Source organism: Erwinia rhapontici, from assembly GCF_020683125.1.
In the GTDB taxonomy this organism is placed as follows: domain Bacteria; phylum Pseudomonadota; class Gammaproteobacteria; order Enterobacterales; family Enterobacteriaceae; genus Erwinia; species Erwinia rhapontici.
Genome location: NZ_CP085627.1, coordinates 1,833,415 through 1,948,757 on the forward strand (window position 1 = coordinate 1,833,415; position 115,343 = coordinate 1,948,757).

Below are 115,343 nucleotides of genomic sequence, written 5' to 3' on the forward strand. Positions count from 1 at the left end.
AAAACTGGGCTTCATTCACCAGCGCGGCAGGAACCACTGGGTTAAGCGCAGCAATAAAAGCGGCCACTTCATCTTCGGTTTCCGGGGTGATCAGCGGCAAAATTTTTCGCTGTTGCAGGAGCTTAAGCTGGCTGAGGTCATAAAACGCTGCACTGACCCGTTCTCCGGCCAGTAATGCACGATTAATGGTATGAATTACCTCTGCTGACTGCACCCGGGAACGTTGTTCCAGCAGGGCGCTGTGCAGTTGGCCGTAGGCAGGGGATGGGCTGAGTTCAGTATTCATCGGGCGCCTCACGGTGATGAGAATCCGGCCCGTAGCCGGGCAGTGCCACAGAGTATGGCAGAATCTCAGCCACCCATCAGGCCGGGCGGGCTTTCTCGCGCCGCCACTGCGTAGGGGAGCAGTGAAAATGTTGCTGAAATACCTTGGCAAACTGCATCTGACTGGTGTAACCCAGTGAATAGGCTATTACTTTTATTGGCAGGCTGGGGTCAGAGAGCAGCGAAGTGGCCACCTCCATCCGCAGCAACAACAGATACTGTTTCGGACCATAGCCGAACTGCTGCTGAAACAGGCGGCTGAGATAGCTGCGGTCAATATTGCAGTGGTCTGCCACCTCGCCAATCGCGAGATTACGGTGGTAGTGGCGTTCAATAAACTGAATGGCACTGTCCAGGTGTTTATTTCCGCAACGGGTTTCCTCACCGTCCTCGTGGTGCGCGTTGGCGATTAATGCATCAAGAAACAGGCAGGTTAACCCGGCGATACGCAGCGAATGTACCGGGTCCTGCGCCACCAGTTGTTGCAAAAAGGGGTAGGCAGGGCAGGGAGAAAGCGTCTCTTTTGGCCGATATAATGGCATGTCACGGCGTAACCCGCATTTTTCCAGGCTTCTCAACGCAATCAATCCATCCAGTTCCACCCACATATATTCCCATGGCCGCTGTTTATCGGCGGTGTAGGTGGTGATCTCATGCGGATGGATAAGAAACGCCTCCCCCTGACGCACGGGCCAGCGCCGATCGCCGCTAAACAGCGTCCCGCCGCCGCGTATCACATAATGTATAAGATAGTGCTGGCGCACTGCGGGGCCATAGCTGTGCTGGCTGGCGCAGACTTCATGCCCGTACTGATAAATGTTTAGACCGAACTGGGCAATGTCATCGGGGTGAATATCTTTCTGCATGGCATCTTCCTTTTATTTTTCAGCTTATTACAGCAGTGAATCGTCAGCTGGTTGCGTGAAATAAACCCGGATTGTGACATTGCACCGTTATTTTGCTCGTCGGGGACGGTAATTAGCGAGCCAGATCACAGTTCGATTTGGCGGTCGTTTTTCACCATATCAATGTCAAAAAATGACATAGGCAGCCGTGCGCCTGCTGCCTAAAGTGAGTGCAACTTCACCTCATGGATTCAAAAGGGCACAACAATGAAAATTACGTTTCTCGGGGCAGGCAGTACGGTATTTGCGAAGAATGTACTGGGGGATATTCTGGCAACGCCCGCGTTGCAGCAGGTGGATATCGCCCTGTATGACATTGACGCTGAACGGCTTAATGACTCCTGGCTGATGCTGAATAATCTCAATGCCAATCTGTGCCAGGGCAAAGCTCGCATTGAGAAATACGCCGGCGTGGAGCAGCGCCGCCATGCGTTGCAGGGGGCCAGCTATGTGATTAACGCCATCCAGGTCGGCGGCTACGATCCCTGCACCATTACTGATTTTGAGATCGCAAAAAAGTACGGACTGCGCCAGACCATTGCCGATACTCTCGGTATTGGCGGGATTTTCCGTGCATTACGCACCATTCCGGTGATGCTGGATTTCGCCCGTGATATGGAAGCGGTGTGCCCGGATGCCTGGCTGCTGAACTACACCAACCCGATGGCGTCGCTGACCGGTGCCATGCTGCAACACACGGGGATTAAAACCGTTGGCCTGTGCCACAGCGTGCAGGTTTGTGCTGAGACACTGCTGAAGTCCGTTGATATGTCGATGGACGGTGTGAAATGGCAGATTGCCGGTATCAACCATATGGCGTGGTTGCTCAATATTACCCGTGATGGCGAAGACATTTACCCGGAGATCAAACGCCGCGCGTTGGCCCTGACGGATAAACATGACGATATGGTGCGTCACGAAATCATGCGCGTCTTTGGCTATTACGTCACCGAGTCCTCCGAACATAATGCGGAATATATGCCGTACTGGATCAAGCGCCACTATCCTGAGCTGATTGAGCGTTTTAATATTCCGCTGGATGAATATCCGCGTCGCTGTATTGAGCAGATCGACCGCTGGCATCAGCAGCGCGATAAGCTGACGCAAAACGAGAACCTCAGCCATACGCGCAGCCACGAGTACGCGTCGTGGATGATTGAAGCGATGGAAACCGATGTGCCGTATAAGATTGGCGGCAACGTTCTGAATCACGGGCTGATCACCAACCTGCCGTCCCAGGCCTGCGTAGAGGTGCCGTGTCTGGTGGATGGTCAGGGTGTGACACCATGTTATGTCGGCGACCTGCCGCCACAGCTGGCGGCACTTAACCGCACCAATATTAATACCCAGCTGCTGACCATTGAGGCCGCGATCAGCCATAAAAAAGAGCATATCTACCATGCTGCGCTGCTTGACCCGCACACTTCTGCGGAACTGTCGATTGATGACACGGTGAAGCTGTGCGACGAACTGATCGCCGCTCACGGTGACTGGTTACCCACTTACCGTTAATCCCTGAAACGGGTACAGCGCTTTGGCTCGTGGCGGCCACTACGGTCGCCATTTACGATGACACTGGCAGGGATTAATCACGATGACAGTTTCGGTAAAAACAAAAATCAGCTACGGGCTGGGGGCATTCGGTAAGGATTTTGCCATCGGCATTATCTATATGTATCTGATGTACTACTACACCGATGTGGTTGGGGTATCGGTCAGTATGGTCGCCTCACTGTTCCTGGTGGCACGCATTCTTGATGCCTTCTTTGACCCGGTGATGGGCTGGATTGTTGAGCGCACCCGCACCCGCTGGGGCAAGTTTAAACCCTGGATATTGATTGGTACGCTGAGCAATTCGGTGGTGCTGGTCTCCGTTTTCTGTGCGCATAACTTCGAGGGCGGTGCGCTGATTGCGTGGATTTGGGCGACCTACCTGCTGTGGGGTTTTACCTATACCCTGATGGACGTGCCGTTCTGGTCGCTGGTGCCCTGCATTACCCTCGACAAACGGGAACGTGAAGCGCTGATCCCGTGGCCGCGTTTCTTCGCCAGTCTGGCGGGTTACACCACCGGGGTGATCGGTCTGCCGCTGGTGAACTACCTGGGTGACGGCAACAAAGGGCAGGGGTTTATGCTGTTCTCGCTGATCCTGGTGGTGTTCTTTATCCTCTCTGCGATCATCACGCTGCGTAATATCGAAGAGAAATACTCTTCCTCTGCCGTGCCGAATGCGCCAGAGCAGACCACCATTAAAGCCGTACTCAGCATGATTTTCCGCAACCGCCCCTTGTTTGCGTTGCTGCTGATGGCGCTGGCCTGGAATCTGGCACATAACGTGATCACTGCGTTTGCCATCTACTACTTCACCTATGTGGTGGGCCGGGCAGAGCTGTTCCCGTGGTACATGATGTATGCCGGGATCGCCAATCTGATCGCCATCCTCTGCTTCCCGAAACTGGTGGCGCGCTTCTCACGGCGGGCGATCTGGATTAGCGCCTCGGTGCTGCCGGTGATGAGCTGTCTGCTGCTGCTGGTGGTGGGCATGTATGCGCCACAGAGCGCGACGCTGATTTCACTGTCCGGGATTCTGGTCAACATTGGCGGGGCGTTCTTCTGGGTGATGCTGGTGATTATGGTCGCGGATACCGTGGATTATGGCGACTACGCGCTGGGCGTTCGCATTGAAAGTATCGCCTTCTCGGTGCAAACCATGGTGGTGAAAGCCGGTGCCGCGTTTGCCGGGCTGCTGATTGGCGTGATGCTGGGTGTGGTGGGGTATGTTCCGGGGGCGCAGCAGTCAGCCAGCACCATCATGGGGATGCAGGGGATTATGATTGGCCTGCCGCTGGTGTTCTTTGTTCTCACGCTGTGGATCTACTTGCGTCACTACAAGCTGGATGGCGAAATCCTGCATGAAATGCAGCGGGCCTTACAGCATAAATATGGCGAAGGGCAGGGGGTGATGACGGCGCAGGTCAGGCCGCTGGAGAGTGACGCTGAGGGCAGATATGCATCTGAGACGTTGAATCCGGGTCACCTCAAACCGTAGTGGACGTGCGCGATTGTCCAGGTCAACGTCAAGGGCGTTTCGCTTTCCCGCTGCGCGGGCTGAGCGACCCAGGGTGGGCAGTCGCCCCCACCCTGGGGACCCGGGCTTGCGGCTGGCGCTGCGTCCACTGCGTGGATACCTTCGCAAGCGTCGTTCACCGACGCACCGGTCGTGACGGCACATCCCTGTGCCGGCTCTCCCTCTCACCGCCGTCCTGGCGGTTCGTCCTGGTTCACTGTGCTTCCTCAGCGCTGCTGAATGCCGCCTCAACCTCAAAACCCAGGTCAACACCCAACCCGAAAACAACTCAGGGCGCGTAGATACCGTCTTGCCCGTAATGTTGAGCAGGACGCCAATCCGGAGTTACGGGGCGATCGGAAAAGATGATCGCCCCCTACGAAAGATCGCCATGCAGTCGGGGTTTTAAAATTTACAGCGAGCGCTATCTTGCGGGGATGGGGCCCGTTTGAGGTAAGCCGGACGTCACGCGACAGGACGTCGCGTGCCGAGGCCCGCAGGGATGCGGCCGTTGCCGTTCCGGCGTGCTCAAACGGGCCTCAGCCCTGAAGCCAGACTGCCAGCGACAAAAATGGCTGGGGATCCCTCAGTGGATGACCTTTTTTCGGTCGTCCCGTGGCAGGCCTTATCTCCAGGTACACAGAATCCCCCGTTAAATACGGGGAATTGTAACCACAGATTGCCAATTGTAATGTTATAAAGTAACAGTTATCATCCGCAGCGCGGGCGTCAGCCTGCGTTGTTCCCTTTCTCTGGATAAAGGATTGATAACGGATGCACAAATTTTTACGCTCACCGCTGCTGGCCCTGATGCTGGCGGCCATTGCTGCCCCGGCCAGTGCCGCCCCTGAGCGGGTCGCCGCGCTGGTCGCCCCCTTCGAAATCAAAGGTACAGACCCGACGCTTTCCGGCGATATTTTCCTGAAAATGTCGATTGTCGAAACCCTCGTCAACGCGGATACCGCCGGGCAGCCGCTGCCTGGCCTGGCGACCAGCTGGACGGTGTCCGACGATGGTCTGCTGTGGCGCTTTACCCTGCGTCCTGGCGTGAAATTCCATGATGGCAGTGCGCTGACCGCTGAGAGTGTGGTGAATGCGCTGGAAGTCTCACGCAGTAAACCCGGCCTGCTGGATAAAGCCCCGGTCACCGCCATCCGTGCCGAAGCCGGACAGGTAGTGATTGCGCTCAGCCAGCCGTTTACGCCGCTGCTCAGTATGCTGGCGGAAAACCGTGCTCAGATCCTTGCGCCTGCTTCTTACGATGCCGCGCACAAAGTGGTGCAGATTATCGGTAGCGGCCCGTACCGGATGACCTCCTTGCAGGCCCCGCAGAAGCTGACCGTGACCCGTTTCCACGACTACTGGGGCAAAGCCCCTGCCATTGAGCAGGCCAGCTATATGGCCGTGGGTCGCGCGGAAACCCGTGCCCTGCTGGCTGAAAGTGGCAATGCCGATATGGTGCTGAATCTCGATCCTGCCAGCCGCAGCCGTCTGAAAAACAACCGCAACGTGCAGTTGCTGTCAGTCTCGATCCCGCGCAGCGTACTGCTGAAAGTCAATGCCGGGCATCCGCTGCTGAATGATGTGCGCGTGCGCCAGGCGCTGAGCATGGCGCTCGATCGTCAGGGTATTGCACGCGCCATTTTGCGATATCCGGCGGCGGCCGATCAGCTGTTTCCTCCTTCCGTGGCACAGTGGCATAACGCCAGCCTGACGCCTCTGGCGACTCAGCCGCAGCAGGCCCAGGCACTGCTGGCGGAGCTTGGATGGAAGCCGGGTGCAGACGGCGTGCTGCAACGTAACGGCAAGCCATTCTCCCTGACGCTGACCACCTATCCTGACCGCCCGGAGCTGCCACTGATTGCGGCGGCCATCCAGCAACAGCTGCGTGAAGTGGGTGTGCAGGTGGCGATCAACGCCACCAACTCCGGGGAAATTGCCGCGAAGCATCATGACGGCACGCTGGCGCTGGCGCTGGTGGCACGTAACTTTGCGCTGACGCCAGATCCACTGGGTACACTGTTGCAGGATTATCCACCTCAGGGCGGAGAGTGGGGGGCAATGAACTGGAGCAACGCCACGTTCAATCAGACCCTGGCCGACCTGGTGCAGGGCCGCGACCCGGCGAAAAGCCAGGCAGAACGTCAGCAGTTAACGCGCATTCTGCAAACCGATCTGCCCACCATTCCGGTGGCCTGGTATCAGCAGACCGCGGCCGTGTCTAAACGTCTGAGTGGTGCAACCCTTGACCCGTTTGAGCGCACCTTCGGACTGGAAAAAATGAGGTGGGCTGAATGATACGGATGCTGGGCTACCGCTTGTTGCAGGCCGGACTGGTGGCGCTGCTGGTCGGCGGCCTGACCTTTGTGCTGATGCGCTCGCTGCCGGGGGATATTGCCTACCGTATTGCGGCGGGGCGTTACGGTTATGACCGCGTTGATGCGGCGGCGGCCAGCGCGGTTCAGCAAGAGCTGGGGCTGGATCGCCCGGCCTGGCAGGCGCTGGCAGACTGGTTTGTGCAACTGCTGCACTTCAATCCCGGTAACTCGCTGGTGTCCGGTGCGCCGGTGATGGAAGAGATAGGTCATCAGCTGGGGCAGACCCTGCTGCTGGCGGCCGTGGCGCTGCTACTGTCACTGCTGCTCGGCCCGCCGCTCGGCATTCTGGCCGGGTTGTCCCCCGGAGGGAAGTTGGATCGCGCGCTGCTGGCGATCTCCACCACGCTGCGTGCGCTGCCGCACTTTGTGCTCGGGCTGATTCTGGTGGTGATCTTTGCGCTCAACCTGGGCCTGCTACCTGCGGCCGGCTATGGCGATGTGCAGCATGTGCTGCTGCCTGCCCTGACGCTGGCCCTCGGGTTGGCTGCGGTGTCCAGCCGGGTGGCGCGCAACGCCATGCGCCAGGTGACTGACTCGGCCTGGTATCAGTTTGGCCGCACCAAAGGGCTGAAAGAGGGCACGCTGTTCTGGCGGCACGGTCTGCGCAACGTCAGCGTGCCGCTGGTGACGTACCTCAGCGTTCAGTTTATCTACCTGATTGAAGGCGTGATCGTGGTGGAGACGCTGTTCGCCTGGCCGGGCATTGGTCATGCACTGGTGCATGCGATTTTTGCCCGCGATGTGCCGATGATTCAGGGTACGGCACTGGTTATGGGGCTGATGTTTGTGCTGCTCAACGCACTCAGTGACGGGCTGTGTTACTGGCTCGATCCGCGAAGGAAAAATGCATGATGATGACGATAGTGCGCCGCAGTTCGCTGGCGCAACGGACCGGGGCAGCACTGTTACTGCTGTTGGTGGTGTTTGCTTTTGTGCTGCCGCTGCTGTGGCCGCAGGACCCGGTGCGGCAGAAGTTGATGCTGGCACTGCAATGGCCTGACCTCAGTGCCCCCTTCGGTTATGACCATCTGGGGCGCTCCCTGTTTGCCCGTCTGACAGCGGCGATCCGTCTGTCGCTGGGGCTGGCCTTTGTCAGCGTGCTGAGTGCGATGATCCCCGGCATTCTACTGGGCGTGCTGGCAGCCTGGCGCGGGGGTGTGGTGGATCGTGGCGTCTCACTGCTGGCCGATGCGTTTCTGGCGTTGCCCGGCCTGCTGCTGGTGCTGCTGCTCACCGCGTTGGTGCCTGACTCGGCCGTGATGCTGTATGTCGGGATTTCTCTGCTGCTGTGGGTGGAGTATTTCCGTATCAGTCGTGCCATTGCACGCCCGCTGCTGAGCTCACCCGCCGTACAGGCATCGCGTCTGCTGGGCCTGAGTCCGTGGCTGATTTTCCGCCGTCATTTGTGGCCGGAGATGGCACCCGTGGTGCTGACCGTAGCGGCCTTTGGGGCAGCCAGCGCGATTATGGCGATTGCTGCGTTAGGCTTTGTCAGCGTTGGCGTTCGCCCACCGACCCCGGAGCTGGGGCTGATGATGACCGAGCTGCTGCCCTATTATGAAGAAGCGCCGTATGCGCTGTTGCAGCCCGTGGTGGTGGTGTTTTTACTGGTGTTAAGCCTGCTGTTGCTGGCAGGCAGGGAGAAAGCATGATCCTGATGGATATTGAACAGGCGGCCGTTAGCGGCGGCGATTTACCGGTGCAGCCGCTGTCGTTTACGCTGCATGCCGGGCAGCCATTTACGCTGTTAGGGGAAACCGGATCGGGTAAAAGCCTGCTGGCGCAGGCGGTGATCGGCACGCTGCCCGCCGGACTGAAGGCCAGCGGTACGCTGCACGTTGATGGTCAGGCGTTGCCGCTGGCTTCTCGTCCGGCGCGTGCCTTCTGGGGGCATCGGCTGGGCATTCTGCCGCAGGAGCCGTGGCTGGCGCTGGACCCGACCATGCGTGCAGGCGAGCAGGTGGCCGAGAGCTACCGCTTTCTGCGTGGCATGAAAGCGCAACCGGCCCGCGAGGCCGCCCTGCGCGATCTGGATGCGCTGGGCGTGTCCGCCGCAGCCGACCGCCTGCCGCAGGCGCTGTCCGGCGGGATGGCCCAGCGGGTGGCCTTTGCCGCGGCGCGGGCGGGCGGGGCGAACATTATTGTCGCCGATGAACCGACCAAAGGGCTGGATGTGGCGCGGCGCGATGAAGTGATCGCCTTGCTGTTGCAGGAAGTGCGCGCAGGCGGCGGGTTGCTGACCATCACCCATGATATCGAACTGGCCCGCCAGATCGGCGGTGAAGTGGCGGTGATGCTGCGCGGTGAAATCATCGAGCGTGGCAGTGCAGAGCAGGTGCTGACGCAGCCGCAGCATCCTTATACCCAGGCGTTGCTGGCTGCCGATCCGGCTCGCTGGGCCGCACGTTTACCTGCTGCACACGCGCGTGACGTGGTGCTGGAAGCCCATAACCTCAGTATCACGCGCGGAGGCCGTCAGTTGTTCAGCGACCAGTCGCTGCGCGTCCATGCCGGGGAGGTGATTGGCATTACCGGCCCCAGCGGCTGTGGCAAGAGCAGCTTCGGCGATATCCTGCTCGGGCTGCTTGCCGCTGACAGCGGGGATGTGGTGCGCGACCGCCAGTTAGCCGCGGTGAAATACCAGAAGATTTTCCAGGACCCGCCGTCGGCCTTTGCCCCGCGTGTCACGCTGCGTCAGGCATTAAGTGATGTGGTGAAACGTCATCGCCTGGACGGCGCACGCATTGCGCCTCTGATGGAACGACTGAAGCTGCGCCCGCTGCTGCTGGACCGTTATCCTGGTGAGATTTCCGGCGGTGAGCTGCAGCGTTTTGCCCTGCTGCGCGTGCTGCTGCTCGACCCGGTGTTTCTGTTTGCCGATGAACCCACCTCGCGACTGGATCTGCTGACCCAGCAACAGACCATTGAGCTGTTAGTCGAGGTCGCCGCAGAGCAGAACTGTGCGCTGCTGGTGGTCAGCCACGATGAAGCGCTGATTGATCATATCAGCCATCGGCGCATTCGTTTTGGGGAGGAGGGGATCCGTAGTGGAGGGTAACACCGCCACGGCATGGGTCACCTGTAATATTGAACGGCCCCATCGTAAACATTCATGTCAGGTCTTGATTGTGAGGGGCTGATGCTGGCTAATGTAGACTCAAAAATCTGTTTAAAAAGGATTTAGTGATGAGCATGATTGAGAAATTAACCGTTAAGTACCCGGGCGCGATCGCATGGGCATTTGGGGACTCGCCAGAAATGGCAGATGAACTGGCTGAACTGGTCATCAAAGGCGTGAAAACGGCCACCTGTGGATCGCTTTCGTCGTTTAAAAACGAAGAGGGAGCACCCACCATTGGCGGTTACAGCATCATCCTTAACGGCAGAGACGAACCGGTATGCGTCATCAGGACTATTTCGCTGTGTATCGTTCGCTTCTGCGATGTCGATGAAGACCTTGCAAGGAAGGAGGGCGAGGGGGATCTCAGCCTGAAATACTGGAGGACAGAGCATAAAGCATTTTTCTCAAGAGAGGGCACGTACCAGGAGGATATGGAGCTGGTTGCAGAAGAATTCGAGCGGGTTGAAGTCCTGTAGCAGGCGATTGTTGTACCCGTCGCGTGCACAACGTCTGTTATTCCCGTCTTATTATTTTCCGGTAAACCGCAGGCGTGACGCCAGTCAGCCGGCTGAAAACACGCCGCATCACGTCCGGCCCGGAAAAGCCGCATTCTGCGGCCAGTTTTTTCACGGGCAGCATTTCTCTCTCGATCAGAAGCCGCGCTTTTGATACCCGTTCATTTTTCTGTGGACGAGGGGTTACTGCGCTTTGACACGATAGATATCAGGCCGGGTTATCGCCCATGCATAATTCGGTTTATTGACAGGCTCATAACCGAACTTTTCATACAGCCAGGGCGCGGTGGTGGTGAATAGCGTGATCCTGCGGAGCCGGACAAAAACCGGGTGACTGTGGATGGATTGCATCAGCCATTTTGCCAGCCCCTGGCCCTGATGTTCTTCCAGCACGTAGACGTCGCACAGGTAGGCAAAGGTGGCGTAATCCGTAATAAGGCGGGCAAACCCCACCTGCACCCCATGATGATAAAGGCCAAAGTTAAGGCTGTGACGGATCGCGTTCGCCACGGTATCTTTATCGATTCCGGCAGCCCATGTTGATCGGGTCAGATACTGGTGTATTGCCACCGCGTCTAACTTTTCGCTGTCGGTGCTGATCAGGTAAGCGTTGCTGTGCCACTCATGTATCGCATTTTCGCCCATTTTTTGCCTGTTTATCCTGTGACAGTTTGCGTGATTTCAACCTTATCATGGGGCGGAAGGGCCAGGGGGTAAAATTCAGGAGATGAGGGGCGGGGGAGTAAGGGGAAGCTGGCTGATCCTGATAATTAGTGTTTGAGTTACAAGAGATGTTATTTGGAAAATACGCCATAAAGTGACTTCCGATGGTATGGTTACATTCTTACCAATAAAAGGGGAAACGCTAATGATTGTAAGGACCTGGCACGGTTGTGTTCCACTAAAATATGCTGAAGCTTTTGCGAAACACCTTGAGAAAACTGGTGTAGAGCATTCAAAAAGCATATCTGGGAACAGAGGCGCTTGTGTGCGTCGAGAGACCCAGGGTGGCTGGGAGCATTTTTTTCTGGCTACTTACTGGCAAGATCTGCAATCGGTTAAGGCATTTGCCGGAGAAAGTTATCACGTCGCGGTGACTTACCCAGATGACGAAGAATTTGAACTACTTTCCGATCCCTACGTTTTCCAGCATGTCGTGGAAAACATTGTGCCGCTTTAGCTTCTTTTCCCGGGCAACCTGTCGGTTACCCGGATTTTGTATAATATCCATACTTATTCAAATCGCTAAGGTCTGCTCCTGGCACTGAGCGAGCGGACGCAAGTAGAGGAAGGTCAGCTGTGAGCGAGGTATAGTCATTCGCACCCTGAGAATTACACTTTGAAGTGATTCAGGGTATGCGCTTACTGGTTACGAATATTGAGCGAGAATCATGCGATGATCGCCGCTTTTCTTTCGAGCCAGTAAGTGCTCCACGTTCGCTAACGAATACTCAGGGCATGCAGATAAACTGCTGGCTATATTTCTTTCGAAGAGCGTGGAATGCATACCAATCCCCGATGAAGAGGAGTTGGTGATGACCGCGAATAATCAGTTTGCTGCACATGTTGGTCTGGACTGGGCAGATAAAAAACACGATGTCTGTGTTCAGTTTAAAAACGGTGAACGCGTATTCCATGTGATTGAACATACACCAGAAGCGCTTGATGTCTGGCTTACCGAGTTACACCAGAAAGTAAAAGGCAGAATCGCCATAGCCCTCGAGCTGAAGAAGGGCCCCTTGGTATATGCTCTTCAAAAATATCCCTTTATCACCGTTTTCCCCGTCCACGCTTTGTCCCTGGCTCGTTACCGGCAAGCCTTCTCGCCCAGCGGCGCTAAAGATGACCCGCAGGATGCAGAGCTGGCATTAGAGTTAATGCTGCGTTATCCCCAAAAGATAAAAGCTATTGAACCCGACAATGCGGATATTCGCTTACTTCAGCAACTGGTTGAGCAACGTCGTCAACTGGTTGAAGATAAACGCCGTTTTGTGAACCGTATAATCAACACGCTTAAACAGTATTATCCTCAGCCCCTGGAGTGGTTCTCACACCGGGGGAGCTTGCTGTTGTGTGAACTGATTATACGATGGCCCAGTCTGCAACAACTGAAGCGAGCCAGGCGCGACACGATCCGCAACTTTCTGAATGCCAAAGGTGGTCGCGCAGTGGCCCTTACCGAGCAGCGTGTTTTGAGTATTGATAACGCGATCCCATTGACGACAGACCCGAGTGTTATAGAGGCTAATGCTTTGATGGCAACAGCACTGGCGACACAAATTAAAGTCGTGAGTGAAATCATCAAAACCTATGACGAACGAATCGAAACGCTGTTTGACACGTTGCCAGATGCGGGGCTGTTCAAATCACTTCCGGGCATGGGGCCTTGTATGGGCCCACGAATGCTTGCTGCACTTGGTGATAACCGCGACCGGTTTAATAGCGCTGAAGAAATTCAAAACTACGCAGGTATTGCACCTGTGACAGAAAGAAGTGGCCAGAAATCCTGGGTTCACTGGAGATGGCAGTGTGCCAAGTTCGTCAGGCAGACCTTTGTTGAATGGGCTGCCAAAACGGTTAACTCATCATACTGGGCCAAGCTGTATTATCAGGGACTGCGAGAAAAAGGAAAATCTCATCAGTCTGCAATCCGTGCTCTTGCCTTCAAATGGATAAGGATCATTTACCGCTGCTGGAAGACCAGAACCCAGTACGATGAAGCGAAGTATTTGCTGGCTCTCGAAGCGCGACACTCGCCCTTACTGAAGCCATAAAAGCTTGTCGAATGTCTCAGGGCGTGAAGCGGACGTTGGAGATTGTTATAATCCGCCAGTGGGGCATTACTATCATTATCATGTTTTAATTAATGGAGGGCAGGCCAAGTTGAAGTGTGATGTATAGTTTATTGTGCCCCAATCCTAATGCTGGCATAGTGCAAGGATAACACACCAAAACTTTATAAAAAGGTCAGTCGGATGAGCGAATCACGTAAGCAATTTATATTATCTAAAGGTGCGACTTGCAATAACTGGAATTGGAGTTGGTCATTTACCAATAACGATGAAAAAATGGTTATCTTTGGGGCGTGGGATTTCAATACTGATAATGAAAAATCATTGATAATGCATAAGGATTGGCAAAAGAAAAATAATCGTCAACAACCAGGATACTCTCAAGCAATCGAACATTTAAAATTATTAGACCAAGGGTATAATCTATATATTTTTTATCAAGAAAATATTAGTGATGACGAAGATGAACCAAAGATAGGTGAAATTAGTGACAATCTTTTAAAAGCTTACATGAAATATGATGGAGAAGCTTGGTATGCATACAAAAATGCATTCGACTACTTACCTGATGAAAGAGATGTCGAAGAGGAATATTTTGAAGGGAATCGAAAATTAGTGGCTGTGAATGCTTATGAACGTAATAAAGATGCTAGAGAGGAATGTATTAGGATTCATGGTTATAAATGTAAAGCTTGTGATTTTGATTTTGAAAAAAAATATGGCGAGCACGGAAAAGGTTTCATCCATGTACATCATATCATCCCCCTGAACATGATAGGCAAGCGTTATAAAGTCAATCCAGAACATGATCTGATACCTTTATGCCCTAATTGCCATGCTATGGTACATCGTTTTAAAAACAATGAATTAGATTTAGAAAAATTAAAAGAACTTATATCATCGGGCAAATAGTAATATAAAATATCTTCTCGCTTTAAACCGTGGATCAACGGGGTGCTCTGTAAACTAAGCCGTGGTGATCGCTTCCCTATTAATACGTCGTGATGTAAGCAATGTCGGTTTTTGGCACGAAGAAGCCCCTCTAAGTCGGCAGGTTTGAGCAAAAAGCGGATGTTTGCAGTTGTTCTGCAAGCAACTGAAGGTTTTGTTGACGTAATCGCGTGCTAATCGTTAGGGAGCCGGTCAAGCAAGATCCTTATGCTGAGTTAATTGTTAGGGTATCTGCAAAGAAAGTAATTTGGATTCCCCACCATCCCCTGCGACCAGCCGCTAGTTATCTTAGTTCTGATTTCAATTTCAATGCTGGAAACTGTGTGCCAATGATTTTTTCCGTTGAGGCCAGATATGGATAGCGATCCAAGGCTAGAAGGAGCATTTGCGCCTCAAATGGACCTCCTTCTTTAAACAGTTCTCCTTCCTTGTATGGTGTAGTTTCCAAAGACAACTTGTCTTGATGACCGTCTTTGGTTTTAACTGAAACGACCCGGCAACGCTTGTCCGCAGGGGCTTCGACTAAGGCTGCATGGTCGCCACGTGGATTACGATGAATGACTTCGCAGAATTGGCCCATGTAAGGTTTTCCTCGCAGATGTTCGCATTTAGAGTAACGCTCATCGCAAATAGAGCAGTCCAATCTATCGGAAACAAATCCTGCACTAATGAATACCTGTGGTGGGAAGATGTTATCTTCTAGCTGCTCCAAGACCTCCCTCCGTTGCTCGCAGTGCGCAAAACCCCTATGTGCACGACTTGCGTCTAAATAGCCCATTTGTGCTGCCACAAGTTGGTCCCATGCCTCATTCGGCATGTCAAGTTTTAATAAAATCCACATCATTAATTCTGATCGCACAGCACCTATGGTGCACTCGAAACCCAAGAAGAGGTTCGCATTATCTTCTTTACCGCGATGCACCTCCTCGAGCTTGAACCGTGTAGCGTTATACAACAAGAGGTCTAGTGCCAAACATTGTTCCAATTGCAACTGACTAGATCGGGCGAGACAGAGGTAAATTTCAGCTTTCTTTATACCATTATTGAAGAAATTGATTATCTGTTCGATGGTCATTTTCACTGATTGCTCTAGGAGTGGAATGTTCACTATTTGGCTCCCAACGCCTTGACAATCTCGGCGATATCACTCAATCCATCAGGAGGCCCACTATAGTGGACCTCTTTGCAAGAACCGTCTGCTTGTTGGATGATTACATCGAGCGAGGCTTTGCTACTCTTGGAACCTTTGAACAAGTCATAAAGATAGTTCGTAATAATTCCGAGAGTTATGGATAGAACATTGGGATTCTGCGATAGCAGGCCTGTCGATATAAAAAGTGTAGGTCCGAACCACTCAAAGCCGTACTGTTGCAGATAAGATGGTTGATTATCCTCGTCGAAAATCTCGACAAAGGGGATCTTGCTTGCCTTCAGCAGCGTCCGCACCGTGTCAGATTCAACGTGCTGACGAAGTTCTTCGATAGATTTTGCCGTTGCTAGGTTGCTCGGTAGGATTGCAAGTCCGTCGGGAACGGAGATCCCAAAGTGTTTTAATTTTTCAGAAATGGAAACGTGGTCGCGCACTTCTGTGCTCATTGAAACATCCCTCTGTTATGTTTTTTAGAAATGACTACAAGCAAATTTTATATTAACCGTTTTCGAAGGAATCTAAACCTATCGTGAGTAGACTTCCACCAAAACTGTGGACATTTCCTGTCGTCGCCACGAGGTCCGTTAAACGGCCGAAAGGCTGATACTGAATCGTCATGGGTTAAATAGACATGACTTGTTCCCCGTTGACTAAGGCAGGCTGCTGTAGATACTTCCGCTCTTGGCACAAAGCCGCCTCTTCTGTGGCGATCATGCAGCTAAGTGCAAAACACGAACTCTGTCATACAGCGCACACCGTATAAGCACAAACACCCGTCGCTCCCCGCTCAGGGCTGCCCATGCATATCCCAGCGTGATGAACCCATGATGTCGTAGATGTGCTGATCTTTAAATGGCGGGAATTTAGCGTGTTTGGCCGCTTCTGCCAGAGCATGACAATAAGCGTCATCGCCCCCCTTAATGATGAAATTCTGCAAAGTACCATCGATATTGAAATCGAGATGCGCATTGCATCGTTTACCCTCCCAGGCATGTGGATCGGTTAAGGCTGCATCCAGGGCTTGTTTGATCGATGAGGCCTGCTCACCAAACATGTCTTTATCTGATACCTTCCCGGAACGGTTGTAGGTACAAGATTCAAGGGCGCTATTCTTCTTACAATCTTTAGGCGTGAGTGGAGTACAGCCTGCAACTGCTGTCGTGAATACCAACATTATCAATAGGTTAGTAATATCTAAATCCGTTTAAGCCATTTTACTTAGTCTTGGGTATTCTGGTAGAGATCCCAACGGTTGCCGTAGAGATCTTCAAACACCACCACCGTTCCGTACTCCTCCTCGCGCGGTTCCTGGCAGAAATGCACACCTTTTGCCTTCATAGCGTGGTAGTCGCGCCAGAAGTCATCAGTTTGCAGGAACAGGAAAACCCTGCCGCCACACTGGTTACCGATAAAGCCTTCCTGTCGTTCATTGGAGGCGCGGGCCAGCAGAATATTGCAGTCGCTTTCGGGGTTCGGTGTCACCACCACCCAGCGCTTTCCTGGCTGTGGCGTATCTTCAACGAGGGTAAAGCCCAGTTTATCCGTGTAATACTCAATCGCACGGTCGTAGTCGTCGACCACCACCGCCACGTAACCCATGCATCGCTTTTGCGTTCTCATTTTCTACTCCGTCAGGTTTCAGGCATCGCGGCCCGGTACCTTTTTTATCACAGAAATCCCTTATTGCCAGAGCACTGTTCGCTACCTCATTCAACAACACACTGGAACCATGCGGAAGATAATCAGCGGGCAATACGTTGGCTGAGCCTGCGGCGGATTTGTCTCATTCTGTTGACATCGTACTTATGCTTTCGCGTGCGGGCACTCCCCGGACTCCCGAAGAGCTTAGCCAGCACGCCTGCCTGGTTTTTCGTTATCCCACCGATGGACGTTTTCTCCCCTGGCAATCGGCGCTGAATTCAAAGGTAAGAGCATTTATTGCGTTTTTAGAAGAGGCGATTTAAGACGCTGGACGATCTAAAGTGCGCAGCGTGTTTGACGTGAAGTGAAAAATGTCAGCCCGGCTGCGCTAATCAGTAACAGGCCACTCAGTGCAAAAGCGCTCTGCCAGCCGAGGTGGTCAAACACCATCCCCCCAGTCATTGAACCCAGGGCTATAGAGAGCTGAACGACGGCAACCATGAGCCCGCCTCCTGCTTCTTCATTCCCTGGCAGCGTCCGTGCAATCCATATCCACCACCCCGTTGGCGCTGCAGTGGCAAGCATCCCCCAGCAGCCTAACAGTAGCGTAGCGGCCCAGATGCTGTGCCCGGTCAGTATTAATCCCACGGCAATGGAAGCCATAAGGCAAGGGATGGCAATCAACGTCGGATAAAACCGCTTGTTCAGGAATGGGGTGATGACCAGCGTGCCAACCACCCCCATGAAACCGGTGGTGAGCAGAATCAGTGACAAACTGGACGTATTGACCCGGGTTACTGTTTCCAGAAAGGGGCGCACATAGGTAAATAACGCAAACTGCCCCATAAAGAATAATCCGCAGGCCAGTAAGCCCGTTGTCACGATAGGGTGCCTGAAAAGACGAAACACCGATCCGCGCGATGCGTCACTTTTATTGTTGTCCATGTTGGGCAGGCTAACCCACTGCCAGATGAAGGTCACAACCGCGATTGGGACCAGGCACAGGAAAGCGCCGCGCCATCCAATGCTTGCCCCAAGATAGCTGCCAAGCGGCGCCGCCACGACAGTCGCCAGCGCGTTACCGCCATTAAAAATGGCTAACGCACGGGCGACCTGATGCTTTGGCACAAGGCGAATAGCCGTTGCCGCAGACATTGACCAGAACCCACCAATCGCGATACCAATCAGGGCTCGTCCTGCCATATAAACCAGGTAGCTGGAGGCCAGGCCGATAATGGCTCCCGATATTGCCATCAGAACCGTCATCCCCAGCATCAGATGCTTACGATTAACGTTTCCGGCAAGGCCAGACAGTGTCAGGCTGGTCAGGACCGCAAACGCACCGGAAATGGCAATTCCCAGGCCCGCCAGCCCCTCCGTTACGCCCAGGTCTGTGGCTAAAGGCGTCAGTAAACTGACCGGCATAAATTCTGATGCAATCAGTACAAACACGCACAAGGTCATGGCAAAAACGCCGTTCCAGTGTGCAGGTTCTTCATGTTGTGGTGTTTTAAGACTCAGTGTGGACATTATCAGCATCTCTGAAGATCGCTCCGGCTCTGTTAAGGCAAACCGGGACGGACGCTATTCACAGAATAACGATCAAGCATCAAGGCCACCTTCACGATGTGGGTGGCCTTTGACGGGTTGAGGAGGACGGTTTTTATTTCAAGCTGGTTTTGAAGAACTGTTCAAAACGGACAAACGGTATCTTACCGGCGACATTGTCGTATAAATCCACATGGTTGGCCCCAGGGACAATCACCAGTTCTTTTTTGTTACTGCCAACGGCTTTATAGGCATCCTCTGCAAAATAGCGCGAGTGTGCATTTTCACCCGTCACGATCAACGTTGGGATCGTGATTTCCTTTGCATAGCTCAGCAGCGGCATATTCATAAAGGATAAGGGCGTTGTCGCCGTCCATGCGCCAGTGGAGTTAACGGAACGCTCATGGAAACCGCGCGGCATCCGGTAATAATCGAAAAATTCTTTGAGTATCGGGTTTGGATTTGCGGGTAACGCTTCCGGCAGAATACGCGCTGAAGTACTCACGCTACCGTTCTTATCCACATAAATATCATGACCGGCGTGTGCGATAGTGCCGTTTTCCGCATCCTTCCAGCGCTGCTCATTCAGATACTGCAAAACGGCACGGCGATCGGCAGTTGAATAACGGTCTTTGCCCTCGCCAACGCCATGTCCCATCGCCCGGCTCATATCGTACATCACGCTGGTGGCAACCGCTTTAACGCGTGTATCCATGGCTGCCGCGTTCAACGCCATTCCCCCCCAGCCACAGATGCCGAGTAAACCGATGCGGTTGCGATCCACCTCTTTCTGTAATCCAAGGAAATCAACCGCGGCACTAAAGTCCTCGGTGTTGATATCCGGAGAGGCGACATTACGCGGGTAGCCACCGCTTTCGCCGGTATAAGAGGGGTCGAATGCCAGTGTCACAAATCCCTGTTCTGCCAGCGTCTGCGCATACAGGCCGCTGGATTGATCCTTCACCGCGCCAAAGGGACCACTCACGGCAATCGCAGCCAGTTTGCGTTCCCCTCGATTTTTGGGCAGGTAAAGATCCGCGACTAACGTGAGCCCATACCGGTTCTGGAATGACACTTTGCGATGATCAACTTCACTGCTGAGAGCGAAAGTTTTATCCCATTTTTCTTCCATTGAAACGGGGGCATTCGGATGGGCTGTGTCAGCATAACTCATCGTTGTTGTTCCTGATATTGATGCGCATAGCAGTAGGGCTGGCATTGCGGCGGTCAGTTTACGGGTGAAAACGCGCATTAAAAACTCCCCTGAAAACATGAGACAGGTACAGGTTTCATACGGACAACGCTGCGGTGTGTGATATCAATGTGCTGATTATAATGGGCATAAATAGTGCTGATTAGCCGGGCTAAAATGCTAAGATTAATATCATTTTGTTATGAATTCAGAGGCGGTCGTGGCGGCACCTTTGGCCAGATACGCTGAGGACACACTGATGGCGAAACGGGAAAACTATAATGATCTCTACTTGTTTATGCTGGTCGTGCGAGAGGGGAGTTTTACCGCCGCAGCGCGTCGGCTTGGGCTGGCACAATCAGGGATCAGTCGCGCTGTGCGCGAACTTGAAGAGAGGTTAGGGATACAGCTTCTGGTTCGAACCACGCGCAAATTATCATTGACGCAGGCAGGGGAACGGCTCTATCAGACCGTAGAATCCGGGTTTGATGCTTTAGATACGGGCCTTGCAACACTGGCATATTATCGGAGTATCCCCTCGGGTACGGTACGCATCAATGCCAGCCAGCATGCTATTGATAAAGTGCTGCTACCGAAGCTGGCCGTCTTTAAACAACGCTATCCGGATATCGAACTTGAGCTGATCAGTGAAAGCCGGTTTGTCGATATTATTGCTGAGAGATTCGATGCCGGTGTCCGTCTCGGGCCGGAGGTGGGCAGTGGCATGGTGGCGGTACGTATTACCCCGGATATGGAGATGGTCGTGGTGGGCACGCCCGAGCATTTTCGTCGCTATGGTTTTCCACAAACCCCGGCTGATTTAGTGATGCATCCCTGCATTGCCTACCAGTTTGCCGACGGCAGCCTGTACCAGTGGGAGCTTAATCAGGACGATAAAAAGATCACGCACCGGCCACAGGGACAATGGGCCTTTTCTGACAGCTATATGGAAGCAAAGGCAGCCAGGCTGGGGTTGGGACTGGCGTATGTCCCTGAGGAACTGGTGGCTGAGGATTTGGAGCAAGGGACGCTTATCAGAACCTTACGGCCTTACAGCCTGCGTATGGAAGGTTCGTTCCTTTATTATCCTCATCGCAATGTGTCACCTGCGCTGAGAGTGGTCATTGATACATTGAAAATCTGATGTGTCGCTAACCCGTCCCCTGTATGAGGACGGTGGCGCTGAGTCACCCGGAGATGCGTCGTGACCGGGCCTTAATCTGGCAGGAGGAGATGGGCACAGGGAAGGGTTCAGTGACCGTGAACCGTTAATCCGACCAGCCGGATAACAATCGGACGCACAACGAGTATGCAGACAAAGGCCGCAGGCATGGCAACCTTGTACGCATTCATCACACTTTCCATGTAATGTGGCCCCATGCCAAATTCCGCGAGCGTGATGACCAGGCTCATCATAAATGCCATGATGGTCGCCATATAAAGCGCAAAGATGTAGGGTGAAGTGTGCTTTGGAAAGCGTAAGCGTGGGGTATTCCTGGCGACAGCATTCGTCATTACGTTATCCTGTTTTATCAAAGGGGGGAAACGGCCACTAACCTAACAAGCTAACCAGGACGGCGGTAGAGCCGTTATGCTTTAATCATTATTAAGTAAAAGTGACGAATGAGGCAGTGGGAACACTATGGATCTGTTGGGGCTGATGAGTAATTTTATCCGCGTGGTGGAGAACGGCAGTATCGCCGCGGCGGCGCGTGCCAAAGGAATGAGCCCGGCGGCGGTGAGCCAGAGCCTTTCCCGGCTTGAGGCTCATCTGGGCGTGCGTCTGCTATCACGCACCACTCGCAGCATGACCTTAACCGAAAGTGGTCAACGTTATTTCGAGAAAGTACGTCACATTCCTCATGATATTGACCTCGCCTCGCAGGCTGCGGCCATTGAAACCAAACCGCAGGGCCCACTTTGTATCGCGACGACGGCTGCATTTGGTCGCTACGTCATTGCTCCACTGATGCCTGCGTTCAAAGCATCTTACCCTGATATTGATATCGAACTGATCAGTACCGATCGTAACGTCGATCATCGTCTGGAAGGCGTCGACGTCAGTATTCGTATTGAGGCGCAGCTCAACGATCAGCTGATTGCCAGAAAAATCGCCTCATTACCCTTTATATTCTGCGCCGCCCCCGCTTATCTGGCGCGTGCGGGCACTCCCCGGACTCCCGAAGAACTTAGCCAGCACGCCTGCCTGGTTTTTCGTTATCCCACCGACGGACGTTTTCTCCCCTGGCAATTTATCGTCGATGGACAACCTGTTAACGCGAAACTTAATCCCGAATTTGTCAGTGATGATATTGATATCATTGCAAAAATAGCAGAGAGCGGCGGAGGGGTTGCCCGTCTGGCAAGCTTTATTGCCCAGCCGTTAATCGACAAGGGGCGACTCACCCCTTTATTCTGCTCAGGCCTCAGCGGTGAGAGCGACATCGCGTCTTCACCGATGAATATTTATGCCTGCGTCAACGAACGTTCGGCGCTGAATTCAAAGGTAAGAGCATTTATTACGTTTTTAGAAGAGGCGATTTAAGACGAAACGTCGGAGGATCGCACAGCAGAATCGGTCAGTGTGGCCCTCACGTGAGGAAGGCTTTGCGGATAATTCTGCTGAATAAACTCAATCATCTTTTCCCGCACGTGGCAGCGTAAATCAAAGGCCGTGGGGGAATTCTGTGCCGTCATTAATAATCGGATCGTCATGGTTTTGTCAGTCGTATCGGTGACCTGAAGCACCTGAGTCTGTTGATCCCAGAGCTTTGTTTCACTGAGGACTTTTTCAAAATATTTACGCAGAGGATCTAATGGCATGGAATAATCAAGGTAAAGAAAAACAGAACCTAATATTTGTGCGTTATTACGCGTCCAGTTCTGGAAGGCGTTTTCGGTAAAGTAGGTAATGGGCAGAACCAGTCGGCGCAGGTCCCAGATACGTACAACAACATAAGTCAGGTTGATCTCCTCAATCCATCCCCATTCATTTTCAACCACCACGGCATCATCAATTTTTATCGGTTGCGTGAAGGCGATCTGAATGCCGGCAAACAGGTTAACCAGCGACTTCTGCAGGGCAAAACCAATGATGATCCCCGCCACCCCGGCACCGGCCAGGATTGTGGTGCCGAATTTTCGAACCCCAGGAATACTCAGTAACACCAGGGAAAGACAGAATAGCACCAGTAATACGATAGCGACCTTTTTGACATACATTATCTGCGTGCGAATTTTACGGGCGCGAAGATTATTTGAAAGGTTAATGTCATAGCGTATAAAAAGCATATCCTGCGCGACATTAGTCAAGCGGATTAAAATAGAGCAAAATGATAATATAATAAATATATTAATGACTGTACTTATAAAAGAAAGTGAGTTCGGATTAACATTAATATAATTAACCCCTACATTGATTAACAGTAAGGGGATGAAAAGAAACATTGATCCACGAAGATGCTTTTCAAGTGATTTGAAGAGCTTTCTGTCACGACTCTGCCAGTATCGGATGAATCTTAACAGTATAAATCGGGCCAGGAAACCCACTGCAAATGAGAGCGTGACGAGCAATACAGCAGGCACCCATGATGGAGCACCAGATAACTCACCGAATATCATTGGCATTCTTTTTCCCTTATCTTCCGCCAACAACCCATTGGTTGTCAGGTCAGTAATAAAACTCAGTAACCGCTCTCTTCTCAGTGATCTGCGGATGAAATGGTGAATACATGAGTGTATGAAAAATTGAGTGTCCTGACTGTCTTAACACAAAAAAACGTTGAAAAGAAAACGATTTTTGTGGGGCATCAGCGTGATCCAGCTCACCCCCGCATTCAGCAGTATGTCCGCCCAGGATGGCCTGCTTAACTTGCCTGACCCGCCGCTTTGGCAAACAGACGCACATCTGCTGCGCGGGTGATCGCCGTGAGCGTCTTGAGGGTCGGATTCCCTTTATCGGAAAGCGTGCGGTAAAGTTGCTCACGGGACAGACCGGACTTAGCCGCAATTTCACCGATGCCGCCACGGGCATTGACCACGTGGCGCAGGGCGGTCAGAAAAGCACCGACGCCACCGTCTTCATAAATATCTTCCAGTGCTGTTTGTAGGTAAACCTGCGCGAATCCGGGATCCTCACGCAGCATGTCGATAACGGCGCTGTCATGTTCAGTCGCTTTACTGTGCATATCTTTACCTCGTCAATGGTGATATTTCATCCTTGATAATTCTAACTGTAGTTTAAATACAACAGACAGGCAAGTGACTACCTCGCAAGAAAAGCTGTACACGAAAAAGTACAAATAATTGTTTTTTTTGAAATAAAAAAATCGCGCTGAATTTCAGCGCGATTGACGAGTTCAATGCAGGCAGTTTACTGCGGATGATATTCGATATTGATCGGCTCATCCGGCAGCTTAGTAAAGGTGCGGATAATGTAGTGATAGTCAGCGGTCGGATTCGTCTGGCTGAACTGCTGCGGGTAGAAGTCTTTTGCCAGCATCTCAATGCCGATAATGTTGTACGGATGGTTATAGAAGTGGTGATACACCGCCGCCACTTTGCCTGCTTTTACCGCCGGAATATCTTTCACCCCGGTACGATTGCGCAGGTTGTCAAAGCTGGCCTTAATCTCGCTCACCTCGGTGTTGTAACCCAGTGGGATCACCGGGCTGGTTTTACCCCCGCGCTTCGAGCCACTCATCACGTAGTAATCCGGGTTAAGGTTGATGACCTTTTCCACCGCGATGGTGCCGCTGGTGCCGGGCAGCAGATCGGAACCGATATTTTTCGCACCGGTAGCTTCTATCAGCGCGCCCCAGCCGTTATGGCCGTGGGTGAAGCAGCATTCACCGCCACCGCCTATCCCGGCAATCGGCTCAACGAATACGCTCGGTTTAGGTGATACGTTTTTGACTGCGGCCTGAATGGCGTTGAGTTTCTGGGTATAAAAATCGGTATAGGCGCGGGCATTGTCTTCCTTATTCAATACCTTGCCCAGCAGGGTAATGCTGGCCGCGGTATTCTGTACCGGATGCAGCTCATCATCAACAAACAGTACCGGGATATTCAGCGCACTCAGTTGAGTCAGTACCCCGGTCTGCTTGAGCGCCGGTTTGGCGCGCAGCTGGGCAATCATCAGGTCTGGTTTTTTGGCGATCACCGTTTCAAGGTTGACCTCACCCTGGTCAGAAAAGCCCATATCGAGGATTTTTTCCGCGTCCGGCCAGCGTTTTTTTAGCAGGTTCCAGCTACCGGTATCCTGCTTTTTCATCAGGTTGTTCCAGGAGACGACACGCTGGAAAGGGTTGTCACGGTCAAGTAAGGCGAGGCTGAGGATTTCACGTCCGTCCTGGAGGATCACCCGCTGCGGTTCATGGTTGATGACCACTTTTTGCCCGTCCATATCGGTGACGGTCAGCGGGTAAGTGGTGGCGAATGCCAGTGAAGGCAGCGTCGCCAACAGCAGAGCGGGTAAGGTTTTCAGCGTTGTCATGGTACAAATTTCCCGGCCAGTTAATAAACGATAATTGTTATCATTATTATTGGCCGTAGAGTAAACATAAGTTAAACAGAATGTAAACGGCGCACCCGAAAATCGTGACGGGATTTGTCAGGATGGCGTTTTAAAGCGGCGCGGCTTCTCACGACGAAAACCCAGCCCGATGATCCAGCCGAAAACATAAGGCAGGAAAGGAAAGCGCTTGATGATACGCGGCAGCGGGCTGGATTCGCCCTCTTTGCGTTTTTTTCCGCTCATTTTTATCTGGATAAATTGCGTGGCGCAGGTTGGGAAATGGCGGCGTTTTTGCACTTTTTGCAGCAGGCGCAGGCTGACTTTCCCCTGGCGTAACGCGGGCGTCAAAATGTTGGCGCAGGCAACTGCATCCTGGATCGCGAGGTTGACGCCAACGCCGCCGATAGGCGACATCGCATGGGCGGCATCCCCGATGCACAGCACGCCGGGCTTCATCCACGCATCCAGTCTGTCGATGCGGATATCGAGTAGCCTGACCTGCTGCCAGTCGGTCATCTCTGCCAGCCTGGCGGCCGGAAAGGGCGCCACGGCGGCAACCTGCTGTTTAAACGCCTCGATTCCTGCGGCCTTCATTGGCCCGAACTCACCTTTGGTAATGGAGTAGCCGCACTGCCAGAAACTGCCGCGATCGAGCATGATAAAGTTTTGTTTGGGTCCCTTGTGGCCCATATTCCATTCCGGGTCCTCATCGCGTTTATCCAGAGGGAACCACAGCACATCGCGCGGCGATCCAAACGAGCGCCCGGTCAGCCCGGCCTGCTGCCGGACCAGCGAATGCCGTCCGTCACAGCCGATCACCAGCTGTGCGTGGATGTCGCAGGTGCCGCTGTTGCTGCTGGCGCGCACGCCGCATACGCTGCCATTGTCATACAGTAATTCGCTGAATGCGGTGGACTGGCACAGGGTAAACGCGGGCAGGGCAGACGCTTTCGCCGCCAGAAAATTGAGGAAGTCCCACTGTGGCATAAAAGCAATAAAGCGGCATTTCACCGGCAGGCGGGAAAAATCGGCCAGCGTGACCTCTTCACCCCCTACTTCTGCCTGTAAACGCGGGGCACGCTGATGAGGCAGGCTGAGTAACTCCTCCAGCAGGCCCAGGTGATGCATGATTTGCAGCGTGGAGGGGTGGATAGTGTCACCCCGGAAGTCGCGCAAAAAATCGCCGTGTTTTTCGATCACGGTCACCTGCACGCCTGCGCGCGCCAGCAGATAACCCAGCATCAGTCCGGCCGGGCCGCCGCCTACGATACAGCAGTCAGTGGTGATGCGTTCAGGGGACGTTGCGTTCATGTTGGCTCCGGGTAGGTAATCGCTGATTTATGGTAATGGTTATCATTATCTTTGGCGAGCGGTGATTTGCCCAGACTGGCTGGAACTGGCGACCCGGAACGGAAGGTCCATCAGGACAGATTAATGCCTGCGAAGGGTTCGACCTTTTTACCGGTCGAACCCTGCTGAGGGGGGCGTCAAGGGTTTTAGTCGATTAGCGCAACTCAACCGTATACTGCGCAACGGGTGTGATCTTCTTAATCAGCTTATTCTTCAACAAAAACTGCTCATAGGCGTCATAACGCTTCACGTCGAGTGCTGCCGGGTCTTTGGCAAACAGCGGCAGGGTTTTCTGCCATGCCACATGGTTCAGCTCGGTATTCAGCTCCGGGTGCGCTTTGGCGAACACCTGCCAGCTCTCTTCCGGGTGGGCCTGTAAATAGTCGTTGCCTTTCTTCAGCGCCGCGAGGAATTTCTTCACCTTCGGTTCATTGACGCTATCGCGATTCGCCACAATCACCAGCTCGTCGTAGGCCGGAACGCCGTAATCCTCAACGTTAAACACCACCGGATCTTTGCCCTGCAGCTTCAGCTCCTGCGCTTCAATATTGCGGTAACCCCCAATCACCGCATCCACCTGCCCGGCCAGCAGGGCGCTGGTCAGCTGGAAGTTAACGTTGACCAGCTTAATCTCCTTCAGGCTGGCGCGCTCCTGCTTCAGCATGGTGGTCAGCGTTGCCTGTTCAATACCGCTCACGGAATAACCCACCGTTTTCCCTTTCAGTTTTGCCGGTGAGGTGATGCTTTTATCGAGTGTCATCACCGTGTTCAGCGGGGTATTGATCAGCGTGCCCACGCGCACCAGCGGCAGGCCTTCATCGGCGAAAAAGTGCAGCTGCGGCTGATAAGTAATGGCGAGATCCGCCTGTTTCGCTGCGACCAGGCGCGGCGGCAGGGAGGGATCGGACGGGGGCACAATCTTCACGTCCAGCCCTTCTGCTTTAAATGCCCCGATCTGATCGGCAACCATAATCGGTGCGTGGTCCGGGTTGATATACCAGTCGAGCACCAGCGTCAGTTTCTCGTTGGCCATGACGCCTGTGGAGCAGGCACCGCTTAACAGCAGGGCAGCGCAGGTTTTCATCATCATTCTGTGTTCCTTTCAGATTTAAGGGGAATCAACATTATTCGGGTGCCCAGTTGATCAGGCGATGGAGCAGGGCATCGACCGCCATCCAGAGTAAAACGGTCATCAGCACCAGGATAAACAACGCAGCAAAACACTGATCGGTTTGCATGCGCGCATTGGCGTTCAGCATCACGTAACCCAGCCCTTCGGCCGAACCGACCCATTCGCCGATAATGGCGCCAATCGGTGCCACGGCAGCCGCCATGCGCAGGCCGGAGCCAAAAGCAGGCAGCGCCGCCATCAGCCGGACATGGCGCAGCTGCGCCCAGCGTGAGGCACCCAGGGTGCGGGCAAGGTCCAGATAGTCCTGATTAACCCGCCTCAGCCCGTCAAAGAAAGCAGAGGTCACCGGGAAGAAGATCACCAGCACCGCCATCGCCACTTTGGCGCTGATGCCAAAGCCAAACCACAGCACCAGCAGCGGCGCGAGGGCAAACACCGGAATGGCCTGGCTGGTCAGCACCACGGGCATCAGCCAGCGTTGCAGGCGAGGAGAGAAGATCATGCCGATCGCCAGCAGCGACCCCAGCAGTACGCCCAGCACCAGCCCAATCAGGACTTCTGAGGCCGTTATCAGGCTGTGATACGTGAGGAAAGCGCGGCCATCCCACAGCGCGCGGGCAACAGCGGCGGGCGACGGCAGTAAAAAGGCGGGAATATCACTCAGTGTGGCCAGCCACCACAGCAGCAGCAGCCCGGTAAAAATCATTACGCCACGTGCGCTGGCGGCCATTTTTCCGCTCATTCTGCGGCCCTCAGCAACTGCTGTAACAGTTCGGCCTGGCTTTTCAGCACATCGGCATCATCCGGCGCACGGGGCGGCTGGCCACCAATGGTGTGAGTGTCGTCGATCCCGGCAGGATAACCAGACAACACCAGCAGGTGGTGACTCAGACGGCAGGCTTCCATCGGGTCATGGGTAATCAGCAATACGGTGTGGTCGGCCAGCAGTTCAGCGGCCAGCGTCTGGATTTTGGCCCGCGTCAGCGTATCCAGCGCGGAGAACGGCTCATCCATCAGGACAACGGGGCGTCTTTCATACAGCGTGCGGGCAATCGCCGCCCGCTGGCGCATGCCACCGGAAAGCGCCGCAGGAAGATCGTTGCCGTGCCCGTGCAGTCCGACGCGTTCCAGCAGATGGGCAGCCCAGGCGGCATCCACGTTTTCGCCGCGCAGACGTGCACCCAGTGTGATGTTGTCGCTGATCGACAGCCAGGGATAGAGCAGATCTTTCTGTCCCATGTAAGCAATGCGCCCGGGCAACGGCAGGCCATCGCTACCGCAGACGGTGCCGGAGGTGGGCTTCGCCAGCCCGGCGATGATCTTCAGCAGGCTGGTCTTGCCGCTGCCGCTGGCCCCCAGTAGGGCAACAAATCGCCCCGGCGGGAGGGTAAAACTGAGACGGTCGAAAATCTGACGCGGGCCGAAGCACAGCGTCAGATCGCGCACCTCAATGCCGGGTGGGTTCATGTCCGGTGCACCGCATTCAGTCCCATCTGCCAGAATGCCGACTCGAGGCGCGTGGCGGTGGTGAAAATCTCAGACAGGGCGGTGAAGCGGCTTTCGGCCCCGCGCTGCTCACCGACCGTTTCCAGTAAACCGAGGGCGGCACGAACGCCGTTCAGATAGTCTGCATCACCATAGTTGCGGATCCAGGAGGCATAAGGGCTGCCTTGTAAAACCGTCTCCGGGGCGTTCAACAGGCGCAGGCCAATCTCGGCGTAGCCCGCCACACAGGGCAGCAGCGCCACCAGCAGATCCAGCGCATCACCCGAGTGACCGATATCCAGTACATAGCGGGTGTAGTTCATGGTTTCCGCCGCTTCCGGTTCGCGCATCATCTGCGCTTCGCTCAGCCCCCAGCTTTCGCAGTAGCCAACGTGCAGCGGCAGCTCTGCGACGATGGCGTTCAGAGACGCCGTCGCCGCACGCATTTCGGGCAGCGTGCGCAGTTTGCTGACCAGCAGCGCCCAGGCACGGGCAAAGTGAATCAGAAAAAGATAGTCCTGCGTCAGATAACGACGAAAGGCGCTCTCGGGCAGCGTGCCGCGTGAGAGTTGGTGAATAAACGGGTGCGCCACATAGTCCTGCCAGTCGTTACCGGCCTGCTGGCGTAAACGTCCGTACAGACCCTGGCTGAAATCAACAGGCTGAATAGTTTTAGACACTGAATCCCCTCATTTAAGTGGAGATCCGGGCACGCGGAGGTGTGAACAGGGCAGAGGTGACTGCCAACCCGTCCCTTCGCTGGCATGACCCAGATCAGGTTCAAAGGGTTCGGCTTGTTACGCCATCTCAGCCCATACAGGACACCCCTCGGAGGGCTCTTTTATACGGGATTTCATTTTTCATTACAATCCACCCGTCATACTTCGAGCCGCAGATGCGTTGGCTGCACCTCGAATTATTTTGGGTATATACTGCTAATCAATCGTCATTTGTTTCACCCCACAGGATACCCCCATGAAAAGTATTGGATTTCTGTCGTTCGGCCACTGGACCCCTTCGCCGCAGTCCGGCACCCGTTCGGCGGCCGATGCGCTGTTGCAGTCGATTGATCTCGCGGTCGCCGCTGAAGAACTCGGTGCGGACGGTGCTTATTTTCGCGTGCATCACTTTGCCCGCCAGTTAAGCTCGCCGTTCCCGCTGCTGGCCGCCGTCGGCGCGAAAACACGCCGTATTGAGATCGGCACCGGGGTGATCGATATGCGTTACGAGAACCCGATGTATATGGCAGAAGATGCCGGCTCTGCCGACCTGATCTCCGGTGAGCGTTTGCAGCTGGGCATCAGCCGGGGTTCTCCTGAGCAGGTGATCGACGGTTGGCGCTATTTTGGCTATCAGCCTGCGGAAGGGGAAAACGAGTCGGATATGGCGCGTCATCACACCGAAGTGCTGCTGGATGTGCTGCGTGGCGAAGGCTTTGCCAAACCAAACCCGCAGCCGATGTTCCCGAACCCGCCAGGGATGCTGCGCGTGGAGCCGTTCTCGGAAGGGCTGCGTGACCGTATCTGGTGGGGGGCCGGTTCCAATGCTACCGCCGTCTGGGCGGCGAAACTGGGGATGAACCTGCAAAGCTCAACGCTGAAAGATGATGAAACCGGTGAGCCTTTCCATATCCAGCAGGCGCAACAGATCCGCGCCTACCGGGAAGCGTGGAAAGCCGCCGGACATACGCGCACCCCGCGTGTTTCGGTGAGCCGCAGTATCTTTGCGCTGGTGAATGATATGGACCGTGCGTACTTTGGCAACAGCGGCAAAGAAGGGGACAAAGTGGGCTATCTTGATGAGAAAACCCGCGCCATCTTTGGCCGCAGCTACGCCGCAGAACCGGACCAGTTGATTAAACAACTGGCGCAGGACGAAGCGATTGCCGAAGCCGATACCCTGTTACTCACGGTGCCGAACCAGTTGGGTGTGGACTACTGCGCGCATACTATCGAAGCGATCCTCAAGCATGTGGCACCGGGCCTCGGCTGGCGCGAGTAGCACGTGCTGTCAGGCTCTCCCGGTATCCGGGGGAACCTGACAACGATGATCTTATTCACACTCGCCGGGGCGTAGTCGGTTTAAAACGAGGTCCACTCTTCCTCAAGGGCTTTAGACGTTTGTGCGCGGAGGGGAAGGGGGTTATGGCTTGAGGATCCGACAACAAACTCGCCTTCATGCACCCGGCTGGTGTTGATCTTAAAGATAGCGACCATCTCACTCAGTTTCTTTGCCTGCTGCTCTAGCGAAATAGCGGCGGCAGACGATTCCTGAACCAGGGTCGCATTTTGCTGTGTGGTCGAGTCCATCTCGGTCACGGCTTTCCCTATCTGTTCAATGCCCTGACGCTGTTCGTGAGAGGCACTAGAGATTTCATCGATAATCTGGCTGACATGGCTCACGGAGTTGACGATATCTCCCATGCTGTCACCGGCTTTGTTCACCAGTTCAGTCCCTGTCCCAATACGTGCTACCGACTCGTTGATCAGCGACTCTATCTCTTTCGCCGCATCTGCGCTGCGCTGCGCCAGCGTTCTGACTTCACCGGCAACAACGGCAAAACCGCGCCCCTGTTCACCGGCCCTGGCGGCTTCGACAGCGGCATTCAATGCCAGAATATTGGTCTGGAAAGCAATACCGTTGATCACGCTAATGATTTCAGTGATTTTCTTTGAGCTACCTGCGATGCCATTCATGGTGCTGACCACCTCACTGACGATCTGACCCCCTTTACGGGCATCGGCGCTGGCGCTGGCAGCAAGCTTGCTGGCTTGCAAGGCATTATCGGCGTTAAGGCGTACCGTCGAGGTGAGCTCCTCCATACTGGAGGCGGTTTCCACCACGGCGGCGGACTGTTGCTCCGTTCTGGACGCTAAATCCGTATTCCCTGCGGCAATCTGTGATGAGGCACTGGCTAAGTGACTGACGCTTTCACGTATGCCCGAGATCATGTCGCATAAACGGGTATTCATCGCGCCCATTGTTTGGGTTAGCTCACCCAATTCATCTTTGGAGGAGGCGGTGATCTGAGCCGTCAGATCGCCACTGGAAATGCGCTGTGCCAGGGCAAGATTTTCACTCACAGGTCGTGTGATTTTACGCGTGATCGCCCAAGCGGTGACCAGCCCGGTAAACACCGCCAGTAATGAAAGGAGGGTGATAATGGTGATCGTGCGAGAAATTACCTGGGTGTTATATTCCGTCTGCATTTCAATTAATGTGGCTGCAGTGGTGTTCAGTTCGTTAGCACCCTGGGCCATGTTGTCGGCAGATAGTTGTGTTTTCGCGATGGCAGATAAATACGTTTCTGCACTCGCTTTCAAAGCCTCGTAGCGCATCCATACCGGGGTCAATACGTTTTTTGTCGCCTCTGGCCATTGTGCCAGGCTGTCATTATACAGCGATTCAGTGCGGCGATATAATGCGTCAAAGTCCGATATGGTTTCAGGAGTATGCTTTGCGATCAGTGTGTTGCCAGCCTCACTGAGCAGGGAAAACGCGAAGAGTAAATCAAAAATTTTATCGAGAGAGTCACTATCAGATGCGGTATTTTTTAAGTCATCTTGCAGGTTGGGGAGAAAGCGATTATCACTTTGTTGCAGCAGGTTTTTAGCGAGTTGATTACTGTGGCGGCTTTTATCGTAATAGTCAGTTCGTAACTCACTGTAGCGTTCAATATTGGCGCTGAGCTGTTCAAACTGCTTTTGAGCTTCTCCGCGCCAGGTGAACTGACTGGCATCCTTAATCAGCGTTTGCATCGATTTAATGGCATCGCCGTTCGCTTTCATTTTCTCATCATCACCTGTATGCATGTAAATCAAACGGTTTTGCCGGGCGGCATCCAGCTGGTTGCCAATATCATTGGTCAGCGTTGTTTTTATTGAGTTATGTTCTATCGTTTTTAACGCGTAAATACCGTAACCTGATATACCGATAATAATGCAGATTAAAAGAATAAATCCTGAAAAAAGTTTCTTACCTATTGAAAAGTCGTTAAATTTTAAAATAATCATATTAAGTCCTTTATTAAACATAATTAGTGTTATTGAAATAATTCTGCTTCCGGAGGTAAAACACGTGCCTGCAGGATTTTATCGGCAGTGAGAGCGGTTTCATTAAAAATGACTTTTATTGGGCAGTGATGGGATTTAGTGTGTTGATTTTAAAGTTTTTTTAATGTTAATAAGGGGGCTGATTATAAGATTGATGCGCGTTATTTCTGATGAAATAACGCGTTTTCTGATGTTTTGCTGGCAGACAGGGTACTTTTGTCAGTGGAATTAACTTTATGTAAATGGAGTTTTACATTTTTTTACATTTATATTGCAAGGTATCAGCGTTCTTTCTCGCAAACAGGCTGTTTATTTCTTAGCGTTTGCGGCTATCAGGAATAATCAAATCCCCGCGTAGCACGCATGCACCCAGCATGTCGCGGGTTTTCTCTGTCAGCCAGCTGACGATACGTGCTGCCATCGCATCCATGGAGTATTCAATCGAAGGAATGGACGGAATGCCCGGCAGATCCAGCGAACCGGCAAGGCTGAAGATCATAATGTCACCCGGTACGGTTTTATTAAACGCCTGCAGCTGGCCGATCACCCGCTGTGCTTCCTGCTCGTCAGCCACCAGCAGGGCGTTGAAATTAACGGTAGTGGCGTTATTCAGCAGCACCTGTACCGCAACGGACGAGGTGGTGGAATCCATAAACACCAGATTGCGGTTAAACGGCAAAAAGTTGTTTTCCAGCGCCAGCTTATAGCCCAGCAGCACCTGATCGGTATGACCGCTGGCCTCCGGATGGATCAGGGCAATCTGACGGCGGCCCTGGCTGATCAGATAATTACAGGCGGTCTCTGCGGCAAACGCATGGTCAAACTGGATGCTGTTTGGCGTGTCGGCAGCGACACAGTCAATCAGGATGACGTTGTCATCCGTAATATTCAGCGGGAAACGTGCGCCGATAATCAATACATCATCACAGAGGCCGCAGGAGAGTTCATCCAGCGCATTCATCACGCCCGTTTTGCTGTTGGCGAAACGCAGCAGCAGATGCTTTTGATGCTGGCTGAGGTGTTTTTCCAGTGCATAGAGATAACCGGTGGTCTGGTTAATATTCTCCTGTGCGCAGATCACGCCAATGCAGCCCGTCGACTGCGACAGTAGTGACTGCGCGATAACATTTGGCCGGTAGCTGAGTTCTTCGGCTGCTTTCAGCACCGCAAGGCGACTGGCTTCTTTCACTCCGCGCGATCCGCTCAACACCCGTGATACTGTGGCTTTAGACACCCCAGCTAAACGCGATACATCGTTGATTGTTGACATTTTTCTCCCCTGACACCCGGTAACAGCCTGCAAAAAATACCGCAAGAATGGCGCAAAATATCGCCACTGCCAGTATAGCGGCTTTGCATTTTCATGGAAACCGATTTTCCATATCACCTCAAAACTGTCCATATCGACCGCATTTTTGTGATGGGAATCCAGGAAAAAACCCTTTAACACCTGCGTTTATGATGAGTATCACATTTTTGTTTTCCTTAAATGGAAAACGGTTTCCGTATGGTGTCCAATCGTTTCCACATTTACGTTCTATTACATTTCGAGGATAACGGATTATGGTCAGGATTATGCTGTGCTGCTCTGCCGGGATGTCCACCAGTATGCTGGTGAGAAAAATGGTGGAGGCCGCCAATGAAAGAGGGCTGGAGGTGGACATTGAGGCGTATGGCGTCGCAGAGTTCGATACCCAGTTTCCCCGTTATCAGGTGGTGCTGCTGGGGCCACAGGTTAAATATATGCTGAAAACACTGTCAGAAAAGGCTGCCACGCAGGGTATTCCGGTTCAACCCATCGATCCGATGGATTACGGCATGCAGCGCGGTGACAAGATGCTGGACTTCGCGCTGTCGTTGATTAACGCAGCAAACTAAAGGGTGTTCATATGAGTTCGCTATATCAGTCAATGATTGCCGTTATCGAGCAATCCATCACCCCGCTGGCGGGGCGTCTGGGTCAGCAAAAATACGTTATCGCCATCCGCGATGGCTTCACTGCCGCGCTGCCGTTTATGATCATCGGCTCGTTTATGCTGGTGTTTATCTTCCCGCCCTTTTCGGCGGATACCACCAACAGCTTTGCGCGTGGCTGGCTGGATTTTTCACTGACCTACCGTGAACAGCTGATGCTGCCGTTTAACCTGAGCATGGGGGTGATGACCTTCTTCATCTCTGTCGGGATTGGTGCCAGCCTTGGGCGGCAGTTTAATCTTGACCCGGTGATGTCCGGTCTGCTGGCGTTTATGGCATTTCTGCTGGTGGCGGCCCCTTATGCGGATGGTCATATCTCCACGCAGTATCTCTCCGGGCAGGGTATTTTCACCGCGTTGATCACCGCGATCTACTCGACGCGCGTCTATGCCTGGCTGAAGCAGAACAACATTACCATTCGCCTGCCAAAAGAAGTACCCACCGGGGTGGCGCGCTCCTTTGAAATCCTGATCCCGGTGGTGGTGGTGATGGGCACGCTGCATCCGCTGAATCTGTTTATTGAAGCGCAAACCGGCATGATTATGCCGCAGGCGATTATGCACCTGCTGGAGCCGCTGGTGTCGGCATCGGATTCACTGCCTGCGATCCTGCTGTCGGTGCTGCTGTGCCAGATTTTCTGGTTCGCCGGTATCCACGGTGCCCTGATTGTGACCGGGATTATGAACCCGTTCTGGATGGCGAACCTGTCGGCCAACCAGGCTGCGCTGGCCGCCGGAGCGGCGTTACCGCATATCTATTTACAGGGCTTCTGGGATCACTACCTGCTGATCGGCGGTGTGGGTTCAACACTGCCTCTGGCTTTCCTGCTGTTGCGCAGCCGCGTGGCTCATCTGCGTACCATCGGCAAAATGGGCGTGGTGCCCAGCTTCTTCAATATCAATGAACCTATCCTGTTCGGTGCACCGATCATTATGAATCCGATGCTGTTCATCCCGTTTATCTGCGTGCCGATGATCAACGCCTGCCTGGCGTATGGTGCGACCAAACTGGGCTGGCTGGCCCAGGTGGTATCGCTGACGCCGTGGACCACACCCGCGCCGATCGGGGCTTCCTGGGCAGCTAACTGGGCGTTCAGTCCGGTAGTGATGTGTCTGATTTGTATGGTGATGTCGGCCCTGATGTACCTGCCATTCCTGCGCGCCTATGAGCGCTCGTTAATGAAAACCGAAGAGCAGAAAGCCCAGGCCAGCGCACCGTTAAGCGGCACCGTCAGCAGCAACTGAACATCATGGAGAACACAACGATGAAATATCAATTTCCCAAAGACTTCTGGTGGGGCAGCGCCTGCTCTGCGCTGCAAACCGAAGGGGAAAGCCAGCCCGCTCGTGGGGAAACCACCTGGGATGCCTGGTACCGCCAACAGCCAACGCGTTTTCACCAGCAGGTGGGGCCGCAGGATACCTCGACCTTTTACCAGCACTGGCGTGACGATATTGCCCTGCTGAAGCAGCTCAACCACAACAGTTTCCGTACCTCATTGAGCTGGTCCCGTCTGATACCGGACGGCACGGGAGAGGTTAACCTGGAAGCGGTGGCGTTCTATAACAACGTGATTGATGAACTGCTGGCGCAGGGGATCCAGCCATTTATCACCCTGTTCCATTTTGATATGCCGATGGCGATGCAGCAGCAGGGTGGCTGGGAAAGCCGGGACGTGGTGGCGGCTTTCAGTCGCTATGCGAACCTCTGCTTTGAGTTGTTCGGTGACCGCGTGCTGCACTGGTTCACCTTCAACGAGCCGATTGTTCCGGTGGAAGGGGGATATCTTTACGACTTCCATTACCCGAACGTAGTGGACTTTAAGCGGGCAGCGACCGCTGCATACCACACGGTGCTGGCCCATGCGCAGGCAGTGCGTGCATTTCGTGCCGGGCAGTACCCGGGGGAAATTGGCATTGTGCTGAATCTGACGCCGTCCTATCCGCGTTCGCAGAACCCGGCGGATGTGAAAGCGGCCCACCATGCCGACCTGCTGTTTAACCGCAGCTTCCTTGACCCGGTGTTGCGCGGCGAGTATCCGGCCGATCTGATGGTCCTGCTGCAAAGCTACGATCAGCTTCCGGTTTGCCAGCCGGGGGACCGGGCGTTAATCGCTGACGGTAAGATCGACCTGTTGGGGATTAACTATTACCAGCCGCGCCGCGTCAAGTGCCGGGACAGCGCCGTGAATCTGCAATCGCCATTTATGCCAGAGTGGTTATTTGATAATTACGAGATGCCCGGTCGTAAAATGAATCCGTATCGCGGCTGGGAAATCTATGAGCCGGGTATTTACGATATTCTGACTAATTTACGTGTGAATTATGGTAACCCGCGCTGCTTTATTTCCGAGAACGGCATGGGCGTGGAAAATGAACAACGATTTGTTGATGACGGCCAGATTAATGACCACTACCGCATTGAATTTGTATCTGAGCATCTGAAGTGGCTGCATAAAGGCATCAGTGAAGGGAGTCATTGCCTCGGTTACCACATGTGGACCTTTATTGATAACTGGTCATGGTGCAACGGTTATAAAAATCGCTACGGCTTCGTACAGCTCGATTTAGCCACGCAGCAGCGCACGGTGAAAAAAAGCGGAGAGTGGTTTGCCCGCACCGCCGCCCGTCATGGATTTAATGAAGAAGGGGATAATGATGATTGATTTAGAAGAGGCAGTGATGGAGATCATCGTCAACGCCGGACAGTCGCGCAGCCTGTGCTTTGAAGCCCTGCATGCCGCACGTGGTGGGGATATTACCCGGGCGAAAGCCCTGTTGCAGGAAGCGGATGGCTTTTCGCGGCAGGCCCATCAGATGCAAACCAAACTGATCGAGCAGGATGCCGGAGAAGCCCGGCAGCCGATGACCTTGATTATGGTGCATGCGCAGGATCATCTGATGACCTCCTTACTGGCCCGTGAATTATCCGAAGAAATTATCCATCTCTATCAGCGATAGAATCAAACATTCAGTGAGGAAATTAATTACCAGAATATATTAATCCGTCTTTACCTCTGTGTATTATCAATAAACTGCTGGTTATGGTAGTGGGGTTGGTATTATTTAAATCATAACAAGACAGTTATTATCCAAAATAACATCGCTCACGCACACGTCTTTGCGCGGCATTGTGACGCGCAAAGACCACGGCTGGGTAATATTGAGATAATTATGAAAATATTTAAAAAATTGCCCTTGACGCTGGCGGTCATGGCAGCCCTTTGTTCTGGATCCGTCGTTGCACAAGAATTTACTCAGGCACAAATCGACGCCATCGTGGCGCGAGCCGTGGATAAAGCGTTAGCCGAACGTCAGGTCAAAATAGACACTGCCGTCGATAAAGCCCTGGCAGAACGTCAGGCCAAAGCCGACAGTGCCATTGCTAAAAAAGCGGATGTGATCACTGAGCCACAAACTACGGCACAGTCGCCTGACAAGGCAATTCCGTTTGGCGTGCAGTTCACGGGCTACGCTCGCTACGGTGCACAGTTCCAGGGGGGTGACCAGAAGTTTGTCGGCGTCGACGGTTCCTATAATGGTTCTTCTGCGATAGGCCGTCTGGGCAATGAAGGCAATGGCGGTGAGTTCCAGCTTTCCAAAGCCTTTAGAGGCGATAACGGCGCAATCTGGGACGTTAACGTGATGATCGATCACTGGGGCGATGAGGTTAACCTCAAAAAAGCCTATGCGGGCGTCACGAATCTGTTCGAGTCGAATCCCAATGCGTATCTGTGGGCCGGACGCGATTTCCACCAGCGTCCACAGCAGGGGATTAACGACTACTTCTGGATGAACCATGATGGGCAAGGCGCCGGGGTGAAAAACTTCGAACTCGGCGGCGTGAAGTTTGATGTGGCGACAGTGGCCGCTGTAGAGTCCTGTAATCCTGAAGTGATGGACGAAGATGGCAACCCGTCACGCATCAGCTGTACCGGCGGTTCGGGCACTGGCGACAAAGGTAACTATGCGGTCACCTCCAAAATCCACGGCATGAAGGTCGGCCCGCTGGATCTGGAGTTGTACGCCAACTACGGCTTTGATTCCAAGGCGGTGGAAAGTGAAGAGCGTCTGAAAGCCTGGCAGGGCGGTGTGGTCCTGAGCCACACGGGCGAAAACGGCGTGAACAAAGTGATCACCCGTTACTCCAACAACGCCGATAACAGCGTGTTTAATAAAACCGACGAGCTGACGACGATCTATGCCAGCTTTGAGGGGAACTACAAGTTCACACAGCAGGCGCAGGTGGAATATCTGCTGGCCTTCCATGACTACGCTAATAAAGCGGATAACACGGACGACCGCCGCAACTATGGGGCAATCGTGCGCCCGATGTACTGGTGGAACGATGTGCACTCCACCTGGTTGGAAGCGGGTTATCAGCGTGTTGATTACGATCAGGGCGGCGATAACCACGGCTGGAAGCTGACGCTGTCGCAGAACGTCTCCATTGATATGGGGCCGGAGTTCCGTCCGATGCTGCGCTTCTACGTCACGGGGGGCGAAGTGGATAACAAGCGTACCGCACGTATCAACGGCAACGATGATAATACGCAGCTCGACTCCTTTAACGTCGGTGCGATGTGGGAAGCCTGGTTCTGATTGTCAGCGGATGAAACGGGAACAGAGGGGCGACCAGTGACGCTGGTCTGCACGATGGTCCAGGTTCAGGTCAACGTCAACGTCAAGGGCGTTTCGCTTTCCCGCTGCGCGGGCTGAGCGACCAAAGGGCGGCAGTCGCCCCGCCCTTTGGAATCCGGGCTTTGCGGCAGGCGCTGCGTCCACTGCGTGGATGCCTTCGCAAGCGTCGTTCACCGACGCACCGGTCGTGACGGCACATCCGTGTGCCGGCTCTCCCTCTCACCGCCGTCCTGGCGGTTCGTCCTGGTTCACTGTGCTTCCTCAGCGCTGCTGAATGCCGCCTCAACGTCAAAAGCCAGGTCAAAACCCACACCCAAACCCGCCAAAAACCCAAAATCCTGATTCAAATAAACCGCAGAGATCGTCAAGTGGTGGGGTTTTTAAAACCGACAGCAAGCACAGTTTTTGCGGGGATGGGGCCAGATTGAGGTAAGCCGGACGTCACGCGACAGGACGTCGCGTGCCGAGGCCCGCAGGGATGCGGTCGTTGCCGTTCCGGCGTGCTCAGACTGGCCCCGGACCTGAAGCCAGACTGCCAGCAACAAAAAAAGGAGTGGGGATCCCTCAGGGGGGTGATCATTTTTTCCGGTCATCCCGTCATGAGCGTCGGGTCCTGCGGTAAGGGGATATCGGCACTGATGCGCAGCCCGTCGCCATCAAACACCATACACTGGTGCGGATAGAACGCGGGGCGCAGCATCTGATAAGGGCGGAAATGCACATCACCCGGCAGCAGCATCTTAAAGCCGTCGTAGCCGTAAATCTGCCCGAACAGATAGGTATTGTTACCCAGCCGTTCGACCACCTCACAGTGAAAATCCAGCTGTAACGGCGCATCGCTGTTGATGCGCAGATGCTCAGGACGGATACCCAGCGTCAGTTCCTCACCCGGCTGCAACAGGCGTGCAGGTGCAGGCAACGTCAGCGTGTTCGCCCCCTCATTCACCGTAACGATCAGCCCCTGAACGCTGCAGTGCTGCACGCGTGCAGGCAGGAAATTCATCTTGGGAGAACCAATAAAACCGGCGACAAAGCGGTTCACCGGGTTGTAATACAGTTCCATGGGTGACCCCACCTGTTCCAGCTTGCCGTAGTTCATCACCACGATTTTATCCGCCAGCGTCATCGCCTCAATCTGGTCGTGGGTCACATACACCATGGTGGTTTTCAGCTCCTGGTGCAGTTTGGCGATATGCAGACGCATATCGACGCGCAGCTCGGCGTCCAGGTTTGACAACGGCTCATCAAACATAAAGACCTGCGGATTACGCACGATGGCCCGTCCAATCGCCACGCGCTGGCGCTGGCCGCCGGAAAGCTCTTTGGGTTTGCGTTCAAGCAGGTGGGAGAGTTGCAGGGTTTTCGACACCATCTCCACCTGATGGCGGATCTTCTCTTTCGCCACCCCGTTCACTTTCAGCCCGTAACCCATATTTTCGGCCACCGTCATATGCGGATAAAGCGCATAGGACTGAAACACCATCGCCACGCCGCGATGGGCGGGAGCCACATCGTTCATCAGCTCATCGCCAATCAGGATCTCGCCATCACTGACCTCTTCCAGCCCGGCAATCAACCGCAGAAGGGTGGACTTACCACAGCCAGAGGGACCGACGAAGACGGTGAACTCACCGTCTTCAATATCCAGATGAATATTATTGAGCGTTTCTGTTTTACCAAAACGCTTGGACACGTTTCTCAGTCTGATGCTGGACATGCGGAACCTCATCGAAAGGGGGATTTAAATAATAAATGTATTACGTATTACAATTTATGTTGTGACACGCCAACCCTTGTGGTGTCTGGCCTGACTATAAACCCCTGATGCAGAGCACCCTAGAGTCGATTTTGATTTCTGTAATATTGATCACATATTAGCGAGAACAGGGTGGAGGAGTGACGCTGTTCCGCGTAGCGTATGACATCACGCGCTGTGACACTCTCCCTTCTGCAAGTGACGCTATATGGGGCTTGCGATGTGTAGGTCGGAAATTCAGCGGATTGAAAAACAGTTAAATGTTATACCTTCACATGAGGTCAGCAATGAAAGTCAAAACCGGCATCACTCTGCTTCTGTCTGCTCTGGCTCTGGGGCAGGCTGCACACGCAGCGCAGCAACTTACCGTCTGGGAAGATATTAAAAAATCCGAAGGTATCAAAACGGCGATTGCTGATTTTCAGAAGCAATACAACGTTGAAGTCAAAGTGCAGGAAATGCCCTTTGCCCAGCAGATAGAGAAGCTGCGTCTTGATGGCCCGGCGGGGATTGGCCCGGACGTGCTGGTGATCCCTAATGACCAGCTGGGCAGCGCGGTGGTGCAGGGATTGCTGTCACCGCTGGCTGTCGATGCGGCACAGCAGGCGGCCTATACCCCATCAGCGATGGCCGCGTTTATTCAGAATAAAGTGGTATATGGCGTACCAAAAGCCGTCGAAACCCTGGTGCTGATTTATAACAAAGATCTGCTGCCGCAGCCGTTTAAAACGCTGGATGAGTACCGTGCCTTCTCGCAGAAGCAGCGCGAGGCGAAGCAGTATGGCCTGCTGGCAAAATTTGACCAGATTTATTACAGCTGGGGGGCTATCGCCCCGATGGGCGGTTATATCTTTGGCCAGGACGGCAAGGGCGGGCTCAACACCCTGGACATCGGGCTGAACACACCGGGCAGCGTAGACGCGGTCAGCTATCTCAAGAGTTTCTTCACCCAGGGGCTGCTGCCCAGCGGCATCCTCGGTGACAACGGTCTGAACGCCATCGACTCCCTGTTTACCGAGAAAAAAGCGGCGGCGGTGATCAATGGTCCCTGGGCATTCCAGCCTTACCAGGCGGCAGGCATCAACTATGGCGTGGCGCCGTTGCCTGAGCTGCCTAACGGCAAACCCATGAGCTCCTTCCTCGGTGTGAAAGGCTATGTGGTGTCCACCTGGAGTAAAGATAAAACGCTGGCGCAGCAATTTATCCAGTTTATTAACCAGCCGCAGTATGTGAAAGAGCGCTTCCAGAAAACGCAGGAAATTCCGCCGGTCGTCGCCCTGATGAATGACCCGCTGATTAAAAACGATGAAAAAGCCAATGCGGTGGCGGTGCAGGCGGCGCGTGCCGTTGCGATGCCGGGTGTGCCGGAGATGCAGGAAGTGTGGGGCCCGGCCAATGCGGCACTGGAGCTGAGCGTGACAGGCAAGCAGGAGCCAAAGGTCGCACTGGATAATGCGGTGAAGCAGATTGCCATGCAGATTGAAGCGATGCAGGCCAGCAACCAGTAAGCCCCTGCCGCTCGCGGTTTGAATAAATAAGGAAAAGGCTGTGATGATTTCCCCCAGTGAAAAACTGACGCTGCACAAGCGCTCACGCCAGCATGCTCTGGCAGGCGTGCTGCTGGCGCTGTTACCCGGTTTTGGCCAGTTTTACCACCGCCAGTGGGCAAAAGGGCTCTGCTATCTGATCCTGCTGACCAGCTTTTACGGTGTGTTTCATAACTTCCTCCAGCACGGGCTGTGGGGGCTGGCAACGCTGGGGGAAGAAGTCCCCCGCGATAACTCCATCTTTTTGCTGGCAGAAGGCATTATCAGCGTCCTGATTATCGCCTTTGGCCTGACGATATGGGGACTGTCGCTGCGCGATGCCTGGCTGAACGGCTGTCGCCGTGACGAAGGCAAACCGCTGCACGGGGTGCGTAAGCAGTATCAGCTGCTGCTGCGAGAGGGGTTCCCGTACCTGATGATCACGCCGGGGTTTTTCCTGCTGGTGTTTGTGGTGGTGTTCCCGATCCTGTTTGGGTTCGCCATCGCCTTTACCAACTATAACCTCTACCACACGCCGCCCGCGAAGCTGGTGGATTGGGTGGGGCTGAAAAACTTCGTCAATATCTTCACCCTGTCGATCTGGCGTTCGACCTTCTTCGACGTGCTGCAATGGACCGTGGTCTGGACGCTGCTGGCCACCACGCTGCAATGTTCAGTGGGTGTGATGCTGGCGATTCTGGTGAACCAGAAAGACCTGCGTTTTAAACCGCTGATCCGCACCATTTTTATCCTGCCGTGGGCGGTGCCGGGCTTCGTCACTATCCTGGTGTTTGCCGGCATGTTTAACGACAGTTTTGGCGTGATTAACAATGCGATCCTCGATTTCTTCGGCATTGCGCCGAAAGCATGGATGACCGATCCGTTCTGGACCAAAACCGCACTGATTATGATGCAGACCTGGCTGGGCTTCCCGTTTGTGTTCGCCATGACGACCGGCGTATTGCAGGCGATCCCTGACGATCTGTATGAAGCGGCGATGATGGACGGTGCCGGGCCCTGGACGCGTCTGAAAACCATCACTCTGCCGCTGGTGATGTACGCCATTGCGCCCATCATCATCACGCAGTACACCTTCAACTTTAACAACTTCAACATTATCTACCTGTTTAACAACGGCGGTCCGGCGGTGGCAGGGTCAAACGCAGGCGGCACCGATATTCTGGTGTCGTGGATCTACAAGCTGACCATGTCGTCATCGCAGTATGCGATTGCCGCAACCATTACGATTTTGCTGTCGATCTTTGTGGTCGGTCTGGCGCTGTGGCAGTTCCGCGCCACCAAATCGTTTAAACAAGATGAGATGGCGTAAGGGAACCGTTATGGCGAAGTCAGTCAGTATTAAACGTGAAAAATGGCTGCGTCTGTCGCTCACCTGGCTGGTGGTTCTGGTGGTCTCGACCATCATTATCTACCCGCTGGTGTGGACGGTCGGGGCGTCGCTGAATGCGGGCAACAGTCTGCTGAGTAGTTCGATTATTCCTGAGAACGCATCGTTACAGCACTACCGCGACCTGTTTAACGGCACGGTGCCGTACCTGACGTGGTACTGGAACTCGATGAAAATCAGTTTCTTTACCATGGTGCTGACCTTAATCAGCGTGAGCTGCACCGCGTATGCATTCTCGCGCTTTCGCTTTAAGGGACGGCAGAACGGTCTGATGCTGTTTCTGCTGTTGCAGATGATCCCGCAGTTCTCGGCACTGATTGCCATCTTTGTGCTGTCGCAGCTGCTGGGATTGATCAACAGCCATCTGGCGCTGGTGCTGATCTACGTTGGTGGCATGATCCCGATGAACACCTATCTGATGAAGGGTTACCTGGACGCGATTCCTAAGGACCTGGATGAGTCAGCGCGCATGGACGGGGCAGGGAACTTCCGTATCTTTATCGAGATCATCATGCCGCTTTCGAAGCCGATTCTGGCGGTGGTGGCGCTGTTCTCCTTCACAGGCCCGCTGGGGGACTTCATTCTTTCCAGCACCATTCTGCGCAGCCCGGATCAGTTCACGCTGCCCATCGGGCTGTACAACCTGGTCTCGCAGAAAATGGGGGCCAGCTATACCACTTACGCCGCCGGGGCGGTGCTGATTGCCGTACCGGTCGCCGTGCTCTATCTGGCGCTGCAAAAATACTTCGTTTCCGGCCTGACCTCAGGAAGTACAAAGGGATAAACCATGACACCTAAAACGCTGTTACTCGCCCTGGCAATGGCCTGGGCGACGCCTCTCTTCGCCGCAAATCCGCCTGTGATTCGTTCCATCGGCCCGGTGCCGGCCGATTTTGTCAAAGGGGCTGATATCTCCACGCTGCCGGAACTGGAAAAGCAGGGGGTGAAATTTTACAACGCCCATCACCAGCTACAGGACCCGATTGCCATCCTGAAAGCCAACGGCATCAATACTATTCGCCTGCGCCTGTGGGTTGACCCCTATGACAGCAACGGCAAAGCCTACGGCGGCGGCACCAACGACCTGCCCACTACCCTGGCGCTGGCGAAACGTGCCAAAGCCGCCGGGATGCAGATCCTGCTGGACCTCCACTACAGTGATTTCTGGACCGACCCGGGTAAGCAGTTCAAACCGAAAGCCTGGGAAAAACTGACTTTCCCGCAGCTGGAAACGCGCGTGCATGACTACACACGCGACACCCTTGCCCGCTTCAAAGCCGAGGGCGTGCTGCCGGATATCGTCCAGATTGGCAACGAGCTGAACGGCGGCATGCTGTGGCCGGAAGGGAAAAGCTGGGGGCAGAACGGTGGGGAGTTTGACCGTCTGGCGGGCCTGCTGAAAGCGGGCATCACGGGCGTGCGGGAAAACCTCAGCGATCCGGGCCAGGTCAAAATCATGCTGCACCTGGCTGAAGGCACCAAAAATGACATGTTCCGCTGGTGGTTCGATGAGATCACCCGCCGTCAGGTGCCGTTCGATGTGATTGGTCTGTCGATGTACACCTACTGGAACGGCCCGATTAGCGCCCTGAAAGCCAATATGGACGACATCAGCCAGCGCTATCAGAAAGACGTGATGGTGGTGGAAGCGGCCTATGCATACACGCTGAAAAACTGCGACAGCGCCGAAAACAGTTTCCAGGCGAAGGAAGAGAAAGATGGCGGCTACCCGGCCACCGTTGAGGGGCAGGCGGCCTATCTGCACGACCTGATGCAGGCGGTGCTGGCGGTGCCGAATCACCGCGGTAAGGGCGTGGTCTACTGGGAACCGACGTGGATTGCCGTGCCGGGTAACACCTGGGCGACGCCGGAAGGCATGAAGTATATCCACGACGAGTGGAAGCAGGGCAACGCCCGTGAAAACCAGGCGCTGTTTGACTGCCAGGGCAACGTGCTGCCGTCAATTCAGGTATTTCATTAATTTACAGGCCTGAGGGCCGGTGTCACTGACACCTCAGAGGAACCGCAATGACTAGATTTCCACCGCTCTTTGCCGGGGTCAACACGCTGCTGCACGGCGCGGATTACAACCCGGAACAGTGGCAACATACCCCAGGCATCATTGATGATGACGTCGCGATGATGCAGCAGGCGAACTGCAATGTGATGTCGGTTGGCATCTTCAGCTGGGCGAAACTGGAGCCGGAAGAGGGGCGCTATGACTTCGGCTGGCTGGATGACGTGATTGAAAAACTGCATCAGCGGTCGATTCGGGTGTTTCTGGCCACACCCAGCGGCGCGCGCCCGGCGTGGATGTCGCAAAAGTATCCGGAAGTGTTGCGCACCGGGCGCGATCGCGTGCCTGCGCTGCACGGCGGGCGGCATAATCACTGCATGACTTCGCCGCTGTACCGGCAAAAAGTTCGGGCGATCAACAGCCAACTGGCGGCGCGCTATGCGCACCATCCGGCGGTGATCGGCTGGCATATTTCCAACGAATACGGCGGCGAGTGCCACTGCGGGCAGTGCCAGCAGGCCTTTCGCGGCTGGTTGCAGCGCCGCTACGGCACCCTGGAGCAGCTTAACCACGCCTGGTGGAGTGATTTCTGGAGCCATACCTACAGCGACTGGTCGCAGGTGGTTTCCCCTGCACCGCAGGGGGAAATGTCGATTCACGGGCTGAATCTCGACTGGCGGCGCTTTATGACCGATCAGGTCACCGACTTTTGTACCGAAGAGATCAAACCGCTGAAAGCGGCCAACCCGGACCTGCCTGCCACCACCAACTTTATGGAGTATTTCTACGACTACGATTACTGGAAGCTGTCGCAGCCGCTCGATTTTATCTCCTGGGACAGCTACCCGACCTGGCATAACGAGCAGGATGAAACCACGCTGGCCTGTTATACCGCCATGTATCACGACCTGATGCGCACCCTGAAACAGGGGCAACCGTTTGTGCTGATGGAGTCGACGCCGGGGGCGACCAACTGGCAGCCCACCAGCAAGCTGAAAAAACCGGGGATGCACATTCTCTCCTCATTGCAGGCCGTGGCCCACGGGGCGGATGCGGTGCAGTATTTCCAGTGGCGAAAAAGCCGCGGCTCGGTGGAGAAGTTCCACGGTGCGGTGATTGACCACGTCGGGCATCTGGATACCCGTATTGGCCGCGAAGTCAGCGAACTGGGTCGGATGCTGGCAGCAATGGCCCCGGTGCAGGGTAGCCGCGTTGACGCGAAAGTGGCGATCGTTTTCGACTGGGAAAGCCGCTGGGCGATGGACAATGCCCAGGGGCCGCGCAATACCGGCCTGCACTATGAGCGCACGGTGGCCGAACACTACCGCACTTTCTGGGAGCAGGGCGTGGCAGTAGACGTGATCAATGCCGATGTTGACCTCAGCGGGTATGCGCTGGTGATCGCCCCGATGCTGTATATGGTGCGCGACGGCTTTGCCGCCCGCGTGGAGCAACATCTGCGCCAGGGCGGGCAGTTTGTCGCCAGCTACTGGACGGGCGTGGTCAATGAAAGCGACCTCTGCCATCTGGGCGGTTTCCCGGGGCCGCTGCGGCCGCTGCTGGGGATCTGGGCGGAAGAGATCGACAGCCTGACGGACGACGAAACCAACGGCGTATGTGCTGTCGAAGGCAACATGCTGGGCCTGCGCGGCAGCTATCAGGCCCGTGAGCTGTGCGAACATATTCATCTGGAAGGGGCAACCGCGCTGGCCGTTTACCAAAGCGATTTTTATGCCGGCCAACCCGCGGTCACCGTTAACGCCGTGGGCGCCGGGCAGGCCTGGTATATCGCCTCACGTAATGACCAGGCTTTCCATCGGGATTTCTACGGTGCACTGATTGCCAGGCTGGCGCTGCCACGTGCGCTGGCGGTGGACCTGCCTCCGGGGGTGACCGCGCATCGCCGCACCGACGGCGAGTCCAGCTTTATCTTCCTGCAAAACTTCACGGCGCAGGCGCAGACGGTCACGCTGCCTGCGGGTATCAGCGATCTGATTGACGGTGTGCCGCTCTCCGGCGAGCAGATCATGCCGCCGTGGGGCTGCCGCGTGCTGCGCGCGCCGCTGTAAACAGCTGTTCACCAGCGGGCGCAAGCCCGCTTTTTTTATGTCTGAAAGGAGAGGTATATGGTCAGTCTGAAATCGTTTAAGCATTACTTCAGCCGGCAGGAAACCCCGGAGGAAGCCGACGCAGCGGAGTGTGCGCTGCTGGATCAGTTAATGGGCTGCTTTGGCGGGCGCGAGAATATCGTGCAGGTGGATGCCTGCCTCACGCGACTGCGCGTCACGGTGAAATCGGTGGCGGCAGTGAATGCCAGCGGATTACAGCAGGCAGGGGCAACGGGAGTGGTGATTCTGGGCCATGAAGTGCATGCTATTTTTGGCACGCGCTCTGACCGTCTGCGTCAGCTGATGGAAGCACACTATTTCCATCAGCCATAAAAAAATGGATAACCGGTGACGGTTATCCAAATTAACGATCCAGTGCTTATCCAATGATGATGAAGGCGTTGATCAGGGCATTACCACCAGGCTTCAACCTGCACACCAAAGTTCCAGGTGTTGCTGGCCGTGCCGTCCTGGAAGCTGTTCCCCTGCTCGGAGTCATTCAGGTAAGAAGTGAAGATGCGCAGTTCCGGGCGTGACATAAATTCCGGACCCGCGGCCAGGCCCAGCGCGAGGGTATATTTCTGCCCGGCCTGTTTGTAGTCGCTGCCGTCTTTGTTCTGATCTTTCTGCATAAACGTACCGGCTTCACCGATACCGCGCACATAGTCTGTAAACTGGTACTGGGCGCGCCCGACCAGGGAGAGCAGGGTACTTTTATCGGTGAACGCGGTGACGTTATCGGCGGAGCCCCAGGTCACGACCTGATTCAGCGACAGGCGATCAGTGATCGGCAGCAGGCCGGTGTTGATCACGCGATAGCCTTTGGCATCACGGGTATCGTTCCACATGTCATACCAGCCGCCGCCCTGCGAGATCATATTCTGCGCCAGCCCTTTGTTGGCGTATTGCAGCACCAGTTTCTGATAGCCGCCCCACATATCCTGGCTGATTTCCCCGGTGACCATCACGCCGTTATCTGCGTCATACAGTTCGCCGTACTCTTTCTGTTTGTTGGTCGGGTTCGGCATGGCGTAGTCCACACCGAACTCTGTCCATGCGCCGTTCCACGGCTTCCAGCCAGCGTAACGGACATCGAGGTAGTTGATATTCACGTCGTTATCGCCGTCGGCACGGTAGTCAACATCGTTGGCATCACCGCGTATCCAGGCGACGGAGACGGCGCCTGGGCCAAAGGTGTAGTTTTCAATACCGGCACCGGAGCCGGAGATATTCCAGTATTTGGTATCAATAATATGCAGGTCATGGCGCTGGTAGTAGCGTTTACCGCCCCAGATGACGGCGTTTTTATCGCCGGGGATCAGGCCTTTGATTTGCAGGTTGAGCTGACGCAGCCCGAACTGGGCGTCGTCGCCGAAGGTGGTTTCATTATCGTTGGAGCCGTCGGAAAACATGCTGACCATTGAGTCGACATAGAAACTGACGTCATCCTTTTTGTACACTTCGCTGCCCAGTTCGATTTCACCGTAGGTATCGGCTTCATTACCCAGACGACCAATCTTATTTTTTTGCCACTCCTCCATGCCTCCATCGCGCGAAACGCCCACACCGCCGCGCAGATAGCCGTGGAAATCAATGTTGTCGATGGCTGCGAATGCAGGAGAAGTCAGTGCTGCGGCAAGTGCCACAGCGGTCGCTGTCAGTCTTGTGTTCATGTCACCCTCTGTTTATATTTGTCATACGTTCACACGATGGCGACAGTAAACGCCTCACGATGAGCGTGAAGCAATTGGAGTAACGAAATTGTGTGATTTAGTGCAAGTATTTACCCGTTATTTGTAACGATTGGTGAAGTTGATCACCGAATTATGTATGTGAACGTCTGACTTTACTGTGGGTTTTTGACAGTGTGACCGACTTAACCTGAACGTCATTTGCACTGTGATACAATCCGGCCATCTGTAAACAGGGAAGCGAACCATGAAATCAAAGAGTGCCACCTTGGAAGATGTCGCCCGTCGCGCTGGGGTGTCTTATCAAACGGTTTCCAGGGTGCTGAATAAGTCTGCGAACGTTTCGGAAGGTACGCGCAGCAAGGTAACAAAGGCGATAGAGGAACTGCGCTATGTGCCTAACCGCCTGGCGCAACAGCTGGTGGGAAAACAGAGCACCACGCTCGGTCTGGTGACCACGTCTCTGGCTCTCCATGCCCCTTCTCAGGTGGCGGCGGCGATTAAGCGCTACGCCAACGCGGCGGAGTATCAGGTGCTGATCGCCATGATCGGTGAGAACGTCAATCAAAGTTTGCAGGAGTCGATCAACGAGCTGAAATCGCAGCTGGTCGACAAAGTGATTATTAACGTTCCGCTGGATACCGCCTGTGCCGAGCAAATCGTCGAAGAGAACCAGGACATTATTTGCCTGTTCCTGGACGTCGACCCTTATTGTTCGGTGTTTAACGTTTCGTTTAACCCGGCGGATGGCACCCGTGCCAGCGTCAAATACCTCTACGAGCAGGGGCACCGTGAGTTTGCGCTGCTGGCGGGGCCAGAGCACTCCGTTTCGGCGCGGCTGCGGCTCAGGAGCTGGCTGGAGACACTGGAGAGCTACAGGTTGGCCCCGGTGAGCGTTATTCACGGTAACTGGGATGCGCAGAGCGGCTACAGCGGCATCTTGCAGCTGCTGCGTGAAACCCCGCACTTCAGTGCGCTGCTGGTGGGGAACGATCAGATGGCCTTAGGCGTGCTGAGTGCCTTGCATCAGCAGGGCGTAACCGTGCCGGGGCAGGTGTCCGTGGTGGGGTATGATGACACGTATGAGAGCGCGTTTTTCCATCCCTCGCTGACCACCGTGTCGCTGGACCTGGACTTACAGGGAAAAGAGGCAGTGCAGCGTATTTTACAGGCCAGCGAGGATGACCATAGCCGCTCATCCTCCATTCTGCCCGCACGTCTGGTGGTGCGCAGCTCAACGTCAGCAGCAGGTCAGCAGCAGCAGGATTTAAAACAGATTGCCGAACAGCTGCGCCTGATTGCCAGCCGTCTGGGATGACGGCTGAACGGTGATAGCTTCCGGTGGATCGACGACCGCCGGAAGCTCACGCGTTATTTCGCCCCAAAGCAGGCGTTCAGCCCGGCCTGGGTATCCTTGCTTGCCAGACCGGGCATCGGTTTATCCGCGATAAGCGTGACGCCGGTATCCACATACCCGGACACTTTCTTACCGTGCCGGGCGTAAGCCACTGCTGCATCAACGCCCATCGCTGCCATGGTTAAGGGATATTGCTGCGCTGTGGCAGCAATCTTCCCTGAACGCACGTTGTTCACTCCGGCACAGCCCCCATCGACCGAGACGATCATCGCCTGTTTACCGGCTTCCTGTAAGGCCTTGTACGCGCCGGCAGCGGCCGGTTCGTTGATGGTATACACCAGGTTGATATCAGGATGGCTTTTCAGGCAGCTGGCCATCACCTCATAGCCTTCCTTCTCGGCGCCTTGAGAAAAACCGGCACAGACGGTTTCAGCGGTGACTGACAGCTCACTGGAGTCGGCACCTGCTGCCGCTAATCCCAGCCCGCTCATAAAACCATTATGACGTCTTGCCCCGACCAAATGTCCGGGCGATAAATCCAGCATGGCAATCTTCAGTGGCTGTCCGGCAAATTTTAACGGCATGGCGGCTTTGGCATATTCGCCAATCAGCTTCCCGGCTTTATAGTTGTCAGTACCAAACAGCGCATCCACCGCCGTCATCGGATCGGTCGGGGAGTCCAGTGCGATGACCTGTACCCCTTTGGCACGCACTTCATCCAGTGCGGGCACAATGGCTTTGGCATCGCTCGGGGTGATCAGCAGAGTGGTTGCTCCTGCCGCCACCATCTCCTGGATGGCCTGAATTTGCGCCGGATAATCGCCATCTTCTTTGCCTGCCGCCGTCAGGAGTTTTACCCCATGGACGGTGGCGCCCAGCATGGCACCTTCTTTCATTTTCAGGAAAAAGGGGTTGGTATCTGTTTTAGTGATCAGGCCAATGGTGATGTTGTCGTTGCTGGCATACGCCGCTGAACTGACCATCACGGCGAGAGCAAAAGCACAGGTTATTTTCATCTCAGATCCTTAGCGAATCGCTGCTGTTGTATCGTTGAGACGACCGGCACGTGAAATATCAAACGCAGAGATCCCTTCCAGCAATAAATAAGCCTGCTGCTTAAGGCTGGCGGCAGCGGCGGCACTCTCTTCCACCAGGGCGGCATTTTGCTGCGTAGCTTCGTCCATATGGACCACGGCTTTATTCACCTGATCGATACCCGTGTGCTGTTCGCTGGAGGCGAGGGTGATTTCGGCCATCAGGCTGTTAACCCCCTTAACCGCATTGACCACTTCCTGCATGGTACTGCCCGCCTCATCGACAAGCTTAGAACCGGTATCGATCCGCTCGACAGACTCATCGATCAGGTTTTTGATTTCCCTCGCGGCGGTGGCACTGCGCTGGGCGAGGATGCGTACCTCACCGGCCACAACAGCAAATCCACGGCCCTGCTCACCGGCGCGGGCGGCTTCCACGGCCGCGTTAAGCGCCAGGATGTTGGTCTGGAAAGCAATCCCTTCAATGACGGTAATAATCTGGGTGACCTTGCCGGAACTGCTGGCAATGTCGTGCATGGTGCTGACCACGCGTTCGACCACATTGCCGCCACGCTGTGCCACCTGAGAGGCACTGGTCGCCATCAGATTTCCCTGGTGGGCATTATCGGCGTTGTGCTTCACGGTGGCGGTTAACTGCTCCATGCTGGCAGAGGTCTGCTCCAGTGAAGAGGCCTGCGCTTCGGTGCGGCGGCTTAAGTCTTCATTGCCCAGGGTAATTTCACCTGACGCGGAAACTATGCTCTCAGCCGAGTTTGCCACCTGGCTGATCAGGTTATGCAATTTCTCCTGCATCTCACCCAGGGCAGCCAGCACGCTACCGGCCGGGGCAGTGACCGCGCCGTTAACCTGGCTCAGGTCGCCCTGAGCAATGCGCTGAACGACCTGACCTAAAATGGCCGGTTCTTCGCCTAAGGCACGGAACAGGGAGCGGATGATCATTGCACCCAGAATCACTGCCAGACTCAGCGCCAGCAGGCTGATCGCGATGAAAATAATCCGCGTTTGCTGATAGGCACTCTCTGCGGTACTCAGACTCTCCGCCGCGCGCTCGGTGCTGTATTTAAGGTACTGATTCGCCGTGGTCAATAAGGTGGTGAGCTGAGGGCGTAATTCACGGTTCATACGGTCAATCGCTTCCGCCTTTTTCTCCGCCAGGGCTAACTCAACAATGTGGTGAGCAATGGGGCGATACCCCTCTTCCGCCTGTGCGATGGCGGAAACAAACTGTCGATCCTGGTCGGTTACGTCAGTGTGCTGCTTGATGGCTGCCTGTAACTGAGTCAGCGCTGCGGCGGTTTTCTCTTCTGCTGCGGCCACCTGTTTTTTACCGGCTTCAATGTCGGCGGCCTCACTGACCAGCACCAGACCGTACAGACTCAGTGAACTGTCCTTCACACCGCTGAGAATAAGATTGACGGAGGACTCACGTGCCGCCACCTGCTGCACATGGGTTTTGAATCGGTCATTCGCATTGCTGAGGGCGTTCATCGCGAGAAGAACGACGGCAAGCACAATCACCACTAACACGCCGAACCCGAGGAGGAGCTGAGTTCGTACGGTGGTATTTTTGAATTGCATAAATGGACACCCCTAAAATGGCAACTTGAAGGTCAGCCAGCGGCCGTGAAAACCGGCATGGCGCAGAATATATATTGTAATTGAATCGATTCAGCTACCCGGTTTGATGACACAGCAAAAAAGTGAGAGTGAAATGTCATTCAGACTGCGGATAGAATTTTGAAAATGCTGATCGGATTAACGGCGTGCAGGGGGGAAACTTGACGGTTCGGCACAGGTAAGACGCGGCTTTTTTGAAAAGTGTGATGAGAATCGCCTTATTGGTCAGTCGGCGATGGCCGGGTTTACTCGCGATACAATTCAGAGGATCGTGCCGGAAAAGCTGTTTCCTTCCGGGAAACAACTGTTATACTGTTTCCCGGAAGGAAACAGGGAGTAATCTGGAGGACTACCACTAATGGCTATGATGACCCCCCCGCATCCGGGCAGCCTGATTACCGAGTATCTTGAGGACTATAACGTCAGCCTGCGGACGCTGGCCGGAAACCTCGGGGTATCCCCCTCGGCGTTGAGCAAAGCGGCGGCAGGAAAAACCGCTATTACCCCTGAAATGGCGGTACGGTTGGAAGCCGGGCTGGGCATTGCGGCCCGTCTCTGGCTGGCGATGCAGGCAACGTACGATATTAGCCGGGTCCGCGAAACGATTGATATCACGCAGGTCGTGCCCGCCTGCTATGACGAAACCGATGCTCAGCCAGTGAAGATCCGTGGATGATGACCTGAACCTGGCCTCATTACGCTCTTCACCGGCATCAGCACTCCTCATGCTAGTCGCATGATGCCCGGTTACGCATTGGTCACCGGGTCCTGCTCATCAGTCGGGCCTGCCTCCTCCGGCGGTGACATTGTCGCCCGGCGTAAGGTGCCGACCAGACTTGCCAGCACCAGCGCTACGCCTGCTGCCACCGCGCCAAATGACAGTACGCTCACCACAGGCGTAAACAGCTTGCCTAACACGCCTAATCCCAGTGCGCCGACAGAATCCCCGGTCACATCCTGCGCGGTGCCCAGACTGTTCACGCGGCCGAGCAAAGCGTCAGGCGTATGGTGTTGAATCAGCATATATTGCAGCAGCGAAGCGATCGCGTTGCAGTAGCCATACACCACCAGTGCCAGCAGGGCCGGGATAAAGTGGCTGTACAGTCCCAGCGAAGCAATGGCCAGAAACGCGCAGGTGGCGCTGATCAGGACCAGCACACCTGGACGGGCATAACCCGGCACCCAGCCGCTGGTAAAGGCACCAATCATGGCCCCCAGCGGCACGGCGGAATACATCAGACCAATCGCCGAAGCGTCAGCGTGATAGCTGATAGCCAGCGCCGGGAACAGAATACGCACCGCGCCGACGATGCTCACCAGCATGCCCAGCAGCACCACGGAACCCACCACCTTCTGCTGGCAGACAAACTGAACGCCGCTGGCCAGGGCGCGCAGCGGATGCTCCGGCTCCTGCGCTTCCGGCTTCATCGACGGCAGACGCACCAGCGGGATTAACGTTGCCAGCGTACCGACAGCCGCCACGGCAAAGGCCCAGCCCACGCCGCCCGCCACAATAATCACCCCGCCAATGGCCGGGGAGAGGATAGCCCCGAGACGTACGGTCACCATACTCAGCGCACCGGCCGCGCCGAGGTTCTCACGCCCGACCAGCAGCGGGATCACCGCCATTAATGCCGTCATCCCCAACGCCCCGAAGAAACCGTCCCAGGCGGCCAGCAAATACAGTGCCCACAAAGAGGGTTCCGGCAGAAACGCATTCAGACTGAGGGCCGCGAAGCCGATGCCGCAGGTACCACGGGCAAACAGAATCAGCTTACGACGATCGAGGCGGTCTGCGAGGATGCCACCCAGCATCAATCCGATAAACATCCCGATCCCATCCAGCATCACGGCCACACCCACCTGAAGCGTGGAGCCTGTCATGGCCTGGATCTGAATCGGTACGCCGACTGCCAGCATACCGAGTGAGAATACGGACAGCATGCGGGCACAAAAGATGGCGCGGAAATGGGCGTTATTTTTCAGCAGGCTGAAATCAAGCAGAATGGAGGGCTTTGCCATGAGTATCCATGTAGTTAATAGGGCTCAATGCCTGGCGGCCGGAATGCTGTCCGGTGCGGCGCGTAAGGATGCCGATGTTTTTCTGGCGGGGCGCATGGTAACATATTTGGTTAGTAACGTTAATGATAATAATACTCATATTCATTTGCATATGAAGAGGATCTCTCAGGGATGTCATTGCAGCAAGCTTCCCCCCCATCTGCTCCGTTGTCGCAAGGCCTTTCGCGCAGCGCGGGTGTCATCATCTGTCTGATATTACTGACGGCGGTCAGCCTGGCGAGCCTGATGCTTGGGGCCAAACCCATCGCGCCTGCCCTGGTGTGGCAGAGTCTTTCCGGCCAGATCACTAACGCCGATAGCATCATTATTCTCAATGCCCGTCTGCCGCGTACGCTGGCCGGGATCCTCGTGGGTCTGGCGCTGGGCGGTGCAGGGGCGGTGATCCAGGCACTGACGCGTAATCCGCTGGCAGACCCCGGCATTCTCGGCGTCAATGCCGGGGCCAGCTTCGCGATGGCAATTGGCATTACCCTGTTTGGCGTCAGCGGCATGGCAGGCTGGCTTGGCTTTGCCTGGGGCGGTGCGCTGATTGCCAGCATTGCGGTCTGGGCGATTGGTACACTCAGCGGCGGCCGGGTCAATCCGGTGCGACTGACGCTGGCCGGGGTGGCACTGAGTGCGGTATTGGGGGGGCTGACTTCGTCGCTGTCGCTGCTCAATCCGCAGACCTTTGACCAGCTGCGCTTCTGGCAGGCGGGAACGCTGGATATCCGTTCCTCAGCGAACCTGATGCTGGTGGCCCCGGCGATAGTCGTCGGCGCGGTGCTGGCACTCGCGGCATCGCGTTCACTGAACAGTCTCAGTATGGGTGAAGACATTGCCGCCGCGCTCGGCACCCGGGTGCTGCTGGTGCGCCTGCTGGCGCTGCTGTCGGTGATGCTGCTGTGTGGATCGGCCACGGCGCTGGTGGGGCCCATTGGTTTTGTTGGCCTGATGGTGCCCCATGTTGCGCGCTGGTGGGTGGGGGCCGATCAGCGCTGGATCCTGATTTATTCGTTTCTGATGGCCCCGGTGCTGTTGCTGACCGCCGATATTGCCGGGCGTTTTATGGCACAGGGTGAACTGCGGGTGTCGATTGTCACCGCATTGATCGGTGCGCCAGTCTTAATCTGGTTAGTCCGTAGCCGCAAACATTAAGGATGACAGGATGCACAGTAAAACCTTACTGATCGGCCGTGCTGACGGCTGGCTCAATCTGCGCCTGGCGTCCCGGGTGCTGTGGGCGAACCTGACGCTGATCGTTCTCGCTGCACTGCTGGCGCTGTTTGCGCTGTGCTACGGCACGCTGAGCATCAGCCCGGGGCAGGTGTGGCAGGCGTTGCAGGGGGAAGGGCCGCGCGGATTTATGACCGTTATCGCACAGTGGCGTGCACCGCGTGCGGTGATGGCGCTGGTGCTGGGGGCGGGCCTTGGCGTCAGCGGGGCGATCTTCCAGTCGGCGATCCGCAACCCGCTCGGCAGCCCGGATGTGGTGGGTTTTAATACCGGGGCGTTTACCGGGGCGCTGGTGATGATTATCGGCTTTGGCGGCAGCTACTATCAGATTGCCGCCGGAGCGCTGGTGGGCGGTATTGGTTCGGCGGCGCTGGTTTATCTGCTGGCGTGGCGCCAGGGGATTGTGGGTTTCCGCCTGATTATTGTCGGGATTGGCGTGGGCGCGGTGTTGTCGGCGCTCAATACCTGGCTGATTGTCAGCGCCTCGCTGGAGAGTGCCATGAGTGCTGCGCTGTGGGGGGCGGGATCGCTTAACGGCATCACCTGGGCGAAAGGGCAGCCTGCGCTGCTGCTGGTGCCACTGACCATTATGGTGTCGCTGGCGCTCAGCCGCCGTTTGCAGCTGATGGAAATGGGCGACGACAGTGCGCGGGCGCTGGGGGTGAATGCTGAGTCCAGCCGTCTGTGGCTGATGCTGTGCGGCATTATTCTCACGGCAATTGCCACCGCCAGCGCCGGGCCGATTGCCTTTATTGCGCTGGCTGCGCCGCAGATTGCCCGCCGCCTGACCGGTGCCAGCGCGGTGCCGCTTTTTTCCGCCGCCACCACCGGGGCGCTGCTGTTGCTGACGGCCGATGTGATCGCTCAGCATGCGTTTAACGGGATACAACTGCCGGTGGGGGCTGTTACCGTCAGCATCGGTGGTGTTTATCTCATCTGGTTACTTATCAGGGAGTCACGACGTTAATCATGGATACTTCTTTATCCCCCCGTCTTCAGGCCGCTGGCGTGACGCTCGCCTACGATCAGAAAGTGATCGCCAGTGAGCTTAGCGTGCAGATCCCCGACCGCCAGTTTACGGTGATTATTGGCCCTAACGCCTGCGGTAAGTCAACGCTGTTGCGCGCCCTGTGTCGGCTGCTGAAACCGCGTAGCGGCCAGGTGCTGCTCGATGGTCATGATATTCATCAGATGGGCACCAAAGCGCTTGCCCGCCAGCTGGGTCTGTTGCCACAGCATGCGATTGTCCCGGAGGGGATCAGCGTGGCCGATCTGGTGGCACGTGGACGCTATCCGCATCAGAGCTTACTGAAGCAGTGGAGTGAAGCCGACCGTGAGGCGGTGGCGGTGGCAATGCAGGCCACCAATGTCAGTGAACTGGCACAACGGAATGTGGATGAACTGTCCGGCGGCCAGCGCCAGCGCGTGTGGGTGGCGATGGTGCTGGCGCAGCAGACGCCACTGCTGTTGCTGGATGAACCGACCACCTGGCTGGATATCGCCCACCAGATTGAGCTGCTGGATCTGTTCCGTCAGTTAAATCAGGAGCACGGGCATACGCTGGTGGCGGTGCTGCATGATCTGAATCAGGCCTGTCGTTACGCCGACCACTTAATCGTGATGAAGGAAGGGCAGATTATCGCCCAGGGTAAACCCGCTGAGATTGTGGATGCACAGCTGGTGCGGCAGGTGTTTGGCATGAGTAGCGTGGTGATTGACGATCCGGTGTCACATACGCCGATGATCGTGCCGTGCGGGCGTTATCATCAGCCCCCACAGGTATCGCTGTAGGGGCGAGGCACGCCTCGTCCGGTGCGGAATAACAAGGGTCGGGCATGCCCGACCCCTACGAGTATTGTTGTTGGGGCGAGGCACGCCTCGTCCGGTGCGGAATAACAAGGGTCGGGCATGCCCGACCCCTACGGGTATTGTTGTTGGGGCGAGGCACGCCTCGTCCGGTGCGGAATAACAAGGGTCGGGCATGCCCGACCCCTACGAGTATTGTTGTTGGGGCGAGGCACGCCTCGTCCGGTGCGGAATAACAAGGGTCGGGCATGCCCGACCCCTACGAGTATTGTTGTTGGGGCGAGGAACGCCTCGCCCGGTGCGGAATAACAAGGATCGGGCATGCCCGACCCCTACGGGTATTGCTGCAGGGGCGAGGCACGCCTCGTCCGGTGCGGAATAACAAGGGTCGGGCATGCCCGACCCCTACGGGTATTGTTGTTGGGGCGAGGCACGCCTCGTCCGGTGCGGAATAACAAGGGTCGGGCATGCCCGACCCCTACGGGTATTGTTCCGGGGTGAGGCACGCCTCGTCCGGTGCGGAATAACAAGGATCGGGCATGCCCGACCCCTACGGGTATTGCTGTAGGGGCGAGGCACGCCTCGTCCGGTGCGGAATAACAAGGGTCGGGCATGCCCGACCCCTACGGGTATTGTTGTTGGGGCAGGCACGCCTCGTCCGGTGCGGAATAACAAGGGTCGCGCATGCCCGACCCCTACGGGTATTGTTCCAGGGGTGAGGCACGCCTCGTCCGGTGCGGAATAACAAGGGTCGCGCATGCCCGACCCCTACGGGTATTGTTCCAGGGTGAGGCACGCCTCGTCCGGTGCGGAATAACAAGGGTCGGGCATGCCCGACCCCTACGGGTATTGTTGTTGGGGCGAGGCACGCCTCGTCCGGTGCGGAATAACAAGGGTCGCGCATGCCCGACCCCTACGGGTATTGTTCCGGGGTGAGGCACGCCTCGTCCGGTGCGGAATAACAAGGGTCGGGCATGCCCGACCCCTACGGGTATTGCTGCAGGGGCGAGGCACGCCTCGCCCGGTGCGGAATAACAAGGGTCGGGCATGCCCGACCCCTACGGGTATTGTTGTTGGGGCGAGGCACGCCTCGTCCGGTGCGGAATAACAAGGGTCGGGCATGCCCGACCCCTACGGGTATTGTTCCAGGGGTGAGGCACGCCTCGTCCGGTGCGGAATAACACGGGTCGGGCATGCCCGACCCCTACGGGTATTGTTGTTGGGGCGAGGAACGCCTCGTCCGGTGCGGAATAACACGGGTCGGGCATGCCCGACCCCTACGGGTATTGTTCCAGGGGTGAGGCACGCCTCGTCCGGTGCGGAATAACAGGGTTCGTTGTAGGGGCGAGGCACGCCTCGCCGGGTGTGGAATAACAAGGATCGGGTATGCCCGACCCCTACGGGTAATGTTCCAGGGGCGAGGTACGCCTCGTCCGGTGCGGAATAACAAGGATCGGGCATGCCCGACCCCTACGGGTATTGCTGTTGGGGCGAGGCACGCCTCGTCCGGTGCGGAATAACAGGGTTCGTTGTAGGGGCGAGGCACGCCTCGTCCGGTACGGAATAACTAGGATCGGGTATGCCCGACCCCTACGGGTATTGCTGTAGGGGCGAGGTACGCCTCGCCCGCTGCGGGCAGGTCGCCCTTCTTTACGCCAGGTCCGGGCACGCCTCCATCAGCTCTGCCAGCAATGGCCCCAGCGTCACCAGCGTTTCCGGTGACAGGATATCCATATGCTCGCAGGCCAGTTCGTGGATCTGCACTTGCTGAAGATAAGGCGCCCAGCTGTCTTTCACATCCATTCCCTCAGGCAGGGTATTTTTCGCCACAAACAGCGTGGCCTGCCCTTCAAAGCGTGGTGTCCTGGCGGTACTCAGGCGCTCAACCGCATCGGCATAGTTTGCGACGATAGTGCTGAACATTTCCGCCTTCTCTGCCAGTAACAGCGCATCGTCATCAGTAGAGGCCATAAACTCGGCCTCCTCGCGCGCCACTTCGGCACGCGCATCCTCTTCCGACGGGCTGGTCCAGTCCTGGCCTTCCGGCGGATAGGTATCCAGCAGCCCGAGGAAGTTCACCTGTTCTCCCTGCTGTTGCAAACGTGCCGCAATACCGTGGGCGAGGGTGCCGCCCAGCGAGTAGCCCAGTAAGTGATACGGACCGTGCGGCTGAATGCTGCGCAGCGTCGCCAGATGGCGTTCGCACATTTCATCCACACTTGCGCAGCGGGCAATCACGCCGTTCGGGCGTGGCGATTGCAGGCCAACAATCGGGAAGTTGCCCCCGAGATGACGCATCATGCCGGAGTACTGCCAGGCAAAGCCGGAAGCCGGGTGAATACAGAACAGCACCGGTCCTGTACCGCTGCGGAACGGCAGGCTTTCGCCGTTGGCACGGTTGTCCGCGTTCACGCCACGCGCACTGTCATCCAGCAGGCGTGCCATGTTTTCCACACTACGTGCGGCCATGATCTGCCCGATAGAGAGCGGTTGTGGCAGACGACGGCGCAGTTCGGCGGCCAGGCGCATCGCCAGCAGCGAGTGCCCCCCCAGCGCGAAGAAGTCATCATCGGCATAGACCGTGTCACGCGCCAGCAGGCTGGAGAACAAGGTCACCAGCAGTTGCTCATGCAGGCCCTGTGCGGGACGACCTTCAGACTGCGGTGTCTGCGGCAACGGCAGGGACTTACGGTCCAGCTTGCCGTTAGCGCTGAGCGGGAAGTGGTCCGTCAGCGCATAGCTGACGGGCAACATATGCGCCGGTAAGCGCTGTGCCACTTGCTGATGCACAACGGCGGTATCCAGTGTGACACCGGGCTGTGCGATCAGCCACGCCACCAGCTGACGCGCATCGGCACCCACGGATGCCACACTGCCGAGTTCACGGGCGGCCACAACGGTCTGTGCCACGCCATCAACGGTTAACAATGCCTGTTCAATTTCGCCCAGCTCAATACGCAGCCCACGAATTTTCAGCTGATCGTCACTGCGTCCCAGATACTCAACGGCCCCGTTCTCCAGCCAGCGGGCAATGTCCCCGGTGCGGTACATCCGTTCACCGTCCGCAAACGGGTCGGCGACGAAGCGTTGCGACGTCAGGTCGGCGCGATACAGATAGCCGTCTGCCAGCTGCACGCCGCACAGGTAGAGATCGCCCGCCACGCCGAGCGGCACCGGGCGCAGCAGCCCGTCGAGGATGCGCAGTTCCGTGTTCCACACCGGGTAACCAATCGGCACGCCTGCGCCGCTGCATTGTCGCAAGCTTTCGCCGCTGGCCGGATGGTATGTGACATCAACGGCGGCTTCGGTTGGGCCATAGAGGTTGTGCAGCGGTGCCGCGATCAGCGCCTCATATCTGGCGGCCAGATCGCAGGAGAGGGCTTCACCGCTACAGAACACGCGTTGCAGGCTGTGGCACCCTTTGTCGCTGCCGTCACGGCTTTCCAGCGCGGTGACCCACGCGGCGAGCATCGAAGGCACAAAGTGCATTGTCGTCACGGAATAATCTTCAATCAGCTGCACCAGCGCATCCGGATCGCGATGGGCTTCCGGCGGAGCCATCAGTAACTGAGCACCGACCATCAGCGGCCAGAAGAACTCCCACACGGAGACGTCGAAGCTGCACGGTGTTTTCTGCAACACCACGTCATTCGCCTCCATCGGGTATTCATCCTGCATCCACCACAGGCGGTTAACAATCGCCTGCTGACCGACCACCACGCCTTTCGGGCGCCCGGTCGATCCGGAGGTATACAGCACATACGCCGGACGCTGCGGATCGGCGGCAGGCAACGAATGCGTCGGCTGACGCTGTTCGTCTTCCAGCCGATCAAAGGCCAGAATCGGCCCCATCACTGCAAAGCGTGCGGCTAAGGTGCTTTCACTGATAATCAGGCGTGGACGGGAGTCCTCCACCATCAGCGCAAGACGGTCGTCCGGATAACCGGTATCCAGCGGCAGCCAGGCGGCACCGGCCTGAAGAATAGCGGTCAGGGCCAGGCTCAGGCGCACCGAACGCGGCAGGGCGACGGCAACGATATCACCCGGTTGTACCCCGGCCTCAATCAGACGGTCTGCCAGCAGACGTGCCTGCTGCTGCATCTGGCGATAGGTCAGACGGTGCTCGCTGTCCAGCAGGGCCAGCGCGTCTGGCGTGCGGTTGACCTGCTGCTCAATGGCCCCTTGCAGCGTGCCTGCGGCCACCGGGTAAGCGGTATTATTGATGCTGGCAATCAGCGCCTGTTCGTCAGGGGTTTGCAGCTGCCAGCGTGCCAGCGGCAGGTCGGGCTGCGCCACCAGCTGAGCAATCAGCATCAGCAGGCGTTCAGCAAAGCGTTGCGGATGTGGCACCGCATCGCGGTACTCCATCAGCAGGTGCAGACGCTCACCCGGCAGCACCAGTAGGGTAAGCGGATAGTGGGTATAACCCCGGTTGCCGATATGGTCACAGCGCAGGCCATTGTGGCCCTGCAACAGATCGGCGTTATCCGGGTAGTTTTCCACCACCAGCAGAGTGTCAAACAGCGTACCGCTGCCGGCCAGCTGTTGGATCTCACCCAGACCGAGATCGTCATGTTCGATCAGCTGGATCTGCTGAGCCTGGTGATCGGCCAGCTGATCGAGTAGCGGACGCTGGCTGTCGAAACGCACGCGCACAGGCAGGGTGTTACTGAACAGGCCAACGTGCTGCTCCTGGCCGTCAATCTGGCCGAAGCGACCGGAAACCGGTGAACCAAACACCACGTCCTGGTGGCCGCTTTCAATCGCCAGCTGCATTCCCCAGATGCCCTGCATCACGCTGTTCAGCGTCAGGCCCCGGCTGCGGCACAGTGCCAGCAGGCCGCGTTCCAGATCGGGTTCCAGCACCAGACCCAGGTCGTGCACCGGACCGTTATGGGGATCGTCACCAAACAGCAGCGTGGGACGCACATCCTGCAACACCTGCTGCCACAGCTGGCGGGAGGCGTTGGCATCACGCGAGGTTAACTGACGCACGATATCCGTGTAGCTGAAGCGATGCGGCGTCAGGGCCTGCGGGCCGTGGTACAGCGCGGTAAACAGATCGCCTAAGATCACCGGCGTTGACCAGCCATCCACCACCAGGTGATGGGCGTTCAGCATCAGTGTAAAGCGGTCACTGTCAGCATGCTGCACCAGCAGTGCATGCAGCATCACCGGCTGGCTGAACAGATCCCGTGCCAGCTCGCGTTTCTCCAGCGCCAGTAGCGCCTCGGTTTCTTCAGCCACTGACAGGGCAGGGAGCACGTGGCGATCCAGCGTCCAGAGCGAGGATTCCAGCGGCAGAACCGGGATCAGTTGTAACGGCTGTAGTGTCTGCTCACTGTCAAAGCGGGCCGCCAGCTGCGGATGGTGACGAACTACCGCATCCAGTGCGGCACGCAGGCGATTCTCATCCAGCGCACCGCTAAAGCTCAGGCGCGTCAGTGAGTTATAGCTGCCGCTGCTGTCGGCGGTGGCGGCATGGAACAGCAACCCTTTTTGCAGCGGTAGCAGCGGCAGAACAGCGGCCAGCGGGCCATGACGCTCACCCAACTGAACGACATCCTGCTGGCTGACGCCGTCAATGGCGACCTCGGCGGCCACTAAGGTATCCGCCGCTTCCTGTGGATGACGATGGGCGAAATCGCTCAGCGCATCGCAGGCACCGGCCAGCGCCAGGTGCAGGGCATCAATATCCTGCTCGCTGAATACCCCATTCAGCCAGCCCCAGTTAACCGCCAGCTGCGGCAGCGCGCCGGTTTCATCCACGAAGATATTAATTTCCAGGCTGTGCAGCTGCGGCATGTCAGGTGACTGATGTACCGCAAAGGCATCGCGGAAATGTTTACGCGTCCGCTGTGGCGTCCACAGGCCCTCTGCGGCACTGAAACGCCCGAGGTAGTTAAACAGCACTTCCGGCGCATGCTGCTGTGCCAGCGGCTTTAACTGGGTGGAACGCACCGCATCAAGATAGCGCAGCTGGCCGTAGCCAACGCCACGATCCGGCACGGCACGCAGCACGCTTTTGACCGCGCGCAGGGCATCGCGCAGGCTGCCGGTATCGCCTTCATCCAGCGTGACCAGCAACGGATACTCGGCGGTCAGCCAGCCGACGGTGCGGGCCAGATCATGGTCACCCGCCAGTTCGGCGCGGCCATGCGATTCCAGGGTGTAGCGCAGCTGGCTGACCTTAAAGCGGTCGATCAGCGCCAGTGACAGTGCGCACAGCAGCGTCTCTTCCACGCTGGCACGATACTGCTGCGGCAGCGTGGTCAGCAGCGCCTGGGTTTGCGCACCGTCAAGCAGCGTACGCTTCTCTTTCAGTTCGCTGTGGGTATCCTGCGGATGCAGCGCCCGCTGGCCGAGCAGCGGCACCGGATGCTGCAACATGCTCTGCCAGAAAGGCAGCTCAGCGGCACGACGGGAGACGTTGCTTAACAGCGCAGCGGACCAGTCATGCAGTGATGTCTCTTCCGGCGGCAGGGTCAGCGGGGTGCCGCTGATGGCGGCCTCCGCTGCCTGACGCAGTTCATCCAGCAGTACACGCCAGGACACACCGTCCACCACCAGGTGATGGATCACCAGCACCAGGCCAAAGGCCCGCTCGTTCTGCTGGAGCAGCGTGGCCTGCATCATCACGCCGTTCTCCGGGTCGAGGCGGGTGACGGCGGCGTCGAAGGCATCTTCTGCGCAGGCTTCCGGGGCATCATGCAGCGGCTGGGCGGTGACCCAGCGGGTAAATCCGGCAGGACGAGGTTCACCCACCACCAGCTGCCCGTCACGGGTAAAGGCGGCCAGCGCCGGGTGTGCGCGGCTCAGCGTGGTCAGTGCCTGCTCAAGGTGAGCACGCTGCAATGCCTCAGGGACCTGCAGGAACACGCCGTGCGCAAAGCGCTGATTAATGCCGCCATGTTCGTTAAACCATTGCAGGATGGGTAAGCCGCTGATGGCACCGTGCTGCGCCACGTTATTGACGGCGGTGCGGGTGGTCAGCAGGGGCATATTTTGTGCCATACGTGCCGGGGTACGCTGGGCGAAGATATCGCGCGGACGCAGCAGATAACCCGCACGGCGGGCGGCCGTGCCCAGCCCCATCGCGGAAATACTGTCCCCACCCAGCGCGAAGAAATCATCGTCAGCGCCGACGCGTTCCATTCCCAGCAGGTCAGCAACGGCCTGGCAGATCAGGGTTTCCTGTGCGCCCTGCGGCTCGCGTCCGGGTTTAAATGCCACCTGCTGCGGCTCAGGGAGGGCCTGGCGGTCAATTTTGCCGTTCACGTTCAGCGGCAGTTCATCCATCACCACCAGGATCGCGGGCACCATGTAGTCGGGCAGGGTGACTGCCAGTTTCGCCAGCAGTTTTGCGGATAACTGATCGTCGGCACGCAGGGCATCGTCATACACCGAGCAGTAGCCAATCAGGCGGTTGGTGGCACCGATAGGCTGAGCAATCACCACGGCGGTGCTGACCTCATCCAGCGCCACCAGCGCATTTTCCACTTCGCCCAGCTCAATACGGAAACCACGCACCTTGATCTGGTGGTCAACGCGGCCGATAAAGGCCAGCTGACCATCGCTGCGCCAGCGCATCAGATCGCCGCTGCGGTACATCACTTCCCCCTCCAGGAACGGGTTAGCGACAAAACGGGCGGCGGTCAGATCCGGGCGACGCAGGTAGCCACGGGCAATCCCGGTACCGGAAATGTACAGCTCGCCCACACAGCCGACCGGAACCGGACGCAGTCTGCTGTCCAGTAGCCACACCTGGGTGTTACCGACCGGGCGGCCGATCACCGGCTGATCAGAGACCATCACGCTGGCACCCAGGGTATCGATGGTGTACTCAGACGGACCGTAATAGTTATGGATCTCCAGTTCCGGGTGCTGCTGCATCAGTTTCCACAGCGTTGGCGTCGCCGCCTCACCGCCGATCATCACAAACGCCGGACGGTGGCTTTCTGGCTCAAACAGCCCGGCATCAATCATCTGTGAGAAGAAAGAAGGGGTGATATCCAGCAGGTCAACCGGCACCTGTTTCATCTTCTGCAACAGCGCCCAGGCATCGCGCCGTAGCTCTTCGTCGAAGATATTCAGCTCGCAGCCCATCATCATGCAGAACAGCGGTTCCCATGAGGAGTCGAAGGAGAAAGAGGCGGTGTGGCCGGTACGCATACGGCGCGGCTGGCTGCGATGGAAGCGCTCAATCGCCGGGCCGAACAGGTTAGCCTGATGGGAAAGGAACAGGTTGAGCAGTCCGGCGTGAGTACTCATCACGCCTTTCGGGCGCCCGGTGGAACCGGAGGTGTAGATCATATACGCCAGGTGTTCACCACGCTGGGCAACACGGCGCTCGCTGTCGCTCACCGGGGTGGCAGCATGCGCATCACAGACGGCACGCACGGCAGCATCATCAATGCAGAGATACTCACCGTCCGGCATCTGGGCCACGGTGCTGCTGTGCGTCAGCAGCAGCTGCGGTTGTGCGTCATCGCACATCAGCGCCAGACGCTCACGCGGGTAGTCGAGGTCCAGCGGCATATAAGCGGCACCGCTGACCAGCACACCGAAGATCGCCACCAGCGAATCAACGGAGCGCGGGATACCAATAGCCACCACGTCTTCGGCACCCAGGCCGCGCGCGATCAGCTCGCGAGCCAGCTGCATGGCACGGGCAGAAAGCTGGCCGTAGGTCAGGCTGATATCGCCGCAGGCCACGGCGATCGCATCCGGCTGCGCGTCCACCTGGCGTTGTAACATCGCCAGAATCGACACCACGCCTTCTTGCGGCGTGACGCTGATCCCCTGGGACCAGCGGGCAATCTGCTGCTGCTCATCGTCGGCAATCAGCGCCAGGCGGGAGAGCGCTTGCTGTGGCTGCTGCGCCAGCTGGTTTGCCAGGAACGCAATGCGTTCACCGTGCCAGGCCAGCGTTTGCGCGTCATATTTCCCGGCGTTGGCGACCAGTGTGACCTGCAACTGGCCGCGCTGGAAGCCGATTTCGAACTCCAGATCGTCGACCGGGCCCATCGCCAGGGTGTGGCTGATGGCATCAATGCCGTCAAAGGTCAGGCTGTCGTGATAGACCTTCAGGTTGATCACCGGGCCATACAGCGACTGGCTGCTGCCGACCAGACCAAGGTCACGGCGCAGTTGTTCTGCCTCGTAACGTTGATGGCGGCGAACCTGTTTAATCTCGCTCTGTAAGGCCCGGCTGATATCGGCCAGCGTCATGCTGTCTTCAATATCCAGCAGCAGCGGCAGAACGTTGACCACCGGGCCGGTGGCGGCCAGCGCGGCGGAACCCATGCGGCGCATAAACGGGAAACCAATGCTCAGGCGGGATTCACCGCTGATGCGTGCCAGATAGGCGACCAGCAGGGCGCTGGCAATTTCTGCCGGGGCGTTCTCCTGCAAGCCGGGCTGATGGGTCAGCGCCGCCAGCAACGCCGGGGGCAGGATCACCTGTTGTTTTAACGGTGCGCCGTGGGCGCTGGCGGTAAAGGTTTCGCTGGAGAGCGAAATCGCCGTCGGGAAGTGCTCTGCGTGCTGTTGCCAGAACAGGGCGGCACGTTCACAGGCGGGTGAATGCTGCCAGGCCTGATACTCAGCGACCACTTCGCCAAAGGAGATAAACGGCGATGCCGCCGGTGTTTCACCCGCACGCAACGCCTGATAGATCGCTGCCACGCGGCGTGTCAGGGCCTCAAAGCTGAAGCCGTCGAGCATCAGATGGTGGTAGCGCTGATACCAGAACCAGCGATCGTCACTCACGCGGATCATCAGCTGGCGGTACAGCGGGCGGGCACCGTCTGCGGGCAGATCGGCGGCCAGATCGGCCTGCATCAGGTCGTGCGCGGCCTGCACGGCATCGCTGCGTGGGCTGAAATCAACCCATTCAACAGGCTGTACCTGTTCTGGGGTACGCGTATGAGGGAGTCGCTGCACGGCGCTGCCTTCATCAGAGAGGCCAAAGGTGGCCTGCACGGTATCGGCTTCGGACATCGCCTGGCGGATCGCCCTATCCAGCATCGGACGGTCAATATCGCCATGCAGTTCACTGTAGTGGGCAACGGCAAAGGTGTTTCTTGCGCTGGCGATCTGATCGGCAATCCAGATCCCTGGCTGCGCCGCAACCAGCGGATATTCGGTAAATTCGGCCTGTATTTCAGGCGTGATCTGAGCTTCTGACACGGTGGCAATTCCTGTCGTAAGAGGTAAAAACTGATCCCGTAGGGGCGACCTTTTTTCCGGCCGCCCGGGCTGGCTAACCTGCCGTTTTCAGCACGGCGGGGCGCATGTCGTGCCAGTTTTCTTCGATGTAACGAATGCATTCGGCGCGAGTATCCGGGCCGCTCACGGCCTTCCAGCCAGCAGGAACGTCGGAAAACGCTGGCCACAGGCTGTATTGCTGGCGTGCATTGAGCAGCACCAGGAAGTCGAGGGTTTCATCGTCGAAGGGATTTTGTTGTTCGGTCATGTTAATTACCTGTCTTTCCAGAATAGGGAGGTGTAATAAAGTCGGCGAGTAGCCAGCGTAAGCCGTCCAGCAGCCCGCCGCGCCAGCACAGGGCATCATGCCCGCCGGAGAAAATTCGGAAATTAATGTCATGCCCGCCTGCGAGCAGCGCCTGACGCATCTGTTGGTTAACCCAGGCCATATCGGCTTCGCGATCGCCCGCTTCCTGGAAGATCTTTAAGCGGCTGGCAGGCAGTACACCCTTGATGACCTGCCCGGTCAGCCAGCCCATCTCCTGCTCTCCGGCTTCGGAAAAGTGGGTGACCAGGCGGACGTTTGGCCACCAGAAGGAGCCAGACTGGCTGAGGATGCGGCCAAAGCGCCCGGGCCAGTGCAGCCCGGCATACATCGCCGCCAGGCCGCCGTAACTTTGCCCGGCGACCACGGTACGGTCGGCCTCTTCACTGAATTCCACACGGCTGCGCGCCAGCGGCAGCAATTCCTGCTGCACCGCCTGCCAGAATTCAGCATTGCAGGGCAGCTCTTTTTCGCGCCAGTCACCGTTAATCACATCAATCAACAGCCAGCAGGCGGCGGGCAGATGGCCGCTGTCGGTTTCGGCATGCAGCGCGGAATAAAGCGGTTGTCCGTCTGCCCAGTTCTGTCCATCCAGCAGAATCACCAGCGGGCGCTGCTCTGGGATCGCTGTACTGCCCGTGGTATAGAGCCAGATACGGCGCTGATTCCCCAGCAGGGCGCTGTCCCAGGTAAATTGTTGCAGCTGGTGGTTATCGGGGTGTATCGGCTGTCCGCTGTCCAGCGCGTGCCACGCAGACTGGTCCGGCGCCGCGGGCATATGCGCGGCCGACAGCGCGTGCCCGCGGCTGTTGAGGTGGGCACAGCTGCGATTTAACGGGTCGGCAATCGCCAGCGGGAACAGAGATATCCACCATTCGCGCTGTTGTTTGCGGCGTGTGTCGTCATCGGTGCTAAAAGTGGGGGGGAGTTGCTCAGCGTTTACCGGGATCAGGCTGTAACTGCCACGCCAGTGCTCATCAATCTCCGTTGACCAGTGCCAGACATCGGTTCCCGCCAGGCGTTGCAAACTTTGCGGCTGCGGGCTGTGGTGGTCGGTCACGCAGTTAATATCCACATAAACCTGATGTATCGCAGAGCGGGTTTCGTCACCTGCCGGGTCACGCCAGAAATAGTTCATCCGGACTGTTCCTTCAGCAAAGGCTTCAACCAGTGGCGTGCCATGTTGCGCAATGCGCCGCCACCAGCTCTCTTCACCCACGTTATCGGCGGCCAGCAGCTGTGCTGCATGACCTGCGGGCTGACGCATCGGCCATAATGTGTGCCGTGTTGTCACGATAATTTTCCTTAATTTACATTTAATTACTTAAAAGGAGGGACTTTAATCTCTCTTACAGTAAATGACGCTAATACAAATAGTATTGAGAATAGTTTGCATTTGCAATAAGATGCGTCGCAACTTTCTTAAGGGCCTGTAAGTTGTACGTAAATATCGGTTTTCTTAAGAAGGGCAGAAGAATCGACGAAAGTAGTGGCAAACGTGATTCTCACCTTTCACCGCGGCCAATCAGTTCTCCTTAACCATTGGCGGGTTTTAACGGGTTTTTTTTATCAGCAAATCTGTTCAGACGGGATACCAGAACATGTTTAATAAGATTAAAAAACAGGCAATACCAGGCATTGCAGTTCGTTCAGACAAACACACCCTGCGTTTATTACTGGCTTCAGCCCTGCTGATGGCGCCCGCCGTGCAGGCAGCCACCGAAGCCGAAAATACGCTGACGGTCACCGCAGACACCCAGGAAAGCGTCACCGCCCCGACCAAAGGGATCGTAGCGAAAGAGAGCGCTTCAGGCACCAAGACCGCCACACCGCTGCGTAAAACCCCGCAATCCATTTCTGTGGTGACGCGCGATCAGATGGACGATCAGGCGGCGGCTTCAGTCTCTGATGCGCTGAGCTACACCAGTGGCGTGGTGACCAACTACCGTGGTAACTCGAACCGTAATGACGAAGTGATCAGCCGCGGCTTCCGTTATGCGCCTAAATTCCTGGATGGGCTGAGCTACGGCTTGTCCGGCCAGGCCGGAGCAGCAGGGCAGATCGATCCCTGGTTGTTAGAGCGTGTGGAAATGGTACATGGCCCGGCATCGGTACTGTATGGCCAGGTGAACCCGGGCGGTCTGATCAATATGACCAGCAAGCGCCCAACCGCTGAGAGCATTCATGAGGTCAAACTCAGCACTGGCAATCAGCATTTTGGTGAGGCCGCATTTGACTTCGGCGGTCAGCTGAATGATGACAACACCCTGTTCTATCGCCTGAACGGTATTGCCAGCACCAAACATGAGTTTGTTAAAAACAACAAACAACAGCGTATGGCGATTGCTCCGGCGATTACCTGGCTGCCAAATGAAGACACCAGCTTTACGCTGTTAACCAGCTACCAGAATGAACCTAAAGCCGGTTACCGTAACTTCCTGCCGATGTCCGGCTCGCTGAAAGAGAGTAGCGCAGGCTATATCCCTTACGACTTTAACGTCAGCGACCCGAGCTACAACGAAGCGAAGCGTGAACAAACGTCTATCGGTTATATCTTCGATCACAACTTTAACGACGCGGTGTCATTCCAGCAGAACGTGCGTTACAGCCATATGAGTGAGTCTTACAAGTATCTGGTGTATACCTGGGATGCGGATAACGACCACTCGATCAACCGCCGTCCACAGCATGATAAAATCATGACGGATGAACTGGCGATGGATAACCAGCTGAAAGGGAAGTTTGAGACCGGTGACGTTAATCACACCGTGATTGGCGGGCTGGACTATAAATGGAGCGATGTTGACAGCAAGTTGTGGCGTGACAGCGGAGATCGTTACATTCTTGACTGGGCTAATCCGACCAGCATTGATATTGATGAAAGTGACTTCTCCCTGGTCACCAGCACGCGTAAGAGACTGCATCAGGTTGGTGTCTATTTACAGGACCAGCTGGAGTGGAACCGCTGGAACCTGGTGCTGTCAGGTCGTAATGACTGGAGCGAAATCCGTACGCTGGATCGTACCGATAACAGCGACACTCAGCAGAATGATAACAAGTTCACTGGCCGTGCAGGCCTGCTGTACGCCTTTGATTCAGGCTTTTCGCCGTATGTCAGCTACAGCACCTCGTTTGAACCTAACCTGAGTACCGGTGCACCGGGTGCCAAACCCTTTGCGCCAACCACCGGTGAACAGACCGAAGTGGGCTTCAAATATCAGCCAACGGGCACCAATACTATGCTAACGGTCTCCTGGTTTGATATTAACCAGAAGAACCTTACCGGCTATAACAGCGTATTGGGTTACAACGAAGCGATCGGCAAGGTCAATTCGAAAGGGGTTGAAACTGAGTTACGTTCTCAGCCAATTCCGGAAGTTGAACTGTTGGCGCAGTACACCTACACCGATGCGGTGACCAAAGAGAGCAGCACCAGTTCTGCTCTCGCGGGACGTGCCCCTTCGGGTATTCCGCGTCATGCAGCATCTGCCTGGGGTAACTACAGCTTCCTCGACGGCGTGCTAAACGGCTTTACTCTGGGTGCTGGCGTTCGTTACACCGGTGATGCTCCAGCAGACTCCATTGGACAGGATGAAGTTCCACACTTCACACTTTACGATGCGATGGTGAAATACAAGTTGGGTGAGGCAGTATCTGCGCTGAAAGGCACCACATTGCAGTTTAACGTGCAGAACCTGACGGATAAGCACTATGTGGCGTCATGCAGCAATACCGAAGCCTGCTTCTACGGTTCAGGCCGTACCTTCGTTGCTTCAGTGGATTATCGCTGGTAATAAAGGCAGGCGGGGCGTTGATTGCTCCAGAGATGTAAAGCGGGGTTCCACAGAGAACCGCGTTCCTGACAAGCTTCATTATCATCCTTTTAGCCACCCCAGACGGGGTGGCTATTTTTTTACCTGATCGTTCCCTCACCGCACGTCCTGCTTTTTTCTGACGCCAGTCTGTTTAGCCGAACCGTTATAAATCACACTGATTTTTTCTTTAGTTTACATGTTGTTACTTTTTATCGTCCGCGCCAGTTATTTGTGTAATAAGAAATGCTAATACAAATGTTATTGAGAGTGATTTACATTTGCATTAGTATGCGTCGGGACTTCATACAGGTAAGAGGTAACTCTGCATTTAGTAAGGTTTTTTTTCATTAATAGAGGGTGCGTTCGGACGTTAATGATCCGTGCCATTCCTGAAGTTAGCTACGGCCAATCAGTAAATCTAATGGGTTGGCGGGCTTTACTGGTTTCTTTCGTAGACAAGGCTGTTTCAGACGAGATAACACAACTATGTTGAAGAAGATAAAAACCCAGGCGCGCCCTGGTGTGGCAGTACACTCTGGAAATACCACCCTGCGCCTGCTGCTGGCGTCTTCACTGCTGGCGGCGCCGCTGGCGCAGTCCGCCACTGACAACACGCTGACGGTGACGGCGGAGTCCCAGGAGAGCGTGACGGGGCGTAACAGCGGTATTGTGGCGAAAGAGAGCGCTTCAGGCACCAAAACCCCCACCCCGCTGCGCAAAACCCCGCAATCTATTTCGGTGGTGACACGCGAGCAGATGGATGACCAGGCGGCAGCATCGGTTTCCGATGCCCTCAGTTATACCAGCGGTGTGGTGACCAACTATCGCGGTAACTCCAACCGTAACGACGAAATTATCAGCCGTGGCTTCCGCTACGCGCCAAAACTGCTGGATGGTCTGCACTTTGGTCTTTCCAGCTCCAGCGGGGGAGCCGGGCAGGTTGACCCGTGGTTGCTGGAGCGCGTGGAGATGGTCCACGGCCCGGCAGGGGTGTTATACGGCCAGGTCAGCCCGGGTGGCCTGGTGATCATGACCAGCAAACGCCCGACGGCTGAAGCCGTTCGCGAAGTGCAGCTCAGCACCGGCAATCATCATCTGGGTGAAGCGGCCTTTGATTTTGGCGGTAAGCTGAACGATGACAACACGCTGTTTTATCGTCTGAACGGTATTGCCAGCACCAGACATGAAGAAGTGAAAAACAATAAACAGGAACGCGTGGCAATAGCGCCCGCCATCACCTGGCTGCCGAATGCCGATACCAGCTTTACCCTGTTAACCAGCTACCAGAACGACCCGAAAGCCGGATCGCGTAACTTCCTGCCGATGGTCGGGACGTTGAAAGAAGCCAGCACCGGGTATATCCCGTATGACCTGAATATCAATGACCCTAACTACTATGGTAACAAGCGCGAACAGGCCTCCATTGGCTATGAATTTGACCACAGCTTCAATGACGCGCTGTCGTTTACCCAGAACCTGCGCTATACCCATCGCGATGAAGACTATAAATATATGGTCTACACCACCAGCTCCACCCTCAACGACCACACCATTGAACGTCGCCCGCAACATGAAACGGTGATGACGAACGAATTCGGTGTCGATAACCACCTCAAAGGGCTGTTTGATACCGGTGATGTCGGCCATACCGTGCTCGGTGGGCTGGATTATCGCTGGAGCCGCGTTGCCAGCACCCTGTCACGCCACACCTCGACCCAGTACCAGCTCGACTGGGCAAATCCTGGTCGTGTTGATGTGAATGAGGATGATTTTACCTCCAGCATTAACACCGTGAAGCAGCTGCATCAGGTTGGGGTATACCTGCAGGATCAGATGGAGTGGAATAACTGGAACCTGGTCCTGTCCGGCCGCAACGACTGGTCGCAAATCCGCACGATTAACCGCCTGAACGGCACCGATGTGAAGAACAATGACAGCGCCTTTACCGGCCGTGCCGGGCTGTTGTACGCCTTCGATAACGGTCTGTCGCCGTACATCAGTTACAGCACCTCGTTTGAACCGAACCTGAGCAATGGCGCACCGGGAACCGATCCGTTTAAGCCGACAACAGGGGAGCAGACCGAAGTGGGGGTGAAATACCAGCCGCCGGGTTCCAATACCGTGATGACCGTGTCGGTGTTTGATATTACTCAGAAAAATATCACCTCGGCGAATACGGTGACCGGTTACAACGAGCAGATCGGTAAGGTTGACTCTAACGGCGTGGAAATGGAAGTGCATGCCCAGCCGTTGCCGGAAGTCAAACTGATGGCGGCTTATACCTATACCGATGCGGTGACAAAAGAGACTTACACAACCGCGCAACTTGGACGTACCCCTGCCAGCATTCCGCGTCATGCGGCATCGGCCTGGGGCAGCTACAGCTTCCTGAATGGGGCTCTGAGTGGGCTGACCGTAGGCACGGGTGTGCGTTACACCGGTGATGCCCCGGCGGACAGCACCGGAACCAACGAAGTGCCGCACTTCACGCTGTACGATGCGATGGCAAAATATGAACTGGGCGAGGCGGTTTCCAGCCTGAAAGGCACCACGGTTCAACTGAATGTGCAGAACCTGACCGACAAACACTACGTGGCATCCTGTAGCAACAGCGAAGCCTGTTTCTATGGTTCAGGCCGCAATGTGGTGGCATCGGTGAACTATCGCTGGTAAGCCGCGAATCGTCTGACGACGAGGTGACGCGTACACGCCTCGTTCAGCGATTTATCATCTTTTACCACCCCAGCCGGGGTGGTTTTTTTTTGGCGCTCTGTCAGACTGAATGCTGCCAGTAACAGGAGAGAAAAATGTCGCAGTTATCGGGCCGCAGCCGTGCAGGCGCGTGCTGTTTCGCCGCCGGGGGATTGCTGTATCTGCTGGCCGAACGTACCAGCGCGCTGGCCTGGCATCATCCGGCCTATCGCTACAGCCACAACTATATTAGTGATCTCGGCATTCCTGAATGCGGGCCGCAGATTTGCTCACCGCTGCATAACGTGATGAATGCCGGATTTGCGGTGGAAGGTGTGCTGTTTCTGCTGGCTTGCTTACTGTTGCGGCCGCAGCTGTCAGGGGGAATGGGGTGGGCGGCGTTGCTGGCAGGCGGCCTGCATGGCATTGGTGGCGTTATGATCGCGCTATTCCACAGCGGTGGGGAAGCCGATGGGGTGACATTGCATCAGACAGGTGCGGTGATGGCGATTGGCGGGGGTAATCTGTGCCTGATCGTCACCGGCCTGGCTTTGCGCCGTTGCGCACCCGTGTATGCCGCGTTTAGCCTGCTGCTGGGAATGGTCGGCTTGCTCTGTATGGTGCTCATCCCGTACGTAGCGTTGCCGATCGGCATCATTGAGCGTGCGGCGGTCTATCCCATCACCCTCTGGCAGGTGGTGAGCGGATTTTCATTGCTGTTACTGTCTTACCGGTTCAAAAGGAGCGTGTTGTGAATCAGAGTCAGCGTGAACATATTGCCACCGTGCTTGCCTGCACCCGCGAAGATACCCGGCATCTGGCGCAGCTTCGGCATGACCAGGCCATCCATGACTCCTGGCAACGCTGCGTTATCAACCATGGTCTTGATCCCAGCCGTATGCAGGCGGCGCGCATTCTCCCCTGGCAGGAGCTGCGTGAGCATCGCGAGCATCTTGAAGAGTTTCGCCATATTGCCCGGCACGGTTTGAGCCGGTTATACCAGCAGATTGCCCCGGCGGGCTATGTGGTGTTGCTGACGGATGCCCACGGGGTGACGGTGGACTATCTGGGGGATGACAGCGCTGAAATCAGCCTGCGTCGCGCTGGCCTGTTCCTGGGGGCGCAATGGTCGGAAGCCTGGGCGGGCACCTGTGCGGTTGGCACGGCGCTGGCGACCGGGAAACCGCTGACCGTACATCACAACGACCATTTTGATGCCACGCATATCGCGCTCTCCTGCTCGGCCGTGCCGCTGTTCGATCCGCAGGGGCAGCTTAACGCGATCCTGGATATCTCCGCACTGACCTCGCCGCAGCCGAAATCCGGCCAGCAGCTGGCGTTACAGATAGCACGGATGCATGCCCACCAGATTGAAAATGCCTGGTTCGAGCATCGTCACCGTGCCGACTGGGTGCTGAAACTCAGCCCGTCCTCGCCGTTTGTCGAGGTCAGCCCGGATTACCTTATTGCTTTTGATGCCGATGGCCGGGTGATCGGCCATAACCACCGTGCGCAGCGGATGCTGGAGAAAGAGCTGGGCATTGATGCGCCGTTACCGCACTGCCGCAGCACGCTGCTCGGGATGCCGATTGAACAGCTGTTTAATACTTCGATAGACAGTTTGCCGGACTGGCTGGCCAGCGCCAGCGGTCGTCAGGGCACGCTGGATCGGCTGCACAGCGGTGAGCGGCTATATGTGACGGCGGTGCAGCCCGCACGCCGCCCGGAGCGCACGGCGATCACCACGCCCGCCGCACTGCCTGCGCCGCTGGCAGCGCTGACGGGCGGCGATCCGACATTGCAGCAACAGTTACAGCGTGCAGCACGCCTGCTGAGTGCGCCGCTGCACCTGGTGGTGCAGGGGGAAACGGGCAGCGGCAAAGAGTATTTTGCCCGCGCTTTCCATCAGTCCAGCCAGCGCAGTGGGCAGCCGTTTATTGCGGTGAACTGTGCCGCAATCCCCGCGACCTTGATTGAAAGTGTGCTGTTTGGTCATCTGCCAGGCAGTTTCTCCGGGGCGGGCAGCAAAGCGCGGCGCGGCCTGGTTCAGGAAGCCGACGGCGGCACGCTGTTCCTTGATGAGATCGGTGATATGCCGCTGGAGATGCAGACGCGGTTGCTGCGCGTGCTGGCCGAGCAGGAGGTGCTGCCGGTCGGGGCTTCGCGCCCGGTTGCGGTGGATATCCGTGTGATTTCGGCTTCACATCATGTGCTTGAGGAACTGGTGGAGCAGGGTCGTTTCCGCGCCGATCTGTTCTGGCGTTTGCAGGGGGCGCGTATCACCTTGCCTGCGCTACGCAATCGTCAGGATCTCGACTGGTTAATCGACAACATGCTGGCGGGCAAAGCCCGACTGTCAGCGGCGGCGCGTCAGTGCCTGCATCAGCATGGCTGGCCGGGTAACCTGCGTGAACTGAGCAATGCGCTGGATTACGCCGTGGCGATGGCCGATGGCGACACGATTGACGCTGGCGATCTGCCTGACGGCATCGGCATTAGCGCACCGCTGACGTTAATTCAGGCGCGTTCGGCAGAGGGACAGGCACTGCCGGATGAAGGCCAGCAGCTGGTTGCCCTGCTGCGTGCTGCACGCTGGAACCACAGCGCCGTGGCGCGTCAGCTGGGCATCAGCCGGATGACGCTGTATCGCCGGATGCAGCGTTACGGCATTCAGTCGCCCAATACGCAGCCTGCATAGCGGAAAGACATGACGATGAAAAAAAACGTTCAGGTTGCAGGTGACGGCCCGTTTATGTTGCCACACGGGCGACTGCTGTTCTGTGCAGACCCGACTGAGGCCGAGGACGGGTTGTTTCCGCTGGCTGCCGCAGGCCATAAAGTGGCCCAGCTGTGGTACGGGCCGCAGTCGCTGGTGGTGCCTTCCAGCTACCGGCGTTTCAGCTCGCTGGAGGCGGTGCGGGAGCAGTTTGCTGCAGCCGGATGCCCGGTGTTCCTGCGTAAATCCGGCGGCGGGCTGGTGCCGCAGGGGCCGGGTATTATCAACCTCAGCCTGGCGTATCCGATCGCGCGTACCCTCGGTGAGGCAGCGGAAGCCGTGTATCGTCATCTGTGCGCGATCTTAAGTGATGCGCTGGCGGAGCTGGGTGTGGTAACGGGCTGGCAGGCGGTGGAAGGATCGTTCTGCGACGGGCGTTTTAACCTCGCCTGCGGTGAAGGGCAGCAGGCGCGTAAAATCGCCGGAACGGCACAATACTGGCGGGCAATCCCTGACAGTGATGCGGATGCACCGCGTCGCCATGTGGTTCTGGCCCATGCAGTTCTGCTGGTGGACTGTGATTTAGCGGCGGCACATCGCCAGGCGAATCAGTTTGAGGCGGCGTTAGGCAGCGGGCGTTTCTATCAGGCATCAAAAACGGTCAGTGTGGCGCAGAGGCTGTCAGTCCGGCATCCGTATTTGCGTGATGAGGTGGTTGACGCGCTGATCGCGAGGATCACATAGGGCTGGAGGTTTTTATCGCGATCAGAATTGCGTCAGGTCTGAGGTCTCCCCACTAAACAAGAGCGAAATGATCTGTAGAGGCCGACCCTCTTTTTCGGTCGGCCTGTAGGTGCTTAACGGCCAGGTCAACGTCAAGGGCGTTTCGCTTTCCCGCTGCGCGGGCTGAGCGACCCAGGGCGGCCAGTCGCCGCCGCCCTGGGGACCCGGGCTTGCGGCTGGCGCTGCGTCCACTGCGTGGATGCCTTCGCAAGCGTCGTTCACCGACGCACCGATCGTGACGGCACATCCGTGTGCCGGCTCTCCCTCTCACCGCCGTCCTGGCGGTTCGTCCTGGTTCACTGTGCTTCCTCAGCGCTGCTGAATGCCGCCTCAACGTCAAAATCCAGGTCAACACCCAAACCCAATCAATTCGCGGAGATCGTCATGTCGTGGCGGCTTTAAAACTAACAGCGAGCACTCTCTTGCGGGGATGGGGCCAGTTTGAGGTAAGCCGGACGTCACGCGACAGGACGTCGCGTGCCGAGGCCCGCAGGGATGCGGATTTTGCCGCTCCGGCGTGCTCAAACTGGCCTCAGACCTGAAGTCAGGCTGTCAGAAATTAATATTGCAGGGGCTCCCTCAGTGGTCGATCTTGCGTTTCGGTCGGCTAGCAACACGGACCTGACCCATGGTACACATCATCATCACGGGCCGATCGAAAAAATGATCGACCCGCCACCCCGGCAGGCCGGGGACGGGCGGGATGGTGTTGATCGCTTTGCTTCTGTTGTGCGGTCACGGCCTGCGTCACCCTCAACGGCAGTAAGCATTCCGACTGGTGTAAAATTTGATTTATTGTGCAGCATGAAAATTTACGGAAAAACCAGGCTATATTAGGCGCTTCTCTATTCCCCTACATGATGAAGGGGTAAAGCAAAAGGAGTTGCTCTGTGTCAGAACAATCGTTTGATCCCAACTCGCTGTTAAAGCATCCTGCCATTGCTCTTCCCTGTCGTCTGTTTGAGACGATGAACCGCATGGATGAATACAGTGCCGATGATATGCGCTATGGCGACTTATCAGAATCCCATCTGAAAAATGATTTCAATTTAAGGCTCGTTTCCGCACGGGTCGATCCTTACACGGGTGAGAGGATGACGGCATCGCGTTATGATCTTAATCATTGGACATCACAGCCGCTATCTGTGAAAGCACGAACGGATATTTTATTTGATGAGTTTCGCGAGTTATCGCGAATATTTTCATTTGTTGGTCCTTATCGCGGTCTGATCGAGAAGTTAATTACCCATATGCAGACAGGTAATGGCAAGGTATTTAGTAGCCACTTGTTAGATAGTGCGTATAAGGAGCAGATAGTGAACGATTCATCAAGAGATAGCTCACTTCTGAAAATCAAGAAGACACTATCGAAATTTATAAATTGGGAGGTTGGGTACTACGATAGTAAAAATAAAATTTGGTTTTCCAAAAATATGGCCAACATGATTTTACCAAAATTTAATAAATGGGTGGATAGAGTCAACTCGCTTACTATCAGCGTTCATGATGTGTGGGCAACCACCATTACGTTAAAATCACTTATCATCAAAGGGGATAACTATTCTGCTACCATTCACTATCGAGCCCAGGACCATTTTGGGCTGGATTCCAAAGATGTTTTGAACCCGGTTTACAGGCAGTTTAGAATTTTCCGCATCTGGTTTTTACTGCAACATCATGAAAAATATTCATTTAAGCCTTTTATTACAGAGATGAACGCTACCATAACTATTACAGGTAATCGCTATGATTAATTCAAAAATAAAGACGAGTCAGCAACGTTTTGAAAAAGTCGTTCCGGCTACTATCATTTTGGTTGCTGCTCTTATCATACTGTATTTTTTCCTCAGGCCAGTGAAAATTGTCAGTACTGTCCGCGAATGGAATGAGGGTTACTTTTTTGTGGATAACTTTCCCATGACGGCTAAAGCGAGAATTGCATGGTGGCAGGATAATAAAGAGTTATTAAAAGAAAAATATAACATGCCGTTTATTGGCAGTGATAAGCGGTGGATGGTGTTAATTGGTGAGGCAGGTGATGGTTTTCAGTTTCTGCAGCACAGGGCCAGCGACAATGATTTGCGCTGTTTTGACAGTCTTAAGCCTGGCGCCAATTGTGTCGAAAAAAAATGGCTGTTATGGATATCGCACTACAACCAAACCGATACCAGTTACACGACGGATGATAGTGAATATATTCAGCGTGGCGAGAATGCTGAAATTAAGCGTGTTGCTGATTAATCGATAATGCTGAGATTAATCCGTAGTGGTGGACTCTCTTTTTCGGTCGTCCTGTAAGGGGCTTAACGGCCAGGTCAACGTCAAGGGCGTTTCGCTTTCCCGCTGTGCTTCCTCAGCGCTGCTGAATGCCGCCTCAACGTCAAAACCCAGGTCAGCACCCAAACCCAATCAATTCGCGGAGATCGTCATGTCGTGGCGGCTTTAAAACTGACAGCGAGCACTCTCTTGCGGGGATGGGGCCAGTTTGAGGTAAGCCGGACGTCACGCGACAGGACGTCGCGTGCCGAGGCCCGCAGGGATGCGGATTTTGCCGCTCCGGCGTGCTCAGTACACATCATCATCACGGGCCGATCGAAAAAATGATCGACCCGCCACCCGGCAGGCCGGGGACGAGCGGGATGGTGTTGATCGTTTTGCTTCTGTTGTGCGGTCACGGCCTGCGCCACCCTCAACGGCAGTAAGAATGCCGACTGGTGTAAAATCTGATTTATTGTGCAGCATGAAAATTTACGGAAAAACCAGGCTATATTAGGCGCTTATCTATTCCCCTGCATGATGAAGGGGTAAAGCAAAAGGAGTTGCTCTGTGTCAGAACAATCGTTTGATCCCAACTCGCTGTTTAAGCAGCCTGCCATTTCTCTTCCCTGTCGTCTGTTTACATCCGCAAACCGCATGGATGAATACAGTGCCGATGATATGCGCTATGGCGACTTGTCAGAATCCCGTCTGAAAAATGATTTCAATTTAAGGCTCGTTTCCGCACGAGTCGATCCTTACACCGGCGAGAAAATGACAGCATCGCGTTATGATCTTAATCATTGGACATCACAGCCGCTATCTGTGAAAGCACGAGCGGATATTTTATTTGATGAGTTTCGTGAATTATCAAGGGTGTTTTCATTTGTTGGTCCTTATCGCGGTCTGATCGAGAAGTTAATTACCCATATGCAGACAGGTGATGGTGCGTTGTTTAGCAGTCACTTGTTAGATAGTGCGTATAAGGAGCAGATAGTGAATGATTCATCAGAAAATAGCTCGCTTCTGAAAATCAAGAAGGCACTGTCGAAGTTTATAAATTGGGAGGTTGGGCGTTACGATAGCAAAAATAAATACAAGCTTCCCGAAAATATGGATGGAATGATTTTACCAAAATTCACTAAGTGGGTGGATAGAATAAACTCACTTACTATCAGTGTTCATGATGTATGGGCAACCAATATTACGTTAAAGTCTCTTGTCATCGACGGGGATAACTATTCTGCTACCATTCACTATCGGGCACAGGACCATTTTGGACTGGACTCGAAGGATGTTCTTAACCCGGTTTACAGGCAGTTTAGAATTTTTCGCATCTGGTTTTTACTGCAACGTTATGATAAATACTCATTTAAACCCTTTATTACAGAGATGAGCGCCACCATAACAATAACAGGTAATCGTTATGATTAAGTCAAAAATAAAGACGAGTCAGCAACGTTTTGAAAATGTAGTGCCGATTACTATCATTTTGGTTGCTGCTCTTATCATACTGTATTTTTTCCTCAGGCCAGTGAAAATTGTCAGTACTGTCCGTGAATGGAATCAGGGTTATTTTTTTGTGGATAACTTTCCCATGACGGCTAAAGCGAGAATTGCATGGTGGGAAGAGAATAAAGAAGTATTAAAGGAAAAATACAACATGCCGTTTATTGGCACTGATAAGCGGTGGAGGGTGTTAATTGGCGAAGCAGGCGAGGGATTTCAATTTTTGCCGAAAACAGATAAAGCCGATGATTATCTTTGTTTTGATAGTCTTAAGCCTGGCGCCAATTGTGCTGAAAAAAAATGGCTGTTATGGATATCGCACTACAACCAAACCTATACCAGTTACACGACGGATGATAGTGAATATATTCAGCATGGTGAAAATGCTGAAATTAAGCGTGTTGCTGATTAATCGATAATGCTGAGATTAATCCGTAGTGGCGGACTCTCTTTTTCGGTCGTCCTGTAAGGGGCTTAACGGCAAGGTCAACGTCAAGGGTGTTTCGCTTTCCCGCTGCGCGGGCTGAGCGACCCAGGGTGGCCAGTCGCCCCCACCCTGGGGACCCGGGCTTTGCGGCAGGCGCTGCGTCCACTGCGTGGATACCTTCGTCTGCTTCGTTCACCGACGGAATGGTCGTGACGGCACATCCCTGTGCCGGCTCTCCCTCTCACCGACGTCCTGGCGGTTCGTCCTGGTTCACTGTGCTTACTCAGCGCTGCTGAATGCCGCCTCAACGTCAAAACCCAGGTCAGCACCCTAACCCAATCAATTCGCGGAGATCGTCATGTCGTGGCGGCTTTAAAACTAACAGCGAGCACTCTCTTGCGGGGATGGGGCCAGTTTGAGGTAAGCCGGACGTCACGCGACAGGACGTCGCGTGTCGAGGCCCGCAGGGATGCGGATTTTGCCGCTCCGGCGTGCTCAAACTGGCCCCGGACCTGACGTCAGACGGGAAGCCATCCATTTTTGTGGTAAGCCCTCAAGGGGTGACCCTCTGTTACGGCCACCCCGATACCGGGATTACTGCGGTGGACGAACCAGAATTTTCACCTGATTTTTCTCTTTCACCAGCGCTTCAAACCCTTCGGTTACCAGATCTTTCAGCTCAATACGCTTGGTCACCAGCTTCTCCGCCTGGAAGTAGCCCTGGGTCATCAACTCCATCACCGCCGGGAAGATATGACGGTAAGCGATGATGCCTTTAACATTACGCTCGGCCAGCACTACTTTGTTCGGGTGGAATGAGGCTTCGCCTTCCCAGATAGACACAATGATGGTTTCGCCTTCGTAACGGGTGCTGTCGATGCACTGCTTCAGCACCACCGGCACGCCGGTCACTTCGAATGCGACATCCACGCCGCCTTTGCTCAGTTCACGAATGGTGGCAACCGCATCCTGTTTGCTCGGATCAATCACCACGTTGGCACCCAGCTCACGCGCTTTCTCGCCACGCTGCGGTGACAGTTCCACCACGTAAATCTCAGAGGCACCCGCAGCACGCAGGGCTTCAATTACTAGCAGACCGATAGGGCCAGCACCAAATACCGCCGCTTTGTCACCGGCTTTCAGCTTACTCATACGCACCGCGTGCAGTGCCACGGCGGCAGGCTCGACCAGCGCACCCTGCTCGTAAGAGAGACCATCGGGCATACGGTGCACCATATGCTCATCCACGGTAGTGAAGGAGGAGAAGCCGCCACCACCGCCTGACAGACCATGGAAGCCCAGGTCGCCACACAGGTTGTATTTGCCTTCGCGGCAGGCTTCGCATTCACGACATGCAAGGATCGGTTCGACCACCACACGGTCACCGGCTTTGAATTTGCTGACGCCGGTACCGACTTCGACCACTTCGCCAGAGAACTCGTGGCCCATAACGATAGGGGCAATGTCGTGGCTGATTTTATGAGGCTTATCGACCGGGACAAAGATCGGCCCGGCGAGGTATTCGTGCAGGTCGCTGCCGCAGATCCCGGTCCATGCCACTTTGATTTTTACCTTGCCCGCAGAAACCTGAGGTTCTTCGATATCGTCAATACGGATGTCATGCGCTTTATACCAACGTGCTGCTTTCATCTTCTTTTCCCTTGAGATTGGTCAACATCCTGTCCATTGCCACTAATGCGGCCGGATCAGGAACTCAGGGCTGCATAGTGCGAAAAGCGTGCCAGAAATGGGGCTGTACGTAACCTGTTGATTTTTAATAAGTAGGGTGAGAAGGGCGCTGGGAGGGGAGGGGAAAATGTGCGGGGGTGTGACAGATGTAACGGGGTGCGGGTGTAACAGGGGGGGCGGTGGTAATAGTCAGATTTTGGTGCGTTGTTGAGTGTCTGCTGTGTGCCAGAGGCGGACGTTGATAAAATTTCTGTGTAATAATTAATATAGGTTAAAAGGTTCGAAATTTTCTCAGATCGATGGTCGATCCTTCTATCATTAAAGGTATTGGGTGAAAACGTTCGCGTTTATGGCAGCATGATTTTTTCGTGTTTGTCATAAATGTGAGAATTTTCAAGGAAATCGTTTTAATAATTAGTTAAACTTATGTTTTAATGGCATGCGGATGGGGAAAACTGTACGTATAGGTGATAGCCAAATGAAAAATACTGGAAAGTTAATGCGACATGTGAAGAGTCATAGAGCGACTTGATAGAGATTCTATAGCGCGCACTCACTAAGATTGAATAGTATGAAAGTTATGTGCTAATTTTTTTAGGGCTATATTCCCATTTTCAATGTGTTATGCATTGCCATCATCTTTAACCAAGAAGTAATAGAATATGTTAATTTCATTTTTCAATTTGTCATTTAAATTGTTTTATAAAAATATCGATATTATTGCAATGACTGAAATCAGAAAATTTAATAAATTTATTAAAATTAATAACAAGATGGAGAGAAAATGTTTACTATACCTGAAATATTGAAAGAAAAACTGGACTCTGACTCATCCATATCTGGGGGTGTAATAACTACTTTAAGTAACTTCTATCCTTGGATAAATGATAATAAAATGACTTTTTTTCCGGATTACACAGATCATGGCGTTAATCATTTAAACGAAGTGTTGAGTTCAGCTGCAAGTTTAATATCAGATGAAAGTTGGGGGTTATTATCAGCTAACGACGCTGCAGCAATATGTATTTCGACTTTATTACATGATTGTGCTATGCATATCTCGGAAGATGGATTTTACAATTTAATAAATGATGTTTATCCCACAATAGATTCTAAGTATTTCTGTGAAGAGCTTTCATGGAAAAGTAAATGGCAAAACTATTGTAATGAAGGAAAAAGATGGGATGGTAAAAAATTAAAAAGTGTTTTTGGTGATTCCACTCCCATTAAAGAAATTCCTTCTGATAAAAATGATTTAACAAAAAGGCATAGACTATTTATTGGAGAGTTCATTAGGAGAGAACATGCATCTTTAGCACATTCTATAGCTCTTGATGGAGTACCGGGTCCCTATGAAAAACGGCTAAAACTTAATATAAGTAATAGTAGTCTGTGTGATGTCTTTGGATTTATTGCTAGAAGTCATAACTTACCATTAAGAATTGCTGTAGATAAATTAGAACAATCACAAAAAAGGAGTTTGTTAAATATACACGTACCATTTATCATGAGTACCCTAAGGATCGCTGATTATATTCAAGTAAATAATACTCGAGCAAATAAACAATTGCTTAACATAAAGAAACTAGTTAGCCCGATTTCACGTGGTGAATGGGAAAAACACGACTGTATAATCGATATCAATCAAACTCATGAAGATCCAGAAGCATTATTCATAAACGCAGAACCATCTAGTCCCATTATTTACAAATCCTTGAAAAATTTATTTGGTGACATTCAAAATGAATTAGATCAAACATGGTCTATTTTAGGAGAGATCTATGGAAGATACGATGGGTTGAAAAAATTAAATATTAACATAAGAAGAATCAGATCGTCACTAGATGATGAAAAAAAATACATAGCGGAAAAGAAACCATCTTTTATACCAACTCCAGTAAGGTTTAGAACTTCTGATGCCGAAATGATGAGTTTACTCATATCTCCTTTATATGGTAATAATCCTGCAATTGGAGTTAGAGAGCTTATGCAGAATTCAATAGATGCCTGCAATGAAAGAATAGACTTCTATGAAAAAAATGGAAGCAACTTTAATAAAGATGATATCGGTGTTGAAATAAAACTTTCTAAATCAGATGGGGACTTTTTACTAACAGTTGTTGATACGGGGATCGGTATGACTGTTGATGTCATCGAAAATTATTTTCTAAATATAGGATCTTCCTTTCGAAATAGCGATACTTGGAAAAATATGCACGAAACAGATGGCAATTCAAACGTACATCGAACGGGAAGGTTTGGTGTGGGCTTACTTGCTGCATTCTTACTAGGGCCTACGATAGAAGTTAGAACTCGGCATGTTTCTGAAAAAAAAGGTTATAAGTTTATTTGTGAACAGGAAAGCGATGATATATGTATTACGCCTATGGATTGCGAAATTGGCACACAGCTTATTATATCTATCACAGAAGAAGTTTATAATAAACTAAGAAAGCATAATTATGAACATTCATGGGATTGGTATGCATTGGAATATCCTAAAGTTATTAGAATTGAATATATAGATGGAGATGAAAAAATCCTTGACCAACTTGAAAAAATACCTTCAAGTGGAGCCGATTTATCTGGAACTCAGTGGAGCCGTATTGAACACGAAAGTTTTGATGATATCTTTTGGACTAATGAACCATTAAAACTATCTAATTATTCTACTACCAAACTCGTATGTAACGGCATAAAAATACCTATTGCTAGGCATGGATTTAAAGTTAATATTTCATCTAGCTATTTTGATATTAATAACCGTAACCCAACATTAGTTGTTTATGACCAAGATGGAAGAATGCCAATAAACCTCCAAAGGAATGATCTTACTACAACGAAACTCCCATTCAATGATGAATTGATTAAAAATATATCTAATAAAATATGTCTAGAAATACTAAAGGCGGTCTCAGATAAAGACAGGACGTTAAATGATGATTTGGTGAAATGGTTAATACAACCAGAAATAGATCTATTGTTGTCAAGTTATTCTAGAAGTGAACAACTACCAAAATTATTATACTCCAAGGGTAATATACTACCTAATTCAATGATTTTAATAGAGCAATTAATGCCATCAGTAATCTTCTTTGATCCTGTAAGTGAATTCGATGGCATCGGATCTTGGATGGAAGGAAGTATTATAGATAATTGCGATTTATATTATCCTATCAGTATAGGAAGAAGGGCAAAAGTTGCAAAAGTATCTTTCCTACGATTGTTACTGGATGAAATGAAATATATGGATAACTTACCTATACAAGGTAAGAGAATTATAATAAAAAAAAGCGAAATCCCACTTATTATTGGGCCAAATGGTTTTCCTAAAACTAAGTGGTTAAAATTTAGTATGGAATGGGATGATAAACAATGGTGCATTCTGAAAATAGGGAATATACCTTCTTTTAGTTTTAATCCAGAAAAAGTCACAGAAAACCTTTCAAGTTTTAATCAAACGATGTGTGTTTTTTATTTTCTCAATTGGAATCGTGATATAACACCCTCAGAAGATACAATATTTACTGAAACATGGAAGAGCTTAGCTGATGGTTTAGTGTCATGATAATAGCCATTCAGAAATAACGAAATGAAAATAGGGAGGGTGGTAGATTTTAAATAACCCTCTCACCGAGACTGTAATTTAAATTGCGTATCTGTCTGTTTTTGATATGTTCACTCCTACAACGGAGACAGAAAAATCATGGATGAAAAGAAACTCAAGGCACTTGCTGCAGAACTTGCTAAGGGCCTTAAAATTGAAGCTGATCTTAATCATTTTTCCCGTATGCTGACGAAACTAACCGTCGAAACTGCACTGAATGCAGAACTGACTGATCACCTCGGCCACGAGAAAAATGCCCCTAAAACCGGTTCGAATACCCGCAACGGCTATTCATCCAAAACGTTGTTATGCTATGACGGCGAGATTGAACTGAACACGCCTCGCGACCGCGAAAACACCTTTGAACCGCAATTGATAAAGAAAAACCAGACGCGGATCACGAAGGTGGATAGCCAGATTTTATCCCTTTACGCCAAAGGCATGACCACGCGGGAGATCGTCGCTACATTAGAGGAAATATACGATGCGGACGTGTAGCCCACGCTAATATCTAAAGTCACCGATGCGGTTAAAGAACAGGTAACAGAGTGGCAAAATCGACCTCTGAATGCACTGTATCCCATTGTTTATCTTGACTGCATTGTGGTGAAGGTTCGTCACGAAGGCAGCGTGATTAACAAAGCCGTCTTCCTCGCGCTGGGCATTAATACTGAAGGCCAGATAGAACTGTTGGGTATGTGGCTGGCGGAAAACGAAGGTGCGAAGTTCTGCCTCAGTGTGCTGACAGAGCTTAAAAACCGTGCGCTTCAGTATATTCTGATTGCCTGTGTGGACGGCCTGAAGGGCTTACCGGATGCGATAAATAGCGTTTACCCTCAGACACACATCCAGCTGTGCATCATCCATATGGTGCGCAGCAGCCTGAAATACGTATCTTGGAAGGACTACAAAGCCGTGACCAGCGGGCTCAAATGGTGTTCAGGTTCCGACGGAAGAAGCTGCGCTGATGGCGCTAGATGCGTTTGCGGACGTCTGGAATGACAAATATCCGCAAATCAGCAAAAACTGGCGTGCGCACTGGGAAAATCTCAATACGTTCTTCGGCTACCCAGCTGATATCCGCAAAGCCATCTTCATCGCCAATGCTATCGAATCGCTGAACAGCGTGATCCGGCAGGCGATAAAGAAACACAAAGTGTTCCCGTCAGACGACTCATTGCGGAAGGTTATTTATCTGGCTACCAGGTATGCTTAAAAAAATGAAGTATGCCTATCCAGAACTGGCGATTGGCAATGAGTCGATTTATTATCGAGTTTGGTGACCGCCTGAGCGATCACCTTTAATGCGCTGGCAGTTACACAAAATTATTTACAGGGTTCTTCTCCTGGCCGATCTTACGCCTGTGTCAGTCAACTTTGTACCAATGATTGACATTGCTAAGATATTTTTTACTACATGATTTCTAGCAATTTCATTGCGCGATCACTCTATAAAAATTTCAATTTTCATGTCTCATGAGTAAATTGATTTTTTTGTCTATTGATGATGTTATTCCTCTAAATAACGTGCGGTCCACACTTCTTCTAGTTCTTTAAGTCGAACTTTGTTAATACCTCTTGTATATTTATTTTTTTTAAACTCGGAATGTTGTAAGAAATAGGATAATGAAACAGCTCGCATTATCGAAACATACCCATTTAATCGAATAACTTCATCCTTAAGCCTCTTTTTCCTGTCTTTTCCTGTATATATCTTAGCATTCGCTGCAATTCTAATGTCATAGGGTGGGAGGTCTTCGAGTCTCACGGCCTCAGCCCACAGCATATCGATTAAAATCAGACATCTTCGCCTAATTCCATCATGACAAGCAAGCCAAGTACGAATCGAACGTTGTACGTTTACATGCTCTTGATTATCACTATTTCTTTGACGTGATGAATACTGATAATCAAGCAAATTTCTCATTGATGCACTTTGTCTAAGAAATTCAGTTCCTAGAATCGGATAAGTATCCCCAATCTTAAGATGCCCTTGCATGATTCGCAAACAAATATCATTTAATTCATTAAAAACACGGATTGAGGGTTCTAAAGCCCAAATTTCGCGTGTTGTATTTTGGTTCCCATTTTTCATTCTGCCTATCTCAGAAATTACTTCTGCTGTGGCAATCTGATAATAGTCCCCGGGAGCATGGCCGAAATAAATAACCTTGCCCCAATCAATTCTTATTTCCCCCCATCGTTTTCTATAGGTCTCTGCCCAATCAAGTCTGAGTTGAGTTCGTTGACTTATTAGAATAAAAACCTGGCACAATCCGATTAATGCTAATATTCCTGTTGCATATGCTGTCAAGATAACTGAGGAAGTATCACTCATAAGCCATTCCTATATTTATTGGATGGTGCATGAATTTATTAAAAGTAAGCCATAGGCATACTACATCTTATCAAGAGCTTTTTTCTATAGCTTATCTTCTCAAGAGCTATTTTCTTGATGTCAGCCTTCGCTCTAAGCCTCCACAGGTCCTCCAGCCGACTAAGGTGGCCTCAAAAAATGCCATCCCCCACGGGACAGCATTCCAAAATCATCCAAACCACTCTGACCTCACAGACATAAGCGGTTTTGTTTCCCTACATACTCAACTCACCTGAACGGCGGCTCATTAAACGTGCGCAGCTTACGTGAATGCAGGCGGTCGCCCTCGGCGCGCAGCAGATCGATGGCGCGAATGCCAATCTGCAAATGCTCGGAAATGGCACCCTCATAGAAGCGGTTTGCCTGGCCCGGCAGCTTAATTTCGCCGTGCAGCGGTTTATCGGAAACGCACAGCAGGGTGCCGTAAGGCACGCGGAAGCGGTAACCCTGGGCGGCAATGGTGGCGCTTTCCATATCGACGGCAACGGCGCGGCTGAGGTTGAAACGTAGCGCGGAAGCCGAATAACGCAGCTCCCAGTTGCGGTCGTCGGTGGTCACCACGGTGCCGGTACGCAGGCGTTCTTTCACCGCTTCACCCGGCATGCCGCTCACCAGCTTGGTGGCGTCATACAGCGCGCGCTGCACTTCGGCGATACTCGGGATGGGGATATCCGGCGGCAGCACGGCATCCAGCACATGGTCGTCACGCAGATAGGCGTGCGCCAGCACGTAGTCACCAATGGTCTGGCTCTCGCGCAGTCCGCCGCAGTGGCCGATCATCAGCCAGGCATGAGGGCGCAGCACGGCGAGATGGTCACAGATGGTTTTGGCATTTGACGGGCCCACACCGATGTTCACCAGCGTGATGCCCTGGCCGTCTTTGCCAATCAGGTGCCAGGCGGGCATCTGGTGTTTTTTCCAGGCGAGGTCAGACACCGTCTGTTCCGGGTGTGGCGTATCATGCGTGATGGTGGTGCCGCCCGCGCAGGAGAGCGCCAGATACGGTGACGTCGGGTCGGCAATCTGCTCGCAGGCCCACAGCACAAACTCATCGACATAACGCGTGTAGTTGGTGAACAGCACGTAGGGCTGGAAATCTTCTACCGGCGTGCCGGTGTAGTGGCGCAGGCGTGCCAGCGAGAAATCGGTGCGCAGGGCATCGAAGTGCGACAGCGGGAAGGTTTCACCCGGCGGTAGCAGTCCGTCGGCATTCTCATCGCCAATCTGCGACAGCTCGGTGGTTGGGAAATGTTGGGCGATCCCGGCGCTCATGCTGCGATCCAGCGCCAGGCCGGAACCGTCAATCACATACGGGAAGGGGATCTCCTGCTGCGATGGCAGCACGTCAATCTGCACCTGATACTCCTGGGTCAGCAACGTGAGCTGATCGCTGAGGTAGTGGCGCAGCAGGGCCGGGCGGGTAATGGTGGTGCTGTAGCTGCCTGCGCGGGTAAAGCGACCAAAGGCGCGGGTCAGGCGCTGGGAGGGGGCCACGCCGTCCCAGGTGACACGCAGCTGCGGATAAACAAACAGGCCAGCTGCGCGCTGTGTGGCATCAGGCAGGCTGCCGTCAGCGATGAACGCCGTGATGGCGTCGCGCAGGGCATCAACTGCCGCGTTGTAATGGTTTTCGAGGCTGTCGAGCGCTTCGGTGACGGTCAGGGATCGCGCTACGGGATAAGTCATGGTCTCTCCTTGCATCGTTTAATTTATACCCGTCATACTTCAAGCTGCCTCTTTGTTGGCGACGTTCACTCACCCGAATCACTTACCTGTGTAAGCTCATCGGGATTCGTTCTCTTGCCGCCTCAACGCACCTCGAATTATTCAGGGTATGTTAGCTGCTGGCACCGGGTTCCAGGCTGAATCTCACCTGTTCTTCCTGCGGCTGCGGGGCATTGTCCAGCATCGCCATCAGCTGCTGGCCCACCTGCTGGCCCAGCTTTTCGTAATTCAGTCGCATTGAGGTCAGCGCCGGGAAAGTGTGATCGCAGTTAGCCGAGCCATCAAGGCAGGCCACCGCCATATCATAGGGTACCTTCAACAGTCGCCGCTGACACTCAGACAGTACACCAAAAGCAATCTCTTCATGGCTACAGATAATTGCATCCAGATCCGGCTGATTTTGCAGTAGCTGCCCCAGCGCATAGCGGCCAAACTCCAGGCTTGGCGCATCCGGTACGGTGATCATCAGGTCCGCATTCTGATAGTGCATCAGCATCGCTTTATGCCAGCCGTTCAGCTGCTGTTTGTGCAGGCGGTTATCCGTGTGCGCGCCAATAAAGCCGATGCGGCGATAGCCTTTATCCAGCAGGTGTGCTGTCAGGCGTTCGGCCGCATCGTTGATGGCGATATCGAGGGTGATATCGGCAGAAAAACGCTCCGCGCCGCAGACGTTAACCGTCACCAGTTCAGCGGATTCAATCAGTTCGCAGGTCTTTTTGGATAGCTGCGCCCCGAACAGTACCAGGGCGGAAGGGCGGTTTTGCAGCAGTTTTTCCACCAGCGGCGTTTCACCGTACTGATGATATTCATGGCAGGCCATAATCAGCTGGAAAGGTTGTTTACTCAGGGTTTGTTGCAGTGCCTGAACAAAGCGGGTGCTGGCACGATCGTGCTGAAAGGGGTAGAGCACGGCCACGGTATGCAGCTGGGACGAGGCGAGCGTGCTGGCGGCCTGATTGGGCACGTAGCCGAGGGTCGCGACCGCCTGTTGGATTTTGATGAGCGAGGCTTCAGAGACCTGGCTCGGATCGCGCAGCGCGCGCGATACCGTCATCGGGCCGATACCGGCATGGCGGGCGACATCCTGCAAGGTGACGCGGTCGCTGCGCCCGGCTGCCAGTTCGCTGGCTTCCGGGTTGGCCTGATAGCCCAGTGCACGGGCGGCCTGTTCTACTTTGTTACGAACACTGTCTGACACCAGCTCCGGTGTGCGCATCACGCGCGACACGGTCATGGCCCCGACGCCGACATAATCGGCGACATCCTGCAGCGTCACCCGACCGCTACTGCGACGCTTGCGCATCCTGGTTCTCCTTCTTTACTGGTTCCGGCAGGGCCGGGCGAGGCGTGCCTCGCCCCTACAAAAGTATATGTAATGGTGAGGCGTATCTCGCCCCCACGAAATTAGCGTAGGGGTCAGGCACGCCTGACCCATTATCAACGCGCATGTGATGGTGAGGCGTATCTCGCCCCCACGAAATTAGCGTAGGGGTCAGGCACGCCTGACCCATTATCAACGCGCATGTGATGGTGAGGCGTGCCTCGCCCCCACGAAATTAGCGTAGGGGTCAGGCATGCCTGACCCATTATCAACGCGCATGTGATGGTGAGGCGTGCCTCGCCCCCACGAAATTAACCCAGGGGTCAGGCATGCCTGACCCATTATCAACGCGCATGTGATGGTGAGGCATGCCTCGCCCCCACGAAACTAACGTAGGGGTCAGGCATGCCTGACCCATTATCAACGCGCATGTGATGGTGAGGTGTACCTCGCCCCCACGAAATTAACCCAGGGGTCAGGCATGCCTGACCCATTCTCACCGTCAGTGTGCCGTTGCCGACGTCTGGCAACAAATTATTCTCCGGCTGATGATAAGCCGATCACAATTAATGATAGTTATAACAGTTAGCGTTATCTTTTTAGATGTTCGTCACATTAATCAGATGAGTCTCACACTACTCTGCTCGGGCGATGAAGAGAGAGGTGACACACATGCTTAAAGAATTACTGACAGCCGACGTTGTTCAGATTATCCCTGCCTGCACTGACTGGCGTGAGGCTGTCTCACTTTCCTGCCAGCCGCTGCGCGATAATGGCACCATTGAAGCCCGTTATGTCGAGGCTATCTACCGCTCACACGAGGCGATTGGTCCATATTACGTGGTTGGCCCCGGTATCGCTATGCCTCATGCACGTCCTGAAGATGGCGCAAACAAAATGGGCGTCAGCCTGACGGTGGTCCGCGAGGGTGTAAACTTCGATTCAGAAGGGAATGACCCAGTGCATCTGCTGATTGTGCTGGCCGCAACGGACAGTAACAGCCATATCGGCATTATTACCGCGCTCGCCCATCTGTTTGATACCCCTGAAGATACGGCATCGCTGATCGCAGCGACAGAGGTCGAACAAATTTTATCCATTATTTCACGCTATTAATTCTTCCAGAGGAAAAAAAATGAAAATCACCGTGGTATGTGGCAACGGTCTTGGTACCAGCCTGATGATGGAAATGAGCATTAAATCAATCGTTAAAGATCTGGGCGTGAATGCAGAAGTCGACCATGTCGACCTCGGTTCAGCCAAAGGCACCGCCAGCGATATCTTCGTGGGCACCTCCGATATTGCCGAGCAGCTCGTGGCTCAGCAGGTGGGCGGTAAAATTGTCTCACTGAAAAACATGGTAGACAAAGTGGCGATGAAAGAGCGTATCTCTGAAGCTCTGACCGAACTCGGCGCGTTATAAGGGAGCCAAAAATGGAATTTTTCCGTTTTTTAATGAGTGATGTGTTGTCTGAGCCGTCCATTCTGGTAGGGCTGATTGCGCTGATCGGTCTGGTGGCACAGAAAAAACCGGCCACGGAAGTGATCAAAGGGACAGTGAAAACCGTGATGGGCTTCCTGATCCTCGGTGCCGGTGCCGGGCTGATTGTCTCTTCTCTGGGCGACTTCGCCGCGATCTTCCACCATGCCTTCGGTATTCCTGGTGTGGTGCCGAACAACGAAGCGATCGTTGCCGTGGCGCAGAAGAGTTTTGGCACTGAAATGGCGATGATTATGTTCTTCGCGATGGTCATCAACATTGCGATTGCCCGCTTCACGCCGTGGAAATACATCTTCCTGACCGGTCACCACACGCTGTTTATGTCGATGATGGTGGCGGTGATCCTCGCGACTGCCGGCATGAAAGGCGCCAGCCTGATTGCGGTCGGTTCGCTGGTGGTTGGTGTGTCGATGGTGTTCTTCCCGGCGATTGTTCACCCGTATATGAAGAAGGTCACGGGTTCAGACGACGTAGCATTTGGTCACTTCTCGGCGATTTCTCAGTTACTGTCTGCCTGGATCGGCAGCAAATTCGGTAACAAAGAGAAATCTACCGAAGATATGGAAGTACCGAAAAGCCTGCTGTTCCTGCGTGATACGCCAGTGGCGATTGCCTTTACCATGTTCTTCATCTTTATCTTCACCTGTCTGGTGGCGGGGCCGTCAACGGTGAAAGAGATGAACGCGGGTGGCAAAAACTGGTTTATGTTCTCACTGATGCAGTCCATCACTTTTGCCGCCGGGGTTTACATCGTGCTGCAGGGTGTGCGCATGGTGATTGCGGAAATCGTTCCGGCGTTTAAAGGCATCTCTGACAAGCTGGTGCCGAACGCGAAACCGGCCCTCGACTGCCCGGTGGTGTTCCCGTATGCCCCTAATGCGGTGCTGGTGGGCTTCCTCAGCAGCTTTGTTGCCGGGGTACTGGGCATGTTCCTGCTGTACGCGCTGAATATGACGGTGATTATTCCGGGCGTGGTGCCGCACTTCTTCGTCGGTGCTGCCGCCGGGGTGTTCGGTAATGCCACCGGTGGGCGCCGTGGGGCTATCCTGGGTGCCTTCACCAACGGCCTGCTGATTACCTTTATTCCGGTGTTTCTGCTGCCGGTACTGGGCAGCATCGGTCTGGCGAACACCACCTTCAGTGACTCTGACTTCGGTGCTGTCGGCATCCTGTTAGGCCTGATTGTGCGTTAAGGTTCTTTGCCCGAAAGCAGGGGCTGGCGAGATTCTCGTCAGCCCCTGTTTGTTTTTAGCGGTGCCCCGCAATCTTTCATCATACGCATCAGGTTCACTCGTCTCCCCCGATATTTACATCCCGGACCGATACCTTTTAGGCCCTCGCAGCGTATTCGGCGAACGGCGGTCATGTTTATCCGCGTTCTATGATGGTTATTACAGAAACAGTTAATTCATTCTGATGTAATAGCCAGGCTGATGGCTTTTCTACCTGACATTCTCACCCTGTTATCCTCCTTTTTTCGGGGAAATTATTCTCCTGGATTCACGACTCATTTCAGTAAGTTAAGAATAATAACTAGAAAATTCCTATATTTTTCATATAAAAACAAAACATTCCATTCTTGAGCAGCATGACCTAAGTACTATATATTTGCGTCTGTATGCACATAAAGAGTGTGTCTTTCTCTGTTTTTCTCGCCTGCTTTCACAGGGGGAAATATGAGTGGAGCTTATTGGAACTCTGTTGTGCAAGGCTATGGTGCCACGCGCCCGATTGCACCAACGGTACCCCGAAGGGTTGTACGTTAACCCGCCGTGCCGGGAGTCATGCACGGCCATCACTGTTTCTGGCTGGGCCGCCACTGAATCTCATTTGATAACACTAAGGAAGGTGAATCATGAGCACCCATCCCCTCTCTTTTTTCAGCCACAGCCACCACCTGCTGGCAATACGCGGCTGCACCCCTGAACCCGACGTGCTGGCCTTTCAGGGTGAAGAACGCCTGAGCGAGCCGTTCCGCTGGCGCATCGAATTTAACAGCGCCGACCACGGCATCACCCGCGAGGCGATGCTGATGAAGCCCGCTTCGCTGACCCTGCAGGCCCCGGTCGCCCAGGCCTGGGGCGTGCGGGTTCAGCAGCCGGTGCGCGTGGTGCAGGGCGTGGTCACCGGCTTTGAGCGCCTCAGCACCTCCGCCGACCAGACCCTCTACGCCGTCACCCTTCAGCCGCGCCTGGCGCTGCTGTCGCGCAGCCGCCACAACGCCATTTACCAGCACCTGTCGGTGCCGCAGATAGTGGAAAAAATCCTGCGCGAGCGCCACGGCATGCGCGGCCAGGACTTCGTTTTCACCCTGCAACACGCGTACCCGCCACGCGAACAGGTGATGCAGTACGGCGAGGATGACCTGGCGTTTATCACCCGCCTGCTGGGCGAGGCGGGCATCTGGTTCCGCTTCACCACCGATACCCGCCTGAAGATTGACGTGATGGAGTGCTTCGACGGGAAGCAGGGCCACGTGAAAGGGCTGATGCTGCCCGCGGTGCCGCCGTCCGGCCTGCACGATGCAGAGACCGACTCGGTGTGGGACCTCGCCAGCCGCTCTGCGGTGGTGGAAAAAAGCGTCAGCGGGCGCGACTACAACTACCGCAACGCCACTGAGGACATGAACGTGCGCGCCGACGTCACCGGCGGCGACGACACCACCTACGGTGAGTCGTATCGCTGGGGGGAGAATTACCTCACGCCGGGCGACGGCTACAGCCACCGCCCGGAGCCTGAGAGCGGGGCGTTCTACGCCCGCCTGCGCCACGAGCGCTGCCTGAACGGCCAGACGCGGGTGTCCGCCGTCACCAGCTGCGCCACGCTGGCCTCCGGCGGCGAGCTGAAGGTCACCGGGGGGACCGGGGTCAGCGACGTCTTCCGCCGCGGCGTGCTGGTCACGGCGACGGTCAGCACCGCCCGGCGCGACCGCAGTTTTGAAACCGCCTTTGAGGGCATTCCTCTGAATAACCGCTACGGCTTCCGCCCGCAGCCGCCCGTGCCCCCGGCAATGGCGGGCACGCTGCCCGCGCGGGTGACCAGCACGCGGATAAACGACCCTTACGGGCACATCGACCGCGACGGGCGCTACCGCGTGAACATGCTGTTTGACCGTGACGGCTGGGAAACGGGGTTCGAGAGCCTGTGGGTGCGCCAGGCGCGGCCTTACGCGGGGGACACGTACGGGCTGCACCTGCCGCTGCTGGCGGGCACGGAGGTGGCGATTGCCTTTGAGCACGGCCACCCGGACCGGCCGTACATAGCGGGTGTGCTGCACGACTCGGCGCACGGCGACCCGGTGACCATCCGCAACTATAAGCGCAACGTGCTGCGCACCCCGGCGAACAACAAGCTGCGGATGGACGACACGCGCGGGCAGGAGCATATCAAGCTGAGCACCGAATACGGCGGCAAGAGCCAGCTGAACCTCGGGCACATCGTGGACGGTGAGAAGCAGAAGCGCGGGGAGGGGTTCGAGCTGCGCAGCGACGGCTGGGGGGCGATCCGTGCGGATAAGGGGCTGTTTATCACGGCGGACGGGCAGGCGAAGGCGCAGGGGGCGGTGCTGGAGATGGCACCGGCTATCAGCCTGCTGAAAGGGGCGCTTAGTCAGGCTACGCAATGGGGCAGCATTACCCAGACTCACCACAACTACAACCCTGACACCCTGGGGTTGAAAAAACTGGTTAGCCGCGCAGACCCGCTTAAAGGCCCGATGCTGTTAATGAGCGCGCCACAAGGCATAGGTGCAGTGACTCCGGAAACCCTGCTGCTGCACAGCGGCAACGGGCTGTATATGCAGAGCCTCGGCGAAGTGAACATCGCCAGCGCACAGCGTCTGTCAGTGAATGCCAGCCAAAGCATATCCCTGCTGGCTCAAAACGAAGGCATGCGTCTGGTGTCCGGCAAAGGCCCGCTGGAGATTGAATCACATGGCGATGTCCTTTCACTGACCGCTCTGAAAGATGTCACCGTGCAGTCAACCCAGGGACATCTGCAACTGACGGCTAAAAATGGCATCACGCTGGGCTGTGGCGGGGCTTACATCCGCCTTACGCCGCAGGGAGAAGTGCAAATTCACGGGCCGGGCCTGATCAGCCTGAAAGGTCAGCACGATCTGCAAGGCCCCGCCAGCAAGGACTTCCCGCTGCCGGAAATGCCGGCAGCGGTATGTAAAGAATGCATGAAAATAGCGCAGAAGTTGGCGCAGGGCTTTGTACCAAGGGAGATAAAATGACTCAGCAATGGATTGAAGAGGTGGCCGCAACCTGTCGTGCATCGGGCACCGATTATCTGGATATTATCGTCGATCAGGCCGGGCTGGAGTGCGGCATTATCCTGGCGCTGAACGCGCTTTCGGTAGAATGGCAGTCGCTTTATCACGGGCTGCCGGAAGAATTTATTGTCGATGAAGCGCCGCTGATTGCGCGCATTATCCTCGATGACACCCGGCAGATGCAGTGGCTGCAGGACATCAGCCAGCAGGCCGCCGCTCAGGCCCCGCTACTGCTGCTGTGCTCAGCGTGGCCCTTTTCCTCTCTGGCAGGCTGGCTGACGCAGTGCATCGATATTACTCAGGAAGGAAGGGGCGGAATTTTACGCTTTTACGATACGCGCATCTTCCCGCTGCTTTTTTCCCACGTTCTCACCGAACGGCAGCAGCACGCTTTACTGCGTCCCGCACTGTTCTGGGCCTGGCAGGATATGGACGGCAGCTCGTGCGCTATCAATGGTATCGGTAAACCTCCGCTACGCGATGAAAAATGCCAGCAAACGGATCTCAGCGATCGTCAGCTGGAACACCTGATGTGCGTCTGTGATGCCCTGATTTTGCTGGAACGCTGTGCACCGCCCGCAGGCGTTTATGCATCAAAGCAGGCGCTGTTTTCACGCTGCTATCAGGGCATGGTAGAGGCCACAGGTCAGGGCATTATTTTGGATGATGCGCGCGAGGCCTGGGTGATAAAAAAATGGCATAACGCAGGAGAAACAGCCTGATGAATATCAGACTCTGCGTTGCTGCTGGGGGACTTCTGCTGCTATCCGGCTGCTCGCAGCCCGTTGTTCAGGCCCGGGGCGGCGGTGGTGGCACCATTGATGCCATCAACCATACCCACTGGGCGGTCAATCATTTTAGCGTCGACGGCCAGTCGGGCATCGATATTATCGGCCCGTATCAGGGCGGCGGCGGTGGCTGCTGCTACAGCTCACCCGCACAATGGAAGCCGGGTATGAAGGTGCGTATTGACTGGGAAACGGGAGTTGGGGGATCTAAAGGGTTCCCCGGATTTGCTGACAGAGTTAAATATAAAGCCTGGAAGAAAAAAATTGATGCCCAGAAACGTCAGCACAGCAAAACCGTGCCGCTTCCCGATTATAACGGTCAGGATACCTGCGGTATCACGGTGCATTTTCTGCCCTGTGACGATGTGAAGGTCACGACCAGCTGCTGGTCGCCCAAAAATGCCAACTACCCGATTAAAGAGCCCATCAGGATGAAGGAGCCGAAGGTTTGCCCGAAATAAAAGGGCAGTAACTGTCGGCCAGCGCGGCATCCTGCGCGGCAAAACGTTTTTTCCCATTGAAACAAGGAAGTCAGATGAAACTCACACTGTTAAGCCCGCTGCTGGCGGGAGTGCTGCTGCTATCCGGCTGCTCGCAGCCCGTTGTTCAGGCCCGGGGCGGCGGCGGTGGCACCATTAAGGCCATCAACCACACCCACTGGGCGGTCAATCATTTTAGCGTCGACGGCCAGTCGGGCATCGATATTATCGGCCCGTATCAGGGCGGCGGCGGTGGCTGCTGCTACAGCTCACCCGCACAATGGAAGCCGGGTATGAAGGTGCGTATTGACTGGGAAACGGGAGTTGGGGGAACGGAAGGATTCCCCGGGTTTGGAAATGATGAAAAATATCTTGCATGGAAGAAAAAAATTGATGCCCAGAAACGTCAGCACAGCAAAACCGTGCCGCTCCCCGATTATAACGGTCAGGACACCTGCGGTATTACGGTGCATTTTCTGCCCTGTGACGATGTGAAGGTCACGACCAGCTGCTGGTCGCCCCAAAATGCCAACTACCCGATTAAAGAGCCCATCAGGATGAAGGAGCCGGAGGTTTGCCCGAAATAAAAGGGCAGTAACTGTCGGCCAGCGCGGCATCCTGCGCGGTAAAACGTTCGTTCCCATTGAAACAAGGAAGTCAGATGAAACTCACACTGTTAAGCCCGCTGCTGGCGGGAGTGCTGCTGCTATCCGGCTGCTCGCAGCCCGTTGTTCAGGCCCGGGGTGGCGGCGGTGGCACCATTGATGCCATCAACCACACTCACTGGGCGGTCAATCATTTTAGCGTCGACGGTCAGTCGGGCATCGATATTATCGGCCCGTATCAGGGCGGCGGCGGTGGCTGCTGCTACAGCTCACCCGCACAATGGAAGCCGGGTATGAAGGTGCGTATTGACTGGGAAACGGGGCAAGGTTCGTCAGCCGGTTTCCCAGGTTTTGCCGATGAGGAAAAATATCTTGCATGGAAGAAAAAAATTGATGCCCAGAAACGTCAGCACAGCAAAACCGTGCCTCTCCCTGACTATAACGGTCAGGATACCTGCGGTATCACGGTGCATTTTCTGCCCTGTGACGATGTGAAGGTCACGACCAGCTGTTACACCTACGGCAGCCCGGCCTACCCGATTAAAGAGCCCATCAGGATGAAGGAGCCGAAAGTATGTCCGAAGTAACAGAGACCGACTTGGCGTGGACCCCGCCGCCGTTCCCGGCGCAGGGGCGTTTGCCCAGCCAACCGCTGCTGGTCGGGCAGCACTACCATCAGCAGAACAGCAGCGAGCGCAACTACCGCCAGGCGTTGTGCCTGGCTGCCGGGCGGCGCGTAGAGCCGCCATGCTGTAAATCGCTGCATATCAGCCTGTTTTTCGACGGCACCGGCAATAACCTTAACAATGATTTTGTGCTGTCCGACCCGAAGCACCCGACCAATATCGCCCGTCTGTTCCGCGCCGCTATTGGCGACGGTACGGCAGGGGGGGGGCCTGATACCAGCAAGGTACCGCTGGATGCGGCAAGTGACAGCGGTGGTAAATATTTTAAATTCTATATTCCCGGCGTGGGCACCCCGTTCCCGGAGGTGGGTGACCTCGACTACTCCACCATGGGGCTGGTGGGGGCAACCATGGGTGAGGAGCGCATTAACTGGGCGCTGCTGCGCATTATTGATGTGTTAATGCGCGTCAGCAAAGATTCGACCCACAACCGGGTGAAACTGTCAGAAGGAGCCAGCCGCAAATCCATTGCTAAAATGGGCACCCGCTGGAGCCGGTTGTGGATAGGCGGCAGCCATAACCGCTATGAGGAGTTTAACCGTCTGCTGACGGAGTTAGCTCCCCAGTTGAAGCCGTTGCTGATCGCGCCGGGGGTGGGTCAGCCGAAGCTGTTAGATATCAAGCTGTATATCTATGGTTTTTCGCGCGGCGCAGCGGCGGCGCGTGCCTTTGTCCGCTGGTTGAGCGAGCTGCTGCCACCGCCGGTGAAAAAAGATAAACCGGCGCAGAGCCTGCAGGCTGGCGCAGCGCAAGAGGAGGAGGACAAGCCGCCACAGCATCTGCAAATTGGTGAATATCAGCTGCCGATCAGCATCGAGTTTCTCGGGCTGCTGGATACCGTGGCCTCGGTCGGGGTGGCACATGTGGTGCCGGTGGCCGAGGGGCATATGTCCTGGGCCGACGACACCATGGAGCTGCCGGATGATAAGACCTTTGCCGGGCTGATTAAGAAATGCGTGCATCTGGTGTCCGGCCACGAGCAGCGGCTCTGTTTCCCGCTCGACTCGGTGCGCCGGGCGAACGGCCGGTATCCCCCTTATGCCACCGAGGTGGTTTATCCGGGGATGCACTCCGATATTGGCGGCGGTTATCCGCCCAGGGACCAGGGGAAAGGGCTGGGCATCGGTTATAAACCCGGCGATCCTCTCAATGATCGACTGTTGCTGTCGCAAATAGCGTTGAATGAGCTGTATGCCTCAGCATTCGCAGCTGGCGCTCCGCTAAAAGTACCCGTGGACTCACTCTCTGAATCTCTTAAAAAGGACTCATGGAGATCAATGCCACCTGATCTTATTGAACAATTTGGAATTCATAAATCATTAGTAGCAAGATTCAACGCCTGGCGCGAACTCACCCTCGGCCTTACCGCCCCGCCAGCAATAACGTCTGAAGAGGCGGCCAAATATGACCCACCGCGCGGCAGCGTTAGCCTGGAGAAACTGGTCGACAATCAGATTGCGTGGATCACCGCCTGGCGTATTGAGCGCTATGCCAAAGGATCCCTGCTGACAACGCCTTTCTATATGTCAGCCACCGACACCCAGGCGCTGCCTGGCCCACGTGAGGCAGGTAAAGCAAAACAGAAAAAAGATCAGGACGAGGTGATCGCCTGGCGCGAGAAACAGCGTGTGGCTCAGTCCGCAGATGAGATGGATGAGCTGGTGTATAAGCCAGGCATAAAAGACTATGACCCCGACATGGCCCAGACCCAGCTGTTTGAAGCGGCGAAGGAGTTTGGCAAGGACTACCACGACGGCTACCGCATCCCGGATAACCTGGCGCAGCTGGTGCTGGATACCGTACTGCAACCGATGCTTTTTATCTTCAATACCGATGATGAGCCGCAGGAGTACCGGCGAATTAAAACCGACGGCGAGGCGAAGGTCGGCATTCTCTTTCCCAAAGAGGGGGAAGCCAGCAATGCGGAGCAGCCTTCCGGGCTGGTCAGGGCGCTGTTTGACGACCAGGTGCACGACTCGCGCGCCTGGTTTATGCACTCCACGATCGGTACGCGTGAGATGTGGGCAGGTTACTTCCGCTACCGCATGATCTACTTCAGCAAAGCCTGTAATAAGTCCCTCTCGCCGCTGGTTATTGCCGGGAACCTGGTGGGCTTTGCCACGCTCACCACCGGGGTGATCGTCAGCTTTAAACAAAAGGGTTTGACGGGAAAACTGGCCGGGCTGGCCGCGACCGGGGCGTTGTATTCAATGGAGGTCGAGGTGCTGGATCGCATTACCCAGCTGCCGCTGCCCTCGCTGCCGGGTGGGGAGCAACTGCGGGCATTTACCACGGAACCGGGTGTGGTGGTCGCTCAGCAAAAAATCGTGGTGGCGGAACAGCAGCTGGCGCGGGCCAAAGCGGCGATCCCGGCCAGCTGGCTGGAGAAAGCTCAGGCGGCAATCACTTAAGACAAAGGAAAGGAGTATCCGATGAGTAAGGTCATCCGCAAAGGAGATACGCTGCGGGAATACGGCGGAAAGGTATTGGGCGGGCACTATCAGTGCTTTGGACAGGGGCTTGCCTGCAAGGGCGACCCGGTAAACTGCAATGAACACGGCATGACCACGATCGCCGAAGGCAGCGCGCTGATGAAAGTCGATGGTCAGCCCGTGGCGCTACATGGCCACCGCTGTGCCTGCGGCTGCACGCTGGTCAGCTCCTTCCCGGACTGTGGTGTCGCCCGGTGAGGCCGCTACCTGACTACCCCGCTTATAAAACGGCTCACCCCCCTGTTAACGCCCGCTGGCTGTCGGCCGCTGCGCTGCTGGTGCTGCTCAGCGGTGGCGGGAGCGCACTGCTGCCGTCAACCCAGGGCAATACCTCAACGAGGGTGGCCGTTATTCTGCTGTCACTGATTCTGGTCGGAACGGGCTGGCTGATTCGGCTGCTGTACTACCGCGTCAGTATGCACAATGCCGCTTACTACCAGCAGATGGTGGCGTATGAACAGCAGCAGTGGTGGGCGCAGCATCGCCAGTCGTTTGCGTTACAGGAGGTGGTCCTGCTGGGGCCTGCGGGTATGCGGTCAGACGACTGGCTGCGCGTGCTCAGACGTGAACAGCGTCAACCGGTAGAAAAAAAAGAGCCGGGAGGCAGGGCACTGCGCCTGCCGCATATCTCCGCCACCGACGCTACCGCGCGTGAAAAGCAGCTGGCGGAACTGCTGGCGACAGAATGGCACAAGCAGCGCAGGGATAAAGCATTCGCCTCGCCGTTGCGCTGCTACTGGCAGGGAACGCAGCAGAGCTGGCAGGCATTTCACGTGCAGATGGCGGCGACCTTCCCGGATGTTTTGCTGCCGTCACAGCCTGAATCCTGGCAGGGGGAAGCCAGCCTTGCGGCCATCGCCCGCGGGCTGGCACAGGCTGAGCCGGGTGACACGATGCTGATCGCAGGCTGTCAGTCGCTCGTGGCGCAATCGGGCAGTGCGCTACCCGCCGGGGAAGCCGCCGTGCTTTGGCTGGCCGGGCGAAATGGCCGGGTGCAGTTGACGCGTGGTGAAACCTTCTGCGCCGAAAACGGCGATGCGCTGCCCGAGGTCTGCGCCCGTGCGCTTGATCAAAGTGAACTGAGAGATCCGCCTGAAGCCTGCCCGCTATTCTCCCGGCCCGATCTGGCTGCGCTGGCGCACAGCGGCTGGGATGTCAGCCAGCATCTGCAGGATGCCAGCTGGGGCAATATCGGCAATATGGAAGCGTTAACCATGCTGTCGCTGGCAGCCATTTATGCCGCGCACCACCAACAACCGTGTGGCTGGATAGCCCGCGACCCGATGAATACTCTTGCTCTTGGGATCGTAAAACCTGATGGACAAAGTCAATAAACCTGCTGCTTTCTCTGTGGCCGCCACGGCCACCGTCTGCATCGCCGCTGTCACCCTGCTGGTACTGCTGGGCGGGCTGGGGTGGTGGCTGTGGGGGACCGAACGCGCAACGGAGTGGGATGCACTGCGCCCGCTTATCGCTGCCTGCTTTATCGTCTGGGGGATGGCGCTCAGCCTGCTGGTTCTGGGGTTTATGGCCTTCCGGCTGCTCATTAAGGATAACGTTGGCGCGTCTGCAACCCGTAAACCTGAACCGGTAGCACCAGGCGTGCGAGACGTGCTTCATGCACCGCTGAAAAACCACCTCCATTCCCGCTACGGCCTGTTCTGGCGCTACAGGGTGCGCCTGCTTTTAGTCGTCGGCGACGATGCCGCCCGCGCAGCCCTGCTGCCCGGCCTGCGGGAAAACCACTGGCTGGAAGGCAGCCGCACCGTGCTGATTGACGGCGGCAGCCTGAGCGGGGCACCGGATGCCGATAGATTCGCCGCGCTGCGCACCCTGCGCCGGGGCCGCCCGCTCGACGGCATTATCCGCGTGCTGGGGGCGGAGCAGAGCCTGACGCCGCAGCAGAGCGACGCCGACCTGCGTGCGCTGGAGAGCATCGGCACGCTGCTGCGTTATCAGCCGCCGGTGTGGCTGTGGCAGCTGTGCCACAGCGACTGGCCGCAGGCCGGACGTGCCGAACAGGCGGTCGGAGCCACCTTCCCGCCGCGCGCGCAGCCGCAGGATATCGCCTCACAGCTCAACGGCCTGCTGTCGCCGCTGCGCGAGATGGGCATGGCGCAGATTGCGCAGAGCCTGTCGCATGATTTCCTGCTGCGCCTCGGGCAGCGGCTGGCGCAGGGCGGCAGCGAACGCTGGCAGGAACAGCTCACCCCGTGGCTGCACGCCGCGCAGCGGCGCATCGTCCTGCGCGGCCTGATGTTCAGCCTGCCGCAGAACGATGCATCCTCCGGCGATACGGCGGCGCTGCCGCCCCATGCCCTGACGCTGCCCGCCACCTGGCAGGGCGTGGTGGAGGACTGCACCCGGCTGCGCGGCCGCCGGGTTGGCCTGCCCTGGCAGCAGACGCTGGCCCGGGCGCTGATGGCCGCCGTCGGCCTGTGGGGCGCGGGGATGCTGCTCTCCTTCGCGCTCAACCGCCAGCAGATTGTCAGCGTGGCGGAGCAGGCCCGCGCCCTGGTCCAGACGCCTGAGGTCTCCGACCGGCAGCTGGCTGACCTGCACGCGCTGCGCAACGGGGCCGGGCTGTTGAAGCTCCGGAAACAGGACGGTACGCCCTGGTATCAGCGCTTCGGCCTCGACCACACCACGCCGCTGCTTGACGCGGTGATGCCCTGGTACGGGGTGGCGAATACCCGCCTGATACGTGACCCGGCCGCTGCCGCGCTGCACCGGGCGCTCAGGGCGCTGGCCGACCTGCCGCCGGACAGCCCGCAGCGCGCCGCCGGGGCAAAGGCTGGCTACGACCGGCTGAAGGCGTGGCTGATGATGGCGCGCCCGGACAGGGTGGACGGGGCGTTTTACGCGCAGGTGATGAAGACGGTTGAGCCGTCCCGTGACGGCATCTCACCCGGCCTGTGGCAGGCCCTGGCGCCGGACCTGTGGGCATTTTATATCAGCGAGCTGCCGCACCGGCCGCAGTGGGCCATCACCCCGGACGCCGCCCTGGTCAGCCAGAGCCGCCAGCTGCTGTTGCAGCAGGTTGGCCGCCGCAACGCCGAAGGCACCCTGTATCAGGCGGTGCTGCAGTCGGTGCGCCGCAGCTTTGCCGACCTGACGCTGGAGGACATGACGGCGGGCACCGACGCCCGCCGCCTGTTCACCACGGAGGCGGTGGTGCCGGGCATGTTTACCCGCCAGGCGTGGGAAGGGGGCGTGCAGCAGGCGATTGAAAAGGCGGCCAGGTCACGCCGCGAGGAGATTGACTGGGTGCTGAGCGACGGCCGCCAGCCGGCGCCGGCTGACCTGTCGCCGGAGGCGCTGAAGGCGCGGCTGACGGCGCGCTACTTCACCGACTTTGCCGGCGGCTGGCTGAACTTTCTTAACGGCCTGCGGCTCAACCCGGTGGACAACGTTGCCGACGTGACGGACCAGCTGACGCTGATGAGCGACGTGCGCCAGTCGCCGCTGATTGCGCTGATGAACCAGCTGGCGTGGCAGGGGCAGGCGGGGCAGAAAAGCGAGGCGCTGTCGGACACGCTGATGAAATCGGCGCAGGCGCTGACGGGCAGCGGCCAGAAGCCGGTTATCGACCAGAGTGCGACCGGGCCGCAGGGGCCGCTGGATGCCACCTTTGGCCCGCTGCTGAGCCTGACGGGGCGTCACAGCGCGGGGTCCGGCGACGACGGCCTGAGCCTGCAGACGTACCTGACGCGCCTCACGCGCGTGCGCCTGCGGCTGCAGCAGGTGGCGGGCAGCGCGGACCCGCAGGAGAGGATGCAGGCGCTGGCGCAGACGGTGTTTAAGGGCAACAGCGTCGACCTGACCGACACCCGCCAGTACGGCAGCCTGATGGCCGCCAGCCTGGGAGAGGAGTGGAGCGGGTTCGGTCAGACGGTGTTCGTGCAGCCGCTGACCCGGGCGTGGGAGACGGTGCTGCAGCCGTCGGCCGCCAGCCTCAACGCGAAATGGAGCCGCTCGGTGGTGACGCCGTGGCGCAGCGCGTTTGACGGGCGCTACCCGTTTGCGGCCAGCGACAACGAGGCCTCGCTGCCGATGCTGGCGGAGTTCCTGCGTAAGGACAGCGGGCGCATCGAGCGCTTCCTTAACGCGGAGCTGGGCGGCGTGCTGCACAAGGAGGGCAGCCGCTGGGTGCCGGACAGTACCAGCAGCCAGGGGCTGACCTTTAACCCGGCGTTCCTGAAGGCGCTGAATCAGCTGAGCGGGCTGTCGGACGTGCTGTTCACCGACGGGCAGCAGGGCATCCGCTTTGAGCTGCAGGCGCGGCCGGTGGCGCAGGTGGTGGAAACGCAGCTGACCGTTGACGGACAGACGCTGCGCTATTTTAACCAGATGGCGGAGTGGCGGACGTTCCGCTGGCCGGGGGAGACCTTCAGACCGGGCACGATGCTGACGTGGAGCACCGCGGCGGCGGGAGCACGGCTGTTTGGCGACTGGAGCGGGACGTGGGGCCTGATCCGCTGGCTGGAGCAGGGTAAGCGGCGACAGCTTGACGGCGGCCGGTGGATGATGAGCTTTGCGGCGGCGGATGGGCGGACGCTGCAGTGGGTGCTGCGCTCCCAGCTGGGCAGCGGCCCGCTGGAGCTGTTGCAGTTGCGTAATTTCACGCTGCCGGCAGAGATTTTTAGCGTCGATTAATGCGTCTTAGCTGAATTTCACCCAACCACATTCGTTTTTCTTAGTGGCGTAAAAACCTCAGCCCTTTATTTTTTAAGCCTCTGACCTGACTGAAATAAGGGACTTCAAGTGACGACTCAACACCGCAGACGACTGAAAACACTGGTGGGCGCGGGCAGCGTGATTTACGCCGCCAACGACACCGACCGCGCCTTTGGCATTCAGCGCGCCGTGGCACTGGCGCAAACCGCTGAACGCGAAAAAATCACCGGGCTGTTTACCGCCGATCTGCTTCAGAGCGACCCCGCCGGGCTGGCCGGGATCACCGGCAGCCAGGACCCGATTGTCACGCTGGCGGCGTTAAGCCAGGTGACACGCCAGATAGGCTTGATAGCCACCGTCACGACCACCTTCCAGCACCCGTATAATCTGGCGCGCCTGATCGGTACGCTCGACCATATCAGCGCCGGGCGTGCGGGCTGGAATGCGGTGACCTCCTCGGTCGGTGAGGAGAATTTTGGCGGGGGCGAGCTGCCTTCTCCGGCCGCGCGTTATGCCCGCGCCACCGAATTTATTGAAGTGATTAATGCCTTGTTCGACGCCAACGACCGGGACGCGGTGCAGCGCAAAAGCGGCGGGGGCGTCAGCCTTGATCCGCGTAAGCTGCACCCGGTTAACTATCACGGTGATTTCTTCCGCGTGGCGGGGCCGCTGAATGTGCCCCCGCCACCGCAACATCGTCCGGTACAGTTCCAGGCCGGGCAGTCGGAGGAGGGGATCAGCCTCGGCGCCCGCTATGCCGAAGTGATTTACACCTCGCAGCCCACGCTGGATGATGCCAGTACGTTTGTGGCCGAAGTTCGGCGGCGTGCGCTGCTGGCAGGCCGTGAACAGTCGCCGCTGATCATGAACTCTTTCCATTCAGTTATGGGTGAAAATCCGGCCGATGTGGCACGACGGCTGGAAGAGAAGCATCAACGCATTGACTATCAGCGTGGACGTCTGAAGGTGGCAGATATGCTCGGCGGGGAGGTTGACTTGCAGGATCTGGATCTCGACCGGACGATCCCGGAATCCCTATTGCCGGATACGCGTCAGGTGAACCGACGTCGTGGACGTGCGGAAATTTTTACCCGCTATGCCCGTCAGGGGCTGACGCTGCGTCAGCTGATTATTGAAGCCGAAGAGACCGGACACTGGTTTGTCGCCGGAACCCCGGAATCGCTGGCCGATGCCATTGAGCAGCGCTATCACGCAGGTGTGCTGGATGTGATTTCGCTGCACGGGCTGGGGCAGCCAGACCAGGAAGATCTGCTGATTAATGGCCTGCTGCCGGAGCTGCGCAAACGTCATCTGCTGGATGAAGATTATCGGGGCGAAGATTTCCGCACCAGCCTTGAACTGCCCGCACGACTGCCGGGCAGGTGATACAGGTGTCACAGAGGCCGCGATTGATCAGGCGATTGCGGCAGCCATATTGCGTAACTCGGGCAGGCCGCTGAGATCCTGCTCCAGCACCAGGTCCTGATGAATTTTCAGGATCACCGCTTTCACCACATCAGAGGTTTTTTTCATCCCCTGCTGCTGCATCAGCTGGTTGAGTTCCGCCTGCTGCTTTTGCGTGATTTTCATCGAGAGGCGTCTTGACGCTTTCGCATCCGCTATGTCGCTGCTCAGCAATGTTTTCAGTTCCTGCTGCGGATAACGGCCGCTGGTCAGCGCATGCAGATACCAGAGGATCAAAGCCTTGTTGAAGTTTTCGCTGAGGGTGGTATCAATCTTCTGCGTGGCGACATACAGAATATCCAGGTAGTGTACCGGCACTCTGATTTCCAGCGGGGAACTGGACTGTTCGAAGGCCTCTTTGATACGCGCGGTGGACTGCGCGGGGATAGCGGCCACCTCACCGCAGCGGTCGCAGACAGCGGCGAGAATATTTTTCACCGTGCCACGCTTATCGCTGAATGCGACATCACGTACCCGGTAGGTGGCAGATGTTTTACCGCAGTTATGGCACAGCAGCGTCCGTGTTTCGCCCTCTTTGACAATTCTCATGGTCACCTCTTCCTTGTTACAGATGCACGCTGATAAAAATCATATCAGGTTCCATAAAATAAAATTTAACGTACCACCAGCCGCCGCATTTCCAGCTGCGACAGATATGAACATCCACGTCAGGGGCCCGATGATGAGGGCTGCAATGATACCCCGACCCGCTGGTTTTCCTGATCAGTTCAGCAACCCAGACCTTATCCACCACGCCCGTCGCAAACAGGTTTTTTACGTCCAGATCCCGCCGGACTTCATGGTCATAAGCATCTTGCCTGAGGCAGTTGATTGCCTGCTTCTTCACCTCTGTGAGTGTCATATTACCTCCGTGTATTGTGTACGTTTCATTTCGTACTTTCAAGTGCCAGACACAATAAATCTGCCTGGATTGTAAACGCAGGTGCGACAGAAAGGATGAAGTCAGGGCGCTAAAGGGGCAGAAAATGACAACTTTCAGAGCAGGCTCGTAAAACTGACGTTGGGCAAAACTCTTCCCTGACCGAAATAGTTACCGATAACAATTAAAATAATTTTGTTTTTATATCAGATTTTTTTAGTTAAATTAGTGTAAGTACGTTGTAATTATTTGTCAGATAATAATTGCGCACTTTAACACTAAGGGATACCAATGCTTAACAAGATAACCAGTATTGTCATCGCGATCGTCGGGATCGCGATGCTCTACATGGGTACACAACTGCTGTTGATCGGCGGTACGCCGTTCTATGCACTGATGGGCCTCGGCCTGCTGGTCACGGCTATCACGCTGTTTATGAATAAAAAAATCGCTTTGTCTCTCTACGCTTTATTGATGTGGATGGTACTGGCGTGGATGATTTATGAAGTCGGCTTTGACAAATGGCAGTGGATCCCGCGCGGAGACATCATTGGCCTGATCGGTCTGTGGCTGGCATTGCCCTGGGTGGTTCGCCCACTGTACAAAAAGGAAGGGCGCCGTTTTCATCCCTTCCTCGGCACGACGGTCATTCTGATTGTGGCGCTGGTGGTGGGGATGATGTTTTACGATCCATTGCCACAGGCAGGCAACATTACCAACCAGCGCCAGAGCGGCGACACCGATGTGGCGGGCAGTGACTGGACGGCCTACGGTGGCACCACCAACGGCCTGCGTTTTTCCAGCCTGAAACAGATCACGCGCGATAACGTCAGCAAGCTGGATGTGGCCTGGACCTACCATACAGGCGACGTGCGCGATGCGGAAAAAGATGCCACGGAATACACTTTTGAAGCGACGCCGCTGAAGGTGAACAACAGCGTCTATTTCTGTACGCCGCACAATGAAGTCCATGCGCTGAACCCGGAAACCGGTGCGCTGAAGTGGAAGTATCAGCCAGCGAAAGATGCCTCTTATCTGCAACAGCATCAGACCTGCCGTGGCGTCAGCTACTATGACGGCAGTGAGGCACAGGCAGAGAGTACTCCCGCCCAGCCCGCCCTTTGCCGCAAGCGTATCTATAACGCCAGCAACGATGCCAAACTGATCGCGCTGGATGCGGATACCGGCAAGCTGTGTGCTGACTTCGGTAACAACGGCGTGGTGGATCTGCATGCCAATATGGGCACAGTGCGCCCGCATGCTCTGATGCAAACGGCGGCACCGCTGGTGGCGGGTAACCTGGTGATTGTTGGCGGTTCCGTCATGGACAACGGCTACAATACCGGAAATCCATCTGGGGTGATCCGTGCTTATGATGCGATGTCTGGCCGTCTGGTGTGGAACTTCGACCCGGCCAACCCGGAAAACACCCAGCCGATTGCCGCCGACCAAAGCTATCCGCAGGATACGCCGGTGGCGTGGGGGACGCTGAGTGCTGACCTGAAAAATGGCCTGGTGTATGTGCCGTTTGGTAATGCCTCGCCGGATGAAGTGGGCATTGCGCGTGATGCCAACAGCAACACCGAGAAGTTCCGCGACACGCTGGTGGCGCTGGATCTGAAAACCGGTAGCTTCAAATGGCGCTTCCAGTCCTCGAAAAACGATCTGTGGGACCGCGATAATCCGTCACAGCCTTCGCTGCTGGATATCGACTATCAGGGCCAGAAACAGCCTGTGGTGATCCTGCCGACCAAAACCGGCAACCTGTTTGTGCTTAACCGCCTGACGGGCCAGCCGGTGTACCCGGTTAATCAGGTCGATGTTTCCACGCAGGGCATCAGCGGCGAGAAATATTCCCCAACGCAGCCCGTCTCTGCGCTGAACTTTATTCCGGCACCGCTCAATGAAAAAGCGATGTGGGGCCTGACGCCGTTTGACCAGATGGCCTGCCGTATTGACTTCAAGTCCCTGCGTTATGACGGCAATCCGTGGACGCCAGCGACCGAAGCCGGTTCGATTATCTTCCCGGGCAATATCGGGGTGTTTAACTGGGGTTCTGTTGCGGTCGATCCTGAGCGTCAGATCCTGATCGCTTCACCGGTGCGTCTGGCTTACAAATACAACCTGATCAAACGTTCGGCGACAACGGCGGACAAGCGTCTGTTCACCAAAGACGGTACGCCGTACTGGAATGAGAACTTTGAAGGTGATTACGCCATTCATATTCAGCAGCTCTCTTCCAGCCTGGGTATTCCGTGCATCGCGCCGCCGTGGGGCCGCATGGTCGGTGTTGACCTGAAAACCGGGAAAACCGAATGGCTGCGCCGCGTGGGCACCACCAAGAACCTGAACACCAGCTTCCTGCCGGGACGCTTCCCGATTGGCTTCCCAATGGGGATGGTGGCACACGGTGGCCCGTTAACCACCGCAGGTGATGTGGTGTTCCACGGTGCAACGGCCGATAACTTCTTCCGTGCTTACGATGTCAACACGGGTGAGTTACTGTGGCAGACCGAACTGCCCGCCGGGGGCCAGGCCACGCCTGCCACCTATATGGGCAGCGATAACCAGCAGTATGTGGTGATTGCGGCCGGTGGTCACGGTTCGCTCGGCACCAAAGCCGGTGACTCGGTAGTGGCTTACCGCCTGAAGTAATCTGAACCGGGGAGCGGTAT

General features: G+C 55.5%; 88 protein-coding genes, 2 pseudogenes and 1 riboswitch (1 of these 91 running past the window's edge). Of the genes and pseudogenes, 55 read left to right on the forward strand and 35 right to left on the reverse strand.

Going from position 1 to position 115,343, the window contains the following annotated elements; translation table 11 throughout:
* Together LJN55_RS08775 and LJN55_RS08780 are read right to left on the reverse strand one after the other, a co-directional pair.
* Positions 1 to 286: the start of a hypothetical protein gene (locus LJN55_RS08775; protein WP_133842980.1), read on the reverse strand. The gene continues 479 nt to the left of window position 1, outside the view; only the first 286 of its 765 coding nucleotides appear in the window; its start codon is at positions 284 to 286; the stop codon falls past the left edge of the window.
* 76 nt (positions 287 to 362) lie between these two features.
* Positions 363 to 1,190 carry an AraC family transcriptional regulator gene (locus LJN55_RS08780; RefSeq protein ID WP_227536034.1) on the reverse strand — a complete coding sequence of 276 codons (828 nt, stop codon included), beginning with the start codon at positions 1,188 to 1,190 and terminating at the stop codon, positions 363 to 365.
* A 246-nt stretch (positions 1,191 to 1,436) separates the two neighbouring features.
* Here LJN55_RS08780 and melA point away from each other — a divergent pair, with 246 nt between their 5' ends.
* The 7 genes from melA to LJN55_RS08815 all read left to right on the forward strand — a co-directional run bounded on the left by melA (position 1,437) and on the right by LJN55_RS08815 (position 10,271).
* Positions 1,437 to 2,741 carry an alpha-glucosidase/alpha-galactosidase gene (gene melA, locus LJN55_RS08785; protein WP_227536035.1) on the forward strand — a complete coding sequence of 435 codons (1,305 nt, stop codon included), beginning with the start codon at positions 1,437 to 1,439 and terminating at the stop codon, positions 2,739 to 2,741.
* Between the two features lie 82 nt (positions 2,742 to 2,823).
* On the forward strand, positions 2,824 to 4,278 hold the full coding sequence (gene melB / locus LJN55_RS08790) for a melibiose:sodium transporter MelB (protein ID WP_133842986.1): 1,455 nt from the start codon (positions 2,824 to 2,826) through the stop codon (positions 4,276 to 4,278).
* Positions 4,279 to 5,070: 792 nt separating this feature from the next.
* Entirely contained in the window at positions 5,071 to 6,594 is a 1,524-nt protein-coding gene (locus tag LJN55_RS08795) for an ABC transporter substrate-binding protein (protein ID WP_227536036.1), read from the forward strand.
* The gene (locus tag LJN55_RS08800; RefSeq protein ID WP_133842990.1) at positions 6,591 to 7,526 is read left to right on the forward strand and encodes an ABC transporter permease; all 936 of its coding nucleotides are present in this window, start codon (positions 6,591 to 6,593) and stop codon (positions 7,524 to 7,526) included. The genes LJN55_RS08795 and LJN55_RS08800 overlap by 4 nt, the downstream gene beginning before the upstream one ends.
* Positions 7,526 to 8,326 carry an ABC transporter permease gene (locus LJN55_RS08805; protein WP_133843467.1) on the forward strand — a complete coding sequence of 267 codons (801 nt, stop codon included), beginning with the start codon at positions 7,526 to 7,528 and terminating at the stop codon, positions 8,324 to 8,326. The genes LJN55_RS08800 and LJN55_RS08805 overlap by 1 nt, the downstream gene beginning before the upstream one ends.
* Positions 8,323 to 9,732, forward strand: a complete 1,410-nt coding sequence (locus tag LJN55_RS08810) for an ABC transporter ATP-binding protein (RefSeq protein ID WP_227536037.1) — start codon at positions 8,323 to 8,325, stop codon at positions 9,730 to 9,732. Before LJN55_RS08805 ends, LJN55_RS08810 begins: the two co-directional genes overlap by 4 nt.
* Positions 9,733 to 9,860: 128 nt before the next feature.
* Positions 9,861 to 10,271: an ASCH domain-containing protein gene (locus LJN55_RS08815; RefSeq protein WP_227536038.1), complete on the forward strand. Its 411-nt coding sequence runs from the start codon at positions 9,861 to 9,863 to the stop codon at positions 10,269 to 10,271.
* Positions 10,272 to 10,308: 37 nt separating this feature from the next.
* On the opposite strand, the gene LJN55_RS08820 is transcribed toward LJN55_RS08815, so the two are convergent.
* Entirely contained in the window at positions 10,309 to 10,434 is a 126-nt protein-coding gene (locus LJN55_RS08820; RefSeq protein ID WP_265106017.1) for a helix-turn-helix domain-containing protein, read from the reverse strand.
* A 59-nt stretch (positions 10,435 to 10,493) separates the two neighbouring features.
* A complete protein-coding gene (locus LJN55_RS08825; RefSeq protein ID WP_167864746.1) occupies positions 10,494 to 10,955 on the reverse strand; it encodes a GNAT family N-acetyltransferase in 462 nt (153 codons plus the stop codon).
* Positions 10,956 to 11,178: 223 nt separating this feature from the next.
* On the opposite strand from LJN55_RS08825, the gene LJN55_RS08830 reads away from it, so the two are divergent.
* The 3 genes from LJN55_RS08830 (at position 11,179) to LJN55_RS08840 (ending at position 14,014) form a co-directional block, all read left to right on the forward strand.
* Positions 11,179 to 11,490: a hypothetical protein gene (locus LJN55_RS08830; RefSeq protein ID WP_167864418.1), complete on the forward strand. Its 312-nt coding sequence runs from the start codon at positions 11,179 to 11,181 to the stop codon at positions 11,488 to 11,490.
* Positions 11,491 to 11,845: 355 nt separating this feature from the next.
* Positions 11,846 to 13,084, forward strand: a complete 1,239-nt coding sequence (locus LJN55_RS08835; protein ID WP_227536039.1) for an IS110 family RNA-guided transposase — start codon at positions 11,846 to 11,848, stop codon at positions 13,082 to 13,084.
* Between the two features lie 201 nt (positions 13,085 to 13,285).
* Positions 13,286 to 14,014 carry an HNH endonuclease gene (locus LJN55_RS08840; protein ID WP_227536040.1) on the forward strand — a complete coding sequence of 243 codons (729 nt, stop codon included), beginning with the start codon at positions 13,286 to 13,288 and terminating at the stop codon, positions 14,012 to 14,014.
* A 322-nt stretch (positions 14,015 to 14,336) separates the two neighbouring features.
* On the opposite strand, the gene LJN55_RS08845 is transcribed toward LJN55_RS08840, so the two are convergent.
* The 4 genes from LJN55_RS08845 to LJN55_RS08860 all read right to left on the reverse strand — a co-directional run bounded on the left by LJN55_RS08845 (position 14,337) and on the right by LJN55_RS08860 (position 16,823).
* Positions 14,337 to 15,134, reverse strand: coding sequence for a hypothetical protein (locus LJN55_RS08845; protein ID WP_227536041.1), 798 nt, complete (start codon positions 15,132 to 15,134; stop codon positions 14,337 to 14,339).
* Between the two features lie 26 nt (positions 15,135 to 15,160).
* Entirely contained in the window at positions 15,161 to 15,649 is a 489-nt protein-coding gene (locus LJN55_RS08850) for a hypothetical protein (RefSeq protein WP_227536042.1), read from the reverse strand.
* Between the two features lie 341 nt (positions 15,650 to 15,990).
* Positions 15,991 to 16,377, reverse strand: a complete 387-nt coding sequence (locus LJN55_RS08855; RefSeq protein WP_227536043.1) for a cell envelope integrity TolA C-terminal domain-containing protein — start codon at positions 16,375 to 16,377, stop codon at positions 15,991 to 15,993.
* 44 nt (positions 16,378 to 16,421) lie between these two features.
* Complete coding sequence (locus tag LJN55_RS08860; protein ID WP_171149908.1) at positions 16,422 to 16,823, reverse strand: VOC family protein; 402 nt, start codon at positions 16,821 to 16,823, stop codon at positions 16,422 to 16,424.
* A gap of 188 nt (positions 16,824 to 17,011) precedes the next feature.
* Here LJN55_RS08860 and LJN55_RS23975 point away from each other — a divergent pair.
* Positions 17,012 to 17,128: pseudogene (locus tag LJN55_RS23975) on the forward strand (LysR family transcriptional regulator); the annotation flags it as partial.
* A gap of 52 nt (positions 17,129 to 17,180) precedes the next feature.
* Here LJN55_RS23975 and LJN55_RS08865 read toward each other — a convergent pair.
* Both LJN55_RS08865 and LJN55_RS08870 read right to left on the reverse strand, forming a co-directional pair.
* A complete protein-coding gene (locus LJN55_RS08865; RefSeq protein WP_227536044.1) occupies positions 17,181 to 18,374 on the reverse strand; it encodes an MFS transporter in 1,194 nt (397 codons plus the stop codon).
* Between the two features lie 133 nt (positions 18,375 to 18,507).
* A complete protein-coding gene (locus LJN55_RS08870; RefSeq protein ID WP_227536045.1) occupies positions 18,508 to 19,644 on the reverse strand; it encodes an alpha/beta hydrolase in 1,137 nt (378 codons plus the stop codon).
* A gap of 199 nt (positions 19,645 to 19,843) precedes the next feature.
* Between LJN55_RS08870 and LJN55_RS08875 the strand changes: the two genes are divergently transcribed.
* Entirely contained in the window at positions 19,844 to 20,728 is an 885-nt protein-coding gene (locus tag LJN55_RS08875) for a LysR family transcriptional regulator (RefSeq protein ID WP_227536046.1), read from the forward strand.
* Between the two features lie 107 nt (positions 20,729 to 20,835).
* Here the strand turns inward: LJN55_RS08875 and LJN55_RS08880 are convergent, their stop codons facing one another.
* A complete protein-coding gene (locus LJN55_RS08880) occupies positions 20,836 to 21,099 on the reverse strand; it encodes a DUF2798 domain-containing protein (RefSeq protein ID WP_227536047.1) in 264 nt (87 codons plus the stop codon).
* A gap of 127 nt (positions 21,100 to 21,226) precedes the next feature.
* On the opposite strand from LJN55_RS08880, the gene LJN55_RS08885 reads away from it, so the two are divergent.
* On the forward strand, positions 21,227 to 22,129 hold the full coding sequence (locus LJN55_RS08885; RefSeq protein ID WP_227536048.1) for a LysR family transcriptional regulator: 903 nt from the start codon (positions 21,227 to 21,229) through the stop codon (positions 22,127 to 22,129).
* Here LJN55_RS08885 and LJN55_RS08890 read toward each other — a convergent pair.
* The 8 genes from LJN55_RS08890 to LJN55_RS08925 all read right to left on the reverse strand — a co-directional run bounded on the left by LJN55_RS08890 (position 22,126) and on the right by LJN55_RS08925 (position 29,734).
* Positions 22,126 to 23,211 carry a mechanosensitive ion channel family protein gene (locus LJN55_RS08890; RefSeq protein ID WP_159337028.1) on the reverse strand — a complete coding sequence of 362 codons (1,086 nt, stop codon included), beginning with the start codon at positions 23,209 to 23,211 and terminating at the stop codon, positions 22,126 to 22,128. The genes LJN55_RS08885 and LJN55_RS08890 overlap by 4 nt on opposite strands.
* 239 nt (positions 23,212 to 23,450) lie before the next feature.
* Entirely contained in the window at positions 23,451 to 23,771 is a 321-nt protein-coding gene (locus tag LJN55_RS08895) for an addiction module antidote protein (RefSeq protein ID WP_227536049.1), read from the reverse strand.
* A 185-nt stretch (positions 23,772 to 23,956) separates the two neighbouring features.
* Positions 23,957 to 25,078 (reverse strand): ABC transporter substrate-binding protein, encoded by a 1,122-nt coding sequence (locus LJN55_RS08900; protein WP_205945779.1) that lies wholly within the window; start codon positions 25,076 to 25,078, stop codon positions 23,957 to 23,959.
* Positions 25,079 to 25,195: 117 nt separating this feature from the next.
* Positions 25,196 to 26,410: an FAD-dependent oxidoreductase gene (locus LJN55_RS08905; RefSeq protein WP_227536050.1), complete on the reverse strand. Its 1,215-nt coding sequence runs from the start codon at positions 26,408 to 26,410 to the stop codon at positions 25,196 to 25,198.
* Between the two features lie 193 nt (positions 26,411 to 26,603).
* Complete coding sequence (locus LJN55_RS08910; RefSeq protein ID WP_227536051.1) at positions 26,604 to 27,539, reverse strand: ABC transporter substrate-binding protein; 936 nt, start codon at positions 27,537 to 27,539, stop codon at positions 26,604 to 26,606.
* Positions 27,540 to 27,573: 34 nt separating this feature from the next.
* Positions 27,574 to 28,323, reverse strand: a complete 750-nt coding sequence (locus LJN55_RS08915; RefSeq protein WP_227536052.1) for an ABC transporter permease — start codon at positions 28,321 to 28,323, stop codon at positions 27,574 to 27,576.
* Positions 28,320 to 29,048, reverse strand: coding sequence for an ABC transporter ATP-binding protein (locus LJN55_RS08920; RefSeq protein WP_133843034.1), 729 nt, complete (start codon positions 29,046 to 29,048; stop codon positions 28,320 to 28,322). The genes LJN55_RS08915 and LJN55_RS08920 overlap by 4 nt, the downstream gene beginning before the upstream one ends.
* Positions 29,045 to 29,734, reverse strand: coding sequence for a TenA family protein (locus LJN55_RS08925; RefSeq protein ID WP_159337147.1), 690 nt, complete (start codon positions 29,732 to 29,734; stop codon positions 29,045 to 29,047). The genes LJN55_RS08920 and LJN55_RS08925 overlap by 4 nt, the downstream gene beginning before the upstream one ends.
* A 66-nt stretch (positions 29,735 to 29,800) precedes the next feature.
* Positions 29,801 to 29,905: riboswitch (TPP riboswitch) on the reverse strand.
* A 136-nt stretch (positions 29,906 to 30,041) separates the two neighbouring features.
* On the opposite strand from LJN55_RS08925, the gene LJN55_RS08930 reads away from it, so the two are divergent.
* On the forward strand, positions 30,042 to 31,067 hold the full coding sequence (locus LJN55_RS08930; protein ID WP_227536053.1) for an LLM class flavin-dependent oxidoreductase: 1,026 nt from the start codon (positions 30,042 to 30,044) through the stop codon (positions 31,065 to 31,067).
* Between the two features lie 80 nt (positions 31,068 to 31,147).
* Here LJN55_RS08930 and LJN55_RS08935 read toward each other — a convergent pair whose 3' ends face one another.
* Both LJN55_RS08935 and LJN55_RS08940 read right to left on the reverse strand, forming a co-directional pair.
* On the reverse strand, positions 31,148 to 33,079 hold the full coding sequence (locus LJN55_RS08935) for a methyl-accepting chemotaxis protein (protein ID WP_227536054.1): 1,932 nt from the start codon (positions 33,077 to 33,079) through the stop codon (positions 31,148 to 31,150).
* Positions 33,080 to 33,434: 355 nt separating this feature from the next.
* A complete protein-coding gene (locus LJN55_RS08940; RefSeq protein WP_133843041.1) occupies positions 33,435 to 34,388 on the reverse strand; it encodes a LacI family DNA-binding transcriptional regulator in 954 nt (317 codons plus the stop codon).
* Between the two features lie 293 nt (positions 34,389 to 34,681).
* On the opposite strand from LJN55_RS08940, the gene LJN55_RS08945 reads away from it, so the two are divergent.
* From LJN55_RS08945 to LJN55_RS08965, 5 genes are all read left to right on the forward strand, one after another.
* Positions 34,682 to 34,996: a PTS sugar transporter subunit IIB gene (locus LJN55_RS08945; protein ID WP_227536055.1), complete on the forward strand. Its 315-nt coding sequence runs from the start codon at positions 34,682 to 34,684 to the stop codon at positions 34,994 to 34,996.
* 11 nt (positions 34,997 to 35,007) lie between these two features.
* Positions 35,008 to 36,336 (forward strand): PTS sugar transporter subunit IIC, encoded by a 1,329-nt coding sequence (locus LJN55_RS08950; protein WP_227536056.1) that lies wholly within the window; start codon positions 35,008 to 35,010, stop codon positions 36,334 to 36,336.
* 20 nt (positions 36,337 to 36,356) lie between these two features.
* Positions 36,357 to 37,757: a glycoside hydrolase family 1 protein gene (locus LJN55_RS08955; RefSeq protein ID WP_227536057.1), complete on the forward strand. Its 1,401-nt coding sequence runs from the start codon at positions 36,357 to 36,359 to the stop codon at positions 37,755 to 37,757.
* Positions 37,750 to 38,052, forward strand: coding sequence for a PTS lactose/cellobiose transporter subunit IIA (locus tag LJN55_RS08960; protein ID WP_133843474.1), 303 nt, complete (start codon positions 37,750 to 37,752; stop codon positions 38,050 to 38,052). Before LJN55_RS08955 ends, LJN55_RS08960 begins: the two co-directional genes overlap by 8 nt.
* A gap of 213 nt (positions 38,053 to 38,265) precedes the next feature.
* Complete coding sequence (locus LJN55_RS08965) at positions 38,266 to 39,693, forward strand: carbohydrate porin (protein ID WP_227536058.1); 1,428 nt, start codon at positions 38,266 to 38,268, stop codon at positions 39,691 to 39,693.
* Between the two features lie 628 nt (positions 39,694 to 40,321).
* Here the strand turns inward: LJN55_RS08965 and LJN55_RS08970 are convergent.
* On the reverse strand, positions 40,322 to 41,449 hold the full coding sequence (locus tag LJN55_RS08970) for an ABC transporter ATP-binding protein (protein WP_227536059.1): 1,128 nt from the start codon (positions 41,447 to 41,449) through the stop codon (positions 40,322 to 40,324).
* Positions 41,450 to 41,775: 326 nt separating this feature from the next.
* Between LJN55_RS08970 and LJN55_RS08975 the strand changes: the two genes are divergently transcribed.
* The 6 genes from LJN55_RS08975 to LJN55_RS09000 are packed head-to-tail and all read left to right on the forward strand — an operon-like array spanning position 41,776 to position 48,880.
* Complete coding sequence (locus LJN55_RS08975; protein ID WP_133843053.1) at positions 41,776 to 42,996, forward strand: extracellular solute-binding protein; 1,221 nt, start codon at positions 41,776 to 41,778, stop codon at positions 42,994 to 42,996.
* A gap of 43 nt (positions 42,997 to 43,039) precedes the next feature.
* The gene (locus tag LJN55_RS08980) at positions 43,040 to 44,344 is read left to right on the forward strand and encodes a carbohydrate ABC transporter permease (RefSeq protein WP_167864749.1); all 1,305 of its coding nucleotides are present in this window, start codon (positions 43,040 to 43,042) and stop codon (positions 44,342 to 44,344) included.
* 10 nt (positions 44,345 to 44,354) lie between these two features.
* Entirely contained in the window at positions 44,355 to 45,206 is an 852-nt protein-coding gene (locus LJN55_RS08985) for a sugar ABC transporter permease (protein WP_133843057.1), read from the forward strand.
* A gap of 36 nt (positions 45,207 to 45,242) precedes the next feature.
* Complete coding sequence (locus LJN55_RS08990; RefSeq protein WP_407647802.1) at positions 45,243 to 46,403, forward strand: glycoside hydrolase family 53 protein; 1,161 nt, start codon at positions 45,243 to 45,245, stop codon at positions 46,401 to 46,403.
* 47 nt (positions 46,404 to 46,450) lie between these two features.
* Positions 46,451 to 48,508, forward strand: coding sequence for a beta-galactosidase (locus LJN55_RS08995; RefSeq protein ID WP_227536061.1), 2,058 nt, complete (start codon positions 46,451 to 46,453; stop codon positions 48,506 to 48,508).
* Positions 48,509 to 48,565: 57 nt separating this feature from the next.
* Positions 48,566 to 48,880, forward strand: coding sequence for a glucose PTS transporter subunit EIIB (locus tag LJN55_RS09000; protein WP_227536062.1), 315 nt, complete (start codon positions 48,566 to 48,568; stop codon positions 48,878 to 48,880).
* 80 nt (positions 48,881 to 48,960) lie between these two features.
* Here the strand turns inward: LJN55_RS09000 and LJN55_RS09005 are convergent, their stop codons facing one another.
* A complete protein-coding gene (locus LJN55_RS09005) occupies positions 48,961 to 50,220 on the reverse strand; it encodes a maltoporin (RefSeq protein WP_133843065.1) in 1,260 nt (419 codons plus the stop codon).
* 265 nt (positions 50,221 to 50,485) lie between these two features.
* On the opposite strand from LJN55_RS09005, the gene LJN55_RS09010 reads away from it, so the two are divergent.
* On the forward strand, positions 50,486 to 51,556 hold the full coding sequence (locus LJN55_RS09010) for a LacI family DNA-binding transcriptional regulator (RefSeq protein ID WP_133843067.1): 1,071 nt from the start codon (positions 50,486 to 50,488) through the stop codon (positions 51,554 to 51,556).
* A gap of 53 nt (positions 51,557 to 51,609) precedes the next feature.
* On the opposite strand, the gene LJN55_RS09015 is transcribed toward LJN55_RS09010, so the two are convergent.
* Together LJN55_RS09015 and LJN55_RS09020 are read right to left on the reverse strand one after the other, a co-directional pair.
* On the reverse strand, positions 51,610 to 52,611 hold the full coding sequence (locus LJN55_RS09015) for a substrate-binding domain-containing protein (RefSeq protein WP_227536063.1): 1,002 nt from the start codon (positions 52,609 to 52,611) through the stop codon (positions 51,610 to 51,612).
* A gap of 9 nt (positions 52,612 to 52,620) precedes the next feature.
* The gene (locus tag LJN55_RS09020) at positions 52,621 to 54,228 is read right to left on the reverse strand and encodes a methyl-accepting chemotaxis protein (RefSeq protein ID WP_227536064.1); all 1,608 of its coding nucleotides are present in this window, start codon (positions 54,226 to 54,228) and stop codon (positions 52,621 to 52,623) included.
* Between the two features lie 397 nt (positions 54,229 to 54,625).
* Here LJN55_RS09020 and LJN55_RS09025 point away from each other — a divergent pair, with 397 nt between their 5' ends.
* A complete protein-coding gene (locus LJN55_RS09025) occupies positions 54,626 to 54,943 on the forward strand; it encodes a HigA family addiction module antitoxin (RefSeq protein WP_227536065.1) in 318 nt (105 codons plus the stop codon).
* Positions 54,944 to 55,014: 71 nt separating this feature from the next.
* Here LJN55_RS09025 and entS read toward each other — a convergent pair whose 3' ends face one another.
* The gene (entS, locus tag LJN55_RS09030) at positions 55,015 to 56,289 is read right to left on the reverse strand and encodes an enterobactin transporter EntS (protein WP_227536066.1); all 1,275 of its coding nucleotides are present in this window, start codon (positions 56,287 to 56,289) and stop codon (positions 55,015 to 55,017) included.
* 171 nt (positions 56,290 to 56,460) lie between these two features.
* On the opposite strand from entS, the gene fepD reads away from it, so the two are divergent.
* The 3 genes from fepD to LJN55_RS09045 are packed head-to-tail and all read left to right on the forward strand — an operon-like array spanning position 56,461 to position 59,355.
* Positions 56,461 to 57,486 (forward strand): Fe(3+)-siderophore ABC transporter permease, encoded by a 1,026-nt coding sequence (gene fepD, locus LJN55_RS09035; protein WP_133843077.1) that lies wholly within the window; start codon positions 56,461 to 56,463, stop codon positions 57,484 to 57,486.
* Between the two features lie 10 nt (positions 57,487 to 57,496).
* On the forward strand, positions 57,497 to 58,531 hold the full coding sequence (gene fepG, locus LJN55_RS09040) for an iron-enterobactin ABC transporter permease (protein WP_227536067.1): 1,035 nt from the start codon (positions 57,497 to 57,499) through the stop codon (positions 58,529 to 58,531).
* Between the two features lie 2 nt (positions 58,532 to 58,533).
* The gene (locus tag LJN55_RS09045) at positions 58,534 to 59,355 is read left to right on the forward strand and encodes an ABC transporter ATP-binding protein (RefSeq protein ID WP_227536068.1); all 822 of its coding nucleotides are present in this window, start codon (positions 58,534 to 58,536) and stop codon (positions 59,353 to 59,355) included.
* Between the two features lie 1,665 nt (positions 59,356 to 61,020).
* Here LJN55_RS09045 and LJN55_RS09050 read toward each other — a convergent pair.
* The 3 genes from LJN55_RS09050 to fes form a co-directional block, all read right to left on the reverse strand.
* Positions 61,021 to 69,561: a non-ribosomal peptide synthetase gene (locus LJN55_RS09050; RefSeq protein WP_227536069.1), complete on the reverse strand. Its 8,541-nt coding sequence runs from the start codon at positions 69,559 to 69,561 to the stop codon at positions 61,021 to 61,023.
* Between the two features lie 73 nt (positions 69,562 to 69,634).
* Positions 69,635 to 69,847 carry an MbtH family protein gene (locus LJN55_RS09055; RefSeq protein WP_133843085.1) on the reverse strand — a complete coding sequence of 71 codons (213 nt, stop codon included), beginning with the start codon at positions 69,845 to 69,847 and terminating at the stop codon, positions 69,635 to 69,637.
* 1 nt (position 69,848) lies between these two features.
* Entirely contained in the window at positions 69,849 to 71,171 is a 1,323-nt protein-coding gene (fes, locus tag LJN55_RS09060) for an enterochelin esterase (RefSeq protein ID WP_227536366.1), read from the reverse strand.
* A 334-nt stretch (positions 71,172 to 71,505) separates the two neighbouring features.
* Between fes and LJN55_RS09065 the strand changes: the two genes are divergently transcribed.
* The 9 genes from LJN55_RS09065 to LJN55_RS09105 all read left to right on the forward strand — a co-directional run bounded on the left by LJN55_RS09065 (position 71,506) and on the right by LJN55_RS09105 (position 84,086).
* On the forward strand, positions 71,506 to 73,698 hold the full coding sequence (locus tag LJN55_RS09065) for a TonB-dependent siderophore receptor (protein WP_227536070.1): 2,193 nt from the start codon (positions 71,506 to 71,508) through the stop codon (positions 73,696 to 73,698).
* Between the two features lie 507 nt (positions 73,699 to 74,205).
* A complete protein-coding gene (locus tag LJN55_RS09070; RefSeq protein ID WP_227536071.1) occupies positions 74,206 to 76,392 on the forward strand; it encodes a TonB-dependent siderophore receptor in 2,187 nt (728 codons plus the stop codon).
* Positions 76,393 to 76,526: 134 nt separating this feature from the next.
* On the forward strand, positions 76,527 to 77,165 hold the full coding sequence (locus LJN55_RS09075; RefSeq protein WP_133843091.1) for a DUF998 domain-containing protein: 639 nt from the start codon (positions 76,527 to 76,529) through the stop codon (positions 77,163 to 77,165).
* Positions 77,162 to 79,108, forward strand: a complete 1,947-nt coding sequence (locus tag LJN55_RS09080) for a sigma-54-dependent Fis family transcriptional regulator (RefSeq protein ID WP_227536072.1) — start codon at positions 77,162 to 77,164, stop codon at positions 79,106 to 79,108. The genes LJN55_RS09075 and LJN55_RS09080 overlap by 4 nt, the downstream gene beginning before the upstream one ends.
* Before the next feature lie 15 nt (positions 79,109 to 79,123).
* Complete coding sequence (locus tag LJN55_RS09085; protein WP_407647804.1) at positions 79,124 to 79,870, forward strand: lipoyl protein ligase domain-containing protein; 747 nt, start codon at positions 79,124 to 79,126, stop codon at positions 79,868 to 79,870.
* A gap of 929 nt (positions 79,871 to 80,799) precedes the next feature.
* Positions 80,800 to 81,663: a DUF3289 family protein gene (locus LJN55_RS09090; RefSeq protein WP_227536073.1), complete on the forward strand. Its 864-nt coding sequence runs from the start codon at positions 80,800 to 80,802 to the stop codon at positions 81,661 to 81,663.
* Complete coding sequence (locus tag LJN55_RS09095) at positions 81,656 to 82,150, forward strand: DUF943 family protein (protein WP_133843097.1); 495 nt, start codon at positions 81,656 to 81,658, stop codon at positions 82,148 to 82,150. Before LJN55_RS09090 ends, LJN55_RS09095 begins: the two co-directional genes overlap by 8 nt.
* Positions 82,151 to 82,822: 672 nt before the next feature.
* Entirely contained in the window at positions 82,823 to 83,599 is a 777-nt protein-coding gene (locus LJN55_RS09100) for a DUF3289 family protein (RefSeq protein WP_265106037.1), read from the forward strand.
* Positions 83,592 to 84,086 carry a DUF943 family protein gene (locus tag LJN55_RS09105; RefSeq protein ID WP_227536075.1) on the forward strand — a complete coding sequence of 165 codons (495 nt, stop codon included), beginning with the start codon at positions 83,592 to 83,594 and terminating at the stop codon, positions 84,084 to 84,086. The genes LJN55_RS09100 and LJN55_RS09105 overlap by 8 nt, the downstream gene beginning before the upstream one ends.
* A gap of 609 nt (positions 84,087 to 84,695) precedes the next feature.
* Here the strand turns inward: LJN55_RS09105 and LJN55_RS09110 are convergent.
* Positions 84,696 to 85,751 carry a 2,3-butanediol dehydrogenase gene (locus LJN55_RS09110; RefSeq protein WP_167864452.1) on the reverse strand — a complete coding sequence of 352 codons (1,056 nt, stop codon included), beginning with the start codon at positions 85,749 to 85,751 and terminating at the stop codon, positions 84,696 to 84,698.
* Positions 85,752 to 86,574: 823 nt separating this feature from the next.
* Here LJN55_RS09110 and LJN55_RS09115 point away from each other — a divergent pair.
* Positions 86,575 to 89,358, forward strand: coding sequence for an HD domain-containing protein (locus tag LJN55_RS09115; protein WP_227536076.1), 2,784 nt, complete (start codon positions 86,575 to 86,577; stop codon positions 89,356 to 89,358).
* A 138-nt stretch (positions 89,359 to 89,496) separates the two neighbouring features.
* A pseudogene (locus tag LJN55_RS09120) lies at positions 89,497 to 90,702 on the forward strand (IS256 family transposase).
* Between the two features lie 205 nt (positions 90,703 to 90,907).
* Here LJN55_RS09120 and LJN55_RS09125 read toward each other — a convergent pair.
* From LJN55_RS09125 to LJN55_RS09135, 3 genes are all read right to left on the reverse strand, one after another.
* Positions 90,908 to 91,735, reverse strand: coding sequence for a hypothetical protein (locus LJN55_RS09125; RefSeq protein ID WP_227536077.1), 828 nt, complete (start codon positions 91,733 to 91,735; stop codon positions 90,908 to 90,910).
* A gap of 267 nt (positions 91,736 to 92,002) precedes the next feature.
* Positions 92,003 to 93,460, reverse strand: coding sequence for an AMP nucleosidase (locus tag LJN55_RS09130; protein WP_133843115.1), 1,458 nt, complete (start codon positions 93,458 to 93,460; stop codon positions 92,003 to 92,005).
* A gap of 151 nt (positions 93,461 to 93,611) precedes the next feature.
* Positions 93,612 to 94,802 (reverse strand): LacI family DNA-binding transcriptional regulator, encoded by a 1,191-nt coding sequence (locus tag LJN55_RS09135; protein WP_133843117.1) that lies wholly within the window; start codon positions 94,800 to 94,802, stop codon positions 93,612 to 93,614.
* Between the two features lie 690 nt (positions 94,803 to 95,492).
* Between LJN55_RS09135 and LJN55_RS09140 the strand changes: the two genes are divergently transcribed.
* From LJN55_RS09140 to LJN55_RS09200, 13 genes are all read left to right on the forward strand, one after another.
* Positions 95,493 to 95,936: a PTS sugar transporter subunit IIA gene (locus LJN55_RS09140; protein ID WP_133843119.1), complete on the forward strand. Its 444-nt coding sequence runs from the start codon at positions 95,493 to 95,495 to the stop codon at positions 95,934 to 95,936.
* A 19-nt stretch (positions 95,937 to 95,955) separates the two neighbouring features.
* On the forward strand, positions 95,956 to 96,243 hold the full coding sequence (locus LJN55_RS09145) for a PTS sugar transporter subunit IIB (RefSeq protein WP_133843120.1): 288 nt from the start codon (positions 95,956 to 95,958) through the stop codon (positions 96,241 to 96,243).
* An 11-nt stretch (positions 96,244 to 96,254) separates the two neighbouring features.
* Positions 96,255 to 97,514 (forward strand): PTS ascorbate transporter subunit IIC, encoded by a 1,260-nt coding sequence (locus LJN55_RS09150; RefSeq protein ID WP_133843122.1) that lies wholly within the window; start codon positions 96,255 to 96,257, stop codon positions 97,512 to 97,514.
* Between the two features lie 662 nt (positions 97,515 to 98,176).
* A complete protein-coding gene (locus LJN55_RS09155; RefSeq protein ID WP_227536078.1) occupies positions 98,177 to 100,558 on the forward strand; it encodes a type VI secretion system Vgr family protein in 2,382 nt (793 codons plus the stop codon).
* A complete protein-coding gene (locus tag LJN55_RS09160; protein WP_227536079.1) occupies positions 100,555 to 101,319 on the forward strand; it encodes a DUF4123 domain-containing protein in 765 nt (254 codons plus the stop codon). The genes LJN55_RS09155 and LJN55_RS09160 overlap by 4 nt, the downstream gene beginning before the upstream one ends.
* Positions 101,319 to 101,846: a DUF3304 domain-containing protein gene (locus tag LJN55_RS09165; protein ID WP_227536080.1), complete on the forward strand. Its 528-nt coding sequence runs from the start codon at positions 101,319 to 101,321 to the stop codon at positions 101,844 to 101,846. The genes LJN55_RS09160 and LJN55_RS09165 overlap by 1 nt, the downstream gene beginning before the upstream one ends.
* A gap of 74 nt (positions 101,847 to 101,920) precedes the next feature.
* The gene (tli1, locus tag LJN55_RS09170) at positions 101,921 to 102,451 is read left to right on the forward strand and encodes a T6SS immunity phospholipase A1-binding lipoprotein Tli1-KP (protein WP_227536081.1); all 531 of its coding nucleotides are present in this window, start codon (positions 101,921 to 101,923) and stop codon (positions 102,449 to 102,451) included.
* Between the two features lie 74 nt (positions 102,452 to 102,525).
* Complete coding sequence (locus LJN55_RS09175; RefSeq protein WP_227536082.1) at positions 102,526 to 103,056, forward strand: DUF3304 domain-containing protein; 531 nt, start codon at positions 102,526 to 102,528, stop codon at positions 103,054 to 103,056.
* Positions 103,044 to 105,566, forward strand: a complete 2,523-nt coding sequence (locus LJN55_RS09180; protein WP_227536083.1) for a T6SS phospholipase effector Tle1-like catalytic domain-containing protein — start codon at positions 103,044 to 103,046, stop codon at positions 105,564 to 105,566. Before LJN55_RS09175 ends, LJN55_RS09180 begins: the two co-directional genes overlap by 13 nt.
* Before the next feature lie 21 nt (positions 105,567 to 105,587).
* The gene (locus tag LJN55_RS09185) at positions 105,588 to 105,845 is read left to right on the forward strand and encodes a PAAR domain-containing protein (protein ID WP_200642867.1); all 258 of its coding nucleotides are present in this window, start codon (positions 105,588 to 105,590) and stop codon (positions 105,843 to 105,845) included.
* Positions 105,842 to 106,981 (forward strand): hypothetical protein, encoded by a 1,140-nt coding sequence (locus LJN55_RS09190; protein ID WP_227536084.1) that lies wholly within the window; start codon positions 105,842 to 105,844, stop codon positions 106,979 to 106,981. Before LJN55_RS09185 ends, LJN55_RS09190 begins: the two co-directional genes overlap by 4 nt.
* Positions 106,965 to 110,303 carry an ImcF-related family protein gene (locus LJN55_RS09195; protein WP_227536085.1) on the forward strand — a complete coding sequence of 1,113 codons (3,339 nt, stop codon included), beginning with the start codon at positions 106,965 to 106,967 and terminating at the stop codon, positions 110,301 to 110,303. Before LJN55_RS09190 ends, LJN55_RS09195 begins: the two co-directional genes overlap by 17 nt.
* Before the next feature lie 108 nt (positions 110,304 to 110,411).
* A complete protein-coding gene (locus LJN55_RS09200; RefSeq protein ID WP_227536086.1) occupies positions 110,412 to 111,710 on the forward strand; it encodes an NtaA/DmoA family FMN-dependent monooxygenase in 1,299 nt (432 codons plus the stop codon).
* 27 nt (positions 111,711 to 111,737) lie between these two features.
* On the opposite strand, the gene LJN55_RS09205 is transcribed toward LJN55_RS09200, so the two are convergent.
* Positions 111,738 to 112,337 (reverse strand): hypothetical protein, encoded by a 600-nt coding sequence (locus LJN55_RS09205; RefSeq protein ID WP_227536087.1) that lies wholly within the window; start codon positions 112,335 to 112,337, stop codon positions 111,738 to 111,740.
* Between the two features lie 16 nt (positions 112,338 to 112,353).
* Positions 112,354 to 112,650 (reverse strand): hypothetical protein, encoded by a 297-nt coding sequence (locus LJN55_RS09210; protein WP_133843129.1) that lies wholly within the window; start codon positions 112,648 to 112,650, stop codon positions 112,354 to 112,356.
* A 309-nt stretch (positions 112,651 to 112,959) separates the two neighbouring features.
* Between LJN55_RS09210 and LJN55_RS09215 the strand changes: the two genes are divergently transcribed.
* Positions 112,960 to 115,323 carry a membrane-bound PQQ-dependent dehydrogenase, glucose/quinate/shikimate family gene (locus LJN55_RS09215; protein WP_227536088.1) on the forward strand — a complete coding sequence of 788 codons (2,364 nt, stop codon included), beginning with the start codon at positions 112,960 to 112,962 and terminating at the stop codon, positions 115,321 to 115,323.
* The last annotated feature ends 20 nt before the right edge of the window (positions 115,324 to 115,343 follow it).

Coding starts and splice junctions, on each gene's coding strand:
- LJN55_RS08885 (WP_227536048.1), top strand. CDS start 21,227: ATGGATCTGTTGGGGCTGATGAGTAATTTTATCCGCGTGGTGGAGAAC.
- LJN55_RS08975 (WP_133843053.1), top strand. CDS start 41,776: ATGAAAGTCAAAACCGGCATCACTCTGCTTCTGTCTGCTCTGGCTCTG.
- LJN55_RS08985 (WP_133843057.1), top strand. CDS start 44,355: ATGGCGAAGTCAGTCAGTATTAAACGTGAAAAATGGCTGCGTCTGTCG.
- LJN55_RS08835 (WP_227536039.1), top strand. CDS start 11,846: ATGACCGCGAATAATCAGTTTGCTGCACATGTTGGTCTGGACTGGGCA.
- LJN55_RS09215 (WP_227536088.1), top strand. CDS start 112,960: ATGCTTAACAAGATAACCAGTATTGTCATCGCGATCGTCGGGATCGCG.
- LJN55_RS08875 (WP_227536046.1), top strand. CDS start 19,844: ATGGCGAAACGGGAAAACTATAATGATCTCTACTTGTTTATGCTGGTC.
- LJN55_RS08950 (WP_227536056.1), top strand. CDS start 35,008: ATGAGTTCGCTATATCAGTCAATGATTGCCGTTATCGAGCAATCCATC.
- LJN55_RS08895 (WP_227536049.1), bottom strand. CDS start 23,771: ATGCACAGTAAAGCGACTGAACATGACAGCGCCGTTATCGACATGCTG.
- LJN55_RS09135 (WP_133843117.1), bottom strand. CDS start 94,802: ATGCGCAAGCGTCGCAGTAGCGGTCGGGTGACGCTGCAGGATGTCGCC.
- LJN55_RS08995 (WP_227536061.1), top strand. CDS start 46,451: ATGACTAGATTTCCACCGCTCTTTGCCGGGGTCAACACGCTGCTGCAC.
- melA (WP_227536035.1), top strand. CDS start 1,437: ATGAAAATTACGTTTCTCGGGGCAGGCAGTACGGTATTTGCGAAGAAT.
- LJN55_RS09075 (WP_133843091.1), top strand. CDS start 76,527: ATGTCGCAGTTATCGGGCCGCAGCCGTGCAGGCGCGTGCTGTTTCGCC.
- LJN55_RS08820 (WP_265106017.1), bottom strand. CDS start 10,434: ATGCTGCCCGTGAAAAAACTGGCCGCAGAATGCGGCTTTTCCGGGCCG.
- LJN55_RS09115 (WP_227536076.1), top strand. CDS start 86,575: ATGTTTACTATACCTGAAATATTGAAAGAAAAACTGGACTCTGACTCA.
- LJN55_RS09100 (WP_265106037.1), top strand. CDS start 82,823: ATGGATGAATACAGTGCCGATGATATGCGCTATGGCGACTTGTCAGAA.
- LJN55_RS09145 (WP_133843120.1), top strand. CDS start 95,956: ATGAAAATCACCGTGGTATGTGGCAACGGTCTTGGTACCAGCCTGATG.
- LJN55_RS08955 (WP_227536057.1), top strand. CDS start 36,357: ATGAAATATCAATTTCCCAAAGACTTCTGGTGGGGCAGCGCCTGCTCT.
- LJN55_RS08795 (WP_227536036.1), top strand. CDS start 5,071: ATGCACAAATTTTTACGCTCACCGCTGCTGGCCCTGATGCTGGCGGCC.
- LJN55_RS08940 (WP_133843041.1), bottom strand. CDS start 34,388: ATGTCAACAATCAACGATGTATCGCGTTTAGCTGGGGTGTCTAAAGCC.
- LJN55_RS09180 (WP_227536083.1), top strand. CDS start 103,044: ATGTCCGAAGTAACAGAGACCGACTTGGCGTGGACCCCGCCGCCGTTC.
- fepG (WP_227536067.1), top strand. CDS start 57,497: ATGCACAGTAAAACCTTACTGATCGGCCGTGCTGACGGCTGGCTCAAT.
- tli1 (WP_227536081.1), top strand. CDS start 101,921: ATGAAACTCACACTGTTAAGCCCGCTGCTGGCGGGAGTGCTGCTGCTA.
- LJN55_RS08930 (WP_227536053.1), top strand. CDS start 30,042: ATGAAAAGTATTGGATTTCTGTCGTTCGGCCACTGGACCCCTTCGCCG.
- LJN55_RS08840 (WP_227536040.1), top strand. CDS start 13,286: ATGAGCGAATCACGTAAGCAATTTATATTATCTAAAGGTGCGACTTGC.
- LJN55_RS08850 (WP_227536042.1), bottom strand. CDS start 15,649: ATGAGCACAGAAGTGCGCGACCACGTTTCCATTTCTGAAAAATTAAAA.
- LJN55_RS09210 (WP_133843129.1), bottom strand. CDS start 112,650: ATGACACTCACAGAGGTGAAGAAGCAGGCAATCAACTGCCTCAGGCAA.
- LJN55_RS09155 (WP_227536078.1), top strand. CDS start 98,177: ATGAGCACCCATCCCCTCTCTTTTTTCAGCCACAGCCACCACCTGCTG.
- LJN55_RS09055 (WP_133843085.1), bottom strand. CDS start 69,847: ATGACCGAACAACAAAATCCCTTCGACGATGAAACCCTCGACTTCCTG.
- LJN55_RS09020 (WP_227536064.1), bottom strand. CDS start 54,228: ATGCAATTCAAAAATACCACCGTACGAACTCAGCTCCTCCTCGGGTTC.
- LJN55_RS09065 (WP_227536070.1), top strand. CDS start 71,506: ATGTTTAATAAGATTAAAAAACAGGCAATACCAGGCATTGCAGTTCGT.
- LJN55_RS09130 (WP_133843115.1), bottom strand. CDS start 93,460: ATGACTTATCCCGTAGCGCGATCCCTGACCGTCACCGAAGCGCTCGAC.
- LJN55_RS09045 (WP_227536068.1), top strand. CDS start 58,534: ATGGATACTTCTTTATCCCCCCGTCTTCAGGCCGCTGGCGTGACGCTC.
- LJN55_RS09015 (WP_227536063.1), bottom strand. CDS start 52,611: ATGAAAATAACCTGTGCTTTTGCTCTCGCCGTGATGGTCAGTTCAGCG.
- LJN55_RS08945 (WP_227536055.1), top strand. CDS start 34,682: ATGGTCAGGATTATGCTGTGCTGCTCTGCCGGGATGTCCACCAGTATG.
- LJN55_RS09125 (WP_227536077.1), bottom strand. CDS start 91,735: ATGAGTGATACTTCCTCAGTTATCTTGACAGCATATGCAACAGGAATA.
- LJN55_RS08860 (WP_171149908.1), bottom strand. CDS start 16,823: ATGAGAACGCAAAAGCGATGCATGGGTTACGTGGCGGTGGTGGTCGAC.
- melB (WP_133842986.1), top strand. CDS start 2,824: ATGACAGTTTCGGTAAAAACAAAAATCAGCTACGGGCTGGGGGCATTC.
- LJN55_RS09110 (WP_167864452.1), bottom strand. CDS start 85,751: ATGAAAGCAGCACGTTGGTATAAAGCGCATGACATCCGTATTGACGAT.
- LJN55_RS09070 (WP_227536071.1), top strand. CDS start 74,206: ATGTTGAAGAAGATAAAAACCCAGGCGCGCCCTGGTGTGGCAGTACAC.
- LJN55_RS09185 (WP_200642867.1), top strand. CDS start 105,588: ATGAGTAAGGTCATCCGCAAAGGAGATACGCTGCGGGAATACGGCGGA.
- LJN55_RS09000 (WP_227536062.1), top strand. CDS start 48,566: ATGGTCAGTCTGAAATCGTTTAAGCATTACTTCAGCCGGCAGGAAACC.
- LJN55_RS08855 (WP_227536043.1), bottom strand. CDS start 16,377: ATGTTGGTATTCACGACAGCAGTTGCAGGCTGTACTCCACTCACGCCT.
- LJN55_RS08880 (WP_227536047.1), bottom strand. CDS start 21,099: ATGACGAATGCTGTCGCCAGGAATACCCCACGCTTACGCTTTCCAAAG.
- LJN55_RS08935 (WP_227536054.1), bottom strand. CDS start 33,079: ATGATTATTTTAAAATTTAACGACTTTTCAATAGGTAAGAAACTTTTT.
- LJN55_RS08960 (WP_133843474.1), top strand. CDS start 37,750: ATGATTGATTTAGAAGAGGCAGTGATGGAGATCATCGTCAACGCCGGA.
- entS (WP_227536066.1), bottom strand. CDS start 56,289: ATGGCAAAGCCCTCCATTCTGCTTGATTTCAGCCTGCTGAAAAATAAC.
- LJN55_RS08910 (WP_227536051.1), bottom strand. CDS start 27,539: ATGATGATGAAAACCTGCGCTGCCCTGCTGTTAAGCGGTGCCTGCTCC.
- LJN55_RS08920 (WP_133843034.1), bottom strand. CDS start 29,048: ATGAACCCACCCGGCATTGAGGTGCGCGATCTGACGCTGTGCTTCGGC.
- LJN55_RS08970 (WP_227536059.1), bottom strand. CDS start 41,449: ATGTCCAGCATCAGACTGAGAAACGTGTCCAAGCGTTTTGGTAAAACA.
- LJN55_RS09010 (WP_133843067.1), top strand. CDS start 50,486: ATGAAATCAAAGAGTGCCACCTTGGAAGATGTCGCCCGTCGCGCTGGG.
- LJN55_RS08890 (WP_159337028.1), bottom strand. CDS start 23,211: ATGCCAATGATATTCGGTGAGTTATCTGGTGCTCCATCATGGGTGCCT.
- LJN55_RS08965 (WP_227536058.1), top strand. CDS start 38,266: ATGAAAATATTTAAAAAATTGCCCTTGACGCTGGCGGTCATGGCAGCC.
- LJN55_RS08830 (WP_167864418.1), top strand. CDS start 11,179: ATGATTGTAAGGACCTGGCACGGTTGTGTTCCACTAAAATATGCTGAA.
- LJN55_RS08805 (WP_133843467.1), top strand. CDS start 7,526: ATGATGACGATAGTGCGCCGCAGTTCGCTGGCGCAACGGACCGGGGCA.
- LJN55_RS08780 (WP_227536034.1), bottom strand. CDS start 1,190: ATGCAGAAAGATATTCACCCCGATGACATTGCCCAGTTCGGTCTAAAC.
- LJN55_RS08990 (WP_407647802.1), top strand. CDS start 45,243: ATGGCCTGGGCGACGCCTCTCTTCGCCGCAAATCCGCCTGTGATTCGT.
- LJN55_RS08915 (WP_227536052.1), bottom strand. CDS start 28,323: ATGAGCGGAAAAATGGCCGCCAGCGCACGTGGCGTAATGATTTTTACC.
- LJN55_RS09025 (WP_227536065.1), top strand. CDS start 54,626: ATGGCTATGATGACCCCCCCGCATCCGGGCAGCCTGATTACCGAGTAT.
- LJN55_RS09165 (WP_227536080.1), top strand. CDS start 101,319: ATGAATATCAGACTCTGCGTTGCTGCTGGGGGACTTCTGCTGCTATCC.
- LJN55_RS08815 (WP_227536038.1), top strand. CDS start 9,861: ATGAGCATGATTGAGAAATTAACCGTTAAGTACCCGGGCGCGATCGCA.
- LJN55_RS09150 (WP_133843122.1), top strand. CDS start 96,255: ATGGAATTTTTCCGTTTTTTAATGAGTGATGTGTTGTCTGAGCCGTCC.
- LJN55_RS09160 (WP_227536079.1), top strand. CDS start 100,555: ATGACTCAGCAATGGATTGAAGAGGTGGCCGCAACCTGTCGTGCATCG.
- LJN55_RS08825 (WP_167864746.1), bottom strand. CDS start 10,955: ATGGGCGAAAATGCGATACATGAGTGGCACAGCAACGCTTACCTGATC.
- LJN55_RS09005 (WP_133843065.1), bottom strand. CDS start 50,220: ATGAACACAAGACTGACAGCGACCGCTGTGGCACTTGCCGCAGCACTG.
- LJN55_RS09205 (WP_227536087.1), bottom strand. CDS start 112,337: ATGAGAATTGTCAAAGAGGGCGAAACACGGACGCTGCTGTGCCATAAC.
- LJN55_RS08800 (WP_133842990.1), top strand. CDS start 6,591: ATGATACGGATGCTGGGCTACCGCTTGTTGCAGGCCGGACTGGTGGCG.
- LJN55_RS08900 (WP_205945779.1), bottom strand. CDS start 25,078: ATGACAACGCTGAAAACCTTACCCGCTCTGCTGTTGGCGACGCTGCCT.
- LJN55_RS08980 (WP_167864749.1), top strand. CDS start 43,040: ATGATTTCCCCCAGTGAAAAACTGACGCTGCACAAGCGCTCACGCCAG.
- fepD (WP_133843077.1), top strand. CDS start 56,461: ATGTCATTGCAGCAAGCTTCCCCCCCATCTGCTCCGTTGTCGCAAGGC.
- LJN55_RS08870 (WP_227536045.1), bottom strand. CDS start 19,644: ATGCGCGTTTTCACCCGTAAACTGACCGCCGCAATGCCAGCCCTACTG.
- LJN55_RS08905 (WP_227536050.1), bottom strand. CDS start 26,410: ATGAACGCAACGTCCCCTGAACGCATCACCACTGACTGCTGTATCGTA.
- LJN55_RS09175 (WP_227536082.1), top strand. CDS start 102,526: ATGAAACTCACACTGTTAAGCCCGCTGCTGGCGGGAGTGCTGCTGCTA.
- LJN55_RS08865 (WP_227536044.1), bottom strand. CDS start 18,374: ATGTCCACACTGAGTCTTAAAACACCACAACATGAAGAACCTGCACAC.
- LJN55_RS09195 (WP_227536085.1), top strand. CDS start 106,965: ATGGACAAAGTCAATAAACCTGCTGCTTTCTCTGTGGCCGCCACGGCC.
- fes (WP_227536366.1), bottom strand. CDS start 71,171: ATGCGTCAGCCCGCAGGTCATGCAGCACAGCTGCTGGCCGCCGATAAC.
- LJN55_RS08810 (WP_227536037.1), top strand. CDS start 8,323: ATGATCCTGATGGATATTGAACAGGCGGCCGTTAGCGGCGGCGATTTA.
- LJN55_RS09105 (WP_227536075.1), top strand. CDS start 83,592: ATGATTAAGTCAAAAATAAAGACGAGTCAGCAACGTTTTGAAAATGTA.
- LJN55_RS09095 (WP_133843097.1), top strand. CDS start 81,656: ATGATTAATTCAAAAATAAAGACGAGTCAGCAACGTTTTGAAAAAGTC.
- LJN55_RS09140 (WP_133843119.1), top strand. CDS start 95,493: ATGCTTAAAGAATTACTGACAGCCGACGTTGTTCAGATTATCCCTGCC.
- LJN55_RS09085 (WP_407647804.1), top strand. CDS start 79,124: ATGAAAAAAAACGTTCAGGTTGCAGGTGACGGCCCGTTTATGTTGCCA.